This window comes from Intrasporangium sp. Soil_C_50 (assembly GCF_057656595.1).
This window is the reverse complement of sequence record NZ_JBDGKB010000011.1, coordinates 1-114960: the sequence shown is the minus strand read 5'-3', so window position 1 is coordinate 114960 and position 114960 is coordinate 1. Positions and strand designations below refer to the sequence as shown.

General features: G+C 71.2%; 100 protein-coding genes and 1 tRNA gene (1 of these 101 only partly in view). 42 read left to right on the top strand and 59 right to left on the bottom strand.

The genetic code is table 11. The annotated features are described in order from the left end of the window. Positions 1-1621: the 3' portion of an acetate--CoA ligase gene (gene acs, locus AC3A5R_RS18320; protein ID WP_487622219.1), read on the top strand. It extends 383 nt beyond the left edge of the window; the window shows 1621 of its 2004 coding nt (coding positions 384-2004); its start codon lies beyond the left edge, outside the window; it ends in the stop codon at positions 1619-1621. 239 nt (positions 1622-1860) lie between these two features. After that, entirely contained in the window at positions 1861-2214 is a 354-nt protein-coding gene (locus AC3A5R_RS18315) for an META domain-containing protein (protein WP_487622196.1), read from the top strand. Positions 2215-2550: 336 nt separating this feature from the next. On the opposite strand, the gene AC3A5R_RS18310 is transcribed toward AC3A5R_RS18315, so the two are convergent. Further along, a complete protein-coding gene (locus AC3A5R_RS18310) occupies positions 2551-4074 on the bottom strand; it encodes an HNH endonuclease signature motif containing protein (RefSeq protein ID WP_487622195.1) in 1524 nt (507 codons plus the stop codon). A 38-nt stretch (positions 4075-4112) separates the two neighbouring features. Here AC3A5R_RS18310 and AC3A5R_RS18305 point away from each other — a divergent pair, with 38 nt between their 5' ends. Further along, the gene (locus AC3A5R_RS18305) at positions 4113-4496 is read left to right on the top strand and encodes a hypothetical protein (protein WP_487622194.1); all 384 of its coding nucleotides are present in this window, start codon (positions 4113-4115) and stop codon (positions 4494-4496) included. A gap of 117 nt (positions 4497-4613) precedes the next feature. Here AC3A5R_RS18305 and AC3A5R_RS18300 read toward each other — a convergent pair whose 3' ends face one another. Beyond that, positions 4614-5696 carry a helix-turn-helix domain-containing protein gene (locus tag AC3A5R_RS18300; protein WP_487622193.1) on the bottom strand — a complete coding sequence of 361 codons (1083 nt, stop codon included), beginning with the start codon at positions 5694-5696 and terminating at the stop codon, positions 4614-4616. Positions 5697-6024: 328 nt separating this feature from the next. Between AC3A5R_RS18300 and AC3A5R_RS18295 the strand changes: the two genes are divergently transcribed. The 3 genes from AC3A5R_RS18295 to AC3A5R_RS18285 all read left to right on the top strand — a co-directional run bounded on the left by AC3A5R_RS18295 (position 6025) and on the right by AC3A5R_RS18285 (position 12539). Next, on the top strand, positions 6025-9882 hold the full coding sequence (locus tag AC3A5R_RS18295; protein ID WP_487622192.1) for a S8 family peptidase: 3858 nt from the start codon (positions 6025-6027) through the stop codon (positions 9880-9882). 148 nt (positions 9883-10030) lie between these two features. Continuing rightward, positions 10031-10576, top strand: a complete 546-nt coding sequence (locus tag AC3A5R_RS18290) for an NADPH-dependent FMN reductase (RefSeq protein ID WP_487622191.1) — start codon at positions 10031-10033, stop codon at positions 10574-10576. A 142-nt stretch (positions 10577-10718) separates the two neighbouring features. After that, complete coding sequence (locus AC3A5R_RS18285; protein ID WP_487622218.1) at positions 10719-12539, top strand: DEAD/DEAH box helicase; 1821 nt, start codon at positions 10719-10721, stop codon at positions 12537-12539. Positions 12540-12836: 297 nt separating this feature from the next. Here the strand turns inward: AC3A5R_RS18285 and AC3A5R_RS18280 are convergent, their stop codons facing one another. From AC3A5R_RS18280 to AC3A5R_RS18230, 11 genes are all read right to left on the bottom strand, one after another. Then, positions 12837-13775 carry a glycosyltransferase family 87 protein gene (locus tag AC3A5R_RS18280; RefSeq protein ID WP_487622190.1) on the bottom strand — a complete coding sequence of 313 codons (939 nt, stop codon included), beginning with the start codon at positions 13773-13775 and terminating at the stop codon, positions 12837-12839. Further along, the gene (locus tag AC3A5R_RS18275) at positions 13772-15139 is read right to left on the bottom strand and encodes a hypothetical protein (RefSeq protein ID WP_487622189.1); all 1368 of its coding nucleotides are present in this window, start codon (positions 15137-15139) and stop codon (positions 13772-13774) included. Before AC3A5R_RS18275 ends, AC3A5R_RS18280 begins: the two co-directional genes overlap by 4 nt. A 77-nt stretch (positions 15140-15216) precedes the next feature. Next, positions 15217-16134 (bottom strand): type II secretion system F family protein, encoded by a 918-nt coding sequence (locus tag AC3A5R_RS18270; RefSeq protein ID WP_487622188.1) that lies wholly within the window; start codon positions 16132-16134, stop codon positions 15217-15219. Position 16135: 1 nt separating this feature from the next. Then, positions 16136-18130, bottom strand: a complete 1995-nt coding sequence (locus AC3A5R_RS18265) for a type II secretion system F family protein (protein ID WP_487622187.1) — start codon at positions 18128-18130, stop codon at positions 16136-16138. Beyond that, a complete protein-coding gene (locus tag AC3A5R_RS18260) occupies positions 18127-19506 on the bottom strand; it encodes a TadA family conjugal transfer-associated ATPase (RefSeq protein WP_487622186.1) in 1380 nt (459 codons plus the stop codon). The genes AC3A5R_RS18265 and AC3A5R_RS18260 overlap by 4 nt, the downstream gene beginning before the upstream one ends. Beyond that, a complete protein-coding gene (locus AC3A5R_RS18255) occupies positions 19503-20678 on the bottom strand; it encodes a CpaE/TadZ family protein (RefSeq protein ID WP_487622185.1) in 1176 nt (391 codons plus the stop codon). Before AC3A5R_RS18255 ends, AC3A5R_RS18260 begins: the two co-directional genes overlap by 4 nt. Continuing rightward, positions 20675-21472, bottom strand: coding sequence for a Flp pilus assembly protein CpaB (cpaB, locus tag AC3A5R_RS18250; RefSeq protein WP_487622184.1), 798 nt, complete (start codon positions 21470-21472; stop codon positions 20675-20677). Before cpaB ends, AC3A5R_RS18255 begins: the two co-directional genes overlap by 4 nt. A gap of 49 nt (positions 21473-21521) precedes the next feature. Then, positions 21522-22700 (bottom strand): pilus assembly protein TadG-related protein, encoded by a 1179-nt coding sequence (locus AC3A5R_RS18245; protein ID WP_487622183.1) that lies wholly within the window; start codon positions 22698-22700, stop codon positions 21522-21524. Positions 22701-22735: 35 nt separating this feature from the next. Further along, the gene (locus AC3A5R_RS18240; RefSeq protein ID WP_487622182.1) at positions 22736-23116 is read right to left on the bottom strand and encodes a TadE/TadG family type IV pilus assembly protein; all 381 of its coding nucleotides are present in this window, start codon (positions 23114-23116) and stop codon (positions 22736-22738) included. 98 nt (positions 23117-23214) lie between these two features. Beyond that, entirely contained in the window at positions 23215-23385 is a 171-nt protein-coding gene (locus tag AC3A5R_RS18235; protein WP_487622181.1) for a Flp family type IVb pilin, read from the bottom strand. Positions 23386-23508: 123 nt separating this feature from the next. Further along, on the bottom strand, positions 23509-23691 hold the full coding sequence (locus AC3A5R_RS18230; RefSeq protein WP_487622180.1) for a Flp family type IVb pilin: 183 nt from the start codon (positions 23689-23691) through the stop codon (positions 23509-23511). Positions 23692-23904: 213 nt separating this feature from the next. Here AC3A5R_RS18230 and AC3A5R_RS18225 point away from each other — a divergent pair, with 213 nt between their 5' ends. Next, positions 23905-25335 carry a hypothetical protein gene (locus AC3A5R_RS18225; RefSeq protein WP_487622179.1) on the top strand — a complete coding sequence of 477 codons (1431 nt, stop codon included), beginning with the start codon at positions 23905-23907 and terminating at the stop codon, positions 25333-25335. A gap of 6 nt (positions 25336-25341) precedes the next feature. On the opposite strand, the gene AC3A5R_RS18220 is transcribed toward AC3A5R_RS18225, so the two are convergent. After that, entirely contained in the window at positions 25342-26478 is a 1137-nt protein-coding gene (locus AC3A5R_RS18220) for an acyltransferase family protein (protein WP_487622178.1), read from the bottom strand. Between the two features lie 212 nt (positions 26479-26690). On the opposite strand from AC3A5R_RS18220, the gene AC3A5R_RS18215 reads away from it, so the two are divergent. Next, positions 26691-27968, top strand: coding sequence for a hypothetical protein (locus tag AC3A5R_RS18215; RefSeq protein ID WP_487622177.1), 1278 nt, complete (start codon positions 26691-26693; stop codon positions 27966-27968). Between the two features lie 18 nt (positions 27969-27986). Here AC3A5R_RS18215 and AC3A5R_RS18210 read toward each other — a convergent pair whose 3' ends face one another. The 3 genes from AC3A5R_RS18210 to AC3A5R_RS18200 all read right to left on the bottom strand — a co-directional run bounded on the left by AC3A5R_RS18210 (position 27987) and on the right by AC3A5R_RS18200 (position 29875). Next, positions 27987-28901, bottom strand: a complete 915-nt coding sequence (locus AC3A5R_RS18210; protein ID WP_487622176.1) for a glycosyltransferase family 2 protein — start codon at positions 28899-28901, stop codon at positions 27987-27989. Beyond that, positions 28898-29383, bottom strand: coding sequence for a GtrA family protein (locus tag AC3A5R_RS18205; protein WP_487622175.1), 486 nt, complete (start codon positions 29381-29383; stop codon positions 28898-28900). Before AC3A5R_RS18205 ends, AC3A5R_RS18210 begins: the two co-directional genes overlap by 4 nt. A gap of 246 nt (positions 29384-29629) precedes the next feature. Further along, the gene (locus AC3A5R_RS18200; RefSeq protein WP_487622174.1) at positions 29630-29875 is read right to left on the bottom strand and encodes a hypothetical protein; all 246 of its coding nucleotides are present in this window, start codon (positions 29873-29875) and stop codon (positions 29630-29632) included. A 299-nt stretch (positions 29876-30174) separates the two neighbouring features. Here AC3A5R_RS18200 and nhaA point away from each other — a divergent pair, with 299 nt between their 5' ends. Next, on the top strand, positions 30175-31530 hold the full coding sequence (gene nhaA / locus AC3A5R_RS18195) for a Na+/H+ antiporter NhaA (RefSeq protein ID WP_487622173.1): 1356 nt from the start codon (positions 30175-30177) through the stop codon (positions 31528-31530). A gap of 5 nt (positions 31531-31535) precedes the next feature. Here nhaA and AC3A5R_RS18190 read toward each other — a convergent pair whose 3' ends face one another. From AC3A5R_RS18190 to AC3A5R_RS18180, 3 genes are read right to left on the bottom strand one after another with little or no spacing between them, the layout of a single operon-like run. Beyond that, complete coding sequence (locus AC3A5R_RS18190; protein WP_487622172.1) at positions 31536-32339, bottom strand: glycosyltransferase; 804 nt, start codon at positions 32337-32339, stop codon at positions 31536-31538. Next, positions 32336-33145, bottom strand: coding sequence for a sugar phosphate isomerase/epimerase family protein (locus AC3A5R_RS18185; protein WP_487622171.1), 810 nt, complete (start codon positions 33143-33145; stop codon positions 32336-32338). Before AC3A5R_RS18185 ends, AC3A5R_RS18190 begins: the two co-directional genes overlap by 4 nt. Next, positions 33142-33855, bottom strand: coding sequence for an NAD-dependent epimerase/dehydratase family protein (locus AC3A5R_RS18180; protein ID WP_487622170.1), 714 nt, complete (start codon positions 33853-33855; stop codon positions 33142-33144). The genes AC3A5R_RS18185 and AC3A5R_RS18180 overlap by 4 nt, the downstream gene beginning before the upstream one ends. Between AC3A5R_RS18180 and AC3A5R_RS18175 the strand changes: the two genes are divergently transcribed. From AC3A5R_RS18175 to AC3A5R_RS18165, 3 genes are all read left to right on the top strand, one after another. Next, positions 33847-35064, top strand: coding sequence for an FAD-dependent oxidoreductase (locus AC3A5R_RS18175; RefSeq protein WP_487622169.1), 1218 nt, complete (start codon positions 33847-33849; stop codon positions 35062-35064). The genes AC3A5R_RS18180 and AC3A5R_RS18175 overlap by 9 nt on opposite strands. Beyond that, complete coding sequence (locus tag AC3A5R_RS18170) at positions 35061-35981, top strand: glycosyltransferase family protein (protein ID WP_487622168.1); 921 nt, start codon at positions 35061-35063, stop codon at positions 35979-35981. Before AC3A5R_RS18175 ends, AC3A5R_RS18170 begins: the two co-directional genes overlap by 4 nt. 113 nt (positions 35982-36094) lie before the next feature. Next, positions 36095-38746 (top strand): hypothetical protein, encoded by a 2652-nt coding sequence (locus AC3A5R_RS18165; protein ID WP_487622167.1) that lies wholly within the window; start codon positions 36095-36097, stop codon positions 38744-38746. Positions 38747-38832: 86 nt separating this feature from the next. On the opposite strand, the gene AC3A5R_RS18160 is transcribed toward AC3A5R_RS18165, so the two are convergent. Then, positions 38833-40062, bottom strand: coding sequence for a hypothetical protein (locus AC3A5R_RS18160; protein WP_487622166.1), 1230 nt, complete (start codon positions 40060-40062; stop codon positions 38833-38835). A 225-nt stretch (positions 40063-40287) separates the two neighbouring features. Here AC3A5R_RS18160 and AC3A5R_RS18155 point away from each other — a divergent pair, with 225 nt between their 5' ends. The 4 genes from AC3A5R_RS18155 to AC3A5R_RS18140 all read left to right on the top strand — a co-directional run bounded on the left by AC3A5R_RS18155 (position 40288) and on the right by AC3A5R_RS18140 (position 46489). Next, positions 40288-40803: a phage holin family protein gene (locus AC3A5R_RS18155; RefSeq protein WP_487622165.1), complete on the top strand. Its 516-nt coding sequence runs from the start codon at positions 40288-40290 to the stop codon at positions 40801-40803. Between the two features lie 19 nt (positions 40804-40822). Next, positions 40823-41734: an alpha/beta fold hydrolase gene (locus AC3A5R_RS18150; RefSeq protein WP_487622164.1), complete on the top strand. Its 912-nt coding sequence runs from the start codon at positions 40823-40825 to the stop codon at positions 41732-41734. Then, entirely contained in the window at positions 41713-42564 is an 852-nt protein-coding gene (locus AC3A5R_RS18145; protein ID WP_487622163.1) for a serine hydrolase, read from the top strand. The genes AC3A5R_RS18150 and AC3A5R_RS18145 overlap by 22 nt, the downstream gene beginning before the upstream one ends. Positions 42565-43093: 529 nt before the next feature. Beyond that, positions 43094-46489, top strand: a complete 3396-nt coding sequence (locus AC3A5R_RS18140) for a PxKF domain-containing protein (RefSeq protein WP_487622162.1) — start codon at positions 43094-43096, stop codon at positions 46487-46489. A gap of 111 nt (positions 46490-46600) precedes the next feature. Here AC3A5R_RS18140 and AC3A5R_RS18135 read toward each other — a convergent pair whose 3' ends face one another. Both AC3A5R_RS18135 and AC3A5R_RS18130 read right to left on the bottom strand, forming a co-directional pair. Then, positions 46601-47857, bottom strand: a complete 1257-nt coding sequence (locus AC3A5R_RS18135; RefSeq protein ID WP_487622161.1) for a sensor histidine kinase — start codon at positions 47855-47857, stop codon at positions 46601-46603. Between the two features lie 26 nt (positions 47858-47883). Continuing rightward, a complete protein-coding gene (locus AC3A5R_RS18130) occupies positions 47884-48597 on the bottom strand; it encodes a response regulator transcription factor (RefSeq protein ID WP_487622217.1) in 714 nt (237 codons plus the stop codon). A 62-nt stretch (positions 48598-48659) separates the two neighbouring features. Between AC3A5R_RS18130 and AC3A5R_RS18125 the strand changes: the two genes are divergently transcribed. From AC3A5R_RS18125 to AC3A5R_RS18110, 4 genes are all read left to right on the top strand, one after another. Next, positions 48660-50126: a ferredoxin reductase family protein gene (locus tag AC3A5R_RS18125; protein WP_487622160.1), complete on the top strand. Its 1467-nt coding sequence runs from the start codon at positions 48660-48662 to the stop codon at positions 50124-50126. After that, the gene (locus tag AC3A5R_RS18120; protein WP_487622159.1) at positions 50123-50668 is read left to right on the top strand and encodes an FMN-binding protein; all 546 of its coding nucleotides are present in this window, start codon (positions 50123-50125) and stop codon (positions 50666-50668) included. The genes AC3A5R_RS18125 and AC3A5R_RS18120 overlap by 4 nt, the downstream gene beginning before the upstream one ends. 217 nt (positions 50669-50885) lie before the next feature. Beyond that, positions 50886-53273: a S8 family serine peptidase gene (locus tag AC3A5R_RS18115; RefSeq protein ID WP_487622158.1), complete on the top strand. Its 2388-nt coding sequence runs from the start codon at positions 50886-50888 to the stop codon at positions 53271-53273. A 42-nt stretch (positions 53274-53315) separates the two neighbouring features. Continuing rightward, a complete protein-coding gene (locus AC3A5R_RS18110) occupies positions 53316-54563 on the top strand; it encodes an Ig-like domain-containing protein (RefSeq protein ID WP_487622157.1) in 1248 nt (415 codons plus the stop codon). Positions 54564-54595: 32 nt separating this feature from the next. On the opposite strand, the gene AC3A5R_RS18105 is transcribed toward AC3A5R_RS18110, so the two are convergent. Both AC3A5R_RS18105 and AC3A5R_RS18100 read right to left on the bottom strand, forming a co-directional pair. Then, on the bottom strand, positions 54596-55270 hold the full coding sequence (locus AC3A5R_RS18105) for a response regulator (protein WP_487622156.1): 675 nt from the start codon (positions 55268-55270) through the stop codon (positions 54596-54598). Further along, positions 55267-57060 (bottom strand): sensor histidine kinase, encoded by a 1794-nt coding sequence (locus tag AC3A5R_RS18100; protein WP_487622155.1) that lies wholly within the window; start codon positions 57058-57060, stop codon positions 55267-55269. The genes AC3A5R_RS18105 and AC3A5R_RS18100 overlap by 4 nt, the downstream gene beginning before the upstream one ends. A gap of 100 nt (positions 57061-57160) precedes the next feature. Between AC3A5R_RS18100 and AC3A5R_RS18095 the strand changes: the two genes are divergently transcribed. Genes AC3A5R_RS18095 through AC3A5R_RS18080 form a run of 4 tightly spaced genes read left to right on the top strand, consistent with a single transcriptional unit; the run spans position 57161 to position 60709 of the window. Further along, positions 57161-58228 carry a Bug family tripartite tricarboxylate transporter substrate binding protein gene (locus AC3A5R_RS18095; RefSeq protein WP_487622154.1) on the top strand — a complete coding sequence of 356 codons (1068 nt, stop codon included), beginning with the start codon at positions 57161-57163 and terminating at the stop codon, positions 58226-58228. A gap of 2 nt (positions 58229-58230) precedes the next feature. Further along, a complete protein-coding gene (locus tag AC3A5R_RS18090; RefSeq protein ID WP_487622153.1) occupies positions 58231-58776 on the top strand; it encodes a tripartite tricarboxylate transporter TctB family protein in 546 nt (181 codons plus the stop codon). Beyond that, complete coding sequence (locus AC3A5R_RS18085; protein ID WP_487622152.1) at positions 58776-60320, top strand: tripartite tricarboxylate transporter permease; 1545 nt, start codon at positions 58776-58778, stop codon at positions 60318-60320. Before AC3A5R_RS18090 ends, AC3A5R_RS18085 begins: the two co-directional genes overlap by 1 nt. Further along, entirely contained in the window at positions 60317-60709 is a 393-nt protein-coding gene (locus AC3A5R_RS18080; RefSeq protein ID WP_487622151.1) for a universal stress protein, read from the top strand. Before AC3A5R_RS18085 ends, AC3A5R_RS18080 begins: the two co-directional genes overlap by 4 nt. 359 nt (positions 60710-61068) lie before the next feature. Here the strand turns inward: AC3A5R_RS18080 and AC3A5R_RS18075 are convergent, their stop codons facing one another. From AC3A5R_RS18075 to nth, 5 genes are read right to left on the bottom strand one after another with little or no spacing between them, the layout of a single operon-like run. Next, positions 61069-61848, bottom strand: a complete 780-nt coding sequence (locus AC3A5R_RS18075; RefSeq protein WP_487622150.1) for a GNAT family N-acetyltransferase — start codon at positions 61846-61848, stop codon at positions 61069-61071. A gap of 14 nt (positions 61849-61862) precedes the next feature. After that, positions 61863-62846, bottom strand: a complete 984-nt coding sequence (locus AC3A5R_RS18070) for a magnesium transporter CorA family protein (protein WP_487622149.1) — start codon at positions 62844-62846, stop codon at positions 61863-61865. 46 nt (positions 62847-62892) lie between these two features. After that, complete coding sequence (locus AC3A5R_RS18065; protein ID WP_487622148.1) at positions 62893-64098, bottom strand: MarP family serine protease; 1206 nt, start codon at positions 64096-64098, stop codon at positions 62893-62895. Beyond that, positions 64095-64904: an NUDIX hydrolase gene (locus AC3A5R_RS18060; RefSeq protein WP_487622147.1), complete on the bottom strand. Its 810-nt coding sequence runs from the start codon at positions 64902-64904 to the stop codon at positions 64095-64097. The genes AC3A5R_RS18065 and AC3A5R_RS18060 overlap by 4 nt, the downstream gene beginning before the upstream one ends. Then, positions 64901-65626: an endonuclease III gene (gene nth, locus AC3A5R_RS18055; RefSeq protein WP_323098259.1), complete on the bottom strand. Its 726-nt coding sequence runs from the start codon at positions 65624-65626 to the stop codon at positions 64901-64903. The genes AC3A5R_RS18060 and nth overlap by 4 nt, the downstream gene beginning before the upstream one ends. Positions 65627-65800: 174 nt before the next feature. Between nth and AC3A5R_RS18050 the strand changes: the two genes are divergently transcribed. Together AC3A5R_RS18050 and AC3A5R_RS18045 are read left to right on the top strand one after the other, a co-directional pair. Then, entirely contained in the window at positions 65801-66478 is a 678-nt protein-coding gene (locus tag AC3A5R_RS18050; protein WP_076260322.1) for a Crp/Fnr family transcriptional regulator, read from the top strand. 104 nt (positions 66479-66582) lie between these two features. Then, positions 66583-67155: a hypothetical protein gene (locus tag AC3A5R_RS18045; RefSeq protein ID WP_487622146.1), complete on the top strand. Its 573-nt coding sequence runs from the start codon at positions 66583-66585 to the stop codon at positions 67153-67155. Positions 67156-67454: 299 nt separating this feature from the next. Here the strand turns inward: AC3A5R_RS18045 and AC3A5R_RS18040 are convergent, their stop codons facing one another. The 5 genes from AC3A5R_RS18040 to sp36 all read right to left on the bottom strand — a co-directional run bounded on the left by AC3A5R_RS18040 (position 67455) and on the right by sp36 (position 70510). Continuing rightward, on the bottom strand, positions 67455-68117 hold the full coding sequence (locus AC3A5R_RS18040) for a nucleoside/nucleotide kinase family protein (protein WP_487622145.1): 663 nt from the start codon (positions 68115-68117) through the stop codon (positions 67455-67457). 8 nt (positions 68118-68125) lie between these two features. After that, positions 68126-68923 (bottom strand): MBL fold metallo-hydrolase, encoded by a 798-nt coding sequence (locus tag AC3A5R_RS18035; RefSeq protein WP_487622144.1) that lies wholly within the window; start codon positions 68921-68923, stop codon positions 68126-68128. Positions 68924-69021: 98 nt separating this feature from the next. After that, the gene (locus AC3A5R_RS18030; protein WP_487622143.1) at positions 69022-69873 is read right to left on the bottom strand and encodes an NUDIX hydrolase; all 852 of its coding nucleotides are present in this window, start codon (positions 69871-69873) and stop codon (positions 69022-69024) included. Positions 69874-69878: 5 nt separating this feature from the next. Continuing rightward, complete coding sequence (locus tag AC3A5R_RS18025; protein ID WP_487622142.1) at positions 69879-70343, bottom strand: RidA family protein; 465 nt, start codon at positions 70341-70343, stop codon at positions 69879-69881. A gap of 2 nt (positions 70344-70345) precedes the next feature. Continuing rightward, positions 70346-70510, bottom strand: a complete 165-nt coding sequence (gene sp36 / locus AC3A5R_RS18020; RefSeq protein WP_207555819.1) for a Sp36 family protein — start codon at positions 70508-70510, stop codon at positions 70346-70348. 112 nt (positions 70511-70622) lie between these two features. Here sp36 and AC3A5R_RS18015 point away from each other — a divergent pair, with 112 nt between their 5' ends. The 3 genes from AC3A5R_RS18015 to bagB are packed head-to-tail and all read left to right on the top strand — an operon-like array spanning position 70623 to position 73627. Then, positions 70623-71411 carry an alpha/beta hydrolase family protein gene (locus AC3A5R_RS18015; RefSeq protein WP_487622141.1) on the top strand — a complete coding sequence of 263 codons (789 nt, stop codon included), beginning with the start codon at positions 70623-70625 and terminating at the stop codon, positions 71409-71411. 21 nt (positions 71412-71432) lie between these two features. Further along, positions 71433-72446, top strand: coding sequence for an ATPase BagA (gene bagA / locus AC3A5R_RS18010; RefSeq protein WP_487622140.1), 1014 nt, complete (start codon positions 71433-71435; stop codon positions 72444-72446). After that, positions 72443-73627, top strand: coding sequence for an ATPase BagB (gene bagB, locus AC3A5R_RS18005; protein ID WP_487622139.1), 1185 nt, complete (start codon positions 72443-72445; stop codon positions 73625-73627). Before bagA ends, bagB begins: the two co-directional genes overlap by 4 nt. A gap of 112 nt (positions 73628-73739) precedes the next feature. Here bagB and AC3A5R_RS18000 read toward each other — a convergent pair whose 3' ends face one another. Continuing rightward, positions 73740-74045 (bottom strand): WhiB family transcriptional regulator, encoded by a 306-nt coding sequence (locus tag AC3A5R_RS18000; protein ID WP_487622138.1) that lies wholly within the window; start codon positions 74043-74045, stop codon positions 73740-73742. A 290-nt stretch (positions 74046-74335) separates the two neighbouring features. On the opposite strand from AC3A5R_RS18000, the gene AC3A5R_RS17995 reads away from it, so the two are divergent. Next, the gene (locus AC3A5R_RS17995; protein WP_487622137.1) at positions 74336-76759 is read left to right on the top strand and encodes a penicillin-binding protein; all 2424 of its coding nucleotides are present in this window, start codon (positions 74336-74338) and stop codon (positions 76757-76759) included. Between the two features lie 72 nt (positions 76760-76831). Here the strand turns inward: AC3A5R_RS17995 and AC3A5R_RS17990 are convergent, their stop codons facing one another. Further along, positions 76832-77287, bottom strand: coding sequence for a GatB/YqeY domain-containing protein (locus AC3A5R_RS17990; RefSeq protein ID WP_487622136.1), 456 nt, complete (start codon positions 77285-77287; stop codon positions 76832-76834). A 79-nt stretch (positions 77288-77366) separates the two neighbouring features. Here AC3A5R_RS17990 and AC3A5R_RS17985 point away from each other — a divergent pair, with 79 nt between their 5' ends. Together AC3A5R_RS17985 and AC3A5R_RS17980 are read left to right on the top strand one after the other, a co-directional pair. Beyond that, a complete protein-coding gene (locus AC3A5R_RS17985; protein ID WP_487622135.1) occupies positions 77367-78302 on the top strand; it encodes a metallophosphoesterase in 936 nt (311 codons plus the stop codon). Positions 78303-78616: 314 nt separating this feature from the next. Continuing rightward, a tRNA-Pro gene (locus AC3A5R_RS17980) sits at positions 78617-78693 on the top strand. Positions 78694-78905: 212 nt separating this feature from the next. On the opposite strand, the gene AC3A5R_RS17975 is transcribed toward AC3A5R_RS17980, so the two are convergent. The 3 genes from AC3A5R_RS17975 to AC3A5R_RS17965 all read right to left on the bottom strand — a co-directional run bounded on the left by AC3A5R_RS17975 (position 78906) and on the right by AC3A5R_RS17965 (position 81820). Continuing rightward, the gene (locus AC3A5R_RS17975) at positions 78906-79496 is read right to left on the bottom strand and encodes a phosphatase PAP2 family protein (protein ID WP_487622134.1); all 591 of its coding nucleotides are present in this window, start codon (positions 79494-79496) and stop codon (positions 78906-78908) included. A 158-nt stretch (positions 79497-79654) separates the two neighbouring features. Further along, positions 79655-80341, bottom strand: coding sequence for a response regulator transcription factor (locus AC3A5R_RS17970; protein ID WP_487622133.1), 687 nt, complete (start codon positions 80339-80341; stop codon positions 79655-79657). An 87-nt stretch (positions 80342-80428) separates the two neighbouring features. Next, a complete protein-coding gene (locus tag AC3A5R_RS17965; RefSeq protein ID WP_487622132.1) occupies positions 80429-81820 on the bottom strand; it encodes a sensor histidine kinase in 1392 nt (463 codons plus the stop codon). A gap of 263 nt (positions 81821-82083) precedes the next feature. On the opposite strand from AC3A5R_RS17965, the gene AC3A5R_RS17960 reads away from it, so the two are divergent. Beyond that, a complete protein-coding gene (locus AC3A5R_RS17960) occupies positions 82084-84510 on the top strand; it encodes a heavy metal translocating P-type ATPase (protein WP_487622131.1) in 2427 nt (808 codons plus the stop codon). A 107-nt stretch (positions 84511-84617) separates the two neighbouring features. On the opposite strand, the gene AC3A5R_RS17955 is transcribed toward AC3A5R_RS17960, so the two are convergent. Together AC3A5R_RS17955 and AC3A5R_RS17950 are read right to left on the bottom strand one after the other, a co-directional pair. Next, positions 84618-85769: an MFS transporter gene (locus AC3A5R_RS17955; protein ID WP_487622216.1), complete on the bottom strand. Its 1152-nt coding sequence runs from the start codon at positions 85767-85769 to the stop codon at positions 84618-84620. 162 nt (positions 85770-85931) lie between these two features. Next, the gene (locus AC3A5R_RS17950; RefSeq protein WP_487622130.1) at positions 85932-87413 is read right to left on the bottom strand and encodes an NAD(P)-binding domain-containing protein; all 1482 of its coding nucleotides are present in this window, start codon (positions 87411-87413) and stop codon (positions 85932-85934) included. A 117-nt stretch (positions 87414-87530) separates the two neighbouring features. On the opposite strand from AC3A5R_RS17950, the gene AC3A5R_RS17945 reads away from it, so the two are divergent. Continuing rightward, positions 87531-87911, top strand: a complete 381-nt coding sequence (locus AC3A5R_RS17945) for an ArsR/SmtB family transcription factor (protein WP_487622129.1) — start codon at positions 87531-87533, stop codon at positions 87909-87911. A 49-nt stretch (positions 87912-87960) separates the two neighbouring features. Continuing rightward, positions 87961-88461, top strand: coding sequence for a DinB family protein (locus AC3A5R_RS17940; RefSeq protein WP_487622128.1), 501 nt, complete (start codon positions 87961-87963; stop codon positions 88459-88461). 68 nt (positions 88462-88529) lie between these two features. Here AC3A5R_RS17940 and AC3A5R_RS17935 read toward each other — a convergent pair whose 3' ends face one another. Both AC3A5R_RS17935 and AC3A5R_RS17930 read right to left on the bottom strand, forming a co-directional pair. Then, positions 88530-88946 carry an arsenate reductase ArsC gene (locus tag AC3A5R_RS17935; RefSeq protein WP_487622127.1) on the bottom strand — a complete coding sequence of 139 codons (417 nt, stop codon included), beginning with the start codon at positions 88944-88946 and terminating at the stop codon, positions 88530-88532. 29 nt (positions 88947-88975) lie between these two features. Further along, on the bottom strand, positions 88976-89737 hold the full coding sequence (locus AC3A5R_RS17930) for an aquaporin (RefSeq protein WP_487622126.1): 762 nt from the start codon (positions 89735-89737) through the stop codon (positions 88976-88978). Positions 89738-89783: 46 nt separating this feature from the next. On the opposite strand from AC3A5R_RS17930, the gene AC3A5R_RS17925 reads away from it, so the two are divergent. Further along, a complete protein-coding gene (locus AC3A5R_RS17925) occupies positions 89784-90467 on the top strand; it encodes an arsenate reductase/protein-tyrosine-phosphatase family protein (protein ID WP_487622125.1) in 684 nt (227 codons plus the stop codon). 15 nt (positions 90468-90482) lie between these two features. Here the strand turns inward: AC3A5R_RS17925 and arsA are convergent, their stop codons facing one another. Then, the gene (gene arsA, locus AC3A5R_RS17920) at positions 90483-92300 is read right to left on the bottom strand and encodes an arsenical pump-driving ATPase (protein ID WP_487622124.1); all 1818 of its coding nucleotides are present in this window, start codon (positions 92298-92300) and stop codon (positions 90483-90485) included. 205 nt (positions 92301-92505) lie between these two features. After that, the gene (locus AC3A5R_RS17915) at positions 92506-93537 is read right to left on the bottom strand and encodes a GNAT family N-acetyltransferase (RefSeq protein WP_487622123.1); all 1032 of its coding nucleotides are present in this window, start codon (positions 93535-93537) and stop codon (positions 92506-92508) included. A gap of 127 nt (positions 93538-93664) precedes the next feature. Here AC3A5R_RS17915 and AC3A5R_RS17910 point away from each other — a divergent pair, with 127 nt between their 5' ends. Next, complete coding sequence (locus AC3A5R_RS17910; RefSeq protein WP_487622122.1) at positions 93665-94414, top strand: hypothetical protein; 750 nt, start codon at positions 93665-93667, stop codon at positions 94412-94414. A 63-nt stretch (positions 94415-94477) separates the two neighbouring features. On the opposite strand, the gene AC3A5R_RS17905 is transcribed toward AC3A5R_RS17910, so the two are convergent. Then, the gene (locus AC3A5R_RS17905; RefSeq protein WP_487622121.1) at positions 94478-95599 is read right to left on the bottom strand and encodes a glutamate--cysteine ligase; all 1122 of its coding nucleotides are present in this window, start codon (positions 95597-95599) and stop codon (positions 94478-94480) included. A gap of 153 nt (positions 95600-95752) precedes the next feature. Here AC3A5R_RS17905 and AC3A5R_RS17900 point away from each other — a divergent pair, with 153 nt between their 5' ends. Next, positions 95753-97234 (top strand): MDR family MFS transporter, encoded by a 1482-nt coding sequence (locus AC3A5R_RS17900; protein WP_487622120.1) that lies wholly within the window; start codon positions 95753-95755, stop codon positions 97232-97234. Between the two features lie 25 nt (positions 97235-97259). Here the strand turns inward: AC3A5R_RS17900 and AC3A5R_RS17895 are convergent, their stop codons facing one another. From AC3A5R_RS17895 to AC3A5R_RS17880, 4 genes are all read right to left on the bottom strand, one after another. Next, entirely contained in the window at positions 97260-97532 is a 273-nt protein-coding gene (locus AC3A5R_RS17895) for a DUF7218 family protein (protein ID WP_487622119.1), read from the bottom strand. Between the two features lie 71 nt (positions 97533-97603). Next, complete coding sequence (locus tag AC3A5R_RS17890) at positions 97604-98638, bottom strand: DNA topoisomerase IB (protein ID WP_487622118.1); 1035 nt, start codon at positions 98636-98638, stop codon at positions 97604-97606. Between the two features lie 102 nt (positions 98639-98740). Continuing rightward, positions 98741-98947, bottom strand: coding sequence for a hypothetical protein (locus tag AC3A5R_RS17885; RefSeq protein ID WP_487622117.1), 207 nt, complete (start codon positions 98945-98947; stop codon positions 98741-98743). Between the two features lie 133 nt (positions 98948-99080). After that, positions 99081-99695, bottom strand: a complete 615-nt coding sequence (locus AC3A5R_RS17880; RefSeq protein WP_487622116.1) for a TetR/AcrR family transcriptional regulator — start codon at positions 99693-99695, stop codon at positions 99081-99083. A 122-nt stretch (positions 99696-99817) separates the two neighbouring features. Here AC3A5R_RS17880 and AC3A5R_RS17875 point away from each other — a divergent pair, with 122 nt between their 5' ends. After that, positions 99818-101152 carry an FAD-dependent oxidoreductase gene (locus tag AC3A5R_RS17875; protein WP_487622115.1) on the top strand — a complete coding sequence of 445 codons (1335 nt, stop codon included), beginning with the start codon at positions 99818-99820 and terminating at the stop codon, positions 101150-101152. Positions 101153-101249: 97 nt separating this feature from the next. On the opposite strand, the gene AC3A5R_RS17870 is transcribed toward AC3A5R_RS17875, so the two are convergent. From AC3A5R_RS17870 to recR, 4 genes are all read right to left on the bottom strand, one after another. After that, positions 101250-102371 (bottom strand): WD40/YVTN/BNR-like repeat-containing protein, encoded by a 1122-nt coding sequence (locus AC3A5R_RS17870; RefSeq protein WP_487622114.1) that lies wholly within the window; start codon positions 102369-102371, stop codon positions 101250-101252. A 138-nt stretch (positions 102372-102509) separates the two neighbouring features. After that, entirely contained in the window at positions 102510-103781 is a 1272-nt protein-coding gene (locus AC3A5R_RS17865) for an aspartate kinase (RefSeq protein WP_487622113.1), read from the bottom strand. A gap of 162 nt (positions 103782-103943) precedes the next feature. Next, positions 103944-104537, bottom strand: coding sequence for a DUF5063 domain-containing protein (locus tag AC3A5R_RS17860; protein ID WP_487622112.1), 594 nt, complete (start codon positions 104535-104537; stop codon positions 103944-103946). 97 nt (positions 104538-104634) lie between these two features. After that, positions 104635-105234, bottom strand: a complete 600-nt coding sequence (recR, locus tag AC3A5R_RS17855; protein WP_323097510.1) for a recombination mediator RecR — start codon at positions 105232-105234, stop codon at positions 104635-104637. 181 nt (positions 105235-105415) lie between these two features. Here recR and AC3A5R_RS17850 point away from each other — a divergent pair, with 181 nt between their 5' ends. After that, the gene (locus tag AC3A5R_RS17850; RefSeq protein ID WP_487622111.1) at positions 105416-106708 is read left to right on the top strand and encodes an aminotransferase class I/II-fold pyridoxal phosphate-dependent enzyme; all 1293 of its coding nucleotides are present in this window, start codon (positions 105416-105418) and stop codon (positions 106706-106708) included. On the opposite strand, the gene nicT is transcribed toward AC3A5R_RS17850, so the two are convergent. The 4 genes from nicT to AC3A5R_RS17830 form a co-directional block, all read right to left on the bottom strand. Next, on the bottom strand, positions 106663-107772 hold the full coding sequence (gene nicT / locus AC3A5R_RS17845; RefSeq protein ID WP_487622110.1) for a Nickel transporter NicT: 1110 nt from the start codon (positions 107770-107772) through the stop codon (positions 106663-106665). The two genes, AC3A5R_RS17850 and nicT, sit on opposite strands and share 46 nt — an antisense overlap. A 108-nt stretch (positions 107773-107880) precedes the next feature. Further along, positions 107881-108555 (bottom strand): lysophospholipid acyltransferase family protein, encoded by a 675-nt coding sequence (locus AC3A5R_RS17840; protein WP_487622109.1) that lies wholly within the window; start codon positions 108553-108555, stop codon positions 107881-107883. A 70-nt stretch (positions 108556-108625) separates the two neighbouring features. After that, on the bottom strand, positions 108626-109387 hold the full coding sequence (locus AC3A5R_RS17835) for a class I SAM-dependent methyltransferase (protein WP_487622108.1): 762 nt from the start codon (positions 109385-109387) through the stop codon (positions 108626-108628). A gap of 112 nt (positions 109388-109499) precedes the next feature. Further along, entirely contained in the window at positions 109500-112226 is a 2727-nt protein-coding gene (locus tag AC3A5R_RS17830) for a DNA polymerase III subunit gamma and tau (RefSeq protein WP_487622107.1), read from the bottom strand. 172 nt (positions 112227-112398) lie between these two features. Between AC3A5R_RS17830 and egtB the strand changes: the two genes are divergently transcribed. Both egtB and egtD read left to right on the top strand, forming a co-directional pair. After that, entirely contained in the window at positions 112399-113772 is a 1374-nt protein-coding gene (gene egtB / locus AC3A5R_RS17825; RefSeq protein ID WP_487622106.1) for an ergothioneine biosynthesis protein EgtB, read from the top strand. Further along, positions 113769-114767 (top strand): L-histidine N(alpha)-methyltransferase, encoded by a 999-nt coding sequence (egtD, locus tag AC3A5R_RS17820; protein ID WP_487622105.1) that lies wholly within the window; start codon positions 113769-113771, stop codon positions 114765-114767. Before egtB ends, egtD begins: the two co-directional genes overlap by 4 nt. Positions 114768-114960: the final 193 nt, after the last annotated feature.

Below are 114960 nucleotides of genomic sequence, written 5' to 3'. Positions count from 1 at the left end.
GCGCGCCGCGAACGCCCTCGCCGACCTCGGCGTCGGCAAGGGCGACACCGTCGCGATCTACCTGCCGATGATCCCCGAGGCCGCCGTCGCGATGCTCGCGTGCGCCCGCCTCGGCGCCCCGCACTCGGTCGTCTTCGGCGGCTTCTCGGCCGAGGCGCTGCACTCGCGCATCGACGACGCCAAGGCCAAGGTCGTCATCACCGCAGACGGTGGCTACCGACGCGGCGCCCCCTCGGCGCTCAAGCCGGCCGTCGACGCCGCCCTCGACCACGGCGACACCTCGGTCGAGCACGTGCTCGTCGTCAAGCGCACCGGGCAGGACACCGCGTGGAACGACCGCGACCTGTGGTGGCACGAGGCGCTCGAGAAGGCCGCGGCAACGCATGAGGCCCAGTCGTTCGAGGCCGAGCACCCGCTCTTCATCCTCTACACGTCGGGCACGACAGGTAAGCCGAAGGGCATCTTCCACACGACCGGCGGCTACCTGACCCAGGCGGCCTACACCAACGCCGTCGTCCACGACGTGCACCGCGACACCGACGTGTACTGGTGCACCGCCGACATCGGCTGGGTCACCGGGCACTCCTACATCGTCTACGGGCCGCTCACCAACGGCGTCACGCAGGTCATGTACGAGGGGACGCCCGACACCCCGCACCAGGGCCGCTGGTGGGAGATCGTCCAGGACTACAAGGTCACGGTGCTCTACACGGCCCCGACGGCGGTGCGCACCTTCATGAAGTGGGGCACCGACATCCCGGCGAAGTTCGACATGAGCTCGCTGCGGCTGCTCGGTTCGGTCGGCGAGCCGATCAACCCCGAGGCGTGGCTCTGGTACCACAAGCACATCGGCGGCGGCCGCGCCCCGATCGTCGACACGTGGTGGCAGACCGAGACCGGCGCGATCATGATCAGCCCCCTGCCGGGCGTCACGACGCTCGAGCCGGGCTCCGCGCAGAAGCCGATCCCGGGCATCAGCGCCGAGATCCTCGACGACGAGGGCCAGCCGTTCACGACGCCCGAGCAGGTCGGCTACCTCGTGCTGACCAAGCCATGGCCCTCGATGCTGCGCGGCATCTGGGGCGACCCGGAGCGCTACAAGGAGACGTACTGGTCGCGGTTCGGCGAGAAGTACTACTTCGCCGGCGACGGCGCGAAGTACGACGCCGACGGCAACATCTGGCTGCTCGGACGCGTCGACGACGTCATGAACGTCTCGGGCCACCGCCTGTCGACGGCCGAGATCGAGTCGGCGCTCGTGTCGCACCCGAAGGTCGCCGAGGCGGCGGTCGTCGGCGCGAACGACGAGACCACCGGCCAGGCCGTGTGCGCGTTCGTCATCCTGCGTCAGGAGGCCGTCGAGGAGGCCGACGAGCCGGGTGAGGGCAAGGACCTCGTGCAGGAGCTGCGCAACCACGTGGCCAAGGAGATCGGCCCGATCGCCAAGCCGCGCTCGATCATGATCGTCAGCGAGCTGCCGAAGACACGCTCCGGCAAGATCATGCGGCGCCTGCTGCGCGACGTCGCCGAAGGCCGCGAGGTCGGCGACGTCACCACGCTCGCCGACAGCTCGGTCATGGACCTCATCAAGACCGGCATGTCGGCGGACTCGTCCGACTGACGCTCCGACGACCGACGCCGACACCCGACGCCGACACCCGACGCCGACACCCGACGCCGACACCCGACGCCGCCCGCCCCGCGCACCTGCGGGGCGGGCGGCGCCGTCGTACCAAGCCCGCCGCCCCTCGCTCGACACCGGCCGGCGCCGCCGTCCCCAACCCACCCACCCCCGTTCGTCGCCGTCAGGGCCTGTGGATCGGCGGAGGCGCCGACGGCGTCGCGTGGTTGACTCGAGCCATGAGCAACGCCGAGCGGGAGTCGCACACCTGGGTCGTCGCATCGATCGGCGGAGTGCCGACCGTCGAGCCGCGGCCCGCCCTGTCGTTGAGCGAAGACGGCCTGCTCACCGGGACCACGGGCGTCAACCGCATCGTCGGCACGTACAAGGCAGAGAACGAGCTGGTCAAGGTCGAGGGCACCGGCATGACCCGGATGGCCGGGCCGCCCGAGGCGATGGACCAGGAGAAGCGTTTCCTGCAGGCGCTCGAGGGATGGCAGGCCTTCCACGTCGGCGGTGGACGCCTCGAGATCGGCCCCGTCGATGCGGGCATCGTCTGCGTCCTCAACGAGTCGGGCGTACCCAACGCCTGACCCCACGCTGCCCGAGCCGTCTGGGAGCGCACGCCGACGCCCTGCCTTGCCGCTTGCCTGCCTTGCCGCTTGCCTGCCTTGCCGCTTGCCTGCCTTGCCGCTTGCCTGCCTTGCCGTTTGCCTGCCTCGCCGCCCGCCCAGCCTCGCCGCGCGTGAGGTGCCTAGCTGCGCGCCGTACCTCCCCGTCTACCTGCCCGGCCTCGCCGCGCCGTGGCCGCCGTCCGCGCACGCCCACGAGCGTCCAGCACTTGACGACGCCGCCATTCCCCTCCCGCTGCCCGCGTCCGGGCACGACGGCGCCCCCGGGCCGGGTGGGCCGGGAGCGGGGCGGCGCAGCTACAGGTGCCAGGTGACCCCGAACGCGGTGACGGTCGCGGTCAAGCCCCGTTCGTGCACGACCGTGTGGTGCCGTCCGCACAGCAGTGCCCCGTTGTCCAGGTCGGTCAGGCCTCCGTGCAGCCAGTGCACCACGTGGTGGGCTTCGCACCACTGCGGCGGGATCGTGCAGCCCGGATACGAGCAGCCACCGTCCCGCCGGGCCAGCGCCCGCCGCTGCGGCGGCGTGAAGAACCGCTGCGCCCTCCCGACGTCCAGCACCTCCGACGACCCGCCCAGCACCATCGGGACGATCCCCGCCTCGCACGCCAACCGCCGCACCGCACCGGGGCTCAGCACCGCGTCATCATCAGCGATCCCGGCACCCCGGACCTGCTCCAGCAGCGCCTCCAGGCTCATCGTCACCACCAGCGTCGTACGAGGAGTCCGCGCCACACCCTCCGGCGCCCCCACCGCGCGAGCAACCAGCTCGAGCAACGCATCCGCGCGCCGCGTCGCCGGCGACCGCGGATCCGTCCCGGCCGCCCCAGCCGAGGCGGCCGAACCTGCAGCCGCACCTGCCACGCCCGCAGCCGAGGCCGCACCGGCCACGGAGGCGGCATCGGCCGCGGAGGCGGCATCGGCCGCGGAGGCCGGGGCGTGCAGACCGGACCAGTCGAGGTCGGGGCGCGGCCGGGCCAGCGGGTCGATCGCCGCCTCCAGCACCGCCGCCCCCTCGGGGTCGAGCCGCAACAGGAAGTCGACGAACCCGGCACACGACCCGACCCGCCGCAACGACCGACCGGCCCGCAGCCCGCGCTCCCGGGCCTCGGCCTCCGCCGGCGGGCGCAAGCTCGCGCGCGCATGACCCACGAGCCGGCGCAGCTCACGCACGGTCAACACCGGCGCGGCCTCGACCAGCGAGGCCACCACGTCATCGAGGTGGTCGCGGTCGGCCACCGGCGCCAGATCACGCTGGAACCGCACGATGACTCCGGCGTGCACCGCCGACACCTCACACGCCGCCACCCGAGCCGCCAACACCGCCCACCGGGGTTCCCGCAACGCCGCCCCCAACAGCGCCATCGTGGCCGCCTCACCACCTTCCAGCCCCACGGTCGCGTGCGGCGCACCCCTGCCACCGGTGGTGTCGGCATCGGCATCGCCCTGAGCACCGGCGACGGCCCGCAGCCAGTCGGCCCCGCCCAGCGTGACCGCCCCGGCGAGCCCTCGTTCGTCCGCCTCCCGCGCGACCATGACGCTCAACGCCTGGGCCGCCTCCCGCAGCGCCTGCGCGTGCGCGAACGTCGCGCCCACCTCGTCGTCGCTCAGCGACCACAAGGGGCCCTCCTTCGCCAGCGCGCGCACAGAGCCGACCATGTCGGCCAGCCGGCCCGTGAGATCCGTTGCAGCTCCGTTCGGGCCCGGGCCGTCACCCACCTGCGACACTCCGTGACCGGCGGGCGCAGGAACCGACCGCGTCGACCCCAAGGGCGTCGACGCTGCCGCTGTGCCGGAGTCGGCGAGCCGCGTGTCGAGGAGCATGGTTTCACCCTAGACTCGACCACTGACAATGCATGACGATGACATCTCAGGAGCAGCCGGTGCCGGAGAACCCCCAGACCGCACGAGGTCGCCACGTCGTCGACAGGGTGCAACCGAGACAGCGCGTCGAGCGCACTGACCTCACAGACCGGCCCGACCGGCCCGACCGGGCCAAGATGATCTCGGTCCGGCTCACGATGGACGAGTTCGAGGCGCTCTCCGCCGAGGCGACCGAGCTCGGCATCGGAGCCTCCACCCTGGCCCGGACCCTCATCCGTCGCGGACTGACCGACCCGTCCCCCGCTCCTTCGGCGCTCGGGTCCCGGATCGAGGCCGACCTGCAGGCCTCCCTCGCCCCAGACCTCGTGGCCCGGGTCGAGGCGCTCGAACGCTGGGTCGCCGAACAGTCACGCACCCACTGACGGGCTCGTCGCCCCCACGTGGTCTCCGAGCCCCTCACGGTCCGCGCGTGGCGCCGTCACCGAGCCGTTGACCCCACGAAATGCACACTCCCGCAAGGGACCCGGGCCAGCGCCCCGTCAGTGAAGGCCGGCTGAAGCCGGCGCAACCGGTACTGGCGAGTCCGCCACCGACGCGCCCGCCACCGACGCGCCCGCCACCGACGCGCCCTCCGTCGACGCCCGCGCCACCCAGCCGCGCTCGTGGGCCGCCCACCCCAGCTGGATGCGCGTCGTGGACCCGGTCGCGTCCATCAGGGAGCGGACGCGTCGCTGCACGGTGCGCAGCCCCACGTCGAGCTGGCGCGCCACCCGAGCATCGGAGGCGCCGGCGAGCAGCAGCGACAGCACCTGGAGGTCGAACTCGTCCGGCCCCGAATGGATCTCGACGATGTCGTCGGCGTCCGGCGTCGACAGGACGAGCGGCCAGGCGTCGCGCCACACCGACTCGAAGAGCGCCACCAGCGAGCCGACGAGCCCGGCCGCGTGGATGACGAGAGCGGACGGCTCGGCCCCCTCGACGTCGAGCGGCACGAGCGCCGTGCGTCCGTCGGCGATGACGAGCTTGGTCGGGACACGCTCGACGACCCGCACCTCCTCCTCGCGGCGCAGCACGGCGGCGACGTTGGCCTGCGGCTCGTGCTCGAGGACGTCGCGCTCGATGACGACCCGGTACCGGACGCCGCGGGACGTGGCGATGTCCTCGGCCGAGTTCTCGTCGGCGGTGACGACCGCGGGCCGGTCGGTGACGAAGGCGCAGACCTCCGACACCGCGCCGAGCTGCAGCTGGTGGAAGCGCTGGCCGACGGCGCCGGCTCCGATGACGACCTCGACGAGGTCGTGGACGTCGACGGAGGCCTCGGTGCGGTGGGCCTCGGCGAGCCGCGCGGCGGCGAGCTCGGCCTGCTCCAGCTCGTGGCGGCGGTCGTTGACGATGGCCCGCAGCGCAACGCCGGGTGGGGCCGCCACCCAGCGGCCCGGCGCGACCGCCGACTCGGCGACGAGCCCTCGCGCCCGCAGCGCGAGCACGGCCTGCTCGACGTCGGCGTCGGGCATCGTGCACCGACGCGCGAGGTCGGCCAGCTCGGTGGCACCCAGCCCCACGAGCGTCCGGTAGACCGTCGCCTCCTGCGGCGAGAACCCCAGGGCGCCGAGCACCTCCACGTCGCTGCCTCCCCACCGGCCGCGCGCGGCCGCGTCTCCGCGTCTCCATGCCGTGAGCACGGTGGCGACACCTCGGGGACCTGGACTCGCGACCACGGCGTCAGTAGACCCGCGGCCCTCGAGACGCCGGCAACCCGTCGGTGGCGGACCCCCGCCATGGCGCACAACCGCCGCTCGCCATTGTTCCGCAGACCGGGTCACATCGGCACATTGGGGCGCACGCCGGACGTTCCCCCGTCCGGCCACGCCGGACTCTCCCCCGTCCGGCACCCCGAGCCGCGCGGGCCCGATCAGGCGGGCCCGCGCACCCACCCCCTTCGGAGGACTCATGCGCCCCAACTGGCGTACCACCCTGGGAGCAGCCACCGCGGCGGTACTCGCCGCAACGGCTGCGGCCCCGACCCAGGCCCTCGGCCAGGGTTCCAGCACCGCGGGCGACCGCGGCCGGCCGATCGTCGGCTCGGCCGCGTGGTCGGCCGGCAACACCGGCAACAGCTCCACCAACCCGGCGTCCCCCGGCCCCACCGCCCAGAGCACCACGGCCCGGACGCCGAAGACCGTCACGCTCGTCACGGGCGACCGCGTCGTCGTCTCCGGCGCCGGCACCGAATCCCCCTCTGCCACGGTGCTGCCCAACGCGGACGGCAGCGTCCCGACGGTCGAGACCCGACGCGTCGGGCGTGACCTCTACGTGTACCCGGAGAGCGCTGCCGCGGCCCTCGCCGCCGGACGCGTCGACGACGAGCTCTTCAACGTGACGGGCCTCGTGGCGCAGGGCTACGACGACGCGTCGACGCGCAGCCTGCCCGTCATCGTCAGCTACACCGGCGCCGTCGACGTCGCGCGCAGCGCGCCGGCCACCCCGCGCGGCGCCGCGAAGGGACGCACCCTTCACTCGATCCGCGCGGTCGCGATGGCCGCGGACAAGTCCAAGGCCAAGGACTTCTGGGCCGACGCGTCGAGCCGCTCCTCCCCGGCCGGCTCCCGCGTCGACAAGGTGTGGCTCGACCGCAAGGTGAGCAAGAGCCTCGAGGAGTCGACGAAGCAGGTCAACGCGCCGCAGGCCTGGGCGGCCGGGTTCACCGGCACCGGAACGACGGTCGCGGTCCTCGACACCGGCGTCGACGGCGGGCACGCCGACCTGGCCGGACGCGTCAAGGCCTCGCAGGACTTCACCGGCTCGCCCGGCGGCGCGCTGTCGGACCCCGACGGCCACGGCACGCACACCGCGTCGACCGTCGGCGGCTCCGGCGCGGCGAGCGGCGGCCGGCAGAAGGGCGTCGCGCCCGGCACCGACCTGCTCATCGGCAAGGTCCTCGACGACTACGGTTCGGGCTCCTACTCCGGGATCATCGCCGGCATGGAGTGGGCCGTGGGCCAGCACGCCGACGTCGTGTCGATGAGCCTCGGCAGCACCGGCCCCGTGGGCGACTGCACCGACCCGCTCTCCGCCGCCGCCCAGGACCTGTCGACGTCGAGCACGAGCCTGTTCGTCATCGCGGCGGGCAACACCGGCCCGGGCACCAACACGGTCTCGGCCCCGGCGTGCGCGCCCGCGGTCCTGTCGGTCGGCGCCGTCGACAGCGCGGACAAGGCGGCGTGGTTCTCGAGCCGCGGTCCGGCCGCGTTCACGCACACGCTCAAGCCCGAGATCGCGGCCCCGGGTGTCGCCGTCCTGGCCGCCCGCTCGGGTGGTCGCGGCGACGACGCGTACGTGGCGATGTCAGGCACGTCGATGGCCACCCCGCACGTCGCGGGCGCCGCGGCCGTCGTCAAGCAGGCGCATCCGTCGTGGAACGGCGCCCAGCTCAAGGCCGCCCTCGTGTCGACGGCGCAGTCGGCCGTGCCGGGCGACGTGCGCGAGGTCGGCGCCGGACGCCTCGACGTGTTCGCCGCGACGAAGGCGACCGTCACGAGCAACCCGGTCCAGGCCGGCAGCTTCGACTGGCCGCACACGGCAGCCCAGCGCACCACAGTCGGCATCCCGTTCACGAACCTCGGCGACGCCCCGATCACGCTGTCGCTCAAGGTCGCCGGCCTCACCGGTGACGACGGCAGCGCGCTGAAGACGGCGCCGGCGAAGCTCAACGCGTCGACGCTGACCGTCCCTGCCAACGGCACTGCGTCGGTCCCGCTGGCGGTCGACCCGTCGGTCACGCTGGCCGCGGCGCAGTACGGCGACGTCACCGGACGCGTCCTCGCCACGACGGCCGACGGCCGCACCGTGTCGACGCCCTTCGCTCTCTACGTCCAGCCCGAGACGGTGACGCTCAAGCTGCGTCTCACCGACCGCCTCGGTCACGCGGCCGCGGGCGCCTCGAGCGTCGACGTCGTCAACACCGACTCGCCCCGCGGCGAGCGCCGGTACAACGACGGTGAGGCCGAGCAGACGTACGCGGTGCGCCCGGGCACGTACCTGCTCTCCGCGTTCGTCCAGTCCCCGGACGGTGACACCGCCGCGCCGACCCTCGACTCGATGGCGTACTTCGCGCGCCCCGAGATCGAGATCACCCGCGACACGACGATCGACTTCGACGCCCGCAAGGCACACCTCGTGTCGGTCAAGACCGACCGGCCGAGCGTGGCCCGCGCCTCGGTGCTCTCGTTCACCCGCCAGTGGGACGACCTGTGGATGCACGCCGGCTCGATGCTGGCCGGGTCCACCGTCACGGCCCTCTACGCCGACGTGCAGGGCAAGCCGAAGAACGGCACGTGGGAGTTCGGCACCAACCAGCGTCGCTACGCCCCCGCGGTTACCTCCATGACCGCGGGCGCCACGACGCTGCACCCGACCGCCCCCGAGGTCACCGCAGCGGGCCTCGACGGCACCGGCACTGCGCCGCTCGTCGACGCCGGCGCCGGCACGGCGTCCGACCTGACCGCCGAGAAGGTCGGCGGCAAGGTGGCGCTCGTGCGGCTCGCGTCGCCGACGGCCAACCTCACGTCCGCGATGGTCAACGCCGTCAAGGCGTCCGGCGCCAAGGGCCTGCTGCTCTACCGCCCGGCCACCGGACGGTGGGCTCCGGCTCTGGGCTTCCCCGCCGTTGCGGTCGCGGCCTACAGCCTCCCGATGGCCGAGGGTGACGCGCTTCGTGCCACTCTGGCGTCGGCGCCGGGCAACACGCTCACCCTGGCCTGGCAGGCCACGGCCCGCAGCCCGTACGTCTACACGCTCGGCTTCACCGAGTCGACGCCGTTCACGAGCGACAAGACGTACGTCGTGCACGACAAGAGCCTCGGGCGCACCGACGCGACGTACACGGCCATGGGCGTCGACACCGCGTTCGTCGACCTCGTCGGCGTCCGGCGCCCGAGCGGGTTCGGCTTCGGCGTCTCGAGCTTCAGCAGCGTGCCCGTCCCGGGCAAGCGCACCGAGCTCTACACCGACGACGGCTCGCAGTTCCAGCAGGTCGTGCTGTCGAGCCTGCCGTTCGGCGAGGCCATGCTCGGCACCTGGCACGGGTACGCGGCCGGCAGCGTCCGCACCGAGGCCTGGCACGGCGGCGTCGTCGGCCCGACCGCGATCCAGGACGAGGACGGCGTCGAGCAGCTGACGGCCGAGCGGCAGGGCGACCTCATGGGCTTCGCCCCGCAGCTGTACGGCGACGACTGGGGCCACGTGGCCCAGCCGGGCAGCTTCGGCGACGGCGGCTCGCTGGAGATGCGCCGCGACGGCGAGGTCATCGGCACGAGCGCCTGGCCGTCCGGCGTCTTCGAGGTGCCGGCGGGCGACTCGCTGTACGAGCTGACGCTGCGCCAGTCGAAGTTCCCGTCGTCGGCGCCGGCCTGGCGGCGCTCGATGCAGGTGACGACGACGTGGGGCTTCCGCTCGCACCTCGAGCCCGACGTCTACTCGCGTGGCCTGCCGCTGCTCTTCCCGCGGGTCACGCTGCCCGAGGACGGGCTGAAGACGCTGCCGGCTGCCGGTGGACAGGTGCTGCCGGTGCGCGTCACCGGGCACGCCGGCTACACACCGGGGGCCATCGCGTCGGTCGAGGCTGCGACGTCCTACGACGGCGGCACGACGTGGACCGACGCGTCGGTGCGGCACACCGGTGACGCGTGGGGCGCGGTCGTCGACCACACCGGCGCCTCGGGCAAGACCGTGGCGCTGCGGGTCACGGTGACCGACGCGAACGGCGCGACGGTCACCCAGGTGACGCAGGCGGCGTACATCGTGCGCTGACGCATGTCGCACCGGTGTCGCACGGAACCGCCCGACCCTGCACGGGGTCGGGCGGTTCCGTTGTGGCCGGGCTTGGAGGGTCCTCGCCACCGTCTCAGGCGTGGTCTCGATTCGGACTGAGGTCCGGTTGCATGGTATTCGTTGAAGCGTGAAGCAGCTTCGTGTCGTCGTGTCCAGCACCCGTCCCGGCCGCATCGGCCCCGTCGTGGCCGAGTGGGTCGCCGCCCAGGCGCCCGCGGACGAGTGGCAGGTCGAGCTCGTCGACCTCTCGACCCTCCCGTTCTTCGACGAGGAGGACATGCCGAAGAACGGCAACTACGCCAAGCCCCACACCAAGGCGTGGGCCAAGCAGGTCTTCGAGGCCGACGCGGTCGTCGTCGTGACGCCGCAGTACAACCGCAGCTTCCCCGCCCCGATCAAGAACGCGGTCGACTACCTCTTCGCCGAGTGGCACGGCAAGCCCGTCGCCCTCGTCGGCTACGGCTGGACCGGCGCGTCCGACGCCACGGCCGACCTCACGAAGGTCCTCGGCCACGTCAAGGCCGACGTCGTCGGCTCGACCGGGCTCGTCTTCACCCAGGACGTCTCCCCCGCCGGCGAGTTCTCCGTGACCGACGAGCGCCGCGCCGAGCTGACCGCCCTGCTCGAGGCGCTCGCCGCCAAGGTCGACGAGCCCGTCGGCGCCAACGCCTGACCCCACGCAGTCCCCGGTGGCGTATGCCCACGTGGCCTGTCGCGCCGCGGGGCGGTCGCTGGGGCTGCGGCTGGGCGACCTGTGTCGCGCACCCCTGTCGACGCACTACCGTCAGGGGGTGAGCCAGCACAGCCCAGAGACCATGACCCCAGAGCCCGAAGCCGATGGCCCTTCTTCGGAGACCGGTCGGACGGCGGGTGCGGCCGTCGAGGCGGAGACGAGCTTCGCGGACCTCGGGCTGGACGACAAGGTGCTCAAGGCGCTGCGCGACGTGGGCTACGAGCACCCCTCGCCGATCCAGGCCGCGACGATCCCGGCCCTGCTCGAGGGCCGCCACGTCGTCGGGTTGGCGCAGACCGGCACCGGCAAGACGGCGGCGTTCGCCCTTCCGATCCTCAGCCGGCTCGACCTGAAGCAGAAGTCGCCGCAGGCGCTCGTCCTCGCGCCGACGCGTGAGCTGGCGCTGCAGGTGTGCGAGGCGTTCGAACGGTATGCGGCCCACCTCAAGGGCGTACACGTGCTGCCGGTCTACGGCGGGCAGGCCTACGGCGTGCAGCTGAGCGCGCTGCGCCGGGGCGTGCACATCGTCGTCGGCACGCCCGGCCGCATCATGGACCACCTCGAGAAGGGGACGCTCGACCTCAGTGAGCTGCGCTTCCTCGTGCTCGACGAAGCCGACGAGATGCTCAAGATGGGCTTCGCCGACGACGTCGAGACGATCCTGGCCGACACCCCGGACGACAAGCACGTCGCACTCTTCTCCGCCACGATGCCCTCGCAGATCCGGCGCATCTCGAAGAAGTACCTCCACGACCCGGTCGAGATCACCGTCAAGTCCAAGACGTCGACGGCGCCCAACATCACGCAGCGCTACCTCACGGTGTCCTACCCGCAGAAGGTCGATGCCCTGACCCGCATCCTCGAGGTCGAGAACTTCGAGGGGATGATCGTCTTCGTCCGCACCAAGAACGAGACCGAGACGCTGGCGGAGAAGCTCCGTGCGCGGGGGTTCTCCTCGATGGCCATCAACGGCGACATCGCCCAGAACCAGCGTGAGCGCACCGTCGACCAGCTGAAGTCGGGCAAGCTCGACATCCTCGTCGCGACCGACGTCGCGGCCCGCGGGCTCGACGTCGAGCGGATCAGCCACGTCGTCAACTACGACATCCCGACCGACACGGAGTCCTACGTCCACCGGATCGGTCGCACGGGACGCGCCGGTCGCAGTGGCGATGCGATCTCGTTCGTCACGCCGCGAGAGCGCCATCTGCTCAAGGCGATCGAGAAGGCGACCCGGCAGTCCCTCGTGCCGATGACGATGCCGAGCGTCGAGGACATCAACGCCAGCCGCCTGACCCGCTTCGACGACGCGATCACCCAGGCCCTGTCCGCGACCAGCAGGATCGACGCCTTCCGCGACGTGATCAGTCACTACGTCAACGAGTACGACGTGCCGGAAGTCGATGTCGCCGCCGCCTTGGCGGTCGTGCTGCAGGGCGACGAGCCGATGCTGCTCGAGCCCGAACCCGTCCGTCCTGCAAGGACGTTCGACGACCGCGGCCCTCGTGAACGTCGGGACGACCGCGACTCGCGCGGGCGTGGCGACCGCCGCGATGGCGGGGGCGGCGCTCGTGGTGACCGTGACGGGCGCGGGCGGCGCGGCCCGTCGTCCGGGCCACTGGTCGGCTACCGCATCTCGGTGGGACGCCGACAGAAGGTGGAGCCTCGACAGATCGTCGGTGCTCTCGCGAACGAGGGCGGCCTGGGACGACAGGACTTCGGCCACATCGACATCCGCGCGGACCACTCGATCGTCGAGCTGCCGGCGACGCTTCCGCCCGGCACGTGGGAGAAGCTGCGCTCGACCCGCATCTCGGGCCAGCTCATCGAGCTGACTCGCGACGACGGTCCACGTCACGGAGGCTTCCAGAAGAAGCCCCGCACCAAGGGCAACCGCGCCTGAACCGTCGCGGCACAGCGCACCTGTTGGCATTTGCTCGAATCGCGAACAAAGGACGACTTCGGCCCACAACCTGACCGCGGAACTGCGCCCCGATCCAGAACGCCGTCGACTACCTCTTCGCCGAGTCGCACGCCAAGCCGGTCGCCCTCGTCGGCTACGGCTGGACCGGCGCGTCCGACGCCACCGCCGACCTCACCAAGGTGCCCGGCCACGTCAAGGCCGACGTCGTCGGGTCGACCGGCCTCGACCTCACCCAGGACGTCTCCTCCACCGGCGAGTTCACGGTCACCGACGCCCTCAGCGCCTGACCGGCGCCATCGCCGCATCCTCAGCGGTTGTGCGCCTGATTCGTGGTACGGCTGTCAGGAGGATGAGGACGCCGCTGGACCAGAGCGGCATGGCCACCACCATCGCCACCGCGAGCCACGCCGGCCTGGAGCGTCGTGCCGCCCACGCGGCCAGCACGACGGCGACGGGCAGGCGCACGACCAGCGGCGGGTAGTAGGCCTGGGTCGGGGGCGTCGGCGCGCCGCTGAGGAACTCGACCCAGCGCGTCCAGAGCTCTGGCGCCGCGAGGTACGAGATGAGGACGACCGCGGCGGTTGCACCAAGGCACAGGGCGAGGGCGCGCCACTCGCGCCGGGCGACGAACCACACGGGGCCCAGCCCCGGCGTGACCTTGGTCAGCAACGGGAACGCCCATGCCCAGGCCCCCCGACGCTGCACGCCGAGGACGCACGCGACGGCGAGAAAGGCCTCGATGTTGCCGATGACGAGTGCCGGCGGCACGACGTAGAGCAGCGTGAGCCAGCGCCACCGGGTCGGCAGCGGCCAGAGCAGCCAGACCAGTGCGGCGGTGAGCAGCCCCGACCAGACCACGAGAAAGGCGGACCACGGCAGGAGCGCCAGTGGCCTGATCAGCTGCGCGAAGGCCGGCGAGTAGTTGAAGGCGTCCGGGGTGCCGGGCGGGACGCCGTACGGCGACACCTGCCAGACCACCCAGTAGGCGTGTGCGGAGTCGGTGCCGTAGGTGTCGAGCCGGCTCAGTGCGAGCACCCAGAGCGCCGCGGGCAGGCTGACCCACAGCGCCAGACGGACGACGCGCCCGAGCTCCTCGCGCCGGCCCCCAGGCCGTTCGGACGCGCCCGTCGTTGCCGCCCCTACCTGCGCGGTCGGCAGCGTCGACGCGTCGTCGGCGTCGTCGACGTCGGCCCGCTCACCGCCGGGGCGCGTCATCGCGGCGCCCCCAGGAGGACGTATCCGTCGCCTCCGGCAGTCCGGGTCCAGCCGGCGTCGACCATCAGTCCGAGGACGGACGAGTCGTCAGCGAGCAGCGCTGCACCACAGTGTAACTCGGTCGGATAGGCCGGCCAGCCGTCAGCCCCGGTGATGAACCGGTGATAGGACGCGATGCGGTCGGCGGTGCGGATCTCGACACGGGTGTCCATGGTCGGGCGCAGCCCCGGATGCGCCCACTCGAGCCACCCGCCGACGGCCTCGTCGCTGCACATTACGGTCCCCGACGGAAGCGTCGACAGCGGGCCGTCGAGCGCCGGCGCTCCGAGGGCGGGCCGCGACGCGACAGACGGGGCTAGTAGCGCGACGAGGGCGAGGGCCACGGTCGGCAGGAGCACGGTGGCGACCCGCTCCCTGCGTCCCGCGGACTCGCGCGGGATCGGCAGGAGTGACTGCAGAGCTGCAGCCGCGAGAGGCGCCAGGATCACCGCGGCCAGGGCCACGGTGCGCGCGTGGGCGAACGCGAGGTACACGGCGGTGGCCGCGAACAGCACTGTTGTCCAGCGCAGCTCACGCCCTCGGACAGCCGCGATGATGACGGGTACGAGAAGTGCGAGCGCGGCCCAGAGGCCAGGATCCCCCAGCGAGGTGGCCTGCCACTCGCTGACGAGCGGCGTCACGTCAGCCACCTGGAACGGCGAGGTGAACAGGCGTGGGCCGACCGGCGTCAGTCCTGCGACCGCCACCGACAGCAGCGGGACGAGTCCCAATTGCAGGGCCTGTCGCGGACGCCAGCGACTGTCGAGCAGGCCGCCGACGACCGCGAGCCCGCCGATGCCCGGGCCGACGAACCACATCCCGTGTGAACAGGCCCACAGCCACGTGACCGGCACGAGCCACCAGCGCGCTCGACCATCGGCCAGGGTGCGCCACCAGGCGTCGACCGTCAGCGCGGCGAGGCCGAATGTCACCAGCTGCGGGCGCGGGGAGAGGCTTCCGCCTACGGCCACGAACGCTACCGCGAGGACCAGCGCCGTCACGAGGGGCGAGGCCGACCGTCGGCAGGAGGCCCAGAGGCAGGCGCCGACGAGGACGGTCCCGAGGCACAGCAGCCAAGCCACACCGGGAAGCCCGAACGCGGCGTCGGCGCCGTGCAGCAGCACCTCGGGCAACCACTGGTTGAGGATCCACGGCCGCCCGGCACCGGCGCCGAACGGATCGTCGAGGACGAACTGACCTGTGCTCAGGAGGTGTTCTCCGGCGCGCAGGTGCCAGAACGTGTCCGGGTCACGTACCGGACCCAACGCCTTGACGGCAAAAAGAGCCAGCACGGCACCTGGCAGGAGCCAACCGACGCGCGCCACGGGCGAGACCCGACGCGCACCAGCCTCGGCGTTCCGCTCGAGCGGCCGGACCTCGGGAAGAGCGACCACGGTTCCGGTCAGCCGCCGCCGAAGGCCTTGGCCATGTTGATGGCGCCGGGGCCGATGATGACGATGAAGAGGGCCGGCAGGATGCAGGTCATCAGCGGGAACAGGATCTTGATGGTGACCTTCTGGGCCTTCTCCTCGGCCTTCTGCTTGCGCACGAGGCGCATGTTCGCGGTCTGCTCACGCAGCACGGCGGCGATCGGCAGGCCGAGCCGGTCCGCCTGGACGAGCGCCGTGACGAAGTTCTTGACCTCGGGGAGCGTGACGCGGTCACCCATCGCCGAGAAGGCCTCGCCGCGCGACTTGCCGATCTGGATCTCGGAGATGACACGGGCGAACTCGCCGGAGATGGGGCCGTCGACGTTGCGGGCGACCTGCAGCAGCGCCGCGTCGAAGCCCTGACCCGCCTCGACACAGACGGTGAGCATGTCGAGGGCGTCGGCGAGGCTCTTGCTCGTCTGCTCCTGGCGGCGCATGCCCGCGTTGTAGAGCAGCAGGTCGGGCAGGAAGAAGAAGAGTCCACCGAGGACCAGCCCGTAGAGGACGCTGCTCAGCTGGAAGTCGCCGTACACGACGCCGAGCACGACGCCGAGCAGCAGGCAGACGCCCTTGGCGCCCATGATTCGCTCCACGGTCCAGGGCGACGGATTGCCCGCGCGGTCGAGCATCAGCGTGAACCGGTCGTCGGTTCCCTTGGGCGACAGGGCCATCGCCAGCGCCTTGGTGCGGTCGAACACCGGCGTGACCAGTCGGTCCTTCGCCCCGAGGTCGGCGGTGACGACGGACCGGCTGGTGACGCTGTCCTCGATGAGCATGAGCGACTTTGCGACACCGCGGGGCTCACTCGTGCCGAAGGACATCGACAGGACGGCCACCATGAGGCCGATGGCGACGAGCGCCGCCGAGATGTAGACCGGGTTCACGTTCATCTCAGACCTCGATCTTGACGACGTTGCGCATCCACACGACACCGACGCCGAGGGCGACGAGGCCGCCGATGCTCATGAAGAGGCCGATGGTCGTCGTCCACAGCAGGCTGACGTAGTCGTAGTTGACGCGGAGCATGTAGAAGAAGAGGAAGATCGGCAGCGCGATGAGGATGTAGGCCGACAGGCGTCCCTCGGCCGACAGCGTCTTGACCTGCCGGTGCAGCGCCTCCCGCTCGCGGAGCGTGTTGGCCGTGGTGCGCAGTGTGTCGGCGAGGTTGCCGCCGACCTCGCGCTGGATGCGGATCGCCATGACCGTCCAGTGCATGGCGCTGCTGTCGAGGCGGTGGCCGACGCGCTCGAGCGCGTCGGACAGGTCGGTGCCGATGCGGGTCTCGGCCAGCGCGCGGCTGAACTCCTTGCCGCTCGGCTCGGCGGCGTCGCGGGCTACGGCCTCGAGCGCCTGCGGCAGACCGAAACCGCTTCGGAGGCTTGTCGACACGAGGAGCAGAATGCCGGGCAGCTGGGCTTCGAACTTGGCAGCGCGTCGGCTGGCGGCGATCCGCAGGAACGCCGGCATGCCGATGAGGCCGAATACCGAACCCAGGACGAGACCGACGATCTTGGCGTCGCCGGCGAGGACGAAGCCGACGGCGGCTCCGACGATGACGGCGACGATTCGCAGGATCAGCCACTCTCCCGCCCGGAACGGAAGGTCTGCCTTCTCGATGAGTGCCATCGTCTTGCTCGTCGACTTACGGTCCTTCATGACGCGGTCGCCGATGTCGAGCAGCTGCGCCGTGATCGTGCTCTGCGCTGCCTTCATCTCCTGGCGCGAGAGCGCAACGTCCGCGCCGGTCACGTAAGTCTCAATCGCGGCAACACGCTGCTCACGCTTCGTCTGGAACGTCGGCGTCAGCGCGGCGCCGATGCCGGTGAGCAGCGCGAGCCCCAGCAGCCCCGCGGCGATGAGCGGGGTACGGTTGCTGTTTGTCACAGGCGCAAGTGCAGCGTCGGTTGCTCCCCCTGCCGCCGCCGGCGCACCGGTGCCGGCGGGGACCGGGGTCGGCTTGGCCGGCGTCGCGGCCGGGGAGGCGAACGAGGCCTGCTTCGCGAAGTTGAAGGTCAGGTTCCCGGCCGTACCGCTGATCGTGTAGTTGTGCAGGCCGTCGAGCCCCTTGGGAACCGTGATGGTCACCTGCACCTGCTTGTTCAGCGCCTGCGCAGCGGTCTGGAAGGCCGAGGTGACGGCTGCCGAATTGTCGGCGGCGACCACGGAACCCCCACTGGCAGAAGCCAGTTGCTGAAGGGCCGCACTCGCCTTGGGGTCGTTCGTGTTGAAGCGCACGACGTCGACGCGGATGTCGGCCGCTCTGAGCTTGGCGACTGTGGTGGCCAGGGCCTTGGCCGGGTCCTTGGCCATGGTGTCTGCACCGTCGCTGAGCAGCATGATGCTGCGGTCACCGCTCGCGCCGAGCCCGGCGACGGCGTCCTGCACACCCTCGTAGAGGCTCGTGGACCCCCGCGAGGCGAGCCCGTTGGCCACCCGTTGGGCTGCGGTCCGGTCGAGCGTCGGAGACAGGTCGATGCCCGCGGTGTCGGCGAAGGAGCCGACGCCGACCTTGACGTCCGACGGAACGGTCTTGATGTAGGCGGCCACGGCCTTGCGTACGGTGAGCATGCCGGCGACGCCCATCGAGCCGCTCGTGTCGATGAGGATGATTGCCCGCCGGTCGCGCTTCGGCGCCTGCTTGACGGTCACGGGGTAGTCCACCCCGTCGATGGTCACCTTGAGGCTCGATGGGTCGACCTGGACGTCGGACTTGCTCCGGATGGTCAGCACGCCCGTCAGCGTGGATGCGTCGCCCTGGCTAGTGCCCGAGACGCTGCTGAGCCCGACGGTGACGGGGTCGTCCGCGCGAGCCGTGGAAGGCAGTGCGAGCAGCCCAGCCGCCGCCGCGGTCAGGACGAGCGCGAGACGACGACGAAAGCTGCTCACAGTCCGGTCCGGGCGAAGAGCGAGACGGGCAGCTCGACGCCGACGTCGGCGAGGTCCTGCGCGAACTTCGGACGGATGCCGGTGGGCACGAGGGTGCCCAGGAAGCGCCCGTTCTCGTCGCGCCCGGCGCTGTAGTTGAAGGTGAAGATGTCCTGCAGCGTGATGACGTCCGACTCCATGCCGACGACCTCGGAGATCGCGGTGATCTTGCGCGAGCCGTCCTTGAGGCGCGACTGCTGCACGATGAGGTCCACGGCGCCCGACACCTGCTCACGGATGGCACGCACCGGCAGCTCGACGCCGGCCATGAGGACCATCGTCTCGAGACGGGCGAGGCTGTCGCGCGGGCTGTTGGCGTGCACGGTGGTGATCGAGCCGTCATGGCCTGTGTTCATGGCCTGGAGCATGTCGAGCGCAGCGCCGTCACGGATCTCGCCGACGATGATGCGGTCGGGGCGCATGCGCAGACAGTTCTTGACGAGCTCGCGGATCGAGATCTGTCCCCGGCCCTCGATGTTGGCGGGGCGCGCCTCGAGGCGCAGCACGTGGTCCTGCTGAAGCTGGAGCTCGGCGGCGTCCTCGATGGTGACGATGCGTTCGTCGTGCGGCAGGAAGGAGCTGATGACGTTGAGCGTCGTCGTCTTTCCGGAGCCGGTACCACCGCTGATGATGATGTTGCGCCGACCACGGACGCAGGCCTCGAGGAAGTCGCGCACCATCGGCGTGAAGGTGCCGAAGGAGATGAGGTCGCGGTCGTTGAACGGGTCGGCGGCGAACTTTCGGATCGTCAGCATGGACCCGTCAAGGGCGATCGGCGGCACCACGGCGTTGACACGCGAGCCGTCGGGAAGGCGAGCGTCGACCATCGGGCTCGACTCGTCGACGCGGCGGCCGACGCGTCCGACGATCTTGTCGATGGTGCGCCGCAGGTGCGCCTCGTCGGAGAAGCGGGCCTCGACGGGGAAGAGCTTGCCGTCGCGCTCGATGTAGATGTCCTCCGGGCCGTTGACCATGATCTCGCTGACCTCCGCGTCGCGGAGGTACGGCTCGAGGGGGCCGTGGCCGAGGATGTCGTCGCTGACGTCCTGGGCGATGCGCGTCCGGTCGGAGTGCGACAGCGGCGTCTGCTCGGAGTCGATGACGTCCTGGAGTGTCTGGCGCACCTGGGCGGCGAGCTCGCTCTCGGCCAGGTGCGGGTCGTAGAGGCGCGGGCCGAGAGAGTCGACAAGTGCGGCGTGCACGCGTTCCTTGACCACCGCGAACGGGTCGGTGTTGCGGCGCTTTACGGGAGCTTCCACCCCGCCGTAGCCGTTCGCCGAGTGGTCGATGACCTGCGCTGCACGGGCCCGGTCGAGACGGTCTGCAAGGTTGCTCATCGCTTGCTCCTCAGGATGCTGAAGCTGCCCCGCTTCGCGCCATTCGTCATTTCCTCGCCGAAGCGGCGTCGGATCTCGTTGTCGGCGAGGTCACGGATGGCCATCGACACGGGGTTGCGCGGCTCGTCGATGACGAGCGCGACGCCGCGGTTGACCGACGCCGGGACCGTGAGGCTGTTGGGCACGTTGGCCGAGATCGGGGTCTTGAGGGCCGCTTCGACGTCGTCCGGCTTGAGGCCGACCTTGGCGTCGGAGCGGTTGAGCACGATCGTGCGGGACTCCTTGGAGGCGCCGAGCGTGTCGAGGGTGTTGATGGCGATGCGGAGGTTCTTCACCGCGGGGATGTCGAGCGTCGCGATGAGGACCGTGAGGTCGCTGACGTCGAAGGACGCGAGCACGTGCTCCGTGAACGACGGCGGGGTGTCGACGAGGACGTAGTCGTAGAGGCCACGGGCAACCCGGAGCAGCTCGATGATGACGTGCGAGGGCACGCGGTCCGCATCGGCTGGGTCAGCCGGCGCGGCGATGACGTCGAGGCTGCTCTCGGGGTGTGTCGTGACGACCGACTGGACGCCGGCCTCGTCGAGGTGCCCGCTCATCGCGACGACGTCGCGTACCGAACCGCGCGGCTGGAGCTGCAGGCTGATCGCGACATCGCCGAACATGAGGTCGAGGTCGACGAGCAGCGTCTTGGCTCCCGTGGAGGCAAGGTAGGTAGCGAGGTTGGTCGACATCGTCGTCTTGCCGACGCCGCCCTTGGCCGAGAAGACCGTGATGACCTTGCCGTCGCGGCCACCGACCTGAGTGCCGTGACCGGAGAGCTGCTGCGTGAGCGACATGGACCGCCGAACGGCCTCGGCGAGCGCCGTCTGGTCGTCGGCCTGCACGACCTCGCGGACGCCGCTGCGCAGGGCCTGCGCAAGCGCCGTCACGTCAAGGCGGTGCCTGAGCAGGATGACCCCGAGCTCGGGCCGGTCGATGCGCTCGCGCTCGGCGAGCTCGCAGGCCAGGTCGAGGTCGATGTCAGGCCCGATGACGACGAGCGAGTGGTTGCGGTCCTCCTCGAGGGCGCGACTGACGCGTGGGCCCGAGGTGATGAGGACCGCGTCGCCGCCGAGGGCGAACCGGTACGTGTCGACGGCTTGGGGGTCGAAGTCCCACAGGATCGTCATTGCGAAGTCACCGCATCTCTCAACTGGAGGTCAGTGACCTCCTGCTTCGGGTCGATCTGGACATCGGAGCCTCGAAGTGCAGCGTAGAGCTTTCGGTTGTTGATGCCGTGGATGAGCACCGGGGCGTCAGTGGGCTTGATCGCCACGGTCACAAGGAAGTTGCCGCTGGCACCCTGCCCCGTCGGAGACTGCCCGTCCTGGGCCGGCTGTGCCGCGGCGCCCGTCAAGGGGGAGTCGCCCATCCCGATGACCAGAACGTCGGGCAGCAGAAGGCTGGTGCCTTGGACCGAGTTCTCGTTGAGGATCTTGGCCTCGGGCGTGTTGGCGAGATCCTTGATCTGGTAGCTCTGGTACAGCGCAATGTGCGAGCCTGGCGTGACGAACTTGCCGACGCGCGCGGGGTCGGACAGCGACACCGACACCGCGAGCATGCCGCTCGGCACCTCGATGGCCTTGGTGCCGGCGGGCTGGGTGCCGAACCGCGCCGCGAGCAGGTACTCGCCGGCCTGGACGTCGCTCACGGCGAGCAGTGCGTTGTTGTCGGCGTTGATCTCCTGGAGCGCACCGACCGGCACAGCCTTGGCCGGCACGCTCGTCTGGGCGATGAGACCGGTGCGTTGCGCGTCCTTGAGGGTCGTGCCCGCGGGGATCAGCTTCTGTGCGACCCACACGGGGGCCGGCGTCTGCTCGGCGATGGCGCGGGCATCGGCGTTCTGCGCATACATGACGACGAGCGCGCCGCCACCCACCGCCAGGACGACGGCCACGAGGATGACGAGAATGCGACGGTTCATGAAGGGCTCCCCCCGACTAGCTGTTGTTCGAAAGACGTTGGTGTGGCGGTCAACCCGCAGGGATGACCTGGTACGCGCCGAAGTTGTTGTTGCCGGTCGGTGGCACCACCGTGCTGCCGGGCTTGAGAGACAGGGTGCCGGAGACGAACCAGCCGGAAAGACAGCGGTCGCCGCCCGTGCATGGGACCGATCCGGTCAGGTAGCTCGGCTTCTCCTGTGAGCCGCCGATCTTGTAGCCGGACAGGTAGAACTTGGCCCAGCCCTGGATGTGGTACCAGGACTTCGCGCCGCCGGCGGCCGAGCCGGTGCAGTCGGAGTATCCGCTGATGCCGCCTGTGGGCTGGACATTCTGCTTCACGAGGCAGTCGAAGATGGGTAGGTTGATGACGGTGCCGCGCAGTCCGGCAATGATCGAGTCGCAGCCCGATGGCGCGGAGCTTCCGGTGTCGATCGGTGCCCAGTTGTCCGTGCTGACCTGCGCCTCGCAGTTGCCGCTGCTGCTGTCGATGACATAGCCAAAGCCACCCGCTGTGTCCTTGCCGTTGATGGCGCAGTTCGCGGCCCCGGTCGACTTGAGCATGAGGGTCCGCTCCGCAGACGTAAGCGGCCACGGCGTCTGGCCCGCTGAGGTTCCATACCCGGGGGCCGGCGAACCTGGGCCTGTTTGGTAGACCGCACCGCTCGACGTCTCTGCCTTCCACTCGCACTCGGAGATGACGATCGGCACAGAGGCTGCGTAGGAGCCCGGAATTCCCCAGGCGGCGCGGGCACACGAGTACACCGTGCTCCCTGCACTGTTCGTCAAGGCTCGCGCGAACGGCGTCAGGACTGTCGAGCCGCTTGACGACTCGGTCATGGTCTTGACCTCGACGTACGGCAGGTTCGCCGCCATCCAACCTGGCTTCGGCGTGCACTTCGTGAGGTTGGCGGCGTCGGGCGTCTCGCATGGGGTCGCGATGCCCGTGACGTTGGCTGCGCAGACGCTCGAGATCGCGGTCAAGTTGTCCTTGGCGTTCGCGTTGGCGAGCGGCTTGACTGCCGTTGGGGCGTTCGCGTCGCTGCACGAGGCGTTGTTCGCCGCACACAGCTGGGCCAGTGCCATAGACGACGCATCAGCGCCATTCTGCAACTGTCGTCGTTCGGACATAATCGAGCCGATGTCGACGCTGATGGCCAGCGAACCGATGAGCACGCCCGTGGCCACCAACACGCTGACGATCACAGCCACTGCCCCAGCGTCATGGCGACGTCGGCACGATTGCCTCAGCCCCCGCATTGCATGACTCCTGTCGCCGCAACCGGACCGTTGAGCTTTGTCCAAGTACCACCGACCATTCGGACGGCCGGCCCCAAGATGATCCAGTTGAAGGGGGCTGTCACGGTGACCGCCGCCGTGCCGGGTGTGCCCGATGCGCAGGTGGAGACACTTTGGACAGCGATTCCGGAGGCGGCTCCTGCCGCCGCCATGGCCCTAGCGGTTATCGCTGCCATGTCGGTCGCGGCCGGGCTGGGGTACATCACCGCCGCCCGGACGCCTTCGCGGCTTGCGTTCGTCACCTGGATCTGAACGAAGAAGTAGCGCCCGAAGTCGACGATGCCGCCGAGGACGAGAAACAGCAGGGGGAGGACGATCGCGAACTCCACCGCTGACGCGCCACGTTCACTTCTGGCCATGCCAGACCGCCCTCCCCGCGCTGAATCCCGCGCCTGTGGTCCACGGCCCCCCGGCGTGGACGTCTAACTCAGATCTGGCTGGCGACGTTGTTGAACGTCGTCGACAGGTTGTTGCCCAGCAGCGTCACCGCCGCGATGATGACGACGGCGATCAGGGCAACCATGAGGCCGTACTCGACGGCCGTGGCTCCGCGCTCGCCGTCGAGACGGGCCTGGAACTTCGAAACAAGCTTGGTCATTTGGGATGCGCTCCTCGAACGTGTGGGTGTCTGCCAGACGTGGTGCTGGTCGTGTGGCAGCTCGTCCCCCGACGACGAGCTGAGTCCGGGCGCCGGCCGTTGCGGACGGCGCCCGGCGCTGCATCAGATCTGCGTCGCGACGTTGTTGAAGGTCGTCGACAGCTTGTTCCCGAGAAGGGTGACGGCGGCGATGATCACGACGGCGATGAGGGCGACCATGAGGCCGTACTCAACGGCGGTCGCGCCCTTCTCGCGGTCCATGGCGCGGCTGAGACCCGTCTGGAGCTTGGCAGCAAGCTTCGTCATTGTTCTTTCCTCCCGATGGTGCAGGGCCACCCGATGTGCCCCCCGCTGAACAGAGAGTAGGTGGGCGCCGACGCCGTGTCCTGAAAATGCTTGAAGTTGCCATCACCCGCACAAAGAGGTGTCAACCGGACGCGCCGGATGGCAGGGTTTGAACGTGGATTACCACGCGCCTCTCCTAGTCGTTGGGGACGCGGAGCGACGGACGGAGCAGGCATGTCGTGGCAGGCGTCTCGGACACGTGATGCATCGGTGGCGGGACGACGCGACGCACCCAAGCCCGCCGGCCAAGTCGCGATCTGGGCCACCGTGTCGGTGCTGGCCATCCTCGTCTCCACGTTGGCTAAGACGGGCTCGGACGCTTTCTGGCCGGTTGCGCTCGGCAACCACATCCGGACGGCCGAGGCAGTCCCCATCGGCGTGCCCTTCGCCAGCGCTCCGACGACGGAGTGGGTGAACACGACCGTTCTCGGTCAGCTCGCATTCTCGCTAGTTGGCACCTGTGGAACCGTTGGATTACTTGCAGCGCAAGCGATCTCGGTCGCAACGACAGTGAGCCTCGTCGCTTTGGATGCCCTTCGCCGCGGCGCCCGGCCGGCGCGCACGATCTTCGTCATCGCCGTCCTCGTCGTCGGCGCGGCCACAGCACTCCTCGTCGCACGCGTCCAGCTTCTGTCACTCGCGCCCTTCGCGCTGCTTCTGCTTCTACTGCGGTCTGACCACGAGCGCCCATCTCGCAGAGTCTGGTTCGTGGTGCCGCTGCTCGCGCTGTGGGGAAACCTCCACGGCGCAGTCCTCATCGGCGTCGCGGTGACTGGCTGCTACATCCTCTTCTCCAGGCTTCGGCGAGATCCAGTCCGCGCCGTCTGCCTCGGGATCGCCACGCTGATCGCCGCTTGCGCCAACCCTGGGCTATGGCGTGCGCCGGCCTACTACTTGGGTGTCCTCGGCGGCGAGGCGACCTCTGACGCGTCAGGCATGTGGGGGCGGCCCGACCTCGGCAACCCGTTCGACCTGATGATGGTCGCGGCCGCACTCATCCTCGTCGTGATGGCGGCGCGCCGTCGACTTCCACTCTGGGAGTACATAGCCTTCGCAGGGCTAGCGGTCGGCACCGTCAGCGCCTCGCGAAACGGCGTCTGGCTGCTACTCCTGGCCTCTGGCGCTGCGATGGTGTCGCAGCCCACTGAGGCCCCCGCCGGGGAAGTCGCAGAGGACAACCTCTTCGGCTCCAGCCCGAGGGAGCGAATCGCTCTGCGCGCCGGCGCGGTCGCCCTGGTCGGAGTCCTGGCGGTCACGGGCATCCTGGCGTTGCGCAACCCTTCTTTGCGCGCTTACGACGCCGACGTCGTCGCTGCAGCCCAAGCGGCATCCGGCCGAGTCGTCCTCGCTCCGGAGCCGGTCTCTGAGCAACTCGCGGCGTCGGGGGCGAAGGTGTGGGTCAGCAACCCGCTGGACGCATTCGAGATGCACGACCAGTCTGCGTACCTGGCATTCCAGCGGGGTGACACCTCCGGGTCAGCACGTGCCCTCGAGGCAGCAGAGGTGGTCATTGCGCCGAAGACCTCGGTCCAGAGCGCAATGGCGATCGGGGCGGGCTTCACACCCAGCGGGTCATGGGGCGGACTCCAGCTCTTCACGCGCTGATAGCGCTCAGGCATCCATCCCCTCGGTCGAAGCCAGCGGGGCCGACCCGAGCTGGCGGCCTGCTCGTCGGGTGACCTGTGCCGGGGCCTCTTCAGAGTCGGAAAGACGGACGCCGGACCCTCGAAGCAGTCGCTCCAGGGGACGCTCGTACATCGCGTAGAGAAGGTACGAGACGCCAACGACGGCAAGCACCACCAGGGTGGTCCCAAGCAGGCTGCCAAGGAGGCCGGGCGAGCCAAGGAGAGGGCGCGTCAAGGCCAGAACGACCGGGTGTGACATGTAGATGCAGAAGGACCACTGTCCCAGCGCGACCATCCCTCGATGATGCAGCGGCGACGGTGCGCCCACGATGTCGACCCGTGCGCAGGCCGCGATAAGCATGAGGAAGCTGGGCGCCATGAGGAGCGACAGGAACCAGCGGTCCTCGAGGTGGTACCCGATGTATGCGGGGATCCCGAGCACCATCAGGTACGACACGACGACCGCGGCGATGGCCCACCTGACGCGGAACCGGGGAACCCAGCCGTTGACCAGGGCAGAGGCGACGAGACAGCCACCCACGAACTCGACCAGCCTGAACACCGGCAGGTGGAACAGCCACAACCCGACACTCGCCTGGCGCGCCTGCATCACCGACCCGACGACGAGCGCGAGCCCGAACAGGACCGCGCCGAGCCGGAGTCGATGTCGCACACGCGCGAGAAGGCCGATGAGCACCGGGAAGGTCGCGTAGAAGAGGAGCTCGCAGGAGAGCGACCACGACACCCCGGAGAACGACCGGGACACCATCTCGTTCGGCGACCAAGCCTGAAGAAGTGTGAGATTCGCCGGCAGGGCGGACCAATAGGGGTTGCCCAAGGCCGGCACCATACCGGCCACGAGAAACAGAAGGTGGACCGGGTAGACGCGGGCGAACCGTCGCCGGTAGAACCGCGGCGCCCGGTCGCCGGCGTTCCAGGAGTAGGTGAGGACGAAGCCGCTCAGCACGAAGAAGAACGTCACCCCGACATAACCGGAGGGCGTCAACAGCCCGATGACCCCCAGACCGGGGGCGAACACGGAGATGTGGTGCATGACGACCAGTGCAGCGGCGAAGAACCGCAGGCTGGTCAGCGAACGCAGATGACCGACACGCTCCCCCATGAGCATCCTCCTGCGCCGAGCGTAGGGCGGCGGCGGAGGCCGCGATGCCGATGTCCGTAAAGTCGTATTTATGGTGATCAAGCGGGTGGGCGGGCCTCCGCTCTCGCTCGACGCTGATCGGGATCGCGACTCGCGACCAATGACCCATGTCGACACGCGGGTGCGCGGTAGAGTCGCGGCGCACTGCCAGCCGGGATCGCTAGGGGGCGCCCATGGATGCCGCGATCGGCAAGACCTCAACCAGCTCCACGACCTCGCGGGGCGACGCCCCCTGGATCAGGACCGCTGAACGGCTGCCCCGCGGGTGGTGGCTCTGGCCTCTTGGCGTCTTCGTCGTGATGCGCCTGCTGAACGTCGCCTGCATGATCGTGGCGAGCCAGCACCAGATGCCCATCGACGACTTCCTCGCCATCGGCGCTCGCTACCACGTGGCGGCCCAAGCCCCCGCACCCGCCGGCTTCCTGACCCTCGCCACCAACTGGGACGGTCAGTGGTACTGGGACATCGCGACCCAGGGGTACCCCACTGAGCTGCCTCGAGACGCGAGCGGCGCGGTCACCCTCAACGCCTGGGCATTCTTCCCGGCATATCCCTTGATCGTCCGAACCGTCATGACGGTGACCGGCCTCGGGTTCCCCGTTGCCGCCGTGGCAACGTCGATGGCGGCCGGAGCCGGCGCCATGGTGCTGCTCTGCCGGCTGGTCGCCCGGCGTCACGGTCTTGCTGGCGGCACCATCGCCGTCCTTCTCATAAGTGCATTCATCACCAGCCCCGTCTTCCTCATGGCCTATGCCGAGGGCCTCGCGCTGCTGCTCCTGGTCTCGACGCTCTACGCCGTCGTAGTTCGCCGGTACACGCTGGCCCTCCCACTGATCTTGCTGCTGTCGCTGACCCGCGGCGTAGCCGCGCCGCTGGCGGGGGCTCTCATCCTCTACGCGCTCGTTCTCTGGCGCAGGGACTGGGGCCACGTCCGGGATCGCGTCTGGCTCGCGATCCTGGGCGTGTGGGCCGGCATCGCTTCATTCGCGTGGTTCATAGTGGCCGGGGTGGTCACCGGGGTCCCCGACGCATACCGCGAGACCCAGCGGGCCTGGAACCCAGAGCTGGACGTCATCCCCGTCGTCCGCTTCCTCGAACGCAACGAGGGAGTCCCGGGAGGTCGGTGGACCGCCGTTGCCCTGGCGATCCTCTGGGCCGTCTTCCTCGTGTGGATCCTGACGCTGCAGCAGGACGAACTGCTGCTCGCCATCTGGGCTGCGGTGTACGCGCTCTTCCTGCTGGCGGTGACCGACTGGAATTGGAGCAACGTCAGGTACTTCCTCCTCGCCCTGCCGGCGTTCTGGCCGCTCGTACACGCATCCAGGGAACAGCGACGCCGGATGCCGTACGTCGCGATGGTGGCTCTATGCGCCCTCGGAGGGATCGCTCTGCAGTGGTGGTACGTCCGGTACTGCGTGGTCGTCTCGCCGGAGTTGGTCCAGGTGCCCTGAGCCCCGGGTGAGCCCGCGTCAGTCGATCGTCGCGGGTACGCCGGGCACGACGGGGAGCACCGCGGGCGCCGCCGTCGAGATGCCAGCCGTGCGGAGCCGACGCGACAGCGAGATGTACGCGACGCGTCGGGCGTACGTCAAGGCCCGCGCCCGAGCGCGGCCCTGCGCGCGAACCGCCGGTGAGAGCAGTCCCCGATAGGCGTGGGCGATGGCGTCGTGGAAACCCACGATCTGCCGGTACTGGTTCGAGGCCAGTGCCATGCTCCACTGGCTGTCGCTGAGCCTGAATGAGGCCAGCGGTGCCGCGAGACCCACGAAGTCGCCGCGGAGCAGGACCTTCGAGTACGTGTGATGGTCGATGGCGTACGAGAACGTGCCGTCCCAGCCGCCGACGGCCGCCAAGTCCTCGCGTCGCATCAGCACGCACGCCGGCTCGCCGAATGGGTTGGTGCCGGACGCCACGCCCTTGCGCACCGCATCGACACCCGTGAGGTTGCCCACGAGGCCGGGGAGCCCCCAGGACCGGAGCACGACGTCACCGGACGCCGTGACGATGTCACGACGCGAGGCCACCAGCACGGCGCTGCTGTTCGACCTCATGGCCGCGACCTGGGCCTCGAGGCAGTCCGGTGCGAGCAGGTCATCGCCGCACACCAGCTTCACGAACTCGCCCCGGGCTGCGGCCGTCACGTACTGCCAGTTGTCCTCTGGCCTGCCGGAGGCCGGCAGCTGCAGCAGCCGGACCCGCGCGTCGAGGGCGGCGAACGGCTGCAGCAACTCCCAAGTGCCATCGGTGCTGCCATGGTCACTGATGACCAGCTCGAAGTCGCCGAAGGACTGAGCCAGGATCGACCTGACAGTCGCCCGGATGAAGGCTGCGTTGTTGTACGCCGGCACGACCACCGAGACCGTGGGCACCCTCGAGGCCCTCACGGGTTCACCTCCGCGCGGTGAAAGGAAAACCGGCTGTGCCCCAACCAGCTGATGACGGCATTGGCGACCGTGACCACACCCTGTGCGACGAGTACAGGAGCGTGCCCCCACTCGACAAGGGCCGGCAGCATGAGCGCGTTGACGCCGATTGCGACGAGATAGACGGACTCGAAGCGCCAGAGATCGCGGATAATCGAACCGCTGACCTGGAAGGTCACCTTGCGGTGGGTGAAGAATGCGAAGAGCACCGTGGTGACGTGTGACAGGAACAGGGCCCACATGTAGCCCCATCGGACGCCGACGGTTGCATGGAAGGCCGCGAAGCATGCGAAGCCGAAGAGCGTGTTGATCCCGCCCGTGAAGAGGAATCGCACGCGCTTGTCCGACGAGAACCTCGCCCACGAACGGTGCACGACGGCACCAACCGCGGACGCGTTGGTCACCCCGGCGACATCGATGCCGCCGTCTGCCTGTGCCGTCATGCGCCCTCCCCAGAGATCGGCGAATCCCCCTCCCGAGCACCCGCCGCGGCCCAGCATGCCGTGAGTTCGAGCCCATGTCCGCGGAACGGCAAAACGCGCCAATCCGCCCGCAACCGACCGACAGGCCAGACATGCTCCCGCTGTCGTCGTAGTGCGTCGAACAGAGCCACAGGCCTGAACACGTGCCGGGCGCGTGGCATCGACGCGCACCCGTCCGGCTCAGTGCCTAGGGGTTCGATGGTGAGGTCAGTGAGAGCGTGCCTCGCGGCGGCGGAACCATCGAGCGCGTCGGTGCCGGTTGTGCGCGGCGATCATCGCCAGCTCGGCCTCGTGATCGCGCACCTGCTGAAGCATGGTGCGCGGCGTCGGCGGCGGCCACTTCTGGGCGCGGGGGTCGTTCGTGTCCATGAGGAACTCGGTCCAGCCGTATTCGTCGCGGTAGCGGAGCTGTCCGTCACCGACGTAGTACCAGCCTGCAGGCTTCTCGCTCATGTGCTCCCCCACGCCCGTACCGATTGTTTACCCGGCCCCCTGAGCACAAGATAGCGGCCAATTCGCCTCATTGATTCACATGCCTGATTAGTCCGATTTGCCACTGGCTCAACGAAATTCACGAAAGGTACAATCCGGGCAACAGGTTCCTGCAAACGCGCAAGCGCCGGTCGGTCGACTGCGTCGGACGGCAGCGGGCACTCCCCGTAGAATCAGCTGGTCCGAGCGCGCTGGAGCGCACGGTCACGGTGTGCCGGGAAGCCTGGTCGGCGTCCCCGTCGACGACCCCGGAGGTACCCGTGGCCAGCAAGCGCACCGAGAGAGACGAGACGCCCGCCAGCACGACGACCGGCCGCATCCTGGGGCGCGGCACCTGGCGCGATGCCCGGTACGTTGCGGAGGTCCTCCGTCAGGAAACCGTCGGTGGCGCGATTCTGCTGTCGGCTGCAGTTGCTGCGCTCATCTGGGCCAACACTCCGTGGCGTAACGCGTACGCGCGACTGCGTGACACCGTCGTGGGTCCCAGCGCGCTGCACCTGGATCTGAGCCTCGGCACATGGGCCGCCGACGGACTGCTCGCCGTGTTCTTCCTCGTGGCCGGCATCGAACTCAAACGAGAGTTCGTCGCCGGTGACCTGTCCGACCGGCGTAAGGCCGTCCTGCCCATCGCCGCTGCAGCCTGCGGAGTGGCACTCCCGGCCCTGCTGTACGCGGCAACGGTCCTCCTGGTCGACCGCGGAGGAGCGGATCCGTCGGGTGCGCTTCGAGGCTGGGCCGTCCCGACTGCTACCGACATCGCCTTCGCGCTCGCGGTCCTGGCTGTGATCGGCACACACCTGCCGAGCGCCTTGCGGTCGTTCCTCCTGACTCTCGCCGTAGTGGACGACCTCATCGCCATCACCATCATCGCGGTGTTCTACACCGATTCGGTCCGACTGCTGTGGCTGCTCGCCGCCGCCGTGCCGCTCGCGTCATGGCGACTCCTGCTGCGCCGCAGATTGACCAACCCTTTCCTCCTTGCGGTTCCAGCGCTGGCGGCCTGGACATTCGTCCACGCGAGCGGAGTGCACGCGACGGTGGCCGGTGTCCTGCTCGGGCTGCTTGTACCGGTGAACCGTGAGCGCGAGGGGGACCCGAACGTTCACACCCTCGCCGAGCGGATGGAGGATCGTCTGCGCCCCTTCTCGGCGGGATTCGCGGTGCCCGTCTTCGCCTTCTTCGCTGCCGGAGTCACCGTGGTCGGAGGCGGTTTCGGCTCAGCCCTGAGCGACGCTGCGGCGATGGGCGTCGTCGTCGGCCTGGTGTTGGGCAAGGCCGTCGGCGTCCTCGGGGGCACGTGGACGGTTGCCCGCTTCACCCGTGCTGAGCTCGACACGGACCTGTCGTGGACCGACGTCCTGGGGCTCTCCGTCCTGGCCGGCGTCGGGTTCACCGTGAGCCTGCTCGTCAGCGAGTTGGCATTCGGCGCGGGCTCCGCCCGCGACGAGCACGTGAAGCTCGCAGTACTGACCGGAAGCGTTCTGGCAGCCCTGTTGGCCACGGTCGTCCTTCGGCTACGCAACCGCCACTATCGCCTCGTCGAACTGCGCGAGACCGAGGACCGTGACCGCGACGGCGTCCCCGACGTTTACCAGCCAGGGACCGCGACGGAATAGGTCCATCACTCCTTCACGGGATCGAACGCGCCGGTGACGGCACGCAACAGGATGCCCACGAGGCGCACATGCGCGGACGCGCCGTGAATCTTCGTAGGGGTCGGTTGGGCCGTCGGGTATGACCGTGTCACAGGCACCTCACACGTCCGGTAGTCGAGGCGAGCCGCTCGTACTGGCAGATAAGCCAGCAGCTCGTAGCCATCGAACACCGACCGAAACACATCGACCCGCGCATCTGCCAACAGCGCTCGGGAGTGGCCACGGAAGCCATTGGTCGTGTCGGTGAACCGGCGCCGGGCGCCGACGGAGATGATCGGGGCGTGGACCAAAACGATCCCGACGAGCCGGGTGATCGGGGTGTTGACGGCCCGGCCCCCTCGCACGAATCGCGAGCCCTGGACGAAGCCCATCCCCGCATCGAGCGCGCCGACGATGCGCGAGATTCCTTCAACGCCGTCCTTGCCGTTGCCGTCCATGGTGAGCACGCCCGCGTACCCGGCATCGAGGCAGTAGGCGAACGCCATTCGCAACTGCGCGGACAGCCGGCCCGGACCGCGCTTTACGAGGAGTGCGGTGACCCCAAGGGCCTGCAGCGCTTGCGGGTCCGACGTGCCGTCGTCGGAGCCGCCGTCCGCGACGATCACGTCGACCTCGGGCGCCAGTGCCTGAATCGACGCGAGCTGTGTGCGCAGACGGTCACCTTCGTTGATGACCGGGATGACGAGCGCGTATCGGTGCTGCCGCTGGGCCAGCTCCCAGACCGTGGACGCAGGCCGCCCCCGCTCGGCGACAAGGTCGTACGTCTTCACGCGGCTGCACCGTAAGTAGCGCTGAACCAGTCGAGTGTGTTGTCCAGGATCTCGATTTCTCTGCCTTGCGCGGCGGGCAGCATTTCGAGCGTGCACCACCCCGCGTAGCCCGTTTCACGCAGGGCCGCACTCACCTGCGCGTGGTCGACGGCTCCAGGCGGCGGCGCCAGGTCGGGCGCGCTGACGTGAACATGGCTCGGAATCTGGCGACGGATCGCGAGCGCTGGATCGACACCCTCCATGACAAGGCAACCCGTGTCGATCTGCGCTTGCACCCACTCGGACCGAACCAGGTGCGCCAGCCTGACACACGACTCGTAATCGGTGAGGTAGTCCGCCCCGTACGCTCGCGCATTCGGCTCCAGCGTGAGCGTCACGTCCTCCGCCTCGAGCACGGGCGCGAGGCGTTCGAAGAACGCGGCAGCGAACTTGTCGGCCGCAGCGATACCCAAGGAGCCACGAAGGCGATTCCGGGGGGATCCGAACACGGCCCGTCGTGCGCCCAAGGCGCTCGCGACACGAACCATCTGCGTGAGATGGGCCAGCAGGGCGTCGTGAGCGGCGGGTTCGAAGAGGACGAGTTCGGGGTGTCCGAAGAGAAGTGACTGCACCCCGCTGACCGACAGCCCCTCTTGGTCCCAGAACTCGCGCTCAGCGGACACAAGACCAGCGTCCACGCTCGGAGCCTGCGGCCACAGTGCCGTGGGGGCCAGCTCGACCCCAGAGATTCCGTGGGCAACAAGGAGCTCTCGGACCCGATGTGGGTCCGTTGCTCCCCAGCCGAGATTGGAGACCGAGAGCCTCATGAACGCGGTGCCCCTAGCGGGCTTCCGTTCCATCGCATCTTGAGGTGCCTGATCCCTTCGAGTTGGTCCGAACGCGAGCCGAGATAACCGTGGGCACCTCCCAGGGCCTCGGCGTGCATGGTCCTGACGTCATAACCCACCACGTGATCGGAAGCGGGAAGTTCAACGCCGAAGATCCTCGCGACGTCGGCCGCACTCACCGGCTCCGTGACGAAGTTGACCATGGAGAGCCCAGCGGCCATGGCCTTTTCGACGTAGTGCCAGGTCTGATCGACGTCGAAGAACTGAAAAGTCGAAGAGCCGGCCACTTTCTGGACCTGGTCGGAGCGTCCTTCCATAAGGTCGAAGACCAAGTTCTTCCTCAGGCCGTCGCCGTACAGGGCGGGCAGGCGCACTATGAGGCTGTCGGAAAACGTGGCTCGGACGAAGGCCTCGAACCACGCGCGATTCCGCCCGTAGGCCTGAACTGCGTCGAGCGAGGCAGGCGAGGACTCATCGACGCCGTTGGGGTTCTCGTACACGTCCACGGTGGAGATCAACACGACTCGATCGGCTCGGACGGTGGAAAGGACCTCCGCCAGTTTGCGGGTGTTTGTCCAATCGGCTTCGGGGTCGGCGTTCGCAAGGTACTTTGCACCCGGCAGACCAGCGCATACCAGCTCGTCTGCGACCGCGCCGCGGATGGACTGAAGGCTCGGTTTGTGAACCATCTGATCGAACTGCCTCTGTCGGGCCAATGCCGACCCGACGAAGCCAGTGGAGCCCACGAGTATGCGCACGATCTTGCCTCCGGTCACGAACTGGACAGCCCCATGCCTCAGCGAATGATAGTTGTGGGCGGCGGGCTCTTCGGCGTATGGACATCTTTGGAGCTGGCGCGTCGCGGCGAGGCTGTAACCCTTCTCGAACAGTCGCCGGAGCTGATGACGCGGGCGTCGACCGTCAACCAAGCGCGCCTTCACACGGGCCTTCACTACCCTCGCAGTCTCAGCACCGCCCGTAGCGCCCTGGCTGGATACGAGCGTTTCTGCGCTGAGTTTCCGACGGCCATCCACCGCTTCCAACAGGTCTATGCCATAGCGCGGCACGGCTCGAGCACGACTGCCTTGGGCTTCGAAGGCTTCATCGACCGGCTTGGCGTCTCTGCTGAGCGAGTCCCGGTAGCCAGATGGTTCAACCCATCACTCGTAGAGGCCGCCTGGAAGGTGGAGGAGCCGTCTTTCGACATCGGAGCGGTCCAGCAGATCCTCGCGACACGGCTGGCGGCCGAACGTCGGATCACGGTGCGTACGACTGCCAGAGTCGCGCGCGCCACCTTTTCCGCGTCCGGCGTCCGTGTGGAGTTGGCGGACGGGGAGTCGATTGCAGGGGACGCTCTCATCATTGCAACCTACGCGGGGATCAACGCCCTCCGCGAGGCCCTCGATCTCGCACCGCTACCACTCGCCCATGAGATGGCCGAGATCACCCTCGGCAGCGTGACGGCGCCACTCGAGGGCATGGGCTTCACGGTCATGGACGGCCAGTACTGGTCGATGATGCCGTACGGACACAGCGGCCGAGCGACCCTGACCTCCGTGGGCCTCACGCCGAGTCGACGCGCCATAGGGCTCCCGATCTTTCCTTGTCAGGGGCGCCGTCGCGGTTGCACGCCACTTGCCCTCGCTGAGTGCTCGACCTGTGATGAGCGCCCGCCGTCGTCAAGCCGTCACAAGGTGCAGCAGATGTCGGCCTTTCTCAAGGCCGGGAGCTCGTTCACCCCACAAACATCGGCGTGGACGATCAAGACCGTCCTCAAGACGGCCGAGGTCGATGATGCTCGGCCAACGGTCGTTCTCAAGGAACCAAGCCGACCTGTGTGGACGGTGTTTTCGGGCAAGGTCAGCACGATCTTCGATGTGGAGCGGGGGCTCGCATGAGGAAGGGTTACATCAGTCTCGTCATCGCCGGTGATTCGGCCCTTGATGGGGCGACGTTGATTCGGCTCGACAGGGTCCTGAGCGAGGTCGCTGACGATCATGAGGTGATCGTCGTCGTTTCGGCGCTGACGGAAGACGCGCTGAGGCTAAGTGCATTGTGCTCTGAGGCCGCGCTCACCAACCCGCTCAGTCTCGTCATCACGTGGCATGGGGCGAGCCGGGACGCCAGTCTCATGGCGGGCCTGTCACGCGCTGTCGGCGACTTCGTCATCGACTGGAACGCCAGTCCTTCAGAACTCACCTCGGCCCTGTTGGCCGAGATGGTTGCCGCCGTCGACGAGGGCTTCGACGTCGTTGAGTTCTGCCCCGCGCAGCAGTCACGGACCTCGAGGGTCTTCTACCGGGTAGCCAACTCCTTCCGGCCTCGGTCCTCCCCCCTCCGACCTACCTTCGCTCGCTTGTTCTCGCGACGGGCCCTCGATCTCGCGATCGCCGCTGGACGCACGCTCCCGAATCGACTTCTCCTCGTGGCCGGCATGGGCCTTCCCAGGAAGCTGGCGACTCACGAGGTGCGTCGCGCGCCTGCACAGCGCTATCGCGAACGTTGGGGCGAGGCCATCACCGTGCTCACGAGGGGAACACGGGCTGCGAGCGTACTTCCGGCTGTCGGCGCGTTCGGATTCGCACTCTTCTCATTCGCCACCGCGATCTTCGCCCTCGTGCTGTTCTTCTGGAAAGGCCAGGCGCCGGAGGGCTGGACGACGCTCATGGTCGTTGTGGGGCTGGGTCTGGCGGCGGTGTTGACGTCGCTCGGACTTCTCTGGGAGAGAGTCGAATCGCTGTCACGCACGATCGAGCAACCGCAGGATTCGACGGCACAGGTCATGGTCTTCCCGGCCGCCGGCCCAGTCTCATGACCTCACGGGACGCCTCAGACACGACACTTGGGGTCGAGCGGGCTCCCGCCGGGTCACCTCGGGCGTCACTGCTCTCGCCTGTCGCGTGGGCGGCCGTCACCTCCTTCGGTGTCATGCTGCTGGCCATCGCCTACTCGGGAACGCTGACCGAGGACTTCTCCGACCTGACCACCGGGACCATGGCCTTCACGGGCATCGGCGACAAGTCGGTGGAGATCGTTGGTGCCATGACGTCGGTGGCAGCGGGCGCGATCGCGGGCTACGTGGCTGCGCGCAGCAGGAAACGGACCCTCGCGGCGGCAACAGAGGCGACGACTGCTCAGGTTCTGACCGCCCCAAGGCCACTGGTCGTCGTGCTCACGTCCTTGCTCAGCCTCTCGAGCGTGGCAATGGCGGAGCGGACGCTACTGTCCGTCTGGGGGGTCGACGGAGGCATCTGGCCGTGGGCCGGCGCGATGCTCTTCCTGGCTCTTGCCGCCGTCGCGGTTGGGCGCCTGGGTCGCGGAACGCCGCCCGACCTATCCGCACTCATCGCGGCCCAGTCGCTTCTGGGCACGGGCGTCTTCGCGCTGCTGCCTGCAGCCGCGCCCCCCTTGGGCCAGGCTGCTTCGGCGACATGGACGACTGGGGTGGCGTGGTTCGCGGCCGCGGCGTGCACTGGACTGGTTTTCGCAGTCGGTCTGCGCACCGCTCGGCGTCTGGGCCGCGGAGCCGCCCCGACGTCAACGTTGATCACGAACGGTCCCGGCATCGTCGTCTCATCCGTGGCCGTGAGTTCAACCGTCACCGTCCCCTATATCTCTCCGGATGGCTATCACTTCGGCGAGCTCGTCTCACCCTCATATCTCGCATCGGCGTGGGATCAGATGCCGTTTCTCGACCAGTTCCCGGCTCGCGGCCTCTTGGTCAATTTCGTCCCGAGCTGGATCTCCGACGCCGTGGCCGCCCCGGGTGCGGGTCTCGTGACTCTGGGTCACGCATGGCTGACCCTCGGGTTAGTAGCAGTCGGGTACATGCTGGCCTCGCGGAGCTTGCCGGTCAGCGGGACCGTACTCGTCACGGCCACGACTGCCTTCGCCGCCTCCAACCTGATCGCCATCGGTGACGTCGTGATGATCCTCGCGCTGGTTCTGCTGTACGGCGTCTCGAAATGGCGCCCGACCGTCACCTGGGCAGCGGCGGCACTGCTGGGTACCGTCCTGATCCTCGCGGCTCCCGCTCAGGGAACGGCCTGGTGTCTGGCCGCCGCGATCCTCGCGATACTTCGTGGGGTCGCGGATCGCCGCTCGCGCGATGTCGCCGGCTTGGGCGCTGGTCTGCTCGTACTGGTCGCGGCCATGGTGTGGGCACCGGTGCGCAGATCCGTGGTCGCCGCCATCGGTTACGTGGCGAGCCAAGGGTCGGTGAACGACCAGGTCTGGGGGACACCGTGGGTGTGGGTTCTCGGCGTCCAGGCCTCCATGCCTGGCGCGTCTCCCGCCCTCGAGCCCATCCGTGCAGCGATCCTGCCAATTTTGGCTGTCACGGGCTTCTTGCTCCTTGTGCAGGTGTCACGTCATCGTTTCCGGGCTGCTGCGCTGCCCGTCTCACTCGCGGTGCTGCTCTACCTTGTGCTGCAACTTCCGAGGGCGCTCGGCCGCATTGATCCAGACGGAATCTCTCGGGTGGGCGCGTTGACACTCGTTGCGGCCGGAATCGCTCTCCCCCTCGCCGCGACACGGGCGAACTGGTTTCGTTGGACGCGCACTGCCACGTTGACAGTCGCCCTGGTTGTTGCACCGTTGATCATGCTGGACGGCGGGCTGGCAAAGGTCGTCATCTTCGCCTCTCGGACGATCTCATCCACGGACGCCACGGCCGGCACGGAATTCGGTAGCGCCGGGGGCCCCTTCGGCGGAGCCATGATCTCCCCTGGTCTTCACTCCGAGTACGCATCGCTCAGCGCACAACTCCATCAGATGACCGGCGCCGAGGACGGCCTGCTTGATCTGACCGACAACCAGGCCGACTTCCGGTACCTCCAAGTGGCAAACGCGTTGTCGTACGGCGCGGCCTACAACATCACGTCCAGGCCGGTCGAAACATCGGAGCTCGAGCGACTCGAAAGTCGGGTCCCGAAGGTCGCCTTGCTCACCAGCAACCTGGCCAAGTGGCATGACGGCGGCAGCGTAGGGCTGCGTACACCACGCATCTACCGGTGGGTGCTGGACCACTACGTCCCTGTGCAGTGCGGAGTTTCAGGCGAGACCGGATTCGCCGTGTGGGGGACGACCGACGGCACGGCTCCAAAGGGCTGCATTCGAGCCGAAACGACGAAGCAGAGAATCGAGATGTTCGAGCGGGCGATGTCGCCACCCCCTGATCTTGGGGCCCTGGCGCGGTCATGGGGATCGCCTCGCGCGCACGGCGTCGATGCTGTTCTGCTCGATAGGGTCCCCGCGCGGCTGAGCATTGACCGGCTAGGCAATGGCGTCGACATCCTCGTGGAGAGCCCATCGCCACGCTACCTGCAAGACGTACTGATGCTCCGCCTCCAGTGCGGGGGCTGGACCAAGGCCAAGGTGCTTTGGTACGACCCCAAGAACCCGACTCTGGAGTCGACCTCCGTCGAGTTGGGTGGTGGCCAAGCCGTCTTGCCGATGGGTGCCTTTCCGAGTTTCGCGCTCCGTGACGCTCCGCTCGAGGTCCACATTCGCATTCAGGGCACCCAAAGGTGCGATACGGACGGGCAAGCGTCTTGGGCCCGGTACGCGCCCCGGCCGTGAGACACGATCAGACCCGGGGATCAGGATCGTGACGGCGTCCCGACGTCTCCGGTACATGCCGGCGAAGGCGTTGCCGGGCCGAGGCGTCAGGGAAGGTAGACCGGGGCGGTGTGGCTCGGGATGACGAGCAGGTAACGCACGTAGGCGTACTGGGCGAACAGCCCGACGAGCACCAGCACGCTGAGCCGGGTCCTGCGCGCCCACACGGGGAGCGTCGCGGCTGGGGCCGCCACCAGCGGCAGCGTCGGCACCATGAGCAGGTAGCGCAGGATCCCCGGGTGCATCGATGTCGCGGCTGCGAGGAAGAACGGATAGGACGCGAACCAGGTACGCATCTCGACACCCCAGCTGCGCGATCGGCGACTCACGGCGTAGAGCATCGTCAGGCTGACGAGCAGCACGACGCCGACGAGCCCGGGGAGGTCGAGCTCGCGCAGCGAGTCGCCGAACCAGCCGAAAGCCATCGAGCGCTGGCCCTCGGTTCGGGCGTACCCGTTGACGGGCCCGATGAACGCGGCACCGATCGACAGCCACGTAAACGCCCCCACTACGGAGTAGACGGCGGCCGCGCCGAGCAGGAGGCGCTGGCGTCGCGTCACCGTGGACGGTTGCGGGTCGCGCTCACGCAGGTACCAGTGCACGGCGATCACCACGGCGAACGGTGGCGTGATGAGACGGGTGAAGGACAGGAGGACGAGCAGGATCAGTACGGCGCCGTAGCGGTGGCGGGTCAGCGCGTAGACGCCCAGCAGGAGCAGCAGGAGGCTGAGCGACGCCGAGTAGGCCGCCCCGAGGATGGGGGCGCTGACGAAGACATTGGCCAGCAGCACGCCCGTCCTGGCCACGCGCCGCCCACCGGACCGCTCGAGCAGCAGGTAGAGGACGACCATTGCCGCCGCGCCCGCCACAACGCTGAGCGTCGCCGCTGCGTGTGCGAAGTCCATCCGCGTCACCACCATGAGCGCACGGACGACGAACGGGTAGAGCGGCGGGAACTGCCAGGCCCACAGGGTGTCGGCAGCGCCGTGCTCGCCGGGCGCCGGCACGCTGTAACCCCGCTCGGCGATGAACTGGTACCACTGCCCGTCCCAGTTGGTGATCACCCCGAACAGGCCGGGGTCGGCGGGCTTCGCGGCGTAGGTGAACATCCCCGTCGGCGCAGGCGGCAGCGACACCTGGTGCCTCGACGCGACCGTCATGAAGACGGCGTCGACGGCCCGGACGACAGCAAACACGGGCAGCGCCCACCACAACGCATCCAGCACCGGTCGGCGCTTCGACCGGACTGTCCGCGCGACCTCCACCTGGACGCTCATAGGACGCACTCCACCCGTGCCTGCGTGTGAGAGAGCCCCCCGAATGACTCACTTGCTCACGCAGCGTAGGTTGCGCCTCGCGGGCCCCGCACGGTTTCAGCACAAGTCTGGACAAACCCGCGCGTGAGTGTCCCGTCCATCAGCGGGTAGGAGAGTCACAGTAGGGTGGCAACCGGTAGGCACGCGTCCCGCGCGCCCCCCGAGCGAGAGCGAGGAAGACAGCCGATGAGCACGGACCCGCGGCAGGAGCGGACCCTCGGCCAGCTGGTCGCGTCCGCAACCCAGGACATCTCGGCGCTCATCCGCAGCGAGATCGCCCTGGCCAAGGCCGAGGTGTCGGTCCAGTTCAAGAAGGCCGGTGTCGGCGGGGGCCTGCTCGCAGGCGCCGCGGTCATCCTCTTCTACTCGGTGTACTTCATCTTCACGACGATCGCCGAGGGCCTCGTGGCTCTCGGCCTGCCGCGCTGGCTCAGCTACCTCATCGTGACGGTGTTCATGCTTCTCGTCGCAGGCGTTCTCGGTTACCTCGGCGTGCGCAAGATGAAGACCGTCCAGCCCTCGCCCGACAAGGCGATCGCCAACGCGCAGCAGACCGTCGAGGGTGTCAAGGCCGCCCTGGCCAACCCGGGAACCGTCGTGCCCGCGCCCCGACCCGAGTGGGACCGCAAGGACCTTCCGGCCGCGCCGGCCGCACCCGTCACCCCCTCCACCCCTGTCGTCGACGCCTCGCGCGACGCCTGACGCCGAACCGCACCCTCCCATGCCCGTCGACGCTGCGTTCGTCAACGTCGAGGGACCGTGGGAGCACCGTTACGTCTCGGCCAACGGTGCGCGCTTCCACGTCGCTGAGATGGGTGACGGACCGCTCGTCATCCTCCTGCACGGCTTCCCGCAGTTCTGGTACACGTGGCGCCACCAGATGGTCGCGCTCGCCGAGGCCGGCTTCCGTGCAGCGGCGATGGACCTGCGCGGCTACGGCGGCAGCGACAAGCCGCCCCGCGGTTACGACACGTACATGTCGACGCTCGACACCGCGAGCGTCATCCGCGCCCTCGGCGAGAAGCACGCCGTCGTCGTCGGCCAAGGCCTCGGCGGCTGGATCTCGTGGTCGATGCCCACGTTCCGGCCCGACGTGACCCGTGCCGTCGCGTCGCTGTCGATGCCGCACCCGCGGATCATGCGCCACGCCACGTGGACCGACCGCAAGCAGCGCCGCGCCTCGAGCTGGATCGTCGGCCTCCAGCGCCCGTTCGTGCCCGAGCGGGAGATGGGCGAGTCGCACGAGTACGTCGGAGAGCTGATGCGCTCGTGGGCCTCGCCGTTCGGCGAGTTCCCCTCGGACGCAGACGTGGAGCGCTACGGCGACGCCATGATGATCCCGTTCGTCGCACATTCGGCGGCTGAGCACTACCGCTGGCTCGGACGTTCGTCGGTCCGCCCCGACGGGCCGCTGTTCATGCGCCGCGTGCGCCACGCGATCCGCGTGCCGGTGCTGCAGCTGCAGGGCCTCGACGACGGGTGCGTGCTGCCAAACGCCACGCACGGCTCGGGTGCGTTCGTCCCCGGCGACTACCGCCACGTCAAGGTCGAGGGCGCCGGGCACTTCCTCACCGAGGAGGCGCCCGAGCAGGTCAACGCAGCACTGCTGTCGTGGCTGAGGTCGCTGGACTGATGCAGCTCGAGCTTCCCGACGCCGGCGGGGTGACGTGGTCGATGTGCATCCGCGACGCCGAGGGCGCGACGCTCGCTGCTGAGCACGCCGAGGTGCCGCTGCGCACGGCGTCGGTGGGCAAGGTGCTCCTGCTGCTCGAGACGGCTCGCGGACTCGCGGCCGGCGAGCTCTCCCCCGACGAGCCGCTCACCCGCTCCGTCGACCTCTGGGTCGGCGACTCCGGCCTCTGGCACACGCTGTCGGTCGAGACCCTCCCCCTCATCGACGTCGCCGCCCTGGTAGGCGCCGTGTCCGACAACCTCGCCACCAACGTCTTGCTCCGACGCGTGGGCCTGGCCGAGGTGGCCGCGCGCGCCACGGCGCTCGGGCTGCGGTCGACGGCCTTGCACGACCGCGTCCGAGACGTGCGCTCCGACGACCATCCGGTGACGCTCTCGACCGGCAGCGCCGACGAGCTGAGTTCGCTCATAATGAGGATCGCGAACGGCACTGCTACCGGGTCGGCGCCGGATCGCCTTGTCCGGCAGTGGCTCTCGGCAAACGTGGACCAGTCGATGGTGGGCTCGGTTTTCGTCGACCAAGCCGGACTCGACCCCATCGCGCACCACCTGTCGCTCGGCGATGACCGCGTCTTGTGGAACAAGACCGGGACCGACGCGGGCGTAAGAGCCGACGTCGGCGCGGTCTCCGTCGGCGAACGCACGGTCACCTGGGCGGCCGTCGCGAACTGGGACCCGGCTGTCGGCACGTCCCTCGACCACCTCACCGTGTGGGCCGTGCTCCGAGGCATGCGCCAGATCGGCGAGCTCATCCTCGACGCGGTCAACTGACCACCCGCGCGCCCACCAGAGACTCCCGAGGACTCCCGCCGACTATTGGCGGACAAGTACTGGGTCGGAGTCTCGGACAGGGATTCGCGGCGAAATGTGCGCCCTGCCGACGCCGCGGCGTCCACGCCGCCGCGTGTCCCGGTGCTGCGGTCTACTGCTTCTCGCCCGAGCCAATTCGCCAGCACAAATACCAGTTAAACGGACATTGAAGACAATTCGGCTAACCTTTCGATCTATTCTGACCAGTTTCTTCTGTTCGGCAGACAGAGGATTTACCCGTCTTTTACCTTTGGGGCTGCCGGCTCGGGGGAGCGCCCGGCGATTCGATCGTGGGAGGGGACACACGAGCATGCGAGCTCGATCGCTTCTGGCTGCCGTCGCGGCGGCCATCACAGTTCTTGGGGCAGGTTCAGGTGTCGTTGCACGAGCCGACGTCCTCGTCAGCGGGGACACGCTCTCCGTCCTGAATGGCCAAGCCTTCGACCTGGGCTCGGTCGCCTGCAACACCGACGGCTCGAAGCAGCTTGTCGTGGCCATCACCCGGTCGCAGGGTGGGTCGAACTCCTTCGCCGGCGGTAGCACCGTCACGTTGGGAGCAGCGGGCTCGACCGGGGTGTCCATCACGCCTGCCACCAGCTCGGTCTCCATCCCAAGCACGTGGAAGTCGAACGGCGGCACCACGGCCACGAAGACCTTCACCGCGACGGTGCACCCGACGACCGCCGGGGCAGGCTCCGGTTCCGTCACGTTCACTGCCACGGGCAAGAACGAGTCCAACGGGTCGAACCTCTCGTTGACCTCCCAGGTCAGCCTCACGTGGAGCTCCACCGGCTGCGTGACCCAGACGAGCGTCACGGTCAGCTGCCCTGCCTCGGTCACGTACACGGGTTCGCCAGTCGAGCCGTGCACGGCCGCGGTCACCGGGGGCGGACTGAACCAGTCTCTCCCCGTGACGTACTCCTCCAACACCAACGCGGGCACCGCCGGCGCGAGCGCCTCGTATGCCGGCGACGCGACGCACACGGCCAGCAGCGGCGCCGCCTCGTTCGCCATCGCACGAGCACCCTCGGCAGTGGCGATCACCTGCGCCAACACCATCTACGACGGTTCGCCGCAGGGCCCGTGCAGCGCCGAGGTCACCGGTGCGGGTGGGCTCAAGAAGCCCGTGAACGTCGTGTACCCCACCGACCACACGAACGCCGGTCAGGTCACCGTCAGCGCCCAGTACCCGGGCGACTCGAACCACCTGGCCAGCAACGTGGCCACCCAGACGTTCACGATCGGGCAGGCCTCCTCGGCCGTCGCCGTGACGTGCACGCCCTCCTCCGTGTCCTACACCGGGCAGGCCCAGGACGTGTGCAGCGCGCGCGCCTCGGGTGCGGGCGGCCTCGACCAGTCCGTACCGGTGAGCTACGACGACAACACGAACGTGGGCACCGTGACGGCCCGCGCGAGCTACGACGGCGATGCGAACCACAAGGCCAGCAACGCCTCGAGCACCTTCTCGATCACTGCAGCGAGCACCACGGTCACGATCACCTGCGACCCGGCCGCCCAGACCTTCGACAACACGGCCAAGACGCCGTGCTCGGCCCGCGTGACCGGTGCTGGGCTCGACGAGCCGGTCGATGTGACCTACTCCGACAACGTCAACGCTGGAACGGTGAAGGTCAAGGCCGTCTACGGCGGTGACTCGAACCACTCCCCCAGCCTGGCCGAGTCCAGCTTCAGGATCGCCAAGGCGGTGCCCACCGTCACGGTGACGTGCGTGGGCTCGCAGACCTACGACGGTTCGGCCCAGACACCCTGCAGTGCGCGCGTCAGCGGACCGGGTGGGCTGGACCAGGCACTCGACGTCGCCTACACCGACAACGTCGGTGCCGGGCTCGCCTCCGCCAAGGCGGTGTACGCAGGGAGTGACAACTACCTCGGGGCGCAGGACACCGCGACCTTCGAGATTGCCAAGGCCTCCTCCTCCATGGACGTCAGCTGCGACCCAGCGACCTACAACGCGCTGGCGCAGGAACCTTGCATCGGCACGGTCTCGGGCGCGGGGACGATCGACCCGAAGGTCGCCGTCACCTACGTGTACTCCGACAACACGGACGCCGGTACGGCCTCCGTCACGGCCTCGTGGCCCGGCGACGCGAACCACACCAACAGCTCCAAGAGCGTCAGCTTCGACATCGCCCGGGCGGCGTCGAACATCACGCTGAAGTGCACGGACGTCACGTTCAACGGTGAGGACCAGACGCCGTGTTCCGGCGTCGTCGACGGCGTGGGCGGGGTCGACCCTTCGGCCGACCTCACGCTGACGTACTCGAACAACCACAACGCCGGCGAGGGTGCTGTGACGGCAACGTGGGACGGTGACAAGAACCACCTGCCCAGCAGCAAGAACGGTTCGTTCACGATCGCGAAGGCCACGTCGACGGTGACCATCACGTGCACCGACGCGACCTTCGACGGAACGGCGCAGACCCCCTGCAACGCAGGTGTCGCCGGCGCCGGCGGCCTGGACTCGTCCGTGAGCGTGGCGTACCCGGCCGACCACACCAACGCCGGAAAGGTCGACGTCTCCGCGCAGTACGCCGGCGACGACAACCACCTTGCGAGCGACGTGGCCACAGCGACGTTCCAGATCGCCCAAGCGTCGAGCAGCGTGAAGGTCGAGTGCACGCCCACCAGCACCTACACGGGCGACGCCCAGAACCTCTGCAGCGCCGAGGTCACGGGCGCCGGCGGCCTCAAGCAGGCCCTGACGGTGAGCTACGACGACAACACCAACGCCGGTACGGTGACCGCGACCGCCAGCTACGAGGGCGACCGCAACCACAAGGACAGCACGGGCTCGAGCACGTTCTCGATCACGGCTGCCGCGTCGGTCACGACGGTCACCTGCAACTCGACGGCCGCGATCACCTACGACGGCACCGCCAAGACACCGTGCACCGCCACGGTCGTCGGTGTGGGGGGCCTGCACGAGAACGTGGAGGTCTCCTACGACGACAACGTCAACGCCGGCGAGGTCTCGGTGACCGCCGTGTACGCGGGCGACCGCAACCACGACGGCAGCAAGGGGCAGGCCACGTTCACCATCGCCAAGGCCAAGACGTCGGTCGCCGTGGACTGCGGCGGTTCCTTCAGCTACACCGGCTCCGCACAGACTCCGTGCAGCGCACAGGTGACCGGTCCCGGTGGCCTGAGCCAGGGCCTCCCCGTCTCCTACACGGACAACACGAACGCCGGTACTGCCACGGCGAGTGCATCCTTCGCGGAGACGCGGAACTACCTGGGCAACAAGGGAAGCACCAACTTCCAGATCGTCAAGGCCGCCTCCACCACGACGGTCACCTGCCCGACGAGCGCCCAGCAGTACACGGGCACCCCGCTCCGCCCGTGCACGGCGAGCGTCACCGGAGCCGGCACGATCGACTCCTCGGTGCCGTTCACGTACCTGTACACGGCGAACACGAAGGCCGGCACGGCGTCCGTCACGGCGGTGTGGCCCGGCGACGGCAACCACACCGACAGCTCGGCAACCGGCAGCTTCACGATCGCGCCCTGGACGCTGAGCGGGTTCGACAAGCCCGTCGACATGAGCACGGGCTCCACGACGGTCTGGAACACCGTCAAGGGCGGCTCGACGGTCCCGCTCAAGTTCACGGCGTCCGCGTACGGTCGACCCATCACGACCGTCACGGAGCTGGGCGCCACCTTCGCCGTGACGGGCGTCAGCTGCCCCGGCAGCTCGGCGACCACCGCAGCCGTGGAGTTCACGACGACGGGTGGCACGGAGCTGCGGTACAGCAGCCCGCAGTTCATCCAGAACTGGCAGACGCCCAAGACCTCCGGCGGCTGCTACAAGGTCACCATGACGACCGCCGACGGCTCCAGCCTCTCGGCGTGGTTCATGACCAAGTAGGTCCACACCGCAACAAGCGGCGGGCGCGTCACCGACCAGGTGGCGCGCCCGTCGCGCGTCCACGGCCGCGAGCCCCCTACCAACGTCACCGGACCGTGGCCTGTCCGACTCTCAGTCCAGCTCGTGCTCGTCCTCCGGGGCCAGCGGGAGGGTGAGGCGGAAGGTCGCTCCGCCACCGTCCGTCTCGGCGACGTCGAGCGAGCCGCCGTGCGACCGCACGATCTGGGTGACGAGCGCCAGCCCGAGTCCGAACCGCCGCCCCGCGCCCTCGTCGGCCCGGGCCCGCGCGAACCGACGCGTCAGCACCTCGAGGTCCTCGGCGTCGACGCCCGCGCCGTGGTCGACGACGTCGACCAGCGCCGAGCGGGACGCCTCGTCGGCCGAGACGGCCACCTCGACCGAGGCACCGAGAGGCGAGTGCGCGACGGCGTTGTCGACGAGGGCCAGCACCGCCCGCCGGAGGCTGGACGACACCCCGTCGACGACGACTGGGCGACGCACCGCAGCCTCCGGCCACGTCAGCGTCACCCCCGACTCGGCCGCGTAGGGCTGGAGGGACCGGCCCACCTGCTCGGCCACGTGCACGAGGTTGACCGGCTCACGTGTCGCCTCACCGGCGTCGAGCTGCGCGGACAGCAGCAGGTCGGACACGACGTCGCTCATGACCTTCGTGTCCTCGACGAGCTGGTCGACCTCGGGGAGCAGGCCGTCGCGACCCTGCGCGCGCAGGTGCCGGCGGAGCATCTGGGCCCGGATGCTGATGACACTCAAGGGAGTTCGCAGCTCGTGGCTGGCGTCGGCGATGAACTGCCGTTGCAGGTCGAGCGCCACGGCGAGCGGGCGGACGGCGCGCCGCCCGGCGAACCACCCGGTCAGCGCCGACAGCGCCACACCGATGACGCCGGCCACGGCCATCGCGGTGAGGAGGCTGCGCTCCTGCGTGGCGTGCAGGCGGATGTCGTAGACGGCCGCGAAGGTGTGCCCCTCGCGCTGGATGCCGGTGGCGGGCCAGTCGCGGCCGTCCGCACCGACGGTGATCGTGAACGGGCGGTGCGGGGTCGCGGGGTCGGGGTTCGTCCCGGCCGCGCGCAGCGCTGCCACCGCGGCGTCACGAACGGCGGGCGGCGTCCCGGACGTCGTCCGGATGCCGTCCGGTGCCAGCTCGACGAGCCAGATGCCGGGAGGCGCGTCGACGACGTCGTCGACCGTCGCGGCCGACGCGTCGACCTGGCGGCGGATGTCGGTGGCCTGCTGCCGGTCGAAGAGGAACCCGGCGCCGAGGATGGCGAGCAGCACGACGAGGGCCGTCGTGGCGCCGACGCGCAGCGCGATCGACCGCGCCGCACGAGCGACCGGGTCCCCCTGCACAGCAGAACCCGACCCAGCACCCCGCGTCACCGAGACCCCAGCCGGTAGCCGACGCCGTGGACGGTCTCGACGACGCGCTTGCCGAGCTTGCGCCGCAGGTAGTGCACGTAGGTGTCGACGGCACCGAGGGTGTCGGCGCGGTCGAAGGCCCGGTCGAGCAGCTCGTCACGGGTGAAGACGCGCGTGGGCCGACGCGCGAACACCTCGAGCAGCGCCGCCTCCCGCCGGGACAGGACGACGTCCTCCCCCTCGCCGACGACGCGCTGCTCCCCCACGACGAGACGCCTGGACCCCACGGCCAGCTCGGTCGCGCCACCGCCGAGGGGCCGCAGCAGCGCCCGCAACCGGGCCAGCAGCTCGTCGACGTCGAACGGCTTGACGACGTAGTCCTGGGCGCCGGCGTCCAGGCCCTCGACCCGGTCCGCGACGGTGCCGCGGGCCGTGAGGAACAGGACCGGGGCCGCGAGCCCCTTGGTCCGCAGCCGCGACACCAGGTCGACGCCCTCGATGCCCGGCAGCCCCCGGTCCACGACGAGCACGTCCCACTCCCCCACGAGTCCCTGGTGCAGGCCGGCCTGGCCGTCGCGCACCGCGGTGACCGCGTAGCCCTCCTCGCTCAGCAGCTGCTCGAGCATCGTCGACAGGTCGACGTCGTCCTCGACGAGCAGCAGGCGCCGGCCCCCGTTCGCGCCCGCGGGCAGCGGCGGCAGGGAGAGGTCTCCCGGCAGGTCGTCGGACATGCGACCCACGATCATCTCCTCGTCTCATAACTTTCTGAGATCCGCGGCCGAGCATCGACTGCGTGAGCAACACCATGACATCCCGGAGCGCGGTCCGCCGCCGCCCGAACGAGCGTGTCCGCGGCGCCCTGCGCCGCGGCACCGAGTTCCGGCGTTGGCGCCACCGCGTCGCCGACCTGCTCGAAGCCCTTGCCATCGGCACGCTCATGCTCGTCGTGGCGCAGTTCCTCCTCGGCGGCGGCAGCCACGACCTGCTCTCCGGCGACGCCGGGGCCCGCCTCACCGCGGTCGGGCGCCTCACCGGCCTCGTCGCGATGGACCTGCTGCTCCTGCAGCTCGTCCTCGCCGCGCGGGTGCCGTGGGTGGACCGTGTCTACGGCATGGACCGCGCCCTCAAGGCGCACCGCATCCTCGGCCGGGTCACCGTGCCCCTCGTGCTCGTCCACGTCGGCACCATCGTCGTCGGCTACGCCATCGGCGACGGCCGCACCGGCGTCTTCGGGTCGCTGCGCGAGCTGCTGAAGATGGTCACCGGCGGCGGCGACCTGCTGCTCGCGGCCCTCTCCACGGCGGCCCTCGTCGCCATCGCCGTCACATCCGTGCAGATCGCCCGGCGCCGCATGTCCTACGAGTGGTGGCACGTCGTGCACCTGACGGCGTACGCCGCGACGGTCCTCGCCATCCCCCACGAGCTGTCGCTCGGCTCCGACTTCACGGCGTCGGCCTGGACGCGCGCCTACTGGTGGACGCTGTGGGTCGTCGTCGCGGCGAGCGTGCTCTGGTGGCGCCTCCTGCTCCCGGTGGTGCGCAGCGCCCGTCACGGCCTGCGCGTCACCGAGGTCGTCGAGGAGTCCGGCGGCGTCTGGTCGGTCGTCATGCGCGGCCGCCACCTCGACCGGCTCCAGGTGCGCGCCGGGCAGTTCTTCAACTGGCGCTTCGTCACGCCGCGGCTGCTCCTCGCGGCCCACCCGTGGTCGCTGTCGGCTGCACCCGACGGCCGCACCCTGCGCATCACGATCCGCGGCCTGGGCGACCACTCCTCGGCGATCGCGGACCTCAAGCCCGGCACGTTCGTCCTCGTCGAGGGCCCCTACGGCGCCTTCACGACGCAGGCCCGCGTGCGACGCAAGGTTCTGCTGCTCGCCGCCGGCATCGGCGTCACCCCGGTGCGGGCGCTCCTCGAGGAGCTCGTCACCCAGCGGCACGCCCTGCCCGGCGACGTCACCGTCGTCTACCGCGCCAACGACCCGAGCCAGCTGCCGCTGCACGACGAGCTCGCGACGCTCGTCGAGCTCGCCGACCACCACCTCGCGACGCTCGTCGGGCCGCCCGTGCCCGGGTCGTCGCTGCCCGAGGGCGTCGGCGGCAACGGCTCCGACGCGGAACGCCTGCGACGCATCGTCCCCGACCTCGCGCAGCACGAGGTGTACCTCTGCGGGCCGCCGCAGTGGATGTCCCTCGTGCACCAGGCAGTCCGTCGGGCCGGCGTCCCCGGCCCCCACATCCACGACGAGAGGTTCGGCTGGTGAGGAAGACGACATCGGTCATCGTCGGCGTCGCGAGCGCCACGGCCATCGCCGCGTCCTGGGCCGCGGGCCTGACGCCGAAGCACGACGCCGTCGGCGGCGTCACGCTGTCCGCGCCACCGGCGCCACCGGCGCCACCCGCGTCCACGAGCGGCGCCACGGATGACGCGTCAAGCGGCGCGGGCGGCACGTCCGCCGCGCCGTCGACCCACACGAAGAGCGCGTCGAAGAGCGGCAGCAGGAGCACGTCCAAGCCGGCCGCGCCCCGCCCGCGCACCATCGACGGCGGCGTCGCGAACACCCAGTACGGCAACGTGCAGGTCGCCATCACCGTGACCGGCTCGCACATCACCGACGTCAGGGCGCTGCACCTCACCGACAGCTCGGGGCACTCCGTCCAGATCAGCGACTACGCGGCCCCGATCCTGCGCAAGGAGGCCCTGTCCAAGCAGTCGGCGCAGATCGACATGGTCAGCGGCGCGACGTACACGAGCGAGGCCTACCAGCAGAGCCTCCAGTCGGCGATCGACGCCGCCCACATCTGAGGGCGCCCGACGCCCTCGCACCCACGCGTCGGCCGTCCCGCGACCCCTCGCTCCGGCCGACGCCCCACGGACGCGGCCCGTCACCTCCCCCCTGTGGGTGGCGGGCCGCTCGCACGCCCGTTACATGTTGCTGCAGTGCTTGCCGCGAAGCGCGCCTGCACGGGTGGGCGACCTGTCATGATGCGCTCGCACCACCACTTCTCACAGGGGCTCCTCAATGTCACGTCGCCGTCCTCTCGCGGCGGCCCTGACGCTCGCGCTCGTCGCGCCCGTCTCGGCTCTCACCGCGTCCGCCGCCACCGCGGCACCCACCCACCCGAGCGCCTCGGCCGCTGCCACCGCAGCCGCCGCCACCGCGCCGTCCGCGGCGAAGATCGGGGCCAAGCGGCTCCCGCTCCGCTCGTCCGGCAAGGGCGCCCACCGCGCGCACGACCCGCACACCGTCCTCGTCCGCTTCAAGGGCACGGCCGCGTCGACGACCCGCGACCGCGCCGTCAAGCGTCGCGGCGCCAGCATCGGGCGGACGCTGCCCGGCACGTCCTTCGTCACCGTGCACACCACGGGCTCCGCCGACGAGCTGGCCAGCCGCCTCTCGACCGACCCGTCCGTCGCCGAGGTCAGCCTCGACTACGTGCGCGAGGCCTCGGCCACCCCCAACGACCCCGGCTACTCCTACGGCGACCAGGACTACCTCAGGACCGTGCGGATGCCCGGCGCCTGGGACCGGTCGAAGGGCTCGCTGAACACCGTCGTCGCCGTCCTCGACAGCGGCGTCAACGGCAAGCACCCCGACCTCACCGGCCGCACCGTCGCCGGGTACAACACGATCTCCAACACCAGCATCGCGGCTGGTGCGGCGAGCGACGACGACGGCCACGGCACGATGGTCGCCGGCATCATCGCCGCCGAGACGAACAACGGCGACGGCATCTCCGGTGTCGCCTGGAACGCCCGCGTCATGCCGGTCAAGGTGCTCAACTCGCTGGGCAAGGGCACCGACTCCGACATCATCGAGGGCCTCAACTGGGCGGTCGGCCACGGCGCCCGCATCATCAACCTCTCGCTCGGCGGTGACACCGACAACCCGGCCCTGCACACCGCCGTCAAGAACGCCGTCGCCAAGGGCGCCGTTGTCGTCGTGGCCGCGGGCAACTACGGCGACGACGTGCCGCAGTACCCGGCCGCCTACCCCGAGGCCGTCGCCGTCGCCGCGACCGACAGCGCCGGAGCCCTCACCGACTTCAGCACGCACGGCAGCTGGGTCGACGTCGCGGCGCCCGGCTGGGGCATCCTCTCGACCGGCCGCCCCGACAAGGACGGCAACCTCTACTACTACGGCGACGGCACGTCGTTCTCCGCGCCGATCGTCTCCGGCGTCGTTGCCCTGATGCGCACGAAGACGCCGTCGATGACGCCGGCGCAGGTGCTGGCCCGGCTCAAGGCCACCGCCCGCGACGCCGGCCCGCGCGGCCTCGACCCGTACTACGGCGCCGGCATCCTCGATGCCACCAACGCCCTCGGCGGCGGGTACGCGGCCGACCTCGGCCAGCCCGCCGCGGGGTCCGACGAGCCGAACGACACCCCCGCCCGGGCGACCGCGGTCGACCCCTACGGCACGACCTACGGGAGCATCGGCATCGAGGGCGACATCGACTGGAGGCGTTACGACTTCGGCGGACGCCGCACCGTCACGTTCACGGTCACGCCCCCCTACCTGGACGTCGATGCCCCACAGAACCTCGACCCGGTCCTCGCGATCTACGACGAGAACCTCAAGCTCGTCGCCCAGGTCGACCAGAAGCCCGACGGCCAGCCGGAGACCGTGACGGTCCGGGTCACCGGCCCGACCTACGTGTCCGTCCGCAACTTCAACGGCTCCCGCGTCGGTGACGCCCGCCCCTACTCCGTGACGGTCGAGCAGGGCGGGGCGGGGATCCTCAACCCGGCGACGGCGTTCCCCACGTCGGTCGGGTACGGCCCGCTGGCCTACGGGGACGTGACGGGCGACGGCAAGGGCGACGTCGTGGCCGGCCTCTACCACGGCACCGAGACGGGGCAGCTCGACGTCATGGCGCAGGCGGCTGCCGGGGGGCTGTCCGCCCCGGTCTCCTACGCAACCGCAGAGGGCTCCATCGTGCGCAACGTCGCCACGGCCGACCTCGACGGAGACGGCCTGCGCGACGTCGTCGCTGCCACCGCGGTCGGCATCCAGGTGTTCCACCAGAACGCCACCCACGCGCTCGACCCGGCCCAGGTCGTCCCCGGCACGGCCGATGCCACCTTCGTCGCCGCGGGCGACCTCGACGGCGACGGCCGGGTCGACCTCGTCCAGACCACTCCCACGGAGGTCGCGGCCCTCTACGCGCAGCCCGACGGGTCGTGGGTGCACACCCGCCTCGCCGTCCTCGACGCCACCGTCATGCCCGGCAAGCTCGTCCTCGGCGACCTCGACGGCGACGCCCGTCCCGATGTGGCGGTCAACCGGTTCAGCTCTGTCCTCGTCCTGCACAACCGTGCCGATGGCTGGGCCCCGACGACGCATCCCGTGCCCTCCGACACCGGCGCGAGCGCCGTCACGATCGGCGACGTCAACGGCGACGGGTGACTCGACCTCGCCTCAGCGGGCGGGGGCAACGCACCCAGAGCCATGGTCGCCGTCTGGTACCAAGGGGCCGACGGCAGCCTCCCGGCCACACCGCGCACCTCCCCCGTCACCGACGTGCCGGCCGGCATCGAGGCCGCAGACGTCACCGGTGACGGCCGGACCGACCTGGTCACCTCGCACGCCGGGTGGCCCACGGTCAATGTCATCGAGCAGCGGAGCGACGGCACCCTGCGCGCACCCAGCGGCAGCTATGCCGAGGCCGCCTACGACGCCGACGCCACCGGGCTCGTGGTGGGCGACGTCACGGGGGACGGGCGCATCGACGCGGTCACCCCGGCAGCGATGGGCGTCGGGATCTCCTCCAACGCCGGCGGCCCCACGCCGGTCGGGGCGCCCCTGTTCGTCCGGAACGCGTGGCCGGTCGACTTCGGCAGCGGGATCGCGGTCACGGGGACGCCGATGGTCACCTTCGCCGGCGACGTCGTGCCCTCGACGGTCACCGCTTCGACGGTGCGCCTCGTCAACGGCCGCACCGGCGCCGCGGTCGGCGCCACCGTCAGCTACGACGCCGCCAAGCGCACCGCCACGGTCAGGCCGTCGACACGGCTGTACGACGGGGCGCCCTACCGGCTCGACGTCTCCGGCGTGAAGGACACGTCGGGCGCCTCCATGACCGCGCCGTACTCCAGCACGTTCCGCACCGTCGACACCGCGCCGTCGGCTGTCGGCGCGTTCAAGGCCAGCGGCGCCCTGCGGGCGGCGACCCTGACGTGGACGGCGCCGTACGCCAACGACCTCGACCGCTACGTCGTGCGGATGGCCGTGGGCTCGACGGCGCCGGCGAGCCCGACCTCGGGCACCAGCGCCTACTCGGGCACGGCCACCAAGGCGACCGTCTCGCTCGCGCAGGGCACCACGTACAGCTTCCGCGTCTGGGCCAAGGACCGCACCGGCCACTACAGCGCCGCAGCCTGGCTCCGGATGGTCGGTACCGCGGAGTCGATGACGTCCAACGTCACGTCGGTGCGCAAGGGCTACGCGGTCACCGTCAGCGGCAAGCTGCTGCGCAAGGACACCGGCAAGGCCGTGGCCGGTGCGACGATGCAGCTCTACTACCGCCGGGTCGGCTGGAGCACCTGGACCCTCGCAGCGACGCGCACCTCCAGCTCGACGGGGACGTTCTCGGTGGCGCACAAGCCGGCCGGGCCGGTCGACTACATGTGGGTCTACCGCGGCTCGTCGGCCTTCGTCGGGTCGAGCAGCACGCTGCGCAGGGTCACCGTCCGCTGACGTGAGCCCCGGGCGTCGCCCCCGCCGGCCGTTCAGGCCCAGCGGTAGCGACGCTCGGGGCGACCCGTCGCGCCGTAGCGCAGCGACACGTCGGCCTGTCCGCCCGACGCGAAGTGCTCCAGGTAGCGACGGGCGCTGACCCGTGAGATCCCCACGGCCTCAGCGCATTCCGTGGCTGACAGCGTTTCGCCGGCGTCGCGCAGCGCGACGGCCACGGCCTCGGCGGTCTCGGCGCTCAGCCCCTTGGGCAGCGGCGCCGACGGACGCGGGCCGCCCGTCGGCGACGAGAACGCCGCGTCGATCTGCGCCTGGGTCAGGTCGTCGTCGGCCAGGCCGCGGGCCCGTTCCGACGCGTACGTCTGGAGCCGCTGCTCGAGGTCGGGGAAAGCGAACGGCTTGAGCAGGTAGCCGACGACACCCTCGCGCACGGCGCGTCGCACGGCGTCGGCCTCCTTGGCCGCCGTGATGACGAGCACGTCGCACGACGCACCGGAGGCCCGCATCCGCGTCACGAGATCGAGGCCGAACGCGTCGGGCAGGTAGAGGTCGAGCAGCACGAGGTCGGGCTCGAGCTCGAGGACGAGGCCGAGCGCCTCGTCGCCGGAGCGGGCCGTGCCGACCACCTCGAACCCCTCGACCCGCTCGACGAACCCGCGGTGGATCCGGGCCACCATGAAGTCGTCGTCGACGACGAGCACGCTGATCATCGCTTCTCCTCCGCCAGCGGCGCGCCGGCCTCGACGGTGAGGCGGGCCACGAACCGGGCGCCGTCGGGGGTGTTCTCGACATCGACCTCGCCGCCCCGACGCTGACAGATCAGACGCGTCAGCGCCAGTCCGATACCCCGCTCGCCGGCCTGCGCGGCCTTCGTCGTGAACCCGTGCGTGAACACCTCGGTGACGACCTCGGGCGCCACACCGGGGCCCGAGTCGACGACGCTGACCTCGACGGCCGACGCGTCCTGGCGGATCGTCAGCTCGACCCAGCGGTCCGGCCCGGCGGCGGTGGCCGCGGCGTCGATGGCGTTGTCGACGAGGTTGCCGACGACCGCGGACACGTCGGCCGAGTCGCGCTGGGCGAGGCGCCCGAGGGAGGTCTCGTCGGAGACCCGCAGCTCGACGCGTCGCTCGGTGGCCTGCGCCGCCTTGGCCATCAGCAGGGCCGCGATGGCGGTGTCGCGGACGCGTCGGGACACGGCGACGTCGAGCTCGGCCCGGTGCTCACTGACGGAGTCGACGTAGCCGACGACCTCGTCGTACTCGCCGAGCTGGATGAGCCCGGAGATGGTGTGCAGCTGGTTGGCGAACTCGTGCGCCTGCGCCCGCAGCAGCTCGGTGGTGCTGCGGAACGAGCCGATCTCACGCTCGAGGTCGGCCAGCTCGGTGCGGTCGCGCAGCGTCGTCACCGACCCGAGCGGCCGCCCGTCCTTGCTCACCTCCATGCGGTTCATGACGAGGACGCGCCCGCGCCGCAGCACCACCTGGTCGCGCGGCACCGCGGGGCCGGGCGCGTCGTCACCCACCGCGTCGGACGCGTCGACGCCCTCCGCGCGGGACGCGTCAGCACCCTTCGCGAGGGACGCGTCACCTCCCGACGCATCGGCGCCCTCGGACGCGTCGGCGTCGGGGACGCCACGCAGCACGTCGCGCAGCCGCGGGCCGATCGGCAGGTCGTCGAGGCGCATCCCGACGACGTGCTCCGGCAGGTCGAGCAGACGCTGGGCGACGTTGTTCACCAAGGTGATCCGCTCGTTCGTGTCGAGCGCCACGACCCCCTCGGCGAGCCCGAAGAGCATCGCCTCACGGCTCTCGGCGAGGCCGGCGATCTCGGCCGGCTCGAGCCCGAGCGTCTGGCGCTTGAGGCGGCGGGACAGCAGCCACGAGCCGAGCCCGCCGACGACGAACGCGATGCCGAGGTAGGTGGGCAGGTAGGCCGACGCGCCCTGGAGCCGGTCGAGCGCCGAGGGCATGTGCTCGGCGATCATCACGGTCCCCAGCTGCGTGCCGACCGGCAGCTGCGGCTCCTTGACCGAGGGGTCGGGCACCGACAGCAGCGGGCTCTGGGCGACGAGCATGCGTTCGCCACCGATCTCCATGACCCCGATCCAGCTCGCCCCGTTCGCGACCGCCGGCGAACCGACCGGCATGGGCGAGCGTTCGAGCGTCGGGTCCGAGGACACACGCACCATCTCGTCGGCGTCGGCGACACTCATCGACGTGACGTTGTACTGCGTGACGATCGACTGCACGAGGCTCGGCAGCACGTTGGGCACCCCGCCCGGCGCCATCTCGGTGCGCACGATCGGCGTGCTCGCGAGCTGCTCGGCGATGGCCGACACCCGGCGCCCCTCCGTGCGGGTGAACGTCGCCTCCGACTGCGCCAGTGAGACGAGGCCGACGGCCACGAGGACGCCGACGAGAATGAGCATCTGCACGGCGAGCAGCTGACCCGTGAGGGTCAGCCTGCCGAACCACCGGCCCGTGCTCTGCTTGACCACAACGAACTCAACCTTCATTGGTGACACAACGGCGACACCCGTCCGGGACGCGGGCACGATCATGCCGTTCCAGCCCCAGATCGCGAAAGAGATCTCAACGATGAGCACTCACAGCACTGCCCGTCCCGGCACTCGCAGCACCAGCAGCACCCGCAGCAATCGGGGCCGACGCGTCGCCGCCCTCGTGGCCCTCACCGCGGCCGGGGCCCTCGCGCTCTCGGCGTGCGGCGCCACCGCCAAGAAGGACGGCGCGTCCACCGGCGCCGCCGCCGGCCCCGCGTCCGGCCTGCAGATCATGGTCCCCAACAGCCCCGGCGGCGGCTACGACACGACCGCCCGCACCGTGGCCCAGGTCATGGAGAACCAGAAGATCACCGGCTCCATCCAGGTCTTCAACCTGCCGGGCGCCGGCGGCACCGTGGGCCTGCAGCGCATCGTCAACGAGAAGGGCAACGGCAAGCTCGCCATGCAGATGGGCCTCGGCGTCGTCGGCGCGGCCTACACGCAGAAGTCGAAGGCGAACCTCTCCGACACGACGCCGATCGCCAAGCTCATCGAGGAGGCCGGCGCGATCGTCGTGTCCAAGGACTCGCCGTACCAGGACCTCAAGAGCCTGATCGACGCCTGGAAGAAGGATCCGTCGAAGATCAACGTCGGCGGCGGCTCCAGCCCGGGCGGCCCCGACCACCTCCTGCCGATGCAGCTGGCCAAGGCCGCCGGCATCGACCCGACCAAGGTGTCCTTCATCTCCTACGACGGCGGCGGTGAGCTGCTGCCGGCCATCCTCGGCAACAAGATCGCCTTCGGCGCCAGCGGCTTCGGCGAGTTCCTCGAGCAGGTCAAGTCCGGCTCCGTCCGGGTCCTCGCCGTCACGAGCGACAAGCGCATCGATGCCCTCCCCGACGTGCCGACCGTCAAGGAGTCGGGCATCGACTTCACCTTCACCAACTGGCGCGGCATCGTCGCGCCGCCGGAGATCTCGGCGGCCGACAAGCAGGTCTGGGCCGACGCCCTGACGAAGATGCACGGCTCCGACGCCTGGAAGGCCGAGCTCCAGAAGCGCGGCTGGACCGACGCCTTCGAGACCGGCGACCAGTTCGGCGCCTTCCTCAAGGCGCAGGACCAGGACGTCGCCGACATCCTCACCGGCCTCGGGCTGACGAGCTGACGATGACCGACACGACCTCCGACCGCACCGGCACAGAGGCCGAGGCGAAGGACGTCGAGAAGCAGGGCGGGGACCGCGCACAGTACGGAATGTGCGCGGCCCTCGCCGGGCTCGGCATCCTCCTGCTCGTCAACGCGGCCCAGCTCGAGCCCGTCGTGAGCAGCAACGACTCGCTCGGCCCGAAGGTGGTCCCGACCGTCCTCGGCGTCCTGCTGCTCATCGTCTCGGTCTTCTACGCGATCGACATCCACCGCGGCGGCGTCGGCGCCTCCGACGAGGGCGAAGACGTCGACCTCGGCGCCAAGGCCGACTGGAAGACCGTCGGCCTGCTCGTCGTCGTCTTCGGCGTGAGCGCCGCCCTCATGGAGACGCTCGGCTGGGTCATCGCCGGCACGCTCCTCTTCTCGGGCTCGGCCCTCGCGCTCGGCAACCGGCACCACGTGCGCGGCCTGCTCGTCGGGCTCGCGATCTCGCTGGCCACCTTCTACGCGTTCGCCATCGGGCTCGGGGTCAACCTGCCCGCCGGCGTCCTCCAAGGAATCCTCTGATGGACAACCTCAACCACCTCATCGACGGCTTCGGGCACGTCATGACGCCGCTGAACCTGCTCTTCGCGTTCATCGGTGTCATCGTCGGCACCGCGGTCGGCGTGCTGCCCGGCATCGGCCCGGCCATGACCGTCGCCCTGCTGCTGCCGATCACGTTCTCGCTCGACACGACCCAGGCGCTCATCATGTTCGCCGGCATCTTCTACGGCGGCATGTACGGCGGGTCGACGACCTCGATCCTGCTCAACACCCCCGGCGAGTCCTCCTCCGTGGTCACCGCGCTCGAGGGCAACAAGATGGCCAAGGTCGGACGCGCCGCCCAGGCCCTCGCGACCGCCGCGATCGGTTCCTTCGTCGCCGGCACCATCGCCACGATCCTGCTCGTGCTCGTCATGCCGCAGGTCGTCGCCTTCGCCATCGACCTCGGCTCCCCCGAGTACTTCGCCATCATCATGCTGGCGTTCGTCGGCGCGAGCATGGTGCTCGGCTCCTCCCGCCTCCGCGGCTTCGCGGCGCTGCTCGTCGGCCTGTCCATCGGCATCATCGGCATCGACAAGGTCACCGGCCAGCAGCGCATGACCTTCGGCATCCCGCAGCTGGCCGACGGCATCGACATCGTCGTGGTGGCCGTCGGGCTCTTCGCCGTCGGCGAGGCGCTCTGGGTCGCCGCGCACCTGCGGCGCAAGGCCGCCGGCGTCATCCCGGTCGGCCAGCCGTGGATGGGACGCGAGGACTGGAAGCGCTCGTGGAAGCCGTGGCTGCGCGGCACCGCCCTCGGCTTCCCGTTCGGCGCGATCCCCGCCGGTGGTGCGGAGGTCCCGACGTTCCTGTCCTACGTCGCCGAGCGCAAGCTGACCAAGCACCCCGAGCAGTTCGGCCACGGCGCCATCGAGGGCGTCGCCGGTCCCGAGGCCGCCAACAACGCGTCCGCCGCCGGCACCCTGGTGCCGCTGCTCGCCATCGGCCTGCCGACCAACGCGACGGCCGCGATCATCCTCACCTTCCTGCAGGGCCGCGGTCTCGAGCCCGGGCCGCTGCTCATCGAGAAGCAGCCGGTCCTCGTGTGGACGCTCGTGGCGAGCCTCTTCGTCGGCAACACCCTGCTGCTGGCGCTCAACCTGCCGCTGGCACCCCTGTGGGCCAAGCTGCTCCAGATCCCGAGGCCCTACCTCTACGCCGGCATCCTCTTCTTCGCGACGATGGGTGCGTGGGCGGTCAACGGCCAGGCCTTCGACCTCTACCTGCTCCTCGGGATCGGCCTCGTCGGGTTCGCGATCCGCCGCTTCGGCCTGCCGGTGCTGCCGCTCATCATCGGCGTCATCCTGGCCCCGATCGCCGAGCTGCACCTGCGGCGCTCGCTGCAGCTGTCGCACGGCGACATCAGCGGCCTCTTCGGCGGCCCGGTGGCCTGGGCCTGCTACGGCATCATCGTGCTGGCCATCCTCTGGCCGCTCATCGCGAGGCTGATCCGCATCGTCCGCGGTGGCAAAGGCGGACCGGGCTCGGGCCTCATGGCCGAGGTCCGCGAGGAGGTGGCCGCGTGACGATCCTCGTCGGCTACATCCCGACCCCGCAGGGCGAGGCCGCGCTCGCGGCCGCGACCGCCGAGGCCAGGGCCCACGGCGACCGCGTCCTCGTCGTCAACATGTCCCGCGACGACAAGCTCGTCGACGCCCACCGCGCCGAGGGCCGCGACCTCACCCGCCTCGACGCCGACCTCGCCGAGTCCGGTGTCCAGCACGAGGTGCGCCGGGTCGAGCACGGCACCGACCCCGCCGACGCGATCCTGTCGATCATCGACGCCGAGGCGCCGCGGATGCTCGTCATCGGCATCCGGCACCGCTCGCCCGTCGGCAAGCTGCTCCTCGGGTCGACGGCCCAGCGGCTGCTGCTCGACGCGGGGTGCCCGGTGCTCGCCGTCAAGGCCGGCTGACCCCGGTCCGACCACCGCGACGCAGTGCCCAGTCCCTCACGCCGGGGGCTGGGCACTCGACGTTCCCTCTCCTTCATCGAGTGAGCACCAAACCCCACCCAATACACAGGGCCACCGCCCGGCGGCCCCCCATCTCATCGAGTGAGCACGAAATCCCATCCGTCACAGCGCGCCTGATGCGGATGAGACTGGTGGGACCGAGTGCTCACTCGATGGGGTGCGCCGAGGGACGCCGGTGGCGAATGGGACTGGTGGGACCGAGTGCTCACTCGATGCGAACGAACCGACCGGACGCTGGTGGGGCGGGTGGGACTCAGTGCTCACTCGATGAGAGGGGGCGCGAGCGCGGCCCAGGAAGGTCACACCGGGGTGCGGCAGACCTGGACGCGGCGGGCCACCTCGCGGAACCCGGCCCGCCGGTAGAGGCCGATGGCCGGGCCGCCGTCCTCGGCGACGATGACGAGCCGCTCCACCTCGGGGTCGGTGAACGCCCACTCCCCCGCGGCCCGCACGAGCGCACCGGCGATGCCACGGCGTCGGTAGTCCGCGAGGGTCATGACGTCCTGGTAGCGGGCCAGCCGGCCGAGGCGCACGATGCCGAGCGAGGCCACGAGCGTCTCGCCGTCGAAGGCGCCGAACCAGCGCCCGCGGCCGGAGTCGACGAGCCCCCGCTGCGAGGCCGCCCGGCGCAGCTCGAACAGGTGCCGCTCGTCGCTGCCCTCCGCCGGCGCGTCGCTGGCCCCGACCGACGCCGACTGCTCCCAGTCGTCGTCCGACACGAGTGGACGCACGTCGATCCCCTCGGGCGTCGGGGCGTCGGCAGGCACGGCGTCGGTCACGAGGTCGACGTCGACCTCGACGTCGAACCCCTTTGCCTCCCAAGCGGAGTGGTCGCCGCGAGGATCGGCGAACGCGACGGCCCGGTGCCGGGCCTTCGGGTGCTCGGCCTCGAACCGGGCGACGACCCGGTCGACGTCGGCCGCGGGCACGTCGGCCGGCAGGAGCAGGAAGTTACCCCAGTAGTACGCCGGGTTGGTCGGCGTCCGCACCACGACGAGGTCGCCGTGGTCGACCACCTGCGAGCCCTGCAGCTCGAGGAGGGCGAGGTCGGTGCGCAGCCCGGGGGCGTCGACGATCATGCTCCGATGGTGCCTCACCACCAGCCCTGACGGCGGGCCCATCGCAGCAACCACAGGCTCATCCCGACCATGATCGCCAGCACGAGGGCCAGGTGCGGTACGTCGGTCCCGTCGTTGCCGATGAGGTTCATCCCGTAGATGCTCGCGATCGCGGTGATCGGCAGCGTGATCGCGGCGATGACGGCCAACCGCTCCATCGCGACGGTCATCTTCGTCGTGACGCGCGTCTGGTAGAGGTCGATGACTCCGACGAGGAAGCCCATCTCGCCGTCGCCGAGGTTGCGCACCCGCTCGAACTGGTCGGCGAGGTCGCGGGCGTGCCGGCGCGCCTCGCCCGGCACGAAGCGCTCGATCGACTGGATGCGGGCCTGGATGTCGTAGCCCTGGGCGGCCATGGTGCGCGCCGTGCTCAGCTCGTGGCGCAGGAGGAACAGCTGCTCGAGCAGGCCCTCGGGGCGGCGGAAGTCGGGCGCCATCACCTCGGCCTCGAGCGCCGGCAGCCGCGCCGCCACCTCTCGCACCGCCGCGCTCTGCCGCCGGGCGATCGCCGAGTTGACGACGTAGGCCAGCTCGTACGGGTTGTCGGGCGCGAGCCGCCCCGCCTCGATGCGCGCCCGCACCGCCTGCGTCTCTGCCGTCGCGTCCTCGAGGGTTACGACGGGGTTGCGGGGGCCGTGGACCGTGACGAGGTACCGGTCGCCGATGACCTCGTCGAGCTCGAGCACGTGCACGTGGCCGCCCTCGCCGGTCAGTGGCGCGTGGAGGATGACGAAGAGGTGGCGCTCGTAGGCGTGCACCGTCGGCACGAAGTTCCTCTCGGCACAGGCCTGCCGGACCAGCGGGTGGGCCTGCAGCGGCCCGGCGAGCAGCGCCTCGGCCTCGGCGTCGTAGTCGGGGACGTCGACCCAGACGAACCCGTCGGTCCGGGCGAGCAGCGACTCGAGCTCGCCCGGTGCGTGGTCGGTGATCCCGTCGGCGCTGACGAACGACACCTGCATGCGACAACTCTGGCACCGCGCACGCCCGCGTGGGCGTCGTCGGCGATCAGCCGCCGCTGACGCAGGCCCCGGTGCCGACGGACCGCTGCGCGGAGGCGGCCTGGTCGAGCACCGGCTTGGCCTCGGTCAGGGTCAGGGCGTAGCCGGTCGAGTCGTCCTCGAGCGACTTGGCGAAGATGACCCCGACGACGCGGCCCTGGGGGTCGAGCAGCGGGCCGCCGGAGTTGCCCGGCTGCACCGTCGTGGCCAGCGAGTAGATCTCGCGGACGACCCGGTCCCGGCCGTAGATGTCGAAGCCACGGGCGTCGAGGATGCCGCGGACGCGGGCCGACACGACGCGGTAGGGGCCGTCGAGCGGAAAGCCCGGCACCGCGGCCGAGTCGCTGCGCGCGATGTCGGTGCCGAGCGTCAGCGCCGGAAGGTCGAGTCCTTCGACGTCGAGCACGGCGAGGTCGCGCTCGGGGTCGAACACGACGACCTGTGCGCTGAGCGTCCGGCCCCCGGCCTCGACCCGCACCTCGGACGCGCCGGCCACGACGTGCGCGTTGGTGACGATGCGGTTGTCGCGCAGCACCCAGCCGGTGCCCTCCTGGCCCCGCTGGCACCGCTGCGACTGCGTCAGGACCTTGACGACCGAACGGCCCGCGGCGCGGATCGGCTCGGAGCGCGCGACCGACGGGTCGGGCGCCGGCACCGGCACGATCGGCTCGGGTGCCAGGGAGCCGAAGACCTGCGGGAAGCCCTGCGCCGACAGGAAGCCGCGGAACCCGCTGAAGATCTGGCCGGCGTCCTCGGGCACGACCGTGTTGACGACGCGCAGCACCCTGGAGTCGGCCATGGCCCGGGCCAGCGCCGGGTTGCCGGCCGTGCGCAGCGTGCCGCCGATGAACCAGACGATGAGGCTCGCGGCCAACAGCACGACGACGCCGCCGAGCACCGAGTCGACCCGGCGGAAGGGCGTCTGCCCCACCCGGGCGCGGATCCGGTTGCCGAGGAGGCTGCCGAGGAACTGCCCGAGCCAGCCGAAGCCGACCACGCCGATGACGAGCGCGAGGACCCGGCTGCGGGTGCTGCCGGAGATCGCGTCCCAGTGCGCGAGGAGGCCGGGCAGCTGCCACACCGCGAGCATCGCGAAGAGGAAGAACCCCACGAGCGAGGCGACGCTCTGGATGAGTCCCTGCCGGTAGCCGGAGACGGCGTAGGCGACGAGGAGGAGCCCGAGGGCGATGTCGAGCACGACGCTGCCGGTCATCCGCGCCCCCCTCCGACGTAGCGCTCGGGCAGTGGGCGGTGCACCGACGCGTCCCACGGCTGCTCGAGCCCGGCGAGGTCGAGGACGCGGCCGAGCAGGCCGGCGGTGAAGCCCCAGAGGAGCAGGTCGTCGAGGCCGAAGCCCGGGCCGACGTAGCCGGACGGGTGGGTCACGGAGAACCGGGTGGCCGGCGCGACGAGGTGCGACACCGGCACGGACAGCACGTCGTGCACCTCGTTGGGGTCGCGGACCGACAGCGCCGAGGGCCGTGCCCACCAGCCGAGGACCGGCGTGACGACGAACCCGGAGAACGGGATGAACAGGGACGGCAACGTCGCGACGACGTCGACGCCGGAGGGGTCGAGACCGATCTCCTCCTGCGCCTCTCGCAGGGCGGTCGCGACGTCGTCGGCGTCCTCGGGGTCGCGGGCGCCGCCGGGGAAGGCGATCTGCGCCGGGTGCGAACGCATGTCGTGCGAGCGCTCGAGGAGGACGACGTGCACGTCCTCCTCGACGACGTCGGGCCCGTCGGACGCGTCGGGCCCGTCGGACGCGTCGGGCGCAGCGGACACGTCGGGCGTCGCGAGCGCGGCGGGCGGGGGCCCGAAGAGGATGAGGACGGCGGACTCACGCCCACCCTCGTCCGGCGGGACGAACAGCGAGAAGTCCTCGGCCCGTACGGTGCCGAGGCGGTCGGCCAGGTGGTCGACCCACGGCGGACGCGCGATCCCGCCCTCGGGCAGGGGCGCGGGCTCGATCGTCCCGGTGCGGCCGGCGTACGCGATGCCGCTCGCGACCTGCGTCACGCGCTCTCCTGCCCCGCCTCGGCGGCCTGCACGGCAGCGGCCGCGCGGGCGGCCTCCTCGAGCGCCTTCGGCGCCAGCTCGTACTTGAGCAGCTTCGCGGCCTTGTCGGGGTCGGTCTCGCCCACGCCGTAGCTCGGGCACCAGCGCGCCACCGGGCACGCGCCGCACGCGGGACGCTTGGCGTGGCAGGTGCGGCGGCCGTGGAAGATGACGACGTGGCTGAGCATCGTCCAGTCACGGCGCATGAAGAGGCGCCCGATCTCGTGCTCGACCTTGACCGGGTCCTCCTCCTCGGTCCAGCCGAAGCGGCGCACGAGCCGGCCGAAGTGGGTGTCGACGGTGATGCCGGGCACGTCGAAGGCGTTGCCGAGCACGACGTTCGCGGTCTTGCGCCCGACGCCAGGCAGCGTGACGAGGTCCTTGAGGCGGCCGGGCACCTCGCCGTCGAAGTTCTCGACGAGGGCGATGCCGAGCTTGATGAGCGCGTCGGCCTTGTTCCGGTAGAAACCGGTGGGCTGGATGATCGTCTCGAGCTCGGTGCGGTCGGCCGCGGCGTAGTCGGCCGCGGTGCGGTACTTCGCGAAGACGATCGGGGTGACCTTGTTCACGCCGACGTCGGTGGTCTGCGCCGACAGGATCGTCGCGACGAGCAGCTCGAGGGGCGTCGTGAAGTCGAGCTCGCAGTGCGCGTACGGGTAGCGCTCGTGCAGAGAGCGGTACATCCTTCGCGCCCGTCGCGTGCGGGCGACGGGCGTCTCGTCGGCGGTCACGACGGCTCGGGGGGACACGCAGCACACTGTATGCCGCGAGGCTGGGTCGCGCCGCGTGCGCCGACGCGATTCCGGACCCGCGCAGACCGCCCGGCAGGTGCGGGGGCGGCATGGCACACTGACCCCGTGGATCTCGACGTGGTGAAGCGCGCGCCCCTCTTCAAGGCTCTCGACGAGGAGGCCTCATCGGCCCTGCAGTCGCAGATGAGCCGCACCCACATGGAGCGCGGCGACGTGCTCTTCCACGAGGGCGACCGGGGCGACACGCTCTACGTCATCGCCGAGGGCAAGATCAAGCTCGGCCGCACGAGCCCCGACGGCCGCGAGAACCTCGTCGCGATCCTCGGCCCCGGCGAGATGTTCGGCGAGCTCAGCCTCTTCGACCCCGGGCCGCGCACCATGACCGCCACCGCCGTCGCCGAGACCCAGCTGCTCGGCCTGGGCAACGAGTCGCTGACCGGTCTGCTCTCCGGCCGCCCTGAGGTGTCCAAGGCCCTGCTGGCCGCGCTCGCCCAGCGGCTGCGTCGCACCAACGCGCACCTGGCCGACCTCGTCTTCACCGACGTTCCCGGACGCGTCGCCAAGGCCCTGCTCGACCTCTCCGAGCGTTTCGGCCGCCCCGTCGAGGGCGGCATCATGGTCAGCCACGACCTCACCCAGGAGGAGCTCGCCCAGCTCGTCGGCGCCTCCCGCGAGACGGTCAACAAGGCCCTCGCCGACTTCGCGACGCGTGGCTGGCTGCGCCTCGAGGCCCGCGCCGTCCTGCTCCAGGACGTCGAGCGCCTCAAGCGCCGCGCTCGCTGACCCGGGCGAGGCAACCTTTCCGGGGGCTCCCGCGTCCTGATGGGTGAGGGGCCTCGCCTCGCGGGGCACCCTCACCAGTCGTCCGACCGGCGAGAGGCCACCCGATGAGCCGCACCAGCTACCACCCGACCGACGTCGAGCCCGGCCGCGGCGCGGGTGCGGGGGTCGGGGTCGCCGCCCTGACCGGCCTGCTCTTCGCGGCCGCCTTCGTCGTCGCTCGCCTCGTACAGACCTCGGCCGGAGTCGGCGACGCCGCGACCGCCGGCGTCGGCGTCGGCGTCGGCGTCGGCGCGATGCTGGCGCTCGCAGTGCTCAGCTGGGTGGCCGCGACGCCGCTCACCGCTCTCGCCGGCTCGATGTTCAGGCGGTCGTCGCGGGGCGTGCTCGTCGGCGGTTACACGGTGACGGCCGCCGCGAGCGTCGTGCTGGTGCCGAGCCTGTTCTCGGTGTTGCCCGGGCTGCTCGACGAGGCCGCCCTGGTCGCGACCGGCGCGTGCGCGGTCGGGGCCGCTCTCGCCGCCTCGCTCTTCCTCACGCGCCGACGCGCCACCGGCGGGATCCGCACCCTGCGACCCGGCGCGACCGTGGACCCGGCCCAGGTGCCCGGCCAGCAGGGCGGCGGCCTCAGCCCCGCGAGCATGACCGGCCCGAGCCCGATGGGCCTGCCGGGCCTGTGACCGCCTGCGCCACTGCTCACTCTCACTGAGCACTGACACAGCCAGCGATCCGCAACGAGCCCAGCGCCACCATTCCCCGGATGCTCCGTCACTGCTCACTCTCGCTGAGCAGTGTCGTAGCCAGCGGGCCCCAACCAGCCCAGCGCCACCATGCCCGCACGATCCGTCACTGCTCACTCTCGCTGAGCAGTGTCGTAGCCAGTGGGCCCCAACCAGCCCAGCGCCACCATGCCCGCACGATCCGTCACTGCTCACTCTCGCTGAGCAGTGTCGTAGCCAGTGGGCCCCAACCAGCCCGCTCAGGCGAAGCGCCAGCCCTCCGGGCCGTTGACGACGAGACGGTCCGCGCGGTGCGCCGACTCGGCGACGAGGCGCGCGTTGGCCTCGTCGCTGCGCTCGACCCAGGCCGCCGCGACCTCGGGGTCCTTGCCGAACGCGACGTGTCGGGACACGAGCCGCGAGCGCCGCACGTCGTCCTCACCCGTGACGAACCAGACCGCGTCGGTCGCCGCGCGCGCCGCCTCCCACCGGGGCTTAGTCAGGAGCAGGTAGTTCCCCTCGGTCACGACGAGCCGGGCGGACGGGGGCACCACCGTGGCCGCCGCGATCGGCTGCTCGAGCGTCCGCTCGAAGCCCGGCGCGTACACCCAGGAGTCCGGTTCGGCGACGAGGCGGCGCAGCAGCGCGGCATAGCCGTCGGGGTCGAAGGTGTCGGGAGCTCCCTTGCGGGACAGAGCGCCCAGCCGTTCCAGCTGGACATCGGCGAGGTGGAAGCCGTCCATGGGCACGTGCGCGACGTAGTCGGCGCCCTGCGTCCGGGCCACCGCCGCCACGAGCGCCTCGGCGAGCGTCGACTTGCCCGCGCCCGGAGCGCCGGCGATGCCGAGCACCACGCGACGACGGTCCCCGACCAGGTCGAGCGCCGCGGCGGCGAGATCGCCGACACCTCGATGGGCGTCCACGCGCGGGCTCAGGGGTGCTCGCGGAGGTACTCGAGCTGGGCCTGGACCGACAGCTCGGCGGCCGGCCAGACGCTGCGCGGCACGTCCGCGTAGACGGTCTCGACGACCGCGCGGGCCGTCGTCGCACCGGCGGCCACCGCGGCCCGCACCTGCTCGAGCCGCTCGGCACGGTGCCGGAGGTAGAAGGTCACGGTGGCGGCCGCGTCGGGGACAAACGGGCCGTGGCCGGGCAGCAGGCTGGTCACGGCGCCGGAGGCGGTGAGCCGCTCGATGCGGTCGAGGGACTCGAGGTAGGACTCGAGACTGCCGTCGGGCCACGCGACGACCGTCGTGCCACGGCCCAGGACGGTGTCGCCGGTCAGCAGGGTGGTGTCGGCCGGCAGGACGAAGGAGTAGGAGTCGCTCGTGTGCCCCGGCGTCTCGACGGCGAGCACCTCGAGGCCGCCGATGCGGATCGTCTCGCCCGGGCGGACGTCGTCGTGGCCGCGGCCGAAGGCCCGGACCGGTGCGCCGGTGAGGGCGTGGAAGCGGTCGGCGCTCTCGGCGTGGTCGGCGTGGCCATGCGTCAGCAGTGTCAGCGCGACGCGTCGGCCGGAATCTGTGACGTGCCGCAGCACGTTCTGCAGGTGGCCCTCGTCGAGCGGGCCGGGATCGACGACGACGACCTCGTCGCTGCCCGGCTCGGCGAGCAGCCACGTGTTCGTGCCGTCGAGGGTCATCGGCGAGGGGTTGGGGCACAGCACGCACTCGGCGCGCTCGCCGAACCTGCCGCCGGCCCACGTCGGGTCGACCTCGGCACCCTGCACGTCGACCTCCTCACGTCGGAACGTCTGTGACGAAAAGTGTTGGAGAGCCGTCCTGCTCGAGCCGACCGCCCCACACGGCGGTCGGATCGGCTTGGGGCTCAGACGCGTTCGACGACCTCCATCGCCGCGCCACCGGGGGCGTCGACGACTTCGGGCATGACGAGCGGCGTCAGGTCGGCGTGCGCCACGAAGTCCGCGGCCGAGGCGGCGTCGCGCACCTGCTCGACGCACATGACGGTCGGCGGCAGCATGAGCGCCGAGCCGGCGTCATACTCGCGCAGCAGGTCAGCCGGGCGCACCCACTCGGCCAGGTCTGCCTCGGTGGTGTCGCCGTCGGCGGTCTGCAGAGGCGGCATGACCGCGGCGAAGAACCACGTGTCGTAGCGACGCGGCTCGAACTCCGGCGTCAGCCAGTGTGCCTTGGCCACGACGAGGTCCGAGCGCAGCACGAGGCCGCGGTCGACGAGGACCTCACGCAGCGACACGGCACGGGACACGAGGTCGGCGCGCACCTGGCGCCACTCGGCGTCGCCCACCCACGCGAGCGGTCCGCTCGCGGAGGGTGAGGCCAGGAGCACGCCGCACTCCTCGAACAGCTCGCGGACGGCGGCGGCCACGTACAGCTGCGCCTCGGTGGGGCTGCAGCCGAGGCGCTCGCCCCACTCGAGCGGCGAGGGACCGCTCCACGGCAGGTCGCCCTCGCCGTCGCGGTCGTCGACGCCCCCGCCGGGGAAGACGTGCATGCTCGGGGCGAACTCCATCTCGGAGACCCGCCGGAGCATGAACACCTCCGGACCGGCAGCGGCATCGGACGCGCCGGGTGCGTCACGCACGAGCATGACGGTGCTGGCGCGTCGTGGTTCGGCGACCTCCCACCGGTCACCGGACAGCCATCGGGTCGCGGCATCGGAGATGCCGGGCGTGGTCGTGAGCGGGAAGAGACGACCCATCCGGTTCAGCCCTCGACGGAGACGACGACCTCGACCTCGACCGGGGCGTCGAGGGGAAGGGCGGCGACGCCGACGGCGGAACGGGCGTGGACGCCCTTCTCACCGAAGGCCTTGACGAGCAGCTCGCTCGCACCGTTGATGACACCGGGCTGGCCGGTGAAGATCGGGTCGGAGGCGACGAATCCGACGACCTTGACGACGCGCGCGACCTTGTCGAGGTCACCCAGCTCGGACTTGATCGCCGCGATCGCGTTGAGGGCGCACGTCGCGGCGAGCTCCTTGGCCGTGACCTCGTCGACCTCGGCGCCGACCTTGCCGGTGGCGGCCAGGCGGCCGTCGACCATCGGCAGCTGGCCGGAGGTGAAGACGAGGTTGCCGTCGCGGACCACGGGGACGTAGGCGGCGACGGGCGGGACGACCTCGGGTACGGTCAGCCCGAGCTCGGACAGGCGGTCTTCGACAGCACTCATGCTCAGTTCCCCGCAGACTTGGGACGCTTGAAGTAGGCGACGAGGCTGGTGCCGTCGGGCCCGTTGACGATCTGGACGAGCTCCCAGCCATCGGCCCCGAAGTTGTCGAGGATCTGTTTGGTGTTGTGGATCAGGAGCGGTGCGGTGAGGTATTCCCACGTGGTCATGGCGATCACCCTACTCACTGGTGTACCTGCCCTCGGCGCGTGCGCCGACACCCCGGGCGCACGCTCGGGAGCGGCGTCGGGGACCGTGACCGCGGGTGCCACGATGTCCGGTATGACCACGCCCGTCGACCCCCGCTCCGAGGACGTCATGACGCGTCCGTCGCCGGCCGCACCGACGACGCGCACGTACGGTTCGGACCCTGCGCAGGTCTACGACGTCATCCCGCCGGCCCCGGGGGTGGCGCCCCGCGGGGTCACCGTCCTCGTCGTCCACGGCGGGTTCTGGCGGGCCAGGTACGACCGGAAGCACGCCCTGCCGGAGGCCAACGCCTTCGCGGCGGAGGGCTACGCCGTCGCGCTCGGTGAGTACCGACGCGTCGGCATGCGAGGCGGGGGCGTGCCGGGCACGCTCGACGACGTCCGCGCCCTCGTCGAGGCGGTCTCGCGCGACGGCTCGCTCCCGCACCGCATCGTCCTGGTCGGGCACTCGGCCGGCGGCCACCTCGTCACGTGGGCGGCGGGCCGGTCGTGGGTCGAGGGCCTCGGCGTCGTGGGGGCGGTGTCCCTGGCCGGTGTCGTCGACCTCGGCGCCGCCGACCGGATGAACCTCGGCTCCGGCGCCACGCGCGACTTCGTCGGCTCCGGCCCGGGCACGCCCGCCTGGCGCTCCGCCGACCCCATGGCCGCGCTGCCGCCGCGGGTTCCCGTGCGCCTGCTCTCCGGCACCGAGGACGACGTCGTGCCCACGGCGGTCGGCGACGCCTACCTCGAGGCGGCCCGCCGGGCCGGTGGCGACGTCGAGCGGACGGTCCTGCCGCGCGCCGGTCACCTCTCGTTCATCGACCCCGAGCAGCCGGCGTTCGCGACCGTGCTGTCGACCGTCGCCGCCCTGACCCGCTGACCACCCGCATAGGCTGGGCCCGTGACGACCGACTGGGGCCAGGCGCGGCTGCACGTCGTCACGGGCAAGGGCGGCACCGGCAAGACCACCGTCGCCTCCGCGATGTCCCTCGCCCTCGCCTCGACGCCCGGCCGCGTGCTGCTGACCGAGGTCGAGGGACGTCAGGGCATCAGCCAGACCTTCGACGTGCCGCCGCTCGGCACCGACGAGACGCGCGTCGTGCGGCTGCCCGGCGGCGGCGAGGTGGACGGGCTGTCGGTCGAGCCGAAGGCGGCCCTGCTCGAGTACCTCCAGCTGTTCTACAAGCTCGGCCGCGCCGGGCGCCTGCTCGAGAAGTTCGGCGCCATCGACTTCGCGACGACGATCGCGCCCGGCGTGCGCGACGTCCTGCTCATCGGCAAGGTCTACGAGGCGGGCCGACGCCGCCGCGACGGCCGGCACCGCGGCGACGCCCCGCTCACCTACGACGCCCTCGTCCTCGACGCGCCGCCCACCGGTCGCATCGGGCGGTTCCTGTCGGTCAACTCCGAGGTCGCCGACCTCGCCCGCGTCGGGCCGATCCACTCCCAGGCCGAGTCGATCACCCGCCTGCTCCAGTCCGAGCAGACCGTCGTGCACCTCGTCACCCTCCTCGAGGAGATGCCCGTGCAGGAGACGCTCGAGGCCGTCGAGGAGCTGCGGTCCAAGGGGTTCCGGCCCGGCTCGATCATCGTCAACATGGTGCGCCGGCCGCTGCTCGAGGACGCGGCCATCGGCCAGGCCCTCGCCGGCCGGCTGCACAAGCCCTCGATCCGCACCCAGCTCACCGAGGCCGGGGTCACCGTGACGCCCGAGCTCGTCGACGGTCTGCTCGCCGAGGCCCGCGACCACGCGCAACGCGTCGACCTCGAGCGCGAGCAGCGCGCCCTCCTCGAGGGGGCCGGCCTGCCGATCGTCGAGCTGCCCCTGCTGCCCGACGGCGTCGACAGCGGGTCGGTCCGCGAGCTCGCCGACGTCCTCGTGCCCCACTTCGCCCACGAGCAGGTGCCCGCATGACGACGACGAGCCGGCCAAGGGTCGCCCGGCCGGCGCCGTTGCTCGACGTCGACACCCTGGTCGCCGACGCGTCGATCGGCATCGTCGTGTGCTGCGGCTCGGGCGGCGTCGGCAAGACGACGACGGCCGCGGCGCTCGGGCTGCGGGCCGCCGAGGCCGGCCGCCGCGTCGTCGTGCTGACCATCGACCCGGCCCGCCGGCTCGCACAGTCCCTCGGGCTCACCGAGCTCGACAACACGCCCCGCCCCGTCACCGACATCGACGCCTCGGCCGGCGGCAGTCTCCACGCGATGATGCTCGACATGAAGCGGACCTTCGACGAGGTCGTCATCACGCACGCCGACCCGGACAAGGCCGAGCAGATCCTCGCCAACCCCTTCTACCTGGCCGTCTCCAGCTCGTTCGCGGGCACGCAGGAGTACATGGCGATGGAGAAGCTCGGCCAGCTCAAGGCGTCCGAGGGCAGCCCGGACGCGCCGTGGGACCTCATCGTCGTCGACACCCCGCCGTCGCGGTCGGCGCTCGACTTCCTCGACGCCCCGAACCGCCTCGGCAGCTTCCTCGACGGCCGGTTCATCCGCCTGTTGACCGCACCGGCCAAGGCCGGCGGGCGGGCCGGCCTCAAGATGTTCGGCGTCGGCGTCCAGATCGTCACCGGGGCGATGACGAAGATCCTCGGCGGGCAGATGCTCACCGACGTCCAGACCTTCGTCAACGCGCTCGACACGATGTTCGGCGGCTTCCGCGAGCGCGCCGACGACACCTACCGACTGCTGTCCGAGGAGGGCACGGCCTTCCTCGTCGTCGCAGCACCCGAGCGCGACGCGTTGCGCGAGGCGTCGTACTTCGTCGACCGGCTCGAGGCCGACGGCATGCCCCTGGCCGGGCTCGTCGTCAACCGCATCGGACGCGTCGAGGCCACCGGGCTGACGCCGTCGAAGGCCCTCGCGGTCGCCGAGGCGCTCGAGGACGGCAACGGGCCGAAGTCGGCCACGACCGCCGCCGGCCTGCTGCGCCTGCACGCCGACCTCGTGCGCACGGCGCAGCGGCAGCACGAGCTGGCCGACCGCTTCTCACGCGCGCACCCCGGAATCCCCGTGGTGCACGTGCCGGCCCTCGGGCGCGACGTGCACGACCTCGACGGGCTGCGCGAGATCGGCGCAGCGCTCGCGGGGTCCTGACAGCGTCCACCAGCGCGCTGGCGCACCGGACCTCAGGCGCGTCCGTGACGCACGCGAGCGCCGGACGCGTCCGGCGAGTCGGACGCGTCGCGGCGCGGGCGTGACGTGAGGCTCAGGCCTGACGAGCCTGCGCGGCCATACCGGCACGCAGGGCGGTCTTCCACGACGCGATGTCGGGACGCTTGCGCAGCAGCGCACGGCGCTCCCGCTCCGTCATCCCGCCCCAGACACCGAACTCGGTCCGGTTGTCGAGGGCCTCGGCCAGGCACTGGGCCAGAACCGGGCACCCCTTGCAGACGGCCTTGGCGTCGTGCTGGGCCTTGCCACGGACGAACAGCGCGTCCGGGTCCTGGCTCGAACAGCGAGCCTGGCTAGCCCAGTCGTCGACCCACGAGTCGATAATTGCGACAGCACTCATGATCAGTTTCCCCTCCCCGCTCGGAACCTCCCAGTAACCGAGCCGGCAAACGGACCGTCCCACCGGTCCTGATGTGGTGGACCTCCCCTTAGGCCCAAACGAGACATTAGGGCTCGGTCGCATGAGTGCGACATAGGCCACACGGACCATTTCCGGGCGTCGGTGACTAGTCACTCCGGACCATGCGGGACCTCCGTGCCGGACCCCCGGAACTCGAGGTTCTCGCGGCGCAACCGCGCCTGACGTGCGAAGATCCGGTGACCAAGGCCTCAGCGGTTACCCTTGGGCCCATGTCCTCACGCACAACGTCGGTCGGTGGCGTCGTCAGCCTGCTCGGGGCGTTCCTCGCGTCCGCCCTGGTGCTGGGCCTCCTCGCGGCCGGCCTGGCGATGCCCGCCGTCGGCGCCACGGGCGCGCTGGCACGCAGCGGTGTCGACGTCTTCAACGAGCTGCCGAGCGACTTCACGACGAACCCGCTCGCCCAGTCCTCGAAGATCCTCGCCGCCGACGGCACCGTCATCGCGACGCCGCAGGAGCAGAACCGCACCGTCGTGCCGCTGACCGCGGTCGCCCCGATCATGCGTGAGGCACAGGTCGCGATCGAGGACCACCGCTTCTACGAGCACGGCGGCATCGACATCCAGGGCACGATGCGCGCGGTCATCTCCAACCTGCGCAACGGCAGCTCCGTCGGCGCCTCGTCGCTGACCCAGCAGTACGTCAAGATCTCGCTCCAGTACAACGCGCTCGCCGAGGGCGACCAGGCCGCCGCCCAGGCCGCCGTCCGCAAGGACTACATGCGCAAGCTCAAGGAGCTCAAGTACGCCATCACCCTCGAGAAGCAGCTGAGCAAGGACCAGATCCTCGAGCGCTACCTCAACCTCGTCTACTACGGCGACCGTGCGTACGGCGTCGAGGCCGCCTCGATGCACTACTTCAGCATCCACGCGAGCAAGCTGAGCCTCTCGCAGGCCGCCCTCCTCGCCGGCCTGACGCAGAACCCGGGCACCACCGACCCGGTCAACAACCCCGAGCGCGCCCTCGCCCGACGCAACGTCGTGCTCGACCGCATGCACGAGCTGAAGATCATCGACGACAAGCAGCACGCGGCGGCCAAGAAGCGCACCATCAAGCAGGACCTGCGGGTCTCCAACCCGAAGAGCACGTGCCTCGCCTCGCCGTACCCGTACTGGTGCGACTTCATCGTCAACTACGCGCTGATGATGCCCCAGCTCGGCAAGACCGTCGAGGAGCGCAAGCGCACGCTCTACCGCGGCGGCATCACCATCACGACGACGCTCGACCCGCGCATCCAGAAGGTCGCCCAGCGCGAGGTCACCAAGAGGGTCCCGATCGGCAACAAGGCGGAGATCGGCGCCGCGGCCTACGTCGCCGACCCGAGGAGCGGTGAGGTCAAGGCGTTCGCACAGAACACCGTGTACACGGTCGACAAGGAGTCGCGCGGCAAGACCGGCATCAACTGGGCCCTCGACAAGAAGTACGGCGGGTCCGGCGGCTTCCAGTTCGGCTCGACCGCCAAGGCCTTCGCGCTCGTCACCGCCATGGAGTCGGGCATGACGACGACCTCGTCGGTCAACGCCAAGGGCGCCGGCGGCAACTCGCAGGCCGTCTACACCCCGAAGGACTGGCCGGGCGGCGTCGCCAACTGCGGTCCCGGCGGCGAGTGGAAGGTGTTCAACGACTCGCCCTTCAAGGGCGGCAAGATCAGCCTCATGGAGGCGACGGCCAAGTCGACCAACACGGCCTTCATCGCCCTCGCCGAGCAGCTCGGCGGGTGCAAGGTGCGCAGCACGATGCTGCGCCTGGGCCTGCACCAGTCCGACGGTCAGCCGGTCGGCCGCTACGCCCCGCAGTACATCCTCGGCGCGTCCGAGGTGTCGCCGCAGGGCGTCGCCCACGCGTACGGCGTGCTCGCTGCCGACGGCAAGAAGTGCCCGATGGTCGCCGTGACCAAGCTCGTCATCGGCGGCAAGAACGTCGCGCTGCCGAAGACCGCCTGCCAGCAGGTCGCCGAGCCCGACGTGGTGCGGGCCACCGACAAGTTCCTCGAGTTCAACATGACCCACGGCTCGGGCATCCGCAACCAGCTCGACGACGGCAAGCGCGAGTCCGCCGGCAAGACCGGAACGGCGAACCGCAACAACGAGTCGTGGTTCGTCGGTTACACCCCGCAGCTCGTCACCGCCGTCTGGGTCGGCACGCCCTACGACGGCAACAAGCGCGTCATGAAGAACGTCTCGGTCGGCGGTCAGTTCTACCCCGTCATGCACGGCGCCGCGATCGCCGCGCCGATCTGGAAGCAGATCATGAACCAGGCCCTCGACGGCCAGCCGATCCTCACGTTCGGCGAGCCCAGCGACAAGTACACCAAGGGCGCCCAGACCGCGGCGAACGGCCAGGCCAGCGTGCCCGGCGTCACGGGCATGAGCGTCGACCAGGCCATCGCGACCCTGCAGGCCGCCGGGTTCTCCGCCGGCGTGGGCGGCACGATGAGCTCGGGCGTCCCGCAGGGCATGGTCGCCGGCACGTCGCCGTACGGCTCCGCCGCCCCGGGCAGCTACATCACCATCTACACCTCGCGCGGGGGTCAGCGTCAGCCGCCGCCCGTCGTCAACCCCGGCGGTGGCGGCGGAGGCGGCGGCAACGGGAACGGCAACGGTCGCGGCGGCCCCAAGCCGCCACCCGGGCGCTGAGCACCCTCCGCACGTGGCACCGACGAAGGGCCCGACGCACCACGCGTCGGGCCCTTCGTCGTGCGGAGCCGCTCAGCCGGCGAGGATGCGTCGGACGACGGCGGCGACGCGGCCACCCTCCGCCCGTCCGGCGACCGCGGTGTTCGCGGCCTTCATCGCCAGGCCCATCTGGGGCATCCCCGTGGCGCCGGACGCCGCGACGGCCTCCCGGACGATCGCCTCGAGCTCGTCGTCGCCGAGCTGCTGGGGCAGGTAGGTCTCGAGGACCGCGAGCTCGGCCTCCTCCTTGGCGGCCAGCTCGCCCCGCCCCGCGCCGGTGTAGGCCTCGGCGGCCTCACGACGCTTCTTCGCCTCCTTGGTCAGGACCTTGAGCACGTCGTCGTCGGACAGCTCGCGGTGCTCCTTGCCGGCGACCTCCTCGTTCGTCACGGCGGTGAGAGCCATGCGGATCGAGCCGGCCCGCACCTGGTCGCGCTCGCGCATCGCGGTGGTGAGGTCGGACTTCAGCTGCTCCTTGAGGGTGCTCATGGCGTCAGTCTCTCAGGTCGCGGCGCACGCCCTCGCCGGGTTTCTCGTCGGGCCCTGGAGGGGTGCGAGGATGAGGCCCATGCATGCCATGACGAAGACCGTGCTGGGCCTCGGGGCCGCTGGCGCCGCCGTGCTCGGGTGGTCCTCGCTCATCGAACGGAACGCCTTCGTGCTCAGGCGTTTCGAGGTGCCCGTGCTGCCGGAGGGCGCCGCGCCGCTGCGGGTACTGCACGTGTCCGACATCCACCTCGTGCCGCGGCAGCGCGCGCGGGCCGCGTGGGTGCGCAGCCTCGCCTCGCTCGACCCGGACCTCGTCGTCAACACCGGCGACAACCTCGCCGCTCCCGATGCCGTGCCGGCCCTCCTCGACGCGTTCGAGCTGCTCCTCGATGTCCCGGGCGCCTACGTCCTCGGCTCGAACGACTACTTCGCCCCGAAGGTGAAGAACCCGCTGCGGTACCTGACGCGCCACCACGCCAAAGGCGTCGGCTCGACGCCGCGGCTGCCCACCGACGACCTGCGCCGTGGCCTCGACCACGGCTGGACCGACCTGACGAACCGCCGCCGGATGCTCGAGGTGCGCGGCCTGCGCCTCGAGCTCGTCGGCGTCGACGACCCGCACCTCGGCTACGACCGGCTCGACCTCGTCCGCGGCCCCGCCGACCCGTCGGCAGACCTGACGATCGGCGTCACGCACGCGCCCTACCAGCGCGTGCTCGACGCGTTCACGGCGGACGGTGCGCGACTCGTCCTCGCCGGCCACACCCACGGGGGCCAGGTCTGCGTCCCCGGCTACGGCGCGCTCGTCACGAACTGCGACCTCGACACCTCACGCGTCAAGGGGGTGTCGCGGTGGTGGCCCGGTGCCGGGTCGACGCCGTCCTCGCAGGCGCCGGCCGACGCGGCCTGGCTCGAAGTGTCTGCCGGTCTCGGCACCGCGCCGACCGCGCCCGTGCGCCTCGCCTGCCGCCCCGAGGCGACGCTGCTGACCCTCGTCCCCCGCTCCCACGCCTGACCTCGCGCCCGACTGGGTCCGGCGGCACCAGGCGGACGCGACGCGCTCCGTCACTGCTGCACGGGACGCAGCAGTGACGTACTGGCTCGGGCGGCTCTTCCGACCGGCAGGTTTCCGGCCGCTCCGTCACTGCTGCACGGGACGCAGCAGTGACGGAGCAGGAGCGGATCAGACGCGGTCGGTCGGGTGGCTTGTCGGGCCTCGTTCGAGGCGTCGAGCGAGACCGAGCGAGCTCCCGGGACCCGATTCGGAGATGGGCCGGGGCCTGCGCTAGAGTCTCCTCTGGCTGCCTCGGGTACACCGAATCGCAGCACCGGGGTGTGGCGCAGCTTGGTAGCGCGCTTCGTTCGGGACGAAGAGGTCGCAGGTTCAAATCCTGTCACCCCGACCAAACGCCGAAGGGCCCGCTGGATCGACGAAAGTCGAGTCCAGCGGGCCCTTCGGCGTTGTGGCGGGAGAGGATGCCGGGACGCGGGACCGGCGTCGTCACCGCGGCCGGCCCCCAGCTGCTTGACGAGGCTCCAGTCCCCGCGGGAGGGAGTGCGGCGTCCCCTGTCGAGGCCCGACGCTGACCGCTGTCCGTCGCAGTGTTCGGACCAGCGCTCAGGTACCTGGCCGGGGCTCACACCACGCGCGGACCGGCGAGAGGTGCCGTACTCGGGAGACCGTGAAGACGAGTGCCTGGCGCAGCACGAGCCAGCCCGCGCCCGCCACGACGGCACCGACGGCCAGGCCTGCGAGGACGTCGAGGGGATAGTGCGCCCCGACGTATACACGAGCTCCTGCCATCAGCAGGGCTGCGACAGCGGCCACCGCGCCCAGGCGTCGGGAGGCGATGAGCAGCCCGACAGCGCAGGCACCCGCCATGACGGAGTGGTCGGAAGGGAAGGACCAGTCGGTGCTCCGCGCGACGAGCACGAGGATGCCCGGGTGCGACTGGTAGGGGCGGGGCTCGGCGACCAGGGAGACGATGGGCTGGTTCACGCCAACGGCCAGCAGGGTTGCGATCCCGGCCCAGAGCGCGGACGCAAGCTTCGTGTGCGATGCGTGCCGCGCCCGCCACACGGCGAGCATGACCAGCGCACCGAAGAGGACGACACCGTAGGTGGCGTAGTCGGCGGCGATGCCGTGCAACCACGGTGTGTGCCGGGCCACGTCGTTGACCTGGCTGAACAGCTGTTGGTTGGGATCCATCGGAGCCTCCGGTGTCCGTCGTCGTGGTCGCGGAGACGGCGGCGCGCCTGCGCCCCTGGGGCCCGCGAGCCGTCGTGCCGGGCACCACCATCTCCCGGGACGGCTGAAGCCTTCCTGAACGTCAGTATGGGACCGGCGTCCCACCGCACCCGTGCCGGTCAGTGCTCCCGGACCGTGAGCGCGTGCAGGCGATAGCCGCGGCCGCGGACCGTCTCGAGGGACTCCACGCCGAAAGGTCCGTCGATGCGTCGGCGCAGGTGGCCGACGTACACCTCGACGATGTTCTCGCCGCCCTGGTACCCGGGGTCCCAGACGTTGTCCAGGATCTCCGCCTTCGAGACGACGTCCCCGACGTGACGCATGAGGAACTGCAGAACGGCGAACTCACGGGAGGTGAGCCGCAGCTGCGTGCCCGCCCGTGTGACCACGTGTCGGGCCGGATCGAGCTGCAGGTCGCCCGCGGTCAGGGTCACCGGACGCTCGGGGGCGCCGCGCCTCATCAGAGCCCGAAGCCGCGCGACGAGGACCGGAAAGCTGAACGGCTTGGTGAGGTAGTCATCGGCGCCCAGGTCGAAGGCATCCGTCTGGTCGTACTCGCCGTCCTTGGCCGTCAGCATCAGGACCGGAGTCCAGTTCTTCTGCGCGCGGAGGTTTCGCAGCACGTCGTAGCCGTTGCGGCCGGGCAGCATGATGTCGAGGACGACGACGTCGTACGGGTTCTCCGTGGCGAGCCACTGACCGGTGACGCCGTCGTGGGCGACGTCCACGACGAAACCCTCGTCCGTCAGCGCCCGCTTCAGCGGGGCGGCGATGTTCACCTCGTCCTCGACGACCAGCACGCGCATCCGATACGGCCCTCCTCACGGCGCACCCTAGCCGGGCACCCTGACGCGTCGCCGCGGCACCTGTCGGGCCACCACCGGCGGCCGGGCTCACGCCGGTTGGGGCAACCTCACCTCGAAGCGGCACCAGCCATCGGGGGCCACGCCGGTGCTGACGCTCCCGCCGTGGGCCTGAGCCAGGGCGTGCACGATGGCCAGGCCGAGGCCGCTGCCTCCGCTGTCCCGGTCGCGGGAGTCCTGCAGGCGCGTGAAGCGGTCGAAGATGGCTTCGCGCTGGTCCACGGGCACCACGTCGCCGTCGTTGTCGACGGTGACGATCACGGTCCCCCGTGGGCCCGGCCCGCAGGACAGGCGCACGGAGCTGCGGGCATGCCGTGCGGCGTTGTCGACGAGGTTGCGGACGACCTGCGCGAGGCGGTCCGGGTCACCGACGGTCCGCGCGGCACGGATGTCGCCCGCGACGGTCAGGGCAGTCGTCGCCTCGAGCCGGTGGATCTCATCGATGAGCAGGTCGTCCAGGTCGACATCCCTGTGCTGCAGCACGATTCCCTGGTCGTCTGCCTTGGCCAGCGTCAGCAGGTCTTCGACGAGACTCTGCATGCGCAGCGCCTCCGTGGTGACGACGGCGGTGCCCGCCCGGTCGATCCCGTCGGGAGACGTCTCGCTGATCATGCGGATCGCCGTGAGCGGGCTGCGCAGCTCGTGCGAGGCGTTGCTGACGAACGCCCGCTGCGCTGCGTCGGCCTCGCGGAGCCTGTCGAGCATCTCGTTCATCGTCTGGGCCAGACGGGTGATCTCGTCGTCCCCGATCGGCTCCGGGACCCGCACCTCGGAGCCGGTGGCCCGGATCTCGGCGACGGACGACCGGATCCGCTCCACCCGGTTCAGCGCGCTGCTCAGCACCCGGTTGATCAGCCAGAGCAGGCCCGCCAGCAGAACCAGGGCCAGCACCCCGAGGGCCGTGGTCGCCCCCTGGATCAGCACGGACTCGGTCTGCAGGGGCGTCGCGACGAACAGGGTCGTCCCACCCGTGCCCACCTCGCCCTCACCGGCCGGCCCGCCGAGACCCCGAGCCACGACGACGTAGGACACGTTCTCGTCGGTCGGAAGGCCGTCGACGCGCGTGCTGAGGACCTGCCCGGCGGCAGGCCTGAGGTCTGCCAGGGGGCGTCGCGCGGCAGCGACATCGTTGTAGGACAGGACGCGTCCGTCGCGTCCGACCAGCTGCAGGACCGACCCGCGCGCGGGAACCTCACGCAAGGTCGTGGCGGGTTCCTTGCCGGCCACGACGATCGAGGCGATCTGGTTGGCCTGCTCCGTCACCGCGTTCGTCGTCGTGCTGCTCACGACCGCTTCGAGCGTCAGCTCGTACGCCGCCAGCGCGACGACGAGCGCCACCGATGCCGCAGCCGCGGTGACGGCCAGGATGCGGAACCGCAACGACCGCACGCGCCACCGGGACAGGACCGAGGTCACAGCCATGTCGTCATCGTCCCCGAATCCGCGACCCGTCGGGCGACACGCCGTCAGCCACGCCTCACCGACCGTGCCGGACAGTCCAGCGACCACCGGGCACGGACCGGCCACTGCGCTGCTCCAAGCCCTCGGCGGATCATCTCCCAAGCATCACGCGTCGATGCTGAAACGACCCTGAACGGCCGGCCGGGACGCTCGGAGTGCCCGGGGTCCGGCCCGACTGCTCCGCACCCCCTTGACTAGATACCCCATAGGGGTATCTTGGAGGTATGGACAGCCACCGCGAACCCTCCACCGCCTCGACGCGTTCGCTGGTGCAGGACCCCGTCTGCGGCATGGACGTCGACCCCGCCACCACCGAGCACCACCACCAGCTGGACGGGCACACGTACCACTTCTGCTCCGCCGGCTGCCGCTCCACCTTCGCCGCGAGCCCCGCTGAGTACGTGGGCGGCCCGGCCGGTCACGTCGGCGCCGAACCCGACGGACACGAGGATGCAGCCGCCGCACACCACCACGCCGGCCACCCGGCACCACCGCGCGCCGGCGCGCCCTCCGGGCAGCGAACGCCCTCCGCGGGCGACGCCGTCGAGTGGACGTGCCCGATGCACCCGGAGATCCGCCGACCGGGCCCCGGCTCCTGCCCCATCTGCGGTATGGCGCTCGAACCGGTCACCGTGACCGTGGACAGCGGGCCCAACCCCGAGCTGGCCGACATGACCCGCCGGTTCGTCGTCGCCGTCGCGCTCAGCATCCCGGTGCTCGTCCTGTCCATGGGGCGCGACCTGATCCCGGCCCTCGAGGACGCCATCTCCACGACCGCGGCCAACTGGGCCCAGCTCGTGCTCGCCACTCCCGTGGTGCTGTGGGCGGGCCGGCCGTTCTTCCAGCGCGGGTGGACCTCCGTGCGCACGATGAAGCTGAACATGTTCACCCTCATCGCGATGGGCACCGGCGTCGCCTGGCTGTTCAGCGTCGTGGCGACCGTCGCTCCCGGGCTGTTCCCCGAGGCCTTCCGGATGGACGGTGCCGTCGCGGTCTACTTCGAGGCCGCCTCCGTCATCACCGCGCTCGTCCTGCTCGGGCAGGTCCTCGAGCTGCGCGCCCGCGAGAGCACCTCCGGCGCCATCCGCGCCCTGCTCGACCTCACCCCGAAGACCGCGCACCGCCTGCAGGAGGACGGCGCCGAGACCGACGTCACCCTCGACGAGGTCCAGGTCGGCGACCTGCTGCGGGTGCGCCCCGGCGAGTCCGTGCCCGTCGACGGCACCGTGCACGAGGGACGCTCCACCCTGGACGAGTCGATGGTGACCGGGGAGTCGATGCCGGTCACCAAGACGAGCGGGGACGGCGTCATCGGCGGCACCGTCAACCAGACCGGGTCCCTGGTCGTGCGCGCCGAGAAGGTCGGGCGGGACACGATGCTCGCCCGGATCGTGCAGATGGTCGCCGAGGCCCAGCGGTCCCGCGCGCCCATCCAGCGCACGGCCGACCGCGTCTCGGCGGTGTTCGTGCCCGCCGTCATCGGCGTCGCCGTCGTCGCCTTCGTCGTCTGGGCCACCGTCGGGCCCGAGCCGCGCCTCGCGCACGCACTCGTCGTCGCCGTCAGCGTCCTCATCATCGCCTGCCCCTGTGCGCTCGGCCTGGCCACGCCGGTCTCGATCATGGTCGGCGTCGGTCGCGGCGCCTCCCTCGGCGTCCTCATCAAGAACGCCGAGGCCCTCGAGCTCATGGAGAAGGTCGACACCCTCGTCGTCGACAAGACCGGCACCCTGACCCAGGGGCGTCCGTCGGTCACCCACGTCGCCGCCGCTGACGGCGTCGACGATGACGAGGTGCTGAAGCTGGCTGCCGCCGTGGAACGCGCGAGCGAGCACCCCCTCGGCCTGGCGGTCGTCCGCGCCGCCAACGACTCGGGCCTGAGCATCCCGGCGGTCACCGACTTCGACGCTCCGGTCGGCAAGGGCGTCACGGGCAGCGTCGACGGACGCCGTGTCCTCGTCGGCAGCAGCGGCTTCCTGACCGCCCAGGGCGTCGACACCTCGAGCATGGACGCCGAGGCCGACCGGCTGCGCGCCGACGGCGCCAGCGCCGTCTACGTCGCCGTCGACGGGGCTGTCGCGGGCGTGCTCGCCATCGCCGACCCGGTCAAGGAGACCACCCCGGCCGCGCTGAAGGCCCTGCGCGACGACGGGATCGAGGTCGTCATGCTCACCGGTGACAACAGGGTCACCGCCGACGCGGTCGCCCGCAGCCTGGGCATCGACCGCGTCGAGGCCGAGGTGCTCCCCGACCACAAGAGCGACGTCGTCAACGCACTGCGCGCCGAGGGCCGTGTCGTGGCCATGGCCGGCGACGGCGTCAACGACGCCCCTGCCCTGACCGCGGCCGACGTCGGCATCGCGATGAGCACCGGCACCGACGTCGCCATCGAGAGTGCCGGCGTCACCCTGCTCAAGGGCGACCTGATCGGCATCGTCCGCACCCGGCAGCTGTCCGAGGCGACCATGTCGAACATCCGCCAGAACCTCTGGTTCGCGTTCGCCTACAACGCAGCCGGCATCCCGCTGGCGGCCGGGGTCCTCTACCCGGCGTTCGGCCTGCTGCTGTCCCCGATGATCGCCGCCGCCGCCATGGCGCTCTCGTCGGTCAGCGTCATCGGCAACGCCCTGCGCCTGCGTACGCAGCGGTTGTAGCCACACGTCGAATCCGGGCCGGCTCCCTTCGGCGTCGTCGCGGAGGCCGGAGACCCGGACGACGACCGCGACACGAGAGAGGAGGCGTGGGCGCGAGCAGCCGCGAGTCAGGGGCGGGCCGGTCGATCGAGCGACGCCGCGATCGCAGCCAGTCCGGACAGGGCGGCCAGGACCCAGAACAGCTGCGCGTACCCACCCACCGGCCTCATGAGCGCGGCTCCCGCCCATGGAGCGAGAGCGCCCGCGAGGGTGACGGGTGCGGCGAGCGTGGCCGTCAGACGGCCGTACGTGCCGGTACCCCAGCGGTCGGTGACCGCGGTCGCCTGCAGGAGGGTGAGGTTCCCGCGGACGGTGCCGGCGGCCATGGCGATGACGGTGAGCAGCCACAACGGCCCGGGGACTGCGGCGAGCAGGGCCGTGGTCAGGCCGCCGGCAGCAACGAGCACCACGGTCCGGCCACGGGGGCTGGTGCGGGCAGCCACCGGAGCGTAGGCGAGTCGGCCGAGAGTCTGTCCAAGACCGCCGAGGCCAAGCGCCCAGGCCGCTTCGGTGGTGCTGGCGCCGCGATGGGTGAGCAGTGGAACGAGTCCGAAGACGACGGCATACATGGCAAAGCCGGACAGAGTCAGGGCCCCGGCGAGCGTCAGGAACGGGCGGCTGCCGATGACGTTCCGCGGGCCGGCCTGGGGAACAGTGGATTTCGCAGATCGGCCTTCTGCACCATCGGCATGGACCACGGCGGAATGGTGTTGTGGCCAAGGACCCCTCAGCCCAGCCGCATGCAACGGCACGGCGGCGAAAAGGACGACGCACGCAAGGGCGAGAGCGGCATCGCGCCAGCCGAGGTGCTCGGTCAGAGATGCTGTGACCGGGGCGAAGATGGTGCTCGCCAGCCCGCCGGCAAGGGTCAGGGTGGTCAGGGCACGGACACGGCCGGTGGGGTACCAGCGGGTGAGGGCTGCGAACGCGGGCTGGTAGAACGTGGCAGCCATGGCCAGCCCGGCGAGGAGCCAGCCGGCCGTGAAGATGGCAAGCGTGTGCGCGGTTGCGACGGCGACGAGCGAGAGCGCACCGAGCAGGGAACCAGCCGTCATGACGCGGCGCGGGCCGGCGCGGTCGACCAGGTGGCCCCACGGGGATCCCCGCCAGGGCCGAGACGACGAGGGCTGCGGAGAACGCAGCGGTCGCGCCGGCAGGAGACCAGCCGGTGTCGCGAGTGATGCTGGGGAGCATGACCGGGAAGGCGTAGTACAGCACACCCCAGCCGATGACCTGGGTGACGCACAGGACCGGCAGCGCGTAGCGGGGGCGGACGGGGGCGGACGGGTGCGAGCCGGTGTGACCACCCGTGGTGGCCGTGGTCGGGCCGTCGACCGCTGTGGAGGGAGCGGTCGACGGCCCGTCGTACCCGGGTGGGCGGTTCAGCATCCGGTGGGGCCGCAGCCGCCTGAGCTGGTCGCGGGGGTGCCGATCCGGATCAGCTGTGGCGCGGCCTTCACCGACACTCCTGCCAGGGGAAGGCCGGTGGTCACTGCAGTGGCGGTCTCGACGGGAGCGGGACCGCAGCAGCCGCCGCCCTGGGCGCCGCCCGTGGTGGCGTCGGGCGCGTCGAACAGCCCGGCCCCGCCGCAGACGCCGGTCTCGGGAAGGGTGAGCTCGACGCGCGCGGCGGACTCGTGGTCGCCCGCCAGGGAGGCGGCGACGGAGCGGACCTGCTCATAGCCGGTCAGGGCCAGGAACGTCGGGGCGCGGCCGTAGGCCTTCATCCCGACGACGTAGAGGTCCTGCTCGTCGTGGGCGAGCTCGGCGGCGCCGTGCGGGTAGACGGTGCCGCACGAGTGGATGTTGGGGTCGATGAGCGGGGCCAGCGCGACCGGTGCCTCGAGGCGACTGTCGAGCCGCAGGCGTACCTCGGACAGGATCGAGTGGTCAGGCCGGAAGCCGGTGAGCCCGATGACCTCGTCGAGGCAGTCGATGTGGGTGCCGTCCTCGCCGACGAGGGCCAGGGCTCCCGAGCCGGCCCTGGTGCGCTCGACGGCCTGGGTTCGGAACCCGGTGACGACCTCGATGTGCCCGGCAGCGACAGCCTCCTTGGCCCGCAGCCCCAGGGCGCCGCGTGCGGGAAGCTGGTCGGCATCGCCGCCCCCGTAGACGTTGCCGACAACGCCGCGGCGCAGCACCCAGACGGCCGTGGTGCCGGGGACGCGTTCGGCGAGCTCGGCGAGGGCGACGAGCGCGGTCAGGGCCGAGTGGCCCGAGCCGACGACGGCGGTGCGCTTGCCGCCGTAGCGGGCCACATCGGCCGGGTCAGTGGTGGCCGGGACTCGGTAGGCGATGTGCTCGGCGACGGCAGTGTCCTGCTCGCCGTCGGCGGGGTAGCCGTCCGCTCCGAGGGGGTTGGGACGCGTCCACGTGCCCGACGCGTCGACGACGGCTCGGGCGGTGAGCCGGGACGGGCGACCCGCGCCGTCGCGGACGTGGACGGTGAAGGGCCGGCTGTCACGGCCGGCGTCGACGACGCGGTCACGGCCCGCGCGGGCCACGCCGGTCACGGTGCGGCCGTAGCGGATTCGGTCACCGAGGGCGTCGGCCAGCGGCTGCAGGTACAGCTGGACCCACTCGGCGCCGGTGGGGTACTGGCCGGCCTCCGGGGCGGCCCAACCGGTGGGCTCGAGCAGCCGGCGCGCGGCGGGGTCGACGAGCTCGGACCACCGGGAGAAGAGACGCACGTGTCCCCACTCGGTGACGGCCGAACCGGCGCCCGCCCCGCGCTCGAGCACGACCGGGTCAAGACCCTCCTCGAGCAGGTGCGCAGCGGCAGCCAGGCCGACCGGGCCGGCGCCGATGACGACGACAGGAGACGCCGCGACAGTGGAGTCGGGCTGGGTGGTGGGGGTGGTCACGGGCTGAACCTCCGGGTCGGGCGTCGGCGTGCAACCGGCGACTGCTGCTTCGATGTTCGTCAATGTGATGACGGCGCCATCTTGCACACCCATTTCGATGAGTGTCAAGATAGACGCATGTCGAATCTGTTGGAGATCCGGGACGTGACCTCGCGTGACGGCGCAACCGCGGGCGGGGCCGCAGATGAGGTGTGCTGCACACCCCTGACGCATGGCCCGCTGGGCGTCGATGACGCCGAGCACGCGGCCGGCATGTTCAAGGCGCTCGGCGACCCGGTGCGGCTACGGCTGTTCTCCAACATCGCCTCGTCCGCGGGCGGCGAGGCGTGCGTCTGCGACATCCAGGACGTCGGCGTCTCGCAGCCGACGGTGTCCCACCACCTCAAGAAGCTGCGCGAGGCCGGCCTGCTGGAGTCCGAGCGTCGCGGCACGTGGGTCTACTACCGGGTGACGCCCGGCGTCCTCGCGGTGATGGCGCAGCTGCTCGCGCCGGCCTGAGCGCGCCCAGCTCGGCGGACGCATGGAACGCCTCGAGATAGAACGAGAGATGCGGGTCGCTCGCGACGACTTCCGCGCCCTCGTGGAGCAGGCGAGCCGGTCCGAGCTACGACGCCGCAGCAACGGGACCCGATGGACGAACGAGCAGCTGCTGTTCCACATGCTCTTCGGCTACCTGCTCGTGCGCAACCTCCTGTGGCTCGTGCGCGCGTTCGCTCGACTACCCGATGCCGTGTCGCGGGCCTTCGCAGCACTGCTGAACGCCGCCACCCGACCGTTCCACGTCGTCAACTACCTCGGATCCCTGGGCGGCCCGCACCTGCTGGGCAGGTCCGGCATGGACCGCGCCATGGGCCGTGCCACGGCGAGCCTCGTCCGGTTCCTGGAGCAGGCGGACGACCGGGTGCTGGCCCGCGGCATGCACTTTCCGACGGGGTGGGATCCCTACTTCCAGGACTACATGACCGTGCAGGACGTCCTGCACTACGCGACCGTCCACTACGAGCACCACCGGCGCCAGCTCACCCTTCACGACGCACAGGACGGCTAGGTGCTGTCGCCGTCCGGGCAGCGGCGCAAGTCGTCGACGCGCCTACCGTCCCGGCGCCGTCGACGCCGTCAGCTCCTCACGGGTGCGACGTCGAGCGAGGCCAGCAGGTCGAGGATGCGTCGCTTGATCTCGTCGCGGATCGGGCGCACCGACTCGACGCCCTTGCCCGCCGGATCCTCGAGCTCCCAGTCCTCGTAGCGCTTGCCGGGAAAGATCGGGCAGGTGTCGCCGCAGCCCATGGTGATGACGACGTCGGACTCCTTGACGGCCTCGGTGGTGAGGATCTTGGGGGTCTCGGCGGTGATGTCGATGCCCTCCTCAGCCATGGCAGCGACGGCGGAGGGGTTGACGTGGTCGGCGGGGGCGGAGCCCGCGGAGCGGACCTCGACGGCGCCACCGGACAGGTGGTGCAGGTACGCGGCAGCCATCTGGGAGCGGCCGGCGTTGTGGATGCAGACGAACAGGACGGACGGCTTGTCGGCCATGGTGGTCTCTCCTCGATCAGGGGTGGCGGTCATGAGGTGGGCGCTGCGGAGATGGAGGCAGAGGTGTCGTCGTGGCCGTGCGGGACGACGACGTCCTCGGCGCTCTCGCCGGCGTCGGGGTAGAGCGCCAGGGTCAGGGCCAGACCGACGGCCAGGCCGACGAGCTGCGCGACGACGAAGCCGGGCACCGAGCTCGGTGCGATGCCGGCGAAGGTGTCGGAGAAGACGCGGCCGACGGTGACGGCGGGGTTGGCGAACGAGGTGGAGCTGGTGAACCAGTAGGCGGCACCGATGTAGGCCCCGACCGCGGGCGCGGCGAGGGCGGCGCGGCCGGTGCGCGCCAGCGCGAAGACGAGGGCGATGAGCCCGGCGGTGGCGACGACCTCGCCGATGCCGTGACCGACGGTCATGCGGTCCTTCGTCGAGATCGCCGTGCCGACGCCGAACATGGCGTTGGCGAGCAGGGCGCCACCGATCGCGCCGATCACCTGCACGAGCGTGTAGGCACCGACGTCGCGCAGGCCCAGGCCGTGCCCCGCGCGGCGCCCGAGGAACCAGTCCGCGAGCGAGACGACGGGGTTGAAGTGCGCCCCGGACACCGGGCCGAACAGCAGGATCAGGACGGTGAGACCCAGCGTCGTGGCGAGGGAGTTCTCGAGCAGCTGCAGGCCGACGTCCTGCGGGGACAGCTGCTGTGCGGCGATCCCCGAGCCGATCACGACCGTCACGAGCAGCGCGGTGCCGAGGAGCTCGGCCAGGAGGCGGCGGGGCAGCGGTGCGGGAGTCGTCACCCGACGATGTTGACGCGTCGAACCTCGCTCAGTCAAACTTGAGTCAATGAACACTGAGCAAACTGGCGAGCTTCAGCGACGCGTCCGCGCGCACGCTGCGCTGGCGGACGTCACGCGGCTGCGGATCGTGGACCGCCTGTCGGTGAGTGACGCCGCAGCGTCCGAGCTCGGTGCCCTTCTCGACGTCCCGTCGAACCTGCTCGCCCACCACCTCAAGGTGCTGCAGGACGCCGGCCTCATCACCCGCCATGGGTCCGAAGGTGACGGCCGTCGAACGTACGTGACCCTGGCGCCGGACGCCGTGAGCGCCGTGTCGACGCCGGTCGGCGCGTTGGCGCGACCGCGTCGGGTGCTGTTCGTGTGCACCGCCAACACCGCCCGTTCGCACCTCGCCGCCGCCCTGTGGCGCCGCGCCAGCACCGTCGCGGCGGCGTCCGCCGGCACCCACCCGGGCGAGCGGATCAACGAACGCGCCACTGCCGCCGCCGCGCGTCACGGCCTCGACCTGCCGGAGGTCGCACCCGCGCTGCTCGCGGACGTCGAGCGCGAGGGTGACCTCGTCATCACCGTCTGCGACCGCGCGCACGAGGAGCTGCACGGGGCCGACTGGGCTCACTGGTCCATCCCCGACCCGGTCCCGTCAGGTGGCGCGCGCGCGTTCGACCGCGCCCTGGAGCTCATCGCCGGACGCGTCAGCGCCCTCGCACCGAGGTTCTCGGCGGCCGGCTGAGCCACCGGACCGAGATCATCGGAGGGCGGACAGCGCCGTCCCCCGGTCGGCGGCGATCGCACCGGGGGCCATGAGAGCAGCCAGGGCGGCCGGGCCGACCGGCTCCTCGGCAAGCAGTGGGAGCGCGGCGACGCGCTGGCACAGCCCACGGACGCGCGCGAGCGACGGCGTCTCGGCGAAGGCTCGGGTCCGCAGGAACGGCGAGCTCGGCGCCGCCGCGGTGAGGCAGGCATTGACCACCCACGCCCACGGGGTGATACCGGCGCGGGCCAGGTCGGCCTGCAGCTCCTCGGCCTCGAGCACGGGCGTCGTCTCGGGAAGCGTAACGATGACGACCTTGGTGCGGGCCGGGTCTTGCAGCCGCATGAGCGGGGTGACGAAGCGGGCACCCTCACTCATCTGACGGGTGATCTCCCGGTGGTAGGAACCCGTCGCGTCCAGGAGCAGGAGCGTGTGTCCGGTGGGCGCGGTGTCGAGCACGACGAACTGCTTGCGGGCCCGGAAGACCACGTGCGAGAACTGCTGGAACACGGCGACCTCGTCGGTGCACGGCGACTTCAGGTCCTCGGCCAGCGCTGCCCGGCCCGCGTCGTCGAGGCCCTTGCCCTTGCCGGCCATGACCCGGGCCCGGTACTCGGTGATCGCCTGCTGCGGGTCGATCCGCTCGACCGTGAGGTTCTCGACCTCGGCCTGCAGCGTCTGACCCAGGCGTGCCGCGGGGTCGGTCGTGGTGAGCAGCACCTCGTGGCCACGCGTGGCCAGCTCGAGGGCGACCGCGGCGGCGACGGTGGTCTTGCCGACCCCGCCCTTGCCCATGCACATCACGAGGCCGTGGCCGCCTGCCTCGAGGTCGTCGACGAGGTGCCGCAGCCCGACGACGCCGGCGGGGAGCGACGAGGGCTCGGCGGCGGCGCCGGCGCCGGCAGAGGGAGACACGGGGTCGAGGAGCGACCTGAGCGCGGGGAGACCCACCGTGTTGACGGGCAGGAGGGCGAGCGTGGTCCGGGGCAGCACCGAGAGGGCGGCCGGAAGGGAGTCCAGCGCCGCCTGCTCGCGGGTACGGATCGCCTCCGTGAGGGCGTCGGCGACCGGACCGGTCGCGTCCGTCGGCATGACGCCGTTCACGACGAGGTGGGCGTTCGACATGCCCAGCTCCCGCAGCTCCTCGAAGGTGCGCGCGGCCTCGTCGATCGCGGATCGTTGTGGCCTCGTGACGAGGACGAGCCGGGTGCGGACCGGGTCGGTGAGGGCGGCGAGCGCCCCGGCGTAGTCGTGTCGGAGCCGGTCCAGGCCGGCGACCGGCCCCAGGCACGAGACGTCGCCCTTGCCGTCGGCCAGGTAGCTGGTCCACTCTCCCGGGAGCTGGAGCAGGCGGATGGTGTGCCCCGTCGGAGCCGTGTCGAAGAGGACGTGGTCGTAGGCAGCAGTGGCCGCCTCGTCGGCGAGGAGGGTGGTGAACTCGTTGAAGGAGGCGATCTCCGTGGTGCACGCGCCGGAGAGCTGCTCGACCATCGCGGACACCTCGTCGGCGGGCAGCACGTCACGCACCGGGTCGATGACGGCGGCGCGGTAGGCGTCCGCCGCCTGCTGCGGGTCGATCTCCAGGGCGTCCAGTCCGGGCACACCGTCCACCGTCGTGACGGTGTTGCCGACGGTGACGCCGAAGACCTGCCCGACGTTCGACGCGGGGTCGGTGCTCGCCAGGAGCACGGAGCGACCCTGCTCCGCCAACCGCACCGCCGTCGCGCAGGCGAGCGAGGTCTTGCCGACCCCGCCCTTGCCCGTGAAGAACACGAACCGGGGCAGCTGGTCGACGAAGGGCAGGGCAGTCATCACCGCAACCTCTCTGCGACGGGGCCATGGGGACGGGCCCCCGTCGATACGTCAACGCTGGCAGCCGGAGCGACGCGTGTCAGCGGAGTGAGGCGAAGTTCACGGACGTCCCGGCCCAGTTCCACACGCCTCCCGGCGCGCTCAGTCCGAAGGCAACCGGGCGGACGTGACGTCCGACCGTGAGGAGGACCGGCGCGCCCCGACCTCAGCGCTCGACGTCGAGGTGCTGGTGCCAGGACTGGGTGCGGTAGTCGGTGACCCAGCCCATCGCGGTGTAGAGCCCGTCGGCGCCGGTCGGTGAGTCGGCGTCCACCTCGAGCCCGACGCGGCCCCGCCCCTGCGCCGCTGCCTCGGCGATGACCCGGTTCAGCAGCGCCTTGGCGACGCCGCGGCCGCGCGCCTGGCGGTGCACGCCGATGTAGTCGATGTAGCTGCCCTCGACACCGTCGGCGTCGGGCGGCAGCACCGTGGAGACGACGGCGCCGGCGGGCAGCTCGCCGTCGTCGGTCTGCACCGTCGCGAGCCACCAGTGGTCCCAACGGTGGCCGGGGTCCTCGCGCAGGCGCATGACGAACTCGGGGAAGCTCTCGCGGTAGCTGCTGAAGTGGTCCTGGAACGACTCCTCGAGCACGCGGTGCACGGCCTGCAGGTCGGTGGCGACCGGCAACCCGTCGTCGTGCTGCTCGACCGGCCGCACCGTGACGCCCTCGCGCGGGCCGGGCAGGCTCGTGGCCTCCTCGGGCGCGACGCGTCGGGTCATCTGCAGCCAGGTGCGCGTGCACTCGTAACCGGCAGCCGCGAGCCACCCCTGCTGGCGCAGGTCGTCGGCGTACGCGCCCGAGTCGAGCAGCGTCGAGCGCAGGCCACGCATCGCGGCGATGTCGACGGCGTGCCGGCGCCCCGACGCGAAGAGCGCGCCGGCGAGCGCCGCCGCGTCGGCCTCGGGCAGCGTCGGCGTCACCGTCACCTCGACGACGGTGCGCCCGGCCGCGCGGTCGTGCACCGACAGCCAGGCGACGAGCGTCCCGTCGGGATCGTGCACCAGCGCCTGCCGACGCGTCCACGACCCGATGCCGGCGAGCTGGCCCAGCACGGCGTCCGGGTCGACGCCCGAAGAGCCCTTCGCGGCGCGCTGGTGGGCGGCGAGCAGCGCGGCCACCGCGGGCGCGTCGTCGGCGTCGGGGACCCGCGCGGTCCACGGACGGGGCAGGTCGAGGGTCACCGGCAGCTCACGCATGGCCCCACTCTCCCATCCCCCGGCGCTGACCTGCCGCGCCGAACCTGCCGCACCGATCCGGCCGCATCGGGCCGTCCCGCGCCGCACACTGGAGGCCAACGACCGCCTGCGCGAAGGAGCGTCCGAGATGACGAGCGGCCCAGGCTCCCTGCCCGACGCGACGGACGGCTCCGGCGCCCGCGCCGCGTCGCACGTCACCGGCTCCGCGGTCTCGCACGCCCCCGGGCCCACCGTCCCGGCGCCTTCCCCCGCGTCCGCACTGCCGGTGTTCCTCTCGACCGAGCACTGGAGCCTCCTCGGCACCCGGTCACTGACGTGGTCGGAGGTCATGAGCCGCATCCAGATCCACCTCACCGTCGTGTCGGCCTTCCTCGTCGTGCTCGCCCTCACCGCGCAGGCCAGCGGCTTCGGCACCCCGTTCCGGGTGCTCGCCATCGGCCTCGCCTCGGCCGCCCTCGTCATGGGCGTCCTCACCGCGGTGCGGGTGACGGCGGCCAGCCGGGAGGACGCCGACCTCATCCGCGCGATGAACCGGATCCGCCACGCCTACGTCGACCTCGTCCCCGAGCTCGAGCCCTACCTCACGGCCTCGACCCACGACGACGCGGCCGGGCTCATGCGCACGTATGCCCTGGGGCGACGGCGCAACCAGGCGCTGCACGTCGTCGGCAGCACCGGGTTCTTCCTCATGGTCGTCAACGCGCTCGTGGCGGGGACGCTGGCGGCGCTCGTCGTCGACACCGCCGGAGCGAGCCGGGCCGTGACCGCGCTCGTCGGTTCGCTCGCGGCCCTCGCCTACTGTGCGGGCCACATCGGTGTCGGTCGGCGGACGTTCACGACCCACCACGACATCCGGTTCCCCAGCGACGCCGGGTAGCCGGCCTCAGCGCCCCGACGCGCCCCGACGCGCCCCGACGCGACCGACCCTCGTTCGTACCGGTCAGGCGTCGACCTGGCACGCGGTGACGCGCACCGCTTCGGCCACGACGTCGGGGAGCCGGCCGGTCCGGGCGAACACGGCCCGCTGACGCACCGCACCGTTGCCCTCCTCGCGCAGCCGGTCGAGGCCCTCGGTCACCGCCGCGAGGTCGCCGACGGCCTCGAGCGCCGGTCCCACGTAGTCGAGGAGCGAGGCGATGACGAACCAGCACGGACGCGGGAGCCCGCTCTGCCAGTCGATGAGCTGGCCCTCGACGCCGTCACGACCGGCCTGCCACGAGGCGAACCGCAGCAGCTGCGTCGGCACGTCCGGCGGACTCTGCCCCCGCCGCCACTCCTGCGCGGCCGTCTCGACGAGGCCGCGGCACAGGGCGGCGAGGACGACGGCCTCCTCGACGGTGGCGCAGACGTCGGCAGCCCGCACCTCGACGGTCGGGTAGTGCTCGGACAGCCGGGCATCCATGTACACCATCCCCGCGTCGAGGATGACCGAGCTGAGCACCATCTCGCGCACCCGCCGGTGGTAGGCCTCGGCCGAGCCGAAGACGTCGGGTGGGCCCCACGACGGCCAGCGGGCCAGCATCTGCGAACGGAAGCTGGCGTACCCGGTGCTCTCGCCGCGCCAGAACGGCGAGTTGGCGCTGATGGCGAGCAGGGTCGGCAGCCAGACGCGGAGCCGGTCGATGACGCCCACGCCCTCCTCGTCGCCGTCGACCGACACGTGCACGTGGCACCCGCAGATGAGGTGCTCGCGGGCGAGGAGCCCGTAGCGGTCCTCCATCCACGCGTACCGCGTCGACTGTGCGACGATCGGGCTCACCGGCAGCGGTGAGGTCGCGAGCGCCGCGACCCCGGAGCCCGTGCCGTCGGCGGCCCGGATCGCCTCGGCGCGCCATCGTCGCACCTCCGCGCGCAGCGCCGGCAGCGCGGCCGCCGGGGCCGTGTGCGTCTCGATCTGCTGCTGCTGGAACTCGCCCTCGACGGCCCCGTGGACGCCGACACCGGCCACCTCCGGCGGGTCGTGCGCGGCCCGGACGAGCAGCAGGCTCGACAGGGGGCGTGGACGGCCGTTGCGGACGTCCACGAGGAGCATCTCCTCCTCGATGCCGAGAGTCCGGACCATCGGGTTCCTTCCGCGCCACCGGGACGGGACGAGGGCCCGCGACTGCTGCCGGCCCGTACCCAGTCTGGGACCTACTGGGCGTCGCCGCCCGGGAATGCACGGCCCCCCGAGCCGCTTGTCCCTCCAGTGTCGCCACGAGACCCGAGGAGCGCCATGAGCCAGCACACCACGACCGACGCCGCAGCGCACCGACGCGACGGCGTGGGGTTCCGCTCGGAGCGCGGGCCCATCCTCGTGGCGCTCATGCTCTCGACCGCGCTCATCGCCCTCGACTCCACGATCATCGCCACGGCGGTGCCCTCTATCGTCGACGACCTCGGCGGCCTGGCGCAGTTCCCCTGGCTCTTCTCCGTGTACCTGCTCGCCCAGGCGGTGTCGGTGCCGGTGTACGCCAAGCTCGCCGACACCCTGGGCCGCAAGCCGGTCATCCTCTTCGGCATCGGGCTGTTCCTGCTCGGCTCGATCATGTGCGGACTCGCTTGGGACATGGGCTCGCTCATCGTCATGCGTGCCGTTCAGGGCCTCGGCGCCGGCGCGGTGCTGCCGTTGACGATCACCATCGCCGGCGACATCTACACGGTTGCCGAGCGTGCCAAGGCGCAGGGCTACATCGCCTCCGTGTGGGCGATGTCCTCGGTCGTCGGCCCGACGCTCGGCGGCGTCTTCTCCCAGTTCGTCTCGTGGCGCTGGATCTTCCTCGTCAACATCCCCTTCTGCCTCCTCGCCGCGTGGATGCTGTGGCGCAGCTACCACGAGTCCGTCGAGCGCCGGCGGCACCGCATCGACTACGCGGGGGCGAGCGTCCTGACCGTGTCCGTGACGCTGCTCATCCTCGCCGTGCTCGAGGGCGGCCAGGCGTGGGCGTGGTCCTCGTGGCAGAGCATCGGCGCGTTCGTCGGCGGCGGCCTGCTGCTCGCCGCGTTCGTGCTCATCGAGCGCCGCGCCGCCGAGCCGGTCCTGCCGCTGCACCTCTTCGGCCGGCGCCTCATCCTGGCCACCTCGCTCATCTCCGTCGGGGTCGGCACGGTCCTCATCGGCCTCACCTCCTACGTCCCCACCTTCCTCGAGCGCACGACGGGCGCGACGCCGCTCGTGGCCGGGCTCACGGTCGCCGCCCTGACGCTGGGCTGGCCGATCTCCGCCGCCCAGTCCGGCCGCCTCTACCTGCGCATCGGGTTCCGGCCGACCGCCCTCATCGGCCTCGTCCTCGCCGGCGTCGGGACGCTCGTTTTGTGGCTCGTCAGCGCGCACCCGAACGTGTGGACCACCGCCCTGGCGTGCTTCGTCGTCGGCCTCGGGCTCGGCCTCGTCGCCACCCCGACGCTCGTCGCCGCCCAGGCCTCGGTGCCTTGGCACGAGCGGGGCGTCGTCACCGGGTCGAACATGTTCATGCGCTCGGTCGGCAGCGCCGTCGGCGTCGCCGTCTTCGGGGCCATCGCCAACGCCGTCATCGCGCGGTCGGGCGGTGGCGCGTCGCCCGACGCCGTCGGCGCCGGCTCGAGCGCCGTGTTCCTCGCGGTCCTCGTGGCCGCGGCGGTCAGTGTGGTGGCCGGGCTGCTCATGCCGGCCACTCGCGCCGACGACCTGCAGGCGGCGTCCGGTACCGACCGGGAGCCGGAGGAGGCCACCGCCTGAACTCCCGGCGGTCCGCTGCCGGGCGTCAGTGGTGGCGCAGGGCCGAGACGAGCTGCGACTTCGACATCGTCGAGCGGCCCGCGATGCCGATCTCACGCGCCCGCTTCATCAGCTCGTCCTTGGTCATGTCCTCGTAGCTGCCGGCCTTGCCGCCCTTGCGACCGACCGACGAGCGGGAGGTGTTGGCGGCGGCGTTCGCGATGCGGGCCGCCTTCTCCTTGCTGGCGCCTTCGTCGCGCAGCGCCTCGTACGTCTTCGCGTCCTTCACCGAGGGCCCGGGGCTCTTGCGGTTCGGCATGGGGTTCTCCTCTCGTCGTGACTCCGGCGGTCCGTCGTCCTCGTCCGGCCCGTACCCGCGCTCGACGGCAGCTACTCGGCGCCCTTGACGAGACGGATGACGGCGCGTTCCAGCGCGTCCCGGTCCCGCACCCGGACGAGCTCGCCGGCGTCCAGACGCGCCCGGTCGGCCTTGGTCAGGCGGCCCAGGCTGCGGGCGACGGTGCGACCGATGGCGTACTCGTCGAGGACGCGCGGGTCGACGTAGGAGCGTCGCGCCACCGCGGGCGTGTTGCCGAGGTGCTCCGACACGACCTTCATGGCGTCCTTCTCGGCACGCTTCTGCTCGCGTTCGGTGTCGGCGGGCCCGATCCGGGCCAGCGCGACGGCGGCTGTGACCGTCGCAGCCCACGTGCGCAGGTCCTTGACGGTGTACTCGTCGCCGACGAGCTCCTTAAAGGCGAGGTTGAGGTCGGCGGAGCGCAGCTCGTGCCAGCCGTCTCGGTCGCGGTGGGCGAGCAGCCGCTCCCCCGGGTAGCCGCTTCGCTTGAGCGACAGCACCGTTCGCGCCAGCAGCTGGTCGGTCATGACGGCCTCGCGCAGCACCCCCGACTTGGCCGGGAACTCGAAGGTGATGTCCTCGCCGCTCACCGACACGTGCTGGCGCAGCAGCGTCGCGACGCCGTGCGAGCCGTGCTCGGCCTCGTACTCGTCGCCACCGGTACGGAACAGGCCGGCGTCGAGCATGCGAAGAGCCGCAGCGGTGACGCGTCGGCGTCCGAGCCCGGAGATGCGCAGCTCGGAGGCGACCTGCTTGCGTGCCTCGGGCAGTCGCTTGGCGAGGGTGAGCACGCGGTCGTGCTTCTCGCGGTCGCGGGCCTCGTGCCACTTCTCGTGGTAGAGGTACTGACGCCGGCCGGCGTCGTCGGTGCCGACGGCCTGGATGTGCCCGTTGGGGTGCGGGCTGATCCAGACGTCCTGCCAGGCCGGCGGGATGACGAGAGCCTTGACCCGCTCGCGGGTCTCGGCGTCGACCGCCCTGCCGTCGGCGTCGACGTATCCGAAGCCCTTGCCGCGGCGCACGCGGCGCACGCCGGGGCCGTCGATGGTGCTGCGCCGCAGTCTCATGGGCCACACGTACCCCGCGCGGCACGGATCACCACGCGGCGTCAGGCGTCAGCACGCATCGGCGTGGGACGCGCGGCCCCGCGACGCAGCGGCGGGATCCGCTCAGGCCGAGGCGGTGTCGTTCTCGGGGGCAGGCGCGCTGCGCGAGGCGTCACTCGTGTCGGCCACCCGGTCGGGGCCGTCGGGCGCGCGGACCGGGACGATGTCCGGCACCGGGATGTCCTCCATCCCCGGCGGCAGGGGCGGGTCGGGCGTGACCGGTGGGAAGACCGTTCCGTCGCTGTTGAGGTGGGATTCGTGAGGGGTCACGGTTATCGCCTTCATCCCCCGAGGATGCGGACAGGTGGTTACCTCTTCGACCATACCCGCGTGGCCAGATCGAAAACATCGACCTGGAGCGGTCCCGGACGCTCAGCGGTCCGGGCGACGCGCTGGCCGGTAGTCACGCGAGCAGCGCTGCTACCAGGGCATTTCGGAGAAATGCCTCGTACCGGGCGACCGACCATCTCCGCTCGACGACGAGCCGGTTGTAGAGCATCGGGTCCATGTACAGCCAGCACACGTCGACCGCCGTCGCGCGCGTGACCCCGCGGCGCAGACCGCCGATGGCCGCCAGGTGCCGGATGAACTGCTGGGCGCCGAAGAGCCGGTTGGCGTCGGCGGTGCCCTTGAGGGCCGCTGCCTCCGCATCGGTGTCGGAGGCGAGCACGAGGACCGTGCCGATGGGGGCGACGCGGCGGGCGATGTCGCGCACGATGCGCACCCACCGGTCGAGGGCGTCGACCGGGTCGGTCGTGGCCTGCAGGGCACGGATGGCGGGACGCTCGGAGAACGCGACCGGCTCGTCATCGCCGACGATCGCCCAGTCGTACGCCTCCTTGAGGAGGGCGACCTTGCCACCGACGGCGTCGAAGACCGTCTTGCGGCTGACGCCGGCCCGGGCGGCCACGGCGTCGATCGTCGTCGCGGCGTAGCCGTGCTCGAGGAACAGCTCACTGGCCGCCTCGACGACGGCGCGGCGGGTGCGGCGGGCCTGCGCCTCACGCAAACCGGACACGTAGGCCCGTTTCGGACCCGAGCTCACCGAGGTTCCCGGAAACCGCTTGACGTCATCGCCACATGCTTTCACTCTGGGTTAAGTCAATACACTGACAGTAACACCAACTGGAGGTGATGATCGTGAGGGTCGCGATCATCGGGGCCGGACCGGCCGGGCTGGTCACCGGTATCGGCCTGGCCCGCCGCGGGCACGAGGTCATCGCCGTCGACCGTGACGCCGGGCCACCGCCCGGCGCACGCTGGGACCGCCGCGGCGTCATGCAGTTCCACCACGCCCACGCCTTCCGCCCGCAGGTCGGCCGGACGCTGCGCGAGATCGCGCCCGACGCCTGGGACGCGTGGCTCGCCGCAGGGGCGGAGCCCGTGACGACGACCCAGCCCGACGGCACCGAGGTGCTCGGCGGCATGCGGTCACGCCGGGAGACCTTCGAGCGCGCCGTGCGCTCGACCGCCGGCCACCAGTCCGGGCTCACCCTCGAGACCGGGCACGTCGACGGCCTGACGACCCGGTGCGGACGCGTCGGCGGCATCAGCGTCGACGGCCACGACCTCCCCGCCGACCTCGTCGTCGATGCCTCGGGTCGCTCCGGTCGGGTCAACCGGCACCTCCGGGCTCCCGGCATCGGCGGCGAGTGCGGCATCGCCTACGTCGACCGCCAGTACCGGCTCCGGCCCGGGGAGCAACCGCCGCTGACCAACCCCGTCGCCTGGCAGGGCAGCTACGACGGCTACGGCGTCCTCGTCTTCGTGCACGAGCAGGGCATCTTCTCGGCCCTCCTCATCCGCAACACGTCCGACCGCTCGCTCGTCGACCTGCGCCACACGGCCGCGTTCGAGGCGGCCGCGGCCGCCGTGCCGGGCCTCGCCGCGTGGACCGACCCGTCCGTGGCGACGCCGCTCACCGACGCGCTGCCTGGCGGCCCGCTGCTCAACGTGTACCGCGGGCAGCACGGCCCCGACGGCCGGCCGGCCCTGCCGGGGCTCGTCTTCGTCGGCGACTCCGTGTGCACGACGACCCCGAACTTCGGGCGCGGCATCACCACCTCCCTGCTGCAGGTGGCCGAGCTGCTCCGGCTCGTCGACGAGCACGGCCCCGACCTCGAGGCCGTGGCGTGCGGGCTCGACGCGTTCGGCGAGGAGCGGATGCGGCCCTGGGTGGAGGACCACGTACAGATGGACTCGGCGCAGGCCCGGCGGTGGGCCGGCGACGACGTCGACCTGTCCGGGCCGCTGCCGTCCGACGTCATCATGATGGCCGCCGACCGGGACCCCACGATCCGCGAGGCCATCGGACCGTACGCCGCGATGGCGGCCCTGCCCGCGAGCCTGCGGGCGGCAGAGGACCGGGCCCGGGCCGTCTACGCGACGGGCTGGCGGCACCCCTTCGACCCGGGCCCGACGCGGGGCGAGCTCGCCGAGGTCGTGGCCCGGGCCGTCCCAGCGGTCGCCCGCTGACGCGTCGGGACCGACGCGTCGAGACCGACGCGTCGAGACAAAGTGCCCACTCGACGGGGGTGGAGGCTGGTTCGCGGGCGGGGGTGCCGGTCGCGAGTCAGCGGTGCAGGACGCCGACGCGGCCCCGCTCACCGGTCGCCCAGCAGGCGCCGTCGCCGGTGCACTCGACCGAGTCGAAGCTGCCGGTGTCGAACGTCGACCACGAGCGGCCGCCGTCCGTCGACACGTCCGAGCCGGTCGGGCCGACGGCGAGCACCGTTCGCGCCGTGTGCGACACCCACGCCGAACCGGACCGGTAGCCCGACGGGTTCGACGTCGAGGCGTGCCACGTCGCGCCGCCGTCGTCGCTCCACGCCGCGTTGTCGGCGGCACCGGTGGGGGTGGCGAAGTCACCGCCGAGCAGGACGCCCCGACGCGCGTCGCGGAAGGTGACCGAGAAGATGCCGGCCGACGGCCCGCCGGCGACCGGGGTGTCGGCGACGGTCCACGTGTGGCCGTGGTCGGTCGAGGTGAAGAGGCGCGCCGGGTCGACGCCCCCGCTGGCGAGGTAGGTGCGGCCGCCGACACCGGTGGTGAGGCACGTGCCGGACGCCGCGAAGCCGAACTCGCCGGCCTTGGCCGCGGGCATCCCGGCCGGGTCGACGGGGGACCACGAGGCTCCGCCGTCGCGCGTCTCGACGAGGCGGAAGCGTCCGTCGACGGGGTCGCTCATGGCCAGGCCGCGGCGCGGCGAGCTGAACGCCATGCAGTCGTAGAAGGCGGCCGGGTCGGTGTTGCGGAACGTCTCGGTCCAGCTCGCGCCGCCGTCGGCGGTGGTGAGGATCCGCGAGTCGGTCCCCTCGCCGATCGACAGCACGACGGCGTGCCGGGCGTCGAAGGCCTCGATGTCGCGGAACTGCAGCGCGTCCGTGCCGAGCCCGGCCGGGCTGACGTCCCGCCACGACGCGCCGCCGTCGGTCGTGCGCAGCACCGTGCCGTTCGTGCCACTGACCCAGGCGACGTCCCGCGACACCGGGGCGAGGCCGCGGAAGCGCTCCGTCGTACCCGTCGGGGTCGGGGTCCACGCCCAGCCGGGCGCGTCGGGGCCGGGGTGCCGGGCCGCGGCGGGGCGGCCGGCGTCGGGCGTCGGGGCGGGGCCGGCGGAGGAGGTCCTGGCGGTCCCCGTGAGGAGGGCGGACGCGGCGAGGGCCGCGAGGACGAGTCGCGCAGGTCTGGTCATACCCGCCGAACGTAGTCCGGTCGAGGTGGTTCGGCGCGTCGGAGCGCGACCGGTCACCTCGAACCGACGCGCGCCGGCTGGGTCGAGGTGGTTCGGCGCGCCGGAGCGCGACCGGTCACCTCGACCGGGCGGGATGCCTCAGCGGCCGGTGCCGCCGTAGACGATCGCATCCTCGGTCGAGTCGAGGCCGAAGGCCGTGTGCACGGCACGGACGGCGTCGTCGAGCTGCTCGGCGCGGGTCACCGCCGAGACTCGGATCTCGGAGGTCGAGATCATCTCGATGTTGATGCCGGCCTCGGCGAGCGCGCCGAAGAACTTCGCCGAGACGCCCGGGTGGCTCTTCATGCCGGCGCCGACGAGGGCGATCTTGCCGATCTTGTCGTCGAGGCGCAGGTCCTCGTACTCGACCTGGTGCTTGATCGACTGGAGCACCTGCATGCCGCGCGCACCGTCGGCCTGCGGCAGCGTGAAGGAGATGTCGGTCTTGGCCGTCTCGGCCGCCGACACGTTCTGCACGATCATGTCGATGTTGATGCCGGACTCGGCGATGGCCCCGAAGATCTTGGCGGCGACGCCGACCCGGTCGGGCACCCCGACGATGGTGATCTTGGCCTCGCTGCGGTCGTGGGCGATACCGGCGATGATCGGAGCTTCCACAGCGCCTTCTCCTTCGTAGGGGTTGTCCTTGACCCACGTGCCCGCCTTCTGCGACCACGAGGAACGGACGTGGATCGGGATGCCGTAGCGGCGGGCGTACTCGACGCAGCGCAGGTGCAGGATCTTGCTGCCGTTGGCGGCGAGGTCGAGCATCTCCTCCATCGACAGCACGTCGAGCTTGCGGGCGCTCGGCAGGATGCGCGGGTCGGCGGTGAAGACGCCGTCGACGTCGGTGTAGATCTCGCAGACGTCGGCGCCGAGGGCGGCGGCCAGCGCGACGGCAGTCGTGTCGGAGCCGCCGCGACCGAGCGTCGTGATGTCCTTCGTCGTCTGGCTGACGCCCTGGAAGCCCGCGACGATGGCGATGTGGCCGGCCTCGAGGGCGCTCTGGATGCGCCCCGGAGTCACGTCGATGATGCGAGCGGCGCCGTGCGCGTCGTCGGTGATGACGCCGGCCTGGCTGCCGGTGAAGGAACGAGCCTCCGCGCCGAGCTGGGCGATGGCCATCGCGACGAGGGCCATCGAGATGCGCTCGCCCGAGGTGAGCAGCATGTCGAGCTCGCGGGCCGGCGGCGTCGGCGTCACCTGCTCGGCGAGGTCCATGAGCTCGTCCGTCGTGTCACCCATGGCCGAGACGACGACGCAGACCGAGTGGCCGGCCTTCTGCGTCTCGACGATGCGGCGGGCCACGCGCTTGATGGCCTCGGCGTCGGACACGGACGACCCGCCGTACTTCTGGACGACGATGCTCACTCGTTGCTCCGGATCTGCTCGCTGACAGGGCACGACGAGTCTAGGCACGAGGGGGCGTCCGGCGACCGGCCGGTCATCATGGTGAGACGTCCGTCGCCGGGCTCGGACGGCCGGAGGATCTGCGGCTCTCCGGGGCCCGTCGCGGGTGGCGCAGCGGACGCGTCAGGGGTGCAGCGCGTCGAACTCGGCCTCGCCGACGGTCTCGTCGTCGACGTCGAGCCGCAGGTGCGACAGGATCGACTGGAGCGCGCGCAGCGCCACCATGGCGCGGTCGCCCCACTCGGACAGGTAGCTGAACTGCCACCACCAGAGCGCCTCGACGCGACGCCCCGACGCGTAGTGCTTGAGCCCGTGGCTCAGGGCCACCGCGACGTCGACGAGGTCGTTGGTGATCGAGCCGTCGGCCCGCTCGGACGAGGTGATGGGGTCGATGACGTAGACGTAGTCGTCGATGCCAGCGAAGACGTTGGCGAGGCCGGTGCGCAGCGGGTCGGCGTCGTCCTCGCCGGCGTCCGGCTCGAACCGCTCCTCCGGCACGACGTCCTGGATCGCGCCGAGCCGTGCTCCCGCGACGAGCACCTGCGACAGGGCCAGCGTCAGGATCGGCAGGGCGGTGTCGGGCGAGCTGCCCGAGGCCACCTCGGTGACCGAGGTGAGGAAGGCGCTGGCCTCGGCCGCCGTGAGGTCGGCGAGGCCGGAGAGGTCGTCGATCTCCTGCTGGTCGGCGGTGGCGTCGGTCCCCGGCTCCGTGCTCATGGGCACCAGCATGCCGCATGCGCTCACGGCGTCGGGGCCCGGGACCGGGACTTCGGAGGACGGCGGGTGCACCGTCAGGCGTCGACGCGTCGGGGGCTCACGCGTCGACGCGTCTGCGCCCTTCGAAAGCCCGCCCGAGGGTGACCTCGTCGGCGTACTCGAGGTCGCCGCCGACGGGCAGGCCGGAGGCGAGGCGGGTGACCGTGACGCCGACGTCGCGCAGCAGCCGGGACAGGTAGGTGGCCGTCGCCTCGCCCTCGAGGTTGGGGTCGGTGGCGATGATGACCTCCTCGACCTCCCCCGAGGCGAGGCGGGTCATCAGCTCGCGGACGCGCAGGTCGTCGGGCCCGATGCCGTCGATCGGGCTGATCGCGCCGCCGAGCACGTGGTAGGTGCCGCGGAACTCGCGGGTGCGCTCGATGGCGACGACGTCCTTGGGCTCCTCGACGACGCAGATGGCGGTCTGGTCGCGGCGGGGGTCGGCGCAGATGCGGCAGCGCTCGGCCTGCGCGACGTTGCCGCACACCTCGCAGAACCGGACGCGCGCCTTGACCTCGGTCAGCGCCGTGACGAGACGCGTGACGTCCTCGGAGTCGGCCTGCAGCAGGTGGAAGGCGATGCGCTGGGCGCTCTTGGGCCCCACGCCGGGGAGCCGTCCGAGCTCGTCGATGAGGTCCTGAACCGCGCCTTCGTACACACCGCAACCCTAAGCCCGCCGGGTGTCGCCCGCGGTCACCGAACCGCGGACGCGCGACGCGCGAGGCGCGTAGCGTTGACGCGTCGATCAGCAGGCCGACCCGGACGTCGATCCGCACGTCGGGCTGCACGTCGACCGGCACATCGACCGGCACATCGACCCGCACGTCGGAGGGAGGGCGATGGACGAGCACGCACGAGACGCCGAACCGGGCCCGGGCGGTCCACCGCTGGGGACGCCGTCGGTGTCGGGGACGAGGCCGGCGACGACGTCGGCACGGGCCGCACGGGTGCAGGCCGCGGTGCCGTTCCGCAAGATGTTCGACTTCCGGATGCGCTCGGGGTACGCCGAGCGACGCCTCGAGCCGGGCGTCGTCGACCTCACCTTCGGCGACCCGCACGAGATGCAGCGACCGGAGTTCGTCGAGGCGCTGCGCGAAGCGGCCGTGCCCCGCGACGAGCTGTGGTTCGCCTACAAGCAGAGCGAGGTGGGCGCCCAGGAGGCGGCCGCGGCGTCCCTCGAGCGGGTCGTGTCGCTCGGCTGGACCGCCGGCGACCTGCGCATGACGACCGGCGGGTTCGGCGCGATCACGGTGGCGATGAAGGTGCTCGCCGACCCGGGCGAGGAGGTCGTGTACACGCTTCCGCCGTGGTTCCTCTACGAGCCGCTCGCCCTGGAGGCCGGGCTCGTGCCGGTCAAGGTCGCGGCGCTGCAACCCAGCTTCGACCTCGACCTCGACGCCATCGCGTCGGCCATCGGGCCGCGGACCCGGATCGTCATCGTCAACTCGCCCAACAACCCGACCGGACGCATCTACTCCCCCGACACGCTGCGCGCCCTGGCACGCGTCCTCGACGAGGCGTCGGCTCGGCACGGCCGCCGAGTCTGGATCGTGTCGGACGAGCCCTACAACCGGATCGTGTTCTCCGGCAACGAGTTCCACAGCCCGGCCGAGTTCTACGAACAGACCGTGATCTGCTACTCGTACGGCAAGACGCTGCTCGCGCCCGGCCAGCGCCTCGGCTACCTCGCCGTGCCGCCGGGGATCGCGGGCCGCGAGGAGCTGCTCGAGGCGGTCGACATGATGCAGATCGCCGCGGGATGGCTGTTCCCGAATGCCGTCATGCAGCATGCGACGCCACGGCTCGAGCAGCTGTCGCACGACATGGCCGGCCTCGAAGGCAAACGCGACCGCACGCTGTCCGGGCTCCGGGAGGCCGGGTACGAGGTCGCGACGCCGGAGGGGACCTTCTACCTCTGGGTGCGCTCGCCCGCACCCGACGACGAGGCGTTCGCGGCGGACCTGGCGGCTCGCGGCGTCCTCGTCATGCCGGGGGCGATCTTCGAGACGCCGGGGTGGTTCCGCATCTGCCTCACCGCGACCGCCGAGCAGCTCGAGGCCGCCCTCCCCCACCTCCGCGCCGCGCGTCAGTCGGCGAGCGAGGCCTCCCAGCGCTCCTCGATGCGCCCGTAGCGCCACACCGCGACGGCCACGAGCCACGTGACGACGAACAGGCCGACGATCCAGAAGCCGACCTCGCCGAGGTCGATCGAGGCCACCCAGGCGAGCGGGCCCTCGGTGATGCCGAGCTTGTCGGCCAGCAGGCCGACGAGCTCGATGACGCCGATGACGAGAGCCACCGCGACCGACAGCGCCGTGACGGTGATGTTGTAGTAGATCTTGCGCACCGGACGGCTGAAGGCCCACCCGTACGCGACGTTCATGAAGGTGCCGTCGGCGGAGTCGAGCAGCGACATGCCGGCAGCGAAGAGCACCGGCAGGACGAGGACCGCGTACCAGGGCAGGGCGGCCGCGGCGGCACCACCGGCGATGACGAGCAGCCCCACCTCGGTGACGGTGTCGAAGCCCAGGCCGAAGAGGAGCCCGACCGGGTACATGTGCCACGGCTTGGTCACCGTGCGCGTCACCCGTCCGAGGACCCGGTTGAGGAAGCCGCGCTTGTCGAGCTGACGCTCGAGCTCGGCCTCGTCGTAGTGCCCGGCCCGCATCCGGCGGAACACCTTGAGGATCCCGACGAGGGCGGCGAGGTTGACGAGACCGATGAGCACGAGGAAGACGCCGGACACCGTGGTGCCCCAGACGCCGGTGACCTGCTGGAGCGTCGAACCGTCGTCGGTCAGTGCGCCGGCCAGGGCGCGGATGCCGGCCGCCAGCAGCATGACCATGACGAAGACGACCGAGCTGTGGCCGAGGCTGAACCAGAACCCGACGCTCACCGGGCGCTGGCCGTCGGCCATGAGCTTGCGGGTCGTGTTGTCGATCGCGGCGATGTGGTCGGCGTCGAAGGCGTGCCGCATGCCGAGCGTGTAGGCGGTGACCCCGAGCCCGACGCCGAACAGCTGCCCGGCGACGCGGCACTCGGCCGGTGCGACGAGGAAGACGAGCAGTCCCCAGCCCACGACGTGCAGCAGGGCCACGAACCCCGCCATTCCGGCGATGCTCCGACGCTCCTGCGGCCCGATGCGTTCGGCGAGCCGGGCGCGCACGGGGCGGGGCGTCGTGGTCCTTGCGGTCACGGGGCCACGCTAGATGCGACTGGGTCGCATCTGCAACGTGCAGATGCCGTAGGCCGGCTACAGCACCTGCATGAGGACCGGGCGGCCGGGCCGCCCGCCAGAGCCCGGTCAGACGGTCGGCTCTCCGCCCGGGACCTCGTTGTAGGTGTCGGCGCGCTCCTGGCCGGACAGCGCCGCGATCGCCTCCATGACGCGGTCGGTGAGCAGGCGTCGGGCCTTGCCGGCCGGCATCCCCTGGTACTCCTCGACGGGGATCGGCTCGCCGAACCGCACCGTGACCTTGGCCAGGCGCGGAAAGCTCGCCCCCACCGGCTGGATGTTCTCGGTGCCGATGAGCCCCACCGGCACGACCGGCACCCGCGCCGTCAGCGCGAGCCAGGCGACGCCGGTGCGACCGCGGTAGAGCCGGCCGTCACGCGACCTGGTGCCCTCGGGGTAGATGCCGAAGGCGTCGCCGTTCTTGAGCACCTCGAGAGCGGCGTCGAGGCTCTCCTGCGCGGCCGTGGGCGAGTGCCGGTTGACCGGCACCATGCCGACCGCGCTGAAGAAGCCCTTGCGCAGGAAGCCCCCGATGCCCGGCCCCGTCCAGTACTCCTCCTTGGCGAGGAAGCGCACCTGGCGGGGCGAGGCGAGCGGGATCGCGAAGGAGTCGATGAACGAGAGATGGTTGCTCGCGACGATGACCCCGCCCTCGCGCGGGATGTTCTCCTTGCCCTCGATCGTGGGGCGGTACAGCGCATGGGACAGCGGGTACAGCAGGTTGCGCCCGAGGCTGTAGAACATGGCGCCAACTGTAGGGCTACCCGCCGGTCGCGACCGCCCGCGACCCCTGCGCGACCAGCCCGTGGACGCCTCAGGCGCGGGCCCGCACGGCCCACGCGCTCGCGTGCACGTGGAAGGGTGCGTCGGGCGCGAGCTCACGGCACCGCTCGCGGAGGGCGTCGCGTCGGTCGGGGGCCAGCGAGCGGACGTAGTCGCCCGCCGGGCCGACGCCGAGCGTGTACGGCTCCCACCACTCCTCGAAGGTCTCGTGCCGCACCGGGACGACGAGCGAGGTGTCCTCGATGCCGGTGAGGCCCGCCGCGTCGAAGAGGAGCGCGAGGCTGCCCTCCGAGGTACCGGGGAGGTCGCCCTCGCCGCGAGCCTCCGGGTCGAGGTCGGCGACCGCCTGCCAGAACAGCGCCAGCGGCCCACCACCCCCGGCGTGGTCCCAGACGCAGGCGGCCACCGTGCCACCGGGGCGAGTCACCCGGGCCATCTCGCGCAGCCCGCCGACCGGGTCGGCCATGAAGTGCACGACGAGCTGCGCGAGGACGACGTCGAACAGGTCGTCCGGGTAGGGCAGGTGCTCGGCGCCCCCGAGCTGCACGTCGAGCGTCGGGAGCTGCTGGCGCAGCGCGGTGAGGAACGGCTGCGACGGGTCGACCGCCGACACGGCGTCGACGCCGAGACGGTCGACGAGGACCCGGGTCAGAGCCCCGGGCCCGCAGCCGACGTCGAGGACGCGGGCAGGCCCGGCGCCGACCCCGGCCCAGTCCGCGAAGCGGGTGGCGAGCGGCCCCGAGTAGCGCCCCATGAAGCGGTTGTAGGCGTCGGCCGCAACCTCGAAGGTCACGCCCCGAACCTACCGCCGGTCAGGTCACCGCACCGTCCGAATCCCGCTCCTCCCGTATGCGTCGAAGTGTCCGACGCGCGCACCGGGAAGGAGCCGACCGCGACGCGTCGGGCTAGTCCTCGATCTCCTGGACGACCCGGCCGCCGAGCACCTTCTCGATGACCGACCGGCCGATGTCACCGGAGACGACGATGTCCTCGTCGTCATCACTCACCGCGGAGTCGTCGGTGAGAGGCGCGGGCGCGGGCTCGTCGTCGCTGCCGCCGGTCGCGCGGCGGGCGCTGGCCGACCTCGCCTCCGCGAACGCGGCGCGTGCCGCACTGGCCCCGCGCAGGGCCGTGGCTGTCGGCGCGACGGCGGTGGGCTCGGCCGACGGGTTCGGCGCGGCCTGGGTCTGGGTCGCCGGCGGTGCGGCCACAGCCGTCGCAGCACCGGACGAGGCGCCGCCGCCTGACCCGGCCGGCGCCTGCTCACCAGCAGGGCCCGTGGCCCAGTCCGGCGGCGGACCCGACACACTCCCCCAGCCGGCGTTCTCCTCGAGCGAGCGCCCGGACACCGGGCTCAGCCCTGCATCGGCGAGGCGCGCACTGGCACCCGACCCACCCGACGCACCCGGGCCACTCGACCCGCCACCTGGGGCACTGCCCGGGCCTCCGGCGTCGTGTCCGGCACCGGCGTCACCCCATGAGGGGCGACCGGCCGAGGAGCCGGGGCCGCCGCTCGGGCCGCCCTGCGCCGCAGCGGTGTCCGACGACCCGGCAGCTGCGCCACCACTCGCCGGTCCCGGAGCGCCCGGAGCGCCCGGAGCGCCCGCACCCCCAGGACCGTCGGGGCCGGCACCACCACCCGCCGGGCCGTCGTCGGGCGGCGGGACCGAGCCGGCGGGCGGGGCCACCGGGGCCTGCTGCGACACCTCGGCCACGTGGACGCCGTCGACGAGGGCGTCGACGCCGAGCTCGTCGATGAGCGCCTGCCGGACGATCTCGGCGTGGTTGCCCGCGCGGAAGGTCGTCGTGAGGCCGGCGGTGGCGATGCCGAGGGTCAGGGTGCGGCCGTCGAAGGCCGTGACCTGGGCGTTCTGGGAGACGAAGGTCCACGTGATGCGACGCATCGTGAAGATGCGGCCGAGGACGTTGGGCCACGCGCGACGGATGGCGTCGGTGTCCATGCCACCGCTCGGCGCCGCGCCGCCACCCGACGCGTCACCACCTGACGCGTCACCACCTGACGCGTCACCACCTGACGACGGACCGGCCGGGCCCGGCGCAGCATGGGCGTGCGCGACGCCGCGCGACGCGTCGTGGACGACCTCCGAGCCCGACGCGCCCGCCATGCCCGACCCCGACGGGCCCGACACGGCACTCCCGGCGCCGACGGGCGGCTCCTCGACGGCCGAGGGCCCACCGACCGACTCCGTGGGCGCGACCACCGGGGGCGCACCGGCCTCGGCGCGGGCGGCGTCGACGCGTCCGGCGTCACCGGGGCCCGCGGGCGCGGCCGCACCAGCACCGAGGTCGACGGCGTTGCTGCGACCGCCACCGCCCATCCCCCCGGCCGGGAGGGATGGGCCGGACGACGGGGCGCCGCTCGACGGGGGCGTGTAGTCGGAGACGGTGCGCGGTGGGGCAGCGAGGGTGGGCGGGGCCGGGGCGTCGCCACGGGCGGCCGTCGGCACGCCACCGACCTCGAGGCGACGCTCGAGGCGGTCGAGCCGCGCGGCGTAGCCCTGCTCGCCCGACGACGCCGGCAGCAGGATGCGCGCGCAGATGAGCTCGAGCTGCATGCGCGGTGCCGTGGCGCCCGTCATCTCGGTGAGCCCGGCGTTGACGATGTCGGCCGCGCGGGACAGGGCGCCCGGCCCGAAGGCGGACTGCTGCACCCGCATCCGCTCGAGCTGGTCCTCGGGCACGCCGCGCAGCACCTGCGCCGCGCCCTCCTGGACCGCGGCCACGACGATGAGGTCGCGCAGCCGCTCGAGGAGGTCCTCGATGAACCGCCGCGGGTCGTGGCCCGACTCGATGACCTTGTCGACCTGGCGGAACGTGGCCGCGCCGTCGCCGGCCGCGAGCGCGTCGATGGTGCTGTCGAGCAGCTCGCCGTCGGTGAACCCGAGCAGGGACACCGCGCCGTCGTAGGTCAGCCCCTCCGGGCCCGACCCGGCGATGAGCTGGTCGAGCACCGAGAGGGAGTCACGGACCGAGCCGCCCCCGGCGCGGGTGACGAAGCTGAGCACCCCGGGCTGGGCGGCGACGTGCTCGGTCTCGAGGAGCCGCTCCATGTAGGCCGTCAGCTTGGCCGGGGGCACGAGCCGGAACGGGTAGTGGTGGGTGCGCGAGCGGATCGTGCCGATGACCTTCTCGGGCTCGGTCGTCGCGAAGACGAACTTCACGTGCTCGGGCGGCTCCTCGACGATCTTGAGCAGCGCGTTGAAGCCCTGCGGCGTCACCATGTGCGCCTCGTCGATGATGTAGATCTTGAAACGGCTCTGCGCCGGGCCGTACGAGGCGCGTTCGCGCAGGTCGCGGGCGTCGTCGACGCCACCGTGGCTCGCCGCGTCGATCTCGATGACGTCGACGCTGCCGGTGCCGCCGCGCGCGAGCGCCACGCACGACTGGCAGGTGCCGCACGGGGTCGGCGTCGGGCCCTCCTCGCAGTTGAGGCAGCGGGCCAGGATGCGGGCGCTCGTGGTCTTGCCGCAGCCGCGGGGGCCGCTGAAGAGGTAGGCGTGGTTGACCCGGCCCGTGCGCAGCGCCTGCATGAGCGGCTCGGTGACGTGCTCCTGGCCGATGACGTCGGCGAAGCTCTCGGGCCGGTAGCGGCGGTACAGGGCGGTGGCCATGCACGGAACCCTAACCGTCCGGACCGACGCCGGTCTGCCCGGTGAACAGGTCCTTACGGTTGGCCGCGGGCCCGGCAATGGGGTGGTGGCTGTCGGCGGGCCGACCTAGGGTCGATGGCACTCAGGTCCGGGTGCAACGAGCGCCGTCAGCGACCGCTGGAGGAGGTCATCCATGCCCGATCCGTCACTCGTTCAGGAATGGGACGCCGCCACCCTGGTGGCCCGCTACGACGAGGTCCGCGCCCACACGGAACAGCTCGCCGCGCCGCTGTCCCCCGAGGACCAGACCGTCCAGTCCATGCCCGACGTCTCGCCGACCAAGTGGCACCGGGCGCACGTCACGTGGTTCTTCGAGACGTTCGTCCTCGCCGACCACGAGCCGTCGTTCACGCCCTACCAGGACCGCTACTGGTTCCTCTTCAACAGCTACTACGAGGGCATCGGCCCCCGGTACGCCCGGCCGAACCGCGGCCTCATCAGCCGCCCGGGCGCCCACGACGTCGGCCTCTACCGCGACAACGTCGACGCCCGCATGCGCGACCTCGTGCAGGCCCTCGACGGCGGCGCCCTCGAGAAGCTCACCTCGACCATCGAGCTCGGCTTCCACCACGAGCAGCAGCACCAGGAGCTGCTCCTCATGGACATCAAGCACGTGCTGTCGCTCAACCCGCTCCAGCCGGCCTACGCGGGCACTCCGAGCCCGCCGTCCGAGCCCGACGCGCTCGGCTGGGTCGACGTCGAGGGCGGCCTCGTCGAGATCGGCCACCGCGGCAACGGGTTCTCCTTCGACAACGAGCTGCCACTGCACCAGGCCTGGCTCGAGCCCTACCGGCTCGCCGACCGCCTCGTCACCAACGGCGAGTGGCTGCGGTTCATGGCCGACGGAGGCTACGACCGGCACGAGCTCTGGCTCTCCGACGGCTGGGGCCGGGTGCGGGCCGAGGGCTGGCGGTCGCCGTTCTACTGGACCGAGGTCGACGGCATCTGGTTCGAGCACACCCTGAGCGGCACGTGGCCGGTCAACCCGGGCCTGCCGGTCAGCCACGTCAGCCACTACGAGGCCGACGCGTACGCCACGTGGGCCGGCAAGCGCCTGCCGACGGAGGTCGAGTGGGAGCACGCCGTCGTCGCCGACGGCCAGGCGCACGCGCCGGGTGCCGACGCGTCGACCAGCGCCCAGGCGTCGAGCAGCACCGACGCGTCGGGCGGCGTGGGCCTCGCGAGCCCCGACGCGTCCGCCAACCTCGCCGACACCGTGACCTTCCACCCGCGTCCGGCGGGCCCGGCCACCGGGCACCTGCGTCAGGTGTACGGCGACTGCTGGGAGTGGACGTCCTCGGCCTACCTGTCCTACCCGGGCTACCACCCGCCGGCCGGGGCGATCGGCGAGTACAACGGCAAGTTCATGTCGGGGCAGATGGTGCTGCGCGGCGGCTGCGCCCTGACCCCACCCGGCCACGCCCGCGCCACCTACCGCAACTTCTTCCCGCCCGGGTCGCGCTGGGCGCTGTCCGGCGTCCGGCTCGCCGACGGGGGCGGGCGGTGAGCGCGCCGCACGGGCAGGGCGGGCACGAGCCCGTCGTCACCGTGGCCCTCGACCCCGACTGGGCCGCCGGCTCGCTCGTGTCCGACGTGCGCCGCGGGCTCGGCTCGCAGCCGCGGACCCTGCCGCCCAAGTGGCTCTACGACGACGCCGGGTCGACCCTCTTCGACGAGATCACCCGGCTGCCCGAGTACTACCCCACCGAGCGCGAGCGCGAGATCCTGCGCGACCACGCCACCGACATCGTCCGGGCCTGCGACGCCACCACCGTCGTCGAGCTGGGCAGCGGCACCAGCGACAAGACGCGCACCCTGCTCGACGCGTTCACCTCGGTCGGCCACCTCGAGCGGTTCGTGCCCGTCGACGTGTCCGAGCAGACCCTGCGTGACGCCGCGGCGATGCTCAGCGAGCGCTACCCGGGCCTGCGCGTCGAGGCCCTCGTCGGCGACTTCACGCTGCACCTGGGCCACCTGCCCCGTGGCGGGCGGCGCCTCGTCGCGTTCCTCGGCGGCACCATCGGCAACTTCTACGTCGAGGAGCGCGCCGCGTTCCTCGGGGCCCTCGCCGACAGCCTCGAGCCGGGCGACTGGTTCCTGCTGGGCACCGACCTCGTCAAGAGCACCGACCGGCTCATCGCCGCCTACGACGACAGCCGGGGCGTCACGGCCGCGTTCGTCACCAACTGCCTCCACGTGCTCAACCGCGAGCTCGGCGCCGACTTCGACGTCGACGCGTTCTCCTACGTACCGTTCTGGGACCCGCGCCAGGAGCGCATGGACCTCCGCCTGCGGGCCGACATGCCGCAGCGGGTCACCGTGCCGGGGGCCGACCTCGTCTTCGACCTCGCGCACGGCGAGGAGATCCGCGTCGAGATCTCGACGAAGTTCCGGCCCGAGCGGCTCGCCGACGAGCTCGGGGTCGCGGGTTTCGAGGTCGAGCGCACATGGACCGACGCCGCGGACGACTTCGCGCTGACCCTCGCCCGCCGCACCGGCTGACTCCTGTCGATCGAAAGAGCACTTCGTCCGCACCCGATCGAAAGAGCAGTTCGTCGGCACCCGATCGAAAGAGCAGTTCGTCCCCGGACCGGGAACCGGAACAGCACTGCCCCCCAGGGCGGATTCAAGTGGTCGTCGCAACGCCCGTGTGAAGGGTGTTGTCAATGGTGGATTCGGTGGTGCGGCAGGGTCG

Bases quoted from the DNA above. Each gene is read 5' to 3' on its own strand.
- AC3A5R_RS18000 (WP_487622138.1), bottom strand. From the start codon at position 74,045: ATGAGTGCTGTCGCAATTATCGACTCGTGGGTCGACGACTGGGCTAGC.
- AC3A5R_RS17850 (WP_487622111.1), top strand. From the start codon at position 105,416: ATGGACGAGCACGCACGAGACGCCGAACCGGGCCCGGGCGGTCCACCG.
- AC3A5R_RS18065 (WP_487622148.1), bottom strand. From the start codon at position 64,098: ATGACCGGCAGCGTCGTGCTCGACATCGCCCTCGGGCTCCTCCTCGTC.
- arsA (WP_487622124.1), bottom strand. From the start codon at position 92,300: ATGACTGCCCTGCCCTTCGTCGACCAGCTGCCCCGGTTCGTGTTCTTC.
- AC3A5R_RS18295 (WP_487622192.1), top strand. From the start codon at position 6,025: ATGCGCCCCAACTGGCGTACCACCCTGGGAGCAGCCACCGCGGCGGTA.
- AC3A5R_RS18310 (WP_487622195.1), bottom strand. From the start codon at position 4,074: ATGCTCCTCGACACGCGGCTCGCCGACTCCGGCACAGCGGCAGCGTCG.
- AC3A5R_RS18205 (WP_487622175.1), bottom strand. From the start codon at position 29,383: ATGACGGCACAGGCAGACGGCGGCATCGATGTCGCCGGGGTGACCAAC.
- AC3A5R_RS17900 (WP_487622120.1), top strand. From the start codon at position 95,753: ATGAGCCAGCACACCACGACCGACGCCGCAGCGCACCGACGCGACGGC.
- AC3A5R_RS17925 (WP_487622125.1), top strand. From the start codon at position 89,784: ATGAACACTGAGCAAACTGGCGAGCTTCAGCGACGCGTCCGCGCGCAC.
- AC3A5R_RS17910 (WP_487622122.1), top strand. From the start codon at position 93,665: ATGACGAGCGGCCCAGGCTCCCTGCCCGACGCGACGGACGGCTCCGGC.
- AC3A5R_RS18045 (WP_487622146.1), top strand. From the start codon at position 66,583: ATGAGCCGCACCAGCTACCACCCGACCGACGTCGAGCCCGGCCGCGGC.
- AC3A5R_RS18260 (WP_487622186.1), bottom strand. From the start codon at position 19,506: ATGAGCAACCTTGCAGACCGTCTCGACCGGGCCCGTGCAGCGCAGGTC.
- AC3A5R_RS18215 (WP_487622177.1), top strand. From the start codon at position 26,691: ATGGATGCCGCGATCGGCAAGACCTCAACCAGCTCCACGACCTCGCGG.
- AC3A5R_RS17940 (WP_487622128.1), top strand. From the start codon at position 87,961: ATGCGGGTCGCTCGCGACGACTTCCGCGCCCTCGTGGAGCAGGCGAGC.
- AC3A5R_RS18115 (WP_487622158.1), top strand. From the start codon at position 50,886: ATGTCACGTCGCCGTCCTCTCGCGGCGGCCCTGACGCTCGCGCTCGTC.
- AC3A5R_RS18235 (WP_487622181.1), bottom strand. From the start codon at position 23,385: ATGACCAAGCTTGTTTCGAAGTTCCAGGCCCGTCTCGACGGCGAGCGC.
- AC3A5R_RS18025 (WP_487622142.1), bottom strand. From the start codon at position 70,343: ATGAGTGCTGTCGAAGACCGCCTGTCCGAGCTCGGGCTGACCGTACCC.
- AC3A5R_RS18070 (WP_487622149.1), bottom strand. From the start codon at position 62,846: ATGCAGGTGTCGTTCGTCAGCGCCGACGGGATCACCGACCACGCACCG.
- AC3A5R_RS18075 (WP_487622150.1), bottom strand. From the start codon at position 61,848: ATGATCGTCGACGCCCCCGGGCTGCGCACCGACCTCGCCCTCCTCGAG.
- AC3A5R_RS18015 (WP_487622141.1), top strand. From the start codon at position 70,623: ATGACCACGCCCGTCGACCCCCGCTCCGAGGACGTCATGACGCGTCCG.
- AC3A5R_RS17905 (WP_487622121.1), bottom strand. From the start codon at position 95,599: ATGGTCCGGACTCTCGGCATCGAGGAGGAGATGCTCCTCGTGGACGTC.
- AC3A5R_RS18270 (WP_487622188.1), bottom strand. From the start codon at position 16,134: ATGAACGTGAACCCGGTCTACATCTCGGCGGCGCTCGTCGCCATCGGC.
- AC3A5R_RS18315 (WP_487622196.1), top strand. From the start codon at position 1,861: ATGAGCAACGCCGAGCGGGAGTCGCACACCTGGGTCGTCGCATCGATC.
- egtB (WP_487622106.1), top strand. From the start codon at position 112,399: ATGCCCGATCCGTCACTCGTTCAGGAATGGGACGCCGCCACCCTGGTG.
- AC3A5R_RS18150 (WP_487622164.1), top strand. From the start codon at position 40,823: ATGCCCGTCGACGCTGCGTTCGTCAACGTCGAGGGACCGTGGGAGCAC.
- AC3A5R_RS18130 (WP_487622217.1), bottom strand. From the start codon at position 48,597: ATGTCCGACGACCTGCCGGGAGACCTCTCCCTGCCGCCGCTGCCCGCG.
- AC3A5R_RS17965 (WP_487622132.1), bottom strand. From the start codon at position 81,820: ATGGCTGTGACCTCGGTCCTGTCCCGGTGGCGCGTGCGGTCGTTGCGG.
- AC3A5R_RS18090 (WP_487622153.1), top strand. From the start codon at position 58,231: ATGACCGACACGACCTCCGACCGCACCGGCACAGAGGCCGAGGCGAAG.
- AC3A5R_RS18180 (WP_487622170.1), bottom strand. From the start codon at position 33,855: ATGGTTCACAAACCGAGCCTTCAGTCCATCCGCGGCGCGGTCGCAGAC.
- AC3A5R_RS18220 (WP_487622178.1), bottom strand. From the start codon at position 26,478: ATGGGGGAGCGTGTCGGTCATCTGCGTTCGCTGACCAGCCTGCGGTTC.
- AC3A5R_RS18230 (WP_487622180.1), bottom strand. From the start codon at position 23,691: ATGACGAAGCTTGCTGCCAAGCTCCAGACGGGTCTCAGCCGCGCCATG.
- sp36 (WP_207555819.1), bottom strand. From the start codon at position 70,510: ATGACCACGTGGGAATACCTCACCGCACCGCTCCTGATCCACAACACC.
- AC3A5R_RS18165 (WP_487622167.1), top strand. From the start codon at position 36,095: ATGCTGCTGGCCATCGCCTACTCGGGAACGCTGACCGAGGACTTCTCC.
- AC3A5R_RS17935 (WP_487622127.1), bottom strand. From the start codon at position 88,946: ATGGCCGACAAGCCGTCCGTCCTGTTCGTCTGCATCCACAACGCCGGC.
- AC3A5R_RS18030 (WP_487622143.1), bottom strand. From the start codon at position 69,873: ATGGGTCGTCTCTTCCCGCTCACGACCACGCCCGGCATCTCCGATGCC.
- AC3A5R_RS17915 (WP_487622123.1), bottom strand. From the start codon at position 93,537: ATGCGTGAGCTGCCGGTGACCCTCGACCTGCCCCGTCCGTGGACCGCG.
- AC3A5R_RS17860 (WP_487622112.1), bottom strand. From the start codon at position 104,537: ATGAGCACGGAGCCGGGGACCGACGCCACCGCCGACCAGCAGGAGATC.
- bagB (WP_487622139.1), top strand. From the start codon at position 72,443: ATGACGACGACGAGCCGGCCAAGGGTCGCCCGGCCGGCGCCGTTGCTC.
- AC3A5R_RS18155 (WP_487622165.1), top strand. From the start codon at position 40,288: ATGAGCACGGACCCGCGGCAGGAGCGGACCCTCGGCCAGCTGGTCGCG.
- AC3A5R_RS18095 (WP_487622154.1), top strand. From the start codon at position 57,161: ATGAGCACTCACAGCACTGCCCGTCCCGGCACTCGCAGCACCAGCAGC.
- nth (WP_323098259.1), bottom strand. From the start codon at position 65,626: ATGTACCGCTCTCTGCACGAGCGCTACCCGTACGCGCACTGCGAGCTC.
- AC3A5R_RS17975 (WP_487622134.1), bottom strand. From the start codon at position 79,496: ATGGATCCCAACCAACAGCTGTTCAGCCAGGTCAACGACGTGGCCCGG.
- cpaB (WP_487622184.1), bottom strand. From the start codon at position 21,472: ATGAACCGTCGCATTCTCGTCATCCTCGTGGCCGTCGTCCTGGCGGTG.
- AC3A5R_RS18160 (WP_487622166.1), bottom strand. From the start codon at position 40,062: ATGAGCGTCCAGGTGGAGGTCGCGCGGACAGTCCGGTCGAAGCGCCGA.
- AC3A5R_RS17945 (WP_487622129.1), top strand. From the start codon at position 87,531: ATGTCGAATCTGTTGGAGATCCGGGACGTGACCTCGCGTGACGGCGCA.
- AC3A5R_RS18285 (WP_487622218.1), top strand. From the start codon at position 10,719: ATGACCCCAGAGCCCGAAGCCGATGGCCCTTCTTCGGAGACCGGTCGG.
- AC3A5R_RS18170 (WP_487622168.1), top strand. From the start codon at position 35,061: ATGAGGAAGGGTTACATCAGTCTCGTCATCGCCGGTGATTCGGCCCTT.
- AC3A5R_RS17890 (WP_487622118.1), bottom strand. From the start codon at position 98,638: ATGAGACTGCGGCGCAGCACCATCGACGGCCCCGGCGTGCGCCGCGTG.
- AC3A5R_RS18105 (WP_487622156.1), bottom strand. From the start codon at position 55,270: ATGATCAGCGTGCTCGTCGTCGACGACGACTTCATGGTGGCCCGGATC.
- AC3A5R_RS18225 (WP_487622179.1), top strand. From the start codon at position 23,905: ATGTCGTGGCAGGCGTCTCGGACACGTGATGCATCGGTGGCGGGACGA.
- AC3A5R_RS18085 (WP_487622152.1), top strand. From the start codon at position 58,776: ATGGACAACCTCAACCACCTCATCGACGGCTTCGGGCACGTCATGACG.
- AC3A5R_RS17895 (WP_487622119.1), bottom strand. From the start codon at position 97,532: ATGCCGAACCGCAAGAGCCCCGGGCCCTCGGTGAAGGACGCGAAGACG.
- AC3A5R_RS18200 (WP_487622174.1), bottom strand. From the start codon at position 29,875: ATGAGCGAGAAGCCTGCAGGCTGGTACTACGTCGGTGACGGACAGCTC.
- AC3A5R_RS17990 (WP_487622136.1), bottom strand. From the start codon at position 77,287: ATGAGCACCCTCAAGGAGCAGCTGAAGTCCGACCTCACCACCGCGATG.
- AC3A5R_RS17870 (WP_487622114.1), bottom strand. From the start codon at position 102,371: ATGACCAGACCTGCGCGACTCGTCCTCGCGGCCCTCGCCGCGTCCGCC.
- AC3A5R_RS18110 (WP_487622157.1), top strand. From the start codon at position 53,316: ATGGTCGCCGTCTGGTACCAAGGGGCCGACGGCAGCCTCCCGGCCACA.
- AC3A5R_RS18305 (WP_487622194.1), top strand. From the start codon at position 4,113: ATGACATCTCAGGAGCAGCCGGTGCCGGAGAACCCCCAGACCGCACGA.
- AC3A5R_RS17830 (WP_487622107.1), bottom strand. From the start codon at position 112,226: ATGGCCACCGCCCTGTACCGCCGCTACCGGCCCGAGAGCTTCGCCGAC.
- AC3A5R_RS17985 (WP_487622135.1), top strand. From the start codon at position 77,367: ATGCATGCCATGACGAAGACCGTGCTGGGCCTCGGGGCCGCTGGCGCC.
- AC3A5R_RS17840 (WP_487622109.1), bottom strand. From the start codon at position 108,555: ATGTTCTACAGCCTCGGGCGCAACCTGCTGTACCCGCTGTCCCATGCG.
- AC3A5R_RS18185 (WP_487622171.1), bottom strand. From the start codon at position 33,145: ATGAGGCTCTCGGTCTCCAATCTCGGCTGGGGAGCAACGGACCCACAT.
- AC3A5R_RS17960 (WP_487622131.1), top strand. From the start codon at position 82,084: ATGGACAGCCACCGCGAACCCTCCACCGCCTCGACGCGTTCGCTGGTG.
- AC3A5R_RS18280 (WP_487622190.1), bottom strand. From the start codon at position 13,775: ATGACGCGCCCCGGCGGTGAGCGGGCCGACGTCGACGACGCCGACGAC.
- AC3A5R_RS18255 (WP_487622185.1), bottom strand. From the start codon at position 20,678: ATGACGATCCTGTGGGACTTCGACCCCCAAGCCGTCGACACGTACCGG.
- AC3A5R_RS17970 (WP_487622133.1), bottom strand. From the start codon at position 80,341: ATGCGCGTGCTGGTCGTCGAGGACGAGGTGAACATCGCCGCCCCGCTG.
- AC3A5R_RS17995 (WP_487622137.1), top strand. From the start codon at position 74,336: ATGTCCTCACGCACAACGTCGGTCGGTGGCGTCGTCAGCCTGCTCGGG.